Raw genomic sequence first — 115,343 nt, forward strand, 5'->3', positions numbered from 1 at the left:
TCCACATACTCGTTGATCACCACCTTGGCCGGCGGCCCGTCGGTCATCGACAGTTCCGCAGCCCCGGCGCGCATCAGGGCGCGCAGCACCGGGTCGATCCGGCCCAGTGGCCAGTCGGCGGGAAGCGCGTCCACCAGCAGCGGGTCGATCACGTCCTGACGCCGCACCGCCTCGCGCACCACGCGGCTGAACAACGGCACCTCGGCGTCGGGGATGCGGCCGTCCTCGAAACCGTCCTGGCCTGCCAGCACGCCTAGACGGTGGCGCACGAACTGCTCGATCACCGCTTCGGCATTGTCACCGGCCTGTTCGGCCTGGAACAATGCCTGCACGGCGGCGACGCGGGACGCGGTGCGAGTGCGGGTCTTCGGCAGACGCCCCATCAGATTACGCCCGGTGTTGGACGGTGCTTGGCGGCGGAATGCGCCCGCATCAGGCCGCGCCGAGCCGGCGGGCGGCGTTGATCTGCAGCAGCGCCGCGGCGGCGGCTTCGGCGCCCTTGTTGTGGCCGTCCTGTCCTGAACGCGCCTCGGCCTGGCCGATGGTGTCGCAGGTCAGCAGGCCGGTGCCCAGGCAGAGACCGAACTGCAGGGCGACGGCCATGATGCCGTCCATTGTCGTGCGGCAGATGAAGTCGTAATGATCGGTCTCGCCCTTGACGATGCAGCCCAGCGCGATGAAGCCGTCGAATTTGCCGGTGCCGCGCAGCGCGATGCGGATCGCCTGTGGCAGTTCGAACGCGCCGGCCACGTCCAGAGTGTCGGCGGTGGCGCCGGCCTGGGTCAGGATGCGCTGGGCGCCCATGGTCAGTCCGTCGATCACGCCGCGATAGTACGGCGCGCGCACCACCAGCAGGTGCGGCGCCGGCCCGGTCACCGCCGGGGCGCTTGGCAGTTCGGCATCCTCGGTGCTCATCCCTCGTAGTCCACGCCGACGATGTTGGGGATCGGCCGCTGCTCGACGATGTTCAGGCCGTAGCCTTCCAGCCCGATCACGGTGCGGCGCCGGTTGGTCAGCAGGATCATGTTCTTGATCCCGAGGTCGAGCAGGATCTGCGCGCCGATGCCGTAATCGCGCAACTCACGCTGCGGTCGGGGTCCGCCGGCGGCCAATTGCTGGACCCGTTCGGCCAGCGCGGTGGGTCGGTGCTCGCGGATCATTACCACCACGCCGCGACCGGCCTTGCCGATCATGTGCATGGCGTTGTGGATGGCGATCCAGTGCGGCGACCCGGTCATGTCGTCGAGCAGGTCGATCGCGTGCATCCGCACCATGATCGGCTCAGGGCCCGAGACATTGCCCTTGATCAGAACCAGATGCTCCTGGTACTCGACGGTGTTGGCGTAGACCACGGCGCGCCATTCGCCGCCGGCGCTGTGCGCATAGGCGCCCTCGGCCACCTGACGCACCAGCCGTTCGGTCAGCCGGCGGTGCGCGATCAGGTCGGCGATGGTGCCCAGTTTCAGGTTGAAGTGCTGCGCGAAGCTGACCAGATCCGGCAGCCTCGCCATGGTGCCATCCTCGTTCATGATCTCGCAGATCACCGCGGATGGATTGAGCCCGGCCTTGAGGGCGATATCGACCGAAGCCTCGGTATGGCCGGCACGCACCAGGGTGCCGCCCTGACGCGCCACCAGCGGGAACACGTGGCCGGGGGTGGTGATGTCGTCGCGCGTGCTGTCGGGATTGATCGCCACCGCGATGGTGCGGGCGCGGTCGGCGGCGGAGATGCCGGTGGTGACGCCCTCGCGCGCCTCGATCGAGACGGTGAACGCGGTCTGGTGGCGGGTGCCGTTCTGCCGGCTCATCAGCGGCAGACCAAGTTTCTCGACCCGCTGGCGGGTCATCGCCAGGCAGATCAGGCCGCGCGCATGACGCGCCATGAAGTTGATCGCGTCCGGCGTGGCGAACTGTGCCGGGATCACCAGGTCGCCCTCGTTTTCGCGGTCCTCGTCATCGACCAGGATGAACATGCGGCCGTTGCGGGCTTCCTCCAGCAGGTCTTCGGCCGACGACAGATATTGCGACAGGTCGGCGGTCAAAAGCGGGTCCTTGAGGTCTTTCATCACGCGGTCTCCGCCAGGCGAGCGACGTAGCGCGCGAGGGTGTCGATCTCGATATTCACCGCATCGTTCGGCTGCAGCGTGCCGAACCCGGTGACCGAGGCGGTATGGGGAATGATGTTCACCCCGAAGGTATCGCCCCGCACCTCGTTCACAGTCAACGACACCCCGTCCACCGCGACGCTGCCCTTGACCGCGATCAGCCTGGACAGTTCGGCCGGCACCCGGAACAGCCAGCGGACCGAGGCATTTTCCGGCGTCGCCGTCAGCGCGGTTCCAACGCCATCGACATGACCCGACACCAGGTGGCCGCCAAGTTCGTCGCCGACCCGCAACGAGCGTTCCAGATTGACCCGCGAGCCGACGATCCAATGCCCCAGCTTGCTGTGCGCCAGGGTTTCCGCCGAGGCGTCGACGGCAAACCAGTCGGCACCGATTTCCACCGCCGTCAGGCAGCAGCCGGAACAGGCGATCGAGGCCCCTAGTGCCACCGGCGGGTCGGTCAGGAACGCCGGCGGCGTATCGATCAGCAGCCGCATGTCGCGGCCCTGGGCGATCGGGTCGATCGATCGAACATGGCCGAGCGCGGTTATGATGCCGGTGAACATGGTGGAAGCCTCGAATATTCGCTCAGCATGTCGTTGCCGATGACGGTTATGCAATCCCGCCGGAAGCGCGGCATGCGGTCAAGCGTCTCGGTGCCGAACGCCTGCACCGCCGGCCAGCCGTCGCCGCCCATTACCGACGGAGCATGGAACCAGGCGATGCGATCGACCAGATCGGCGCGCAACAACGCCGCCGCCAGCTTGGCGCCCCCCTCCACCAAGACCCGCGTCAGGCCGGCGCTGCCCAGCGCGGTCATCGCCGCGGCCAGGTCCACGCCGACGGAGGAACCTGGGATCTTGATCAGCTTGGCGCCGAGATCGACGAAGGCATCCTCGCGCGCCAGATTGGTGCCCTCGCGCAGCAGGAACCAGGTCGGCACGGTGGCAGCGGTGGTCAGCAGACGCGAGATCAGCGCGGTGCGCAGATGGCTGTCGGCGATGACGCGCACGTTGGGCGTGGGGCGGAAGCCGGGGATGCGGCAGGTCAGGTCGGGGTTGTCGGCCAGCACGGTGCCGACGCCGACCATGACCGCGTCGTGGCGCCCGCGCATGGCGTGGCCGAGGCGGCGCGCCGGGGTTTCGGTGATCCATTGGCTCTCGCCGCCATGGGTGGCGATGCGGCCGTCCAAGGTGGAGGCGAGTTTCAGCGTCACCATCGGGCGGCCGAGGCGGATCCGATAGTCGAAGCCGATCAGCGTGTCGAGCGCGTCGGCCTGCAGCAGGCCGGTTTCGACCGCGATGCCGGCGGTGCGAAGTTGTTCCAGCCCGCGACCGTTGACCCGGTCGTCCGGATCGGTGGCGCCAACTACGACCCGGCTGATGCCGGCGCCGATCAGCGCATCGGTGCAGGGTGGCGAGGCGCCGAAGTGGCAGCAGGGTTCCAGGGTGACGTAGGCGGTCGCGGCCTTGGCTTGGTCACCCGCCATTGCCAGCGCAACGGCCTCGGCGTGCGGGCGGCCGCCCGGTGCCGTCGTGCCGCGGCCGACCACGCGTCCGTCGCGCACGATGACGCAGCCGACCGACGGATTGGGCCACACGCTGCCCAGCCCCCGCCGCGCCAGCGCCAGCGCCGCCTGCATGTGCTGAGCATCGGCCGGGGGCAGGTCTGTCTGCCGCGCGCTTGGCACTAGCGAGGGCTGATCAGACCCGGCGCCCGCCATCGTTATTTCTCCGCCACGGCGCCGAGGCCGCCGACGAATTCCTCGAAATCCTTGGCCTCGCGGAAGTTGCGGTAGACGCTGGCGAAGCGGACGTAGGCTACCTTGTCCAGTTCCTTAAGCGTATCCATCACCAGTTCGCCGATCTGCTTGCTGGGGATGTCGCTGTCGCCCGACGCCTCCAACTGCCGCACCACGGAGTTGACGATGCGTTCGATCCGTTCCTCCTGGATCGGGCGTTTGCGCATCGAGATCCGGATCGAGCGGGCCAGCTTGTCGCGGTCGAACGGCACCCTTCGGCCATCGGCCTTGACCACGGTCAGTTCGCGCAACTGCACCCGCTCGATGGTGGTGAAGCGTTGGCCGCAATTGCCGCAGAAGCGGCGGCGGCGGATCGCGCCGTTATCCTCGGTGGGGCGGCTGTCCTTCACCTGGGTGTCGTCGAAGCCGCAGAACGGGCAGCGCATGGCGGATCAGCGGGCCGGGTAAAGTGGGAAGCGGGCGCATAGGTCCTTCACCCGCGCCGCGACCGCACGCTCCACGGCAGCGTTGGATCCGTCATTGGACCGGCCGAGCGGTTCCAGGACTTCGTTGATCATTAGACCGATGTCACGGAATTCGGCGGTGCCGAAGCCGCGCGTGGTGCCGGCCGGCGAGCCAAGGCGCACACCCGAGGTGATTGCCGGTTTTTCCGGATCGAACGGAATGGCGTTCTTGTTGGCGGTCATGTGGGCGCGTTCCAGGCTGGCCTCGGCGGCCTTGCCGGTGACCCGCTTGGGCCGCAGATCGACCAGCAGCAGATGGCTGTCGGTGCCGCCGCTGACGATATCGAGGCCTTGCTGGCGCAGGGTCTCGGCTAGCATCCTGGCATTGTCCTGCACTGCCTTCTGGTAGTCACGGAACTCCGGCCGCAGCGCCTCGGCGAAGGCGGCTGCCTTGCCGGCGATGACGTGCATCAGCGGGCCGCCCTGCAGGCCTGGGAAGACCGCCGAGTTGATCTTCTTGGCGATGTCGGCGTCGTTGGTCAGAACCATGCCGCCGCGCGGGCCGCGCAGCGTCTTGTGCGTCGTGGTGGTGACGACATGGGCGTGCGGCAACGGGCTGGGAAACAGCTCGGCGGCCACCAGCCCGGCGAAGTGGGCCATGTCCACCATGAAGTATGCCCCGACTTCATCGGCGACCTTGCGGATCCGGGGAAAATCGATGAAGCGCGGATAGGCCGAACCGCCGGCGATGATCAGCTTCGGGCGTTCGGCGCGGGTGAGTTGTTCCAGTTCGGCGTAATCCAGCAGCCCGTCTTCACGGCGCACGCCGTATTGTACCGGACGAAACCACTTGCCCGACAGGTTGGGCGCCGCGCCATGGGTCAGATGACCGCCGGCCGCGAGGCTCATGCCGAGCACGGTGTCGCCGGGTTGCAGCAGCGCCAGGAACACCGCCTGGTTGGCTTGCGCGCCGGAATGCGGCTGCACATTGGCGAAGGCGCAGCCGAACAGTTGCCTGGCGCGCTCGATCGCCAGGGTCTCGGCGACGTCGACGAAGCCGCAGCCGCCGTAGTAGCGCCGGCCGGGATAACCCTCGGCGTATTTGTTGGTCAGCACCGAACCTTGCGCTTCCAGCACGGCGGTGGAGACGATGTTCTCCGACGCGATCAGTTCGATGCCATCCTGCTGGCGAGTGGCCTCGGCGCGGATCGCCGCGGCAAGTTCGGGATCGGTTTCCGCCAGCGGGGCGGAGAAGAATCGCTGTGTGGCGGGGGTGGGGCTGGGATTGTTCATCGAACTTCCACGGGTCTCGGTTTGAGGTCGTGCTGTAGCATGAGGTGACCGAGCGACAAACCGGAACCGTTGGCGGCCGGACACCGAAAGCCGCCGGTGTCTCGTCGAATATCTGTGACAGAGGGCCGGAAACCGGCGCGGGGCCAGCCGACAAGAACACCTGTTGTATCCGACTCGGCCGCTAGTCCAAAATGGGGGGTATGTCCGCCCGGGTCATTGTTGCGCTGCCTGATCTTGCCGCCACCGAGACGCTGGCCGGATACCTGGCGTCGGTCGCGCGCCCCGGCGACTGCATTTTGCTCGAAGGTCCGCTGGGGGCTGGCAAGACCACGCTGGCCCGGGGCTTTCTGCGCGCCGCCGCCGGCGATCCGGCGATTGAGGTGCCAAGCCCGTCATTCACCCTGATGCAAAGCTACGACACCCGGATCGGTCCGGTGTTCCATTACGATCTGTGGCGCCTGGATGGGTCCGCCGCGTTGACCGAACTGGATTGGGAAGAGGCGCTGGATGGCGTCGTGCTGGTGGAGTGGCCGGACCGCTTAGGCAAACTTCGCCCCACCGACGCACTGACCGTCACCCTGCGGCTGATGCAAGGCGATGCGCGGCAGGCGGCGCTGGTGGGGTGGGACGACCGGCTGGCCTCGATGCCGCCGGGCCTGCTCGCCAGAGGGGAAAATCCGCCGGCATGACCCGCGACGACCTGATTGCCGCATTCCTGGCGCGTAATGGATACCCGCCGGCCGATATTGAACCGCTGGCCCAGGATGCCAGCCTGCGGCGCTATCTGCGGATTCGCGGTGACCGGCCGGCGGTGCTGATGGACGCCCCGCCGCCCGAGGATGTCGGCGCCTTCGTCCGTATCGCCGCCGATCTCAGCGGCATCGGGCTGTCGGTGCCGCTGATCCTGGCGGCTGATCAGGCGCGGGGCCTGGTGCTGGAGCAAGACCTCGGCGACGATCTGCTGTCGGTGCTGCTCGACCGCGGCGAAGCGCCGGAACCGCTGTTGGATGCCGCGGTGGATGCCCTGGTGGTGATGCAGCGCGCCGCCCCGACGGCGGGACTGCCGGAATGGGATGCGCCGACGATGGCGGCGACCGCGACGGCGACGTTGTTCGACTGGTGGTGGCCGGCGCAATACGGCGAACCCGCGCCCCAGGCGGCGCGTGACGACGTGGCGGCAGCCTTGGCGGCGATGCTGGAGCCGATTGCCGCCGGCCCACGCTGCTTCGTCCACCGCGACTACTTCGCCGGCAACCTGTTGCGACTGCCGGATAGCGGCATCGGCATCATCGACTTCCAGGGCGCGGCGTTGGGTCATCCCGCCTATGATCTGGTCTCGCTGCTGCAGGACGCGCGCCGCGACATCCCGCCGCCGTGTCGCCGGCGCGCGCTGGATCGCTATCTGGCCGCTCGGCCGGAACTCGATCCGCGACACTTCCTGGATGCGTTCGACGCCTGCGCGGCGCAACGCCATCTTCGCGTCGCCTGCCAATGGGTCCGGCTGGATCGGCGTGATCACAGGCCGCAGTATCTGGCGCACGGGCCGCGCACCTGGCGCCTGCTGGCCGACGCCCTGGCGCGCCCGGCGGCCGCACCGCTGGCGCTGGCGCTGGACCGCTGGATACCGTCGTCCGAACGCGGCAACCCGCCGGCTTCCGTTATGCCCGAGCTCGTCAGGTCAGGACCGCATTGATGACCCTCTGTCCACGCTCCGCCATGGTTCTGGCTGCCGGCCTGGGCAGCCGCATGCGGCCGCTGACTGACACCACGGCGAAACCGCTGTTACGGCTGGGTGGCCGAGCGCTGCTGGACCACGCGCTGGATCACCTGGTGGACGCCGGGGTGGAAAGTGTGGCGGTGAACGCTCACTGGCAGGCCGACGCGGTGGAGGCGCATCTGCGGCAGCGGCCGACGCCGCCACGCACCTTGCTGCTGCGTGAGGAACACCTGCTGGAAACCGGCGGCGGGGTGCGGGCGGCCCGCGCGGTGCTTGGCGACGATCCGTTCTTTGTTGTCAACGGCGATGCGTTCTGGCTGAACGGGCCGATCTCCGCGTTGCTCCGGCTGGCGGCGATGTTCGACGACGCGGTCGATGCCGTGCTGCTGGTGCATCGCACGTCACACGTCCACGCCGATGTCGGTCGGGGCGACTTCTCGCTGGACAAATGGGGGACACCGCGGCGGCGCGGTGAGCGCGAGGTGGTGCCCTATATCTATGCCGGCGTGCAACTGATCCACCCGCGTCTGCTGCACGGCATGCCGGACGGCGCGTTCAGCATGAACCGCGCATGGGACATCGCCCTGGCGGCCGGCCGACTGCGCGCCGTGGTGCACGACGGCATCTGGTTTCATCTGTCGACCCCTGCCGATCTGGCTGAGGCGGAACAGATCCTCGAGGCCAGGGTCACCGGCGATGCGATGTGGCCGTGGCATTGAACCTGTTCGCCGTCCCGCCGCATGTCGCGTTCCTGGATGCACTGGCGAGCGGCTGGCTGGCGCGTTGTCGGTGCCGCGCCGCGGGCGATGATCCACTGGGCGCCAGCCGCGGGCTGATCCTGCTGCCGACCCGGCGGTCGGCCCGCGCGCTGGCTCAGGCGTTTCTGCGGGTGGCCGACGGGCGTCCGTTGCTGTTGCCTCGGATCGTGGCGCTGGGCGCGCTGGACGAGACCCCGCTGGCGCTTGCCGGTGCGTTGGACCTGCCGCCGGCGGTGGACCCGATGCAGCGGCTGGCGGCGCTGACCGCTTTGATCCTGGCGCTGCGCGGTGACGGCGGGGCGCCGCGCAGCGCCGACCGCGCCTGGCTGCTGGCCGGCGAACTCGCCGCGCTGATGGACGAGGCGGAGCGTGCCGAAATCGACCTCGCCGTTCGGTTGCCCGACGCCGCCGATCCGGAATACGCCGCGCACTGGGCGCGGACGCTGAAGTTCCTGCATATCGTGACCGGTATCTGGCCGACCTGGCTGGCCGATAACGCGGTGATGAACCCGGCCGCGCGACAGGTGGCGCTGCTGGCGGCGCAAGCGCGCGAATGGCAGGGTAGCCCGCCGGCCGATCCGGTGCTCATCGCCGGCACCACCGCCGGTATCCCCGCGGTGGCGCGGCTGCTGCGGGTGGTGGCGCGGATGCCCAACGGGCAGGTGGTGCTGCCGCAGTTGGACCTTGGAATGGCGCAGGCGGCCTGGGACGAACTGGAGCCATCGCACGCCCAGGCCGGTTTGGCCCGCCTGCTGGTCGATCTGGACGCGACCCGCGGCGATGTGCGGCCATGGGACAGCGGCCTCGGAACCGAGGTTTCGGGCGATTTCGGTGCGGCCGGGGTTCCGCGCGATCGAGCCGCCATTCCGCCGGCGCGGTTCGCGGTGTTGTCGCGCGCGCTGCTGCCGGCTGCCGCGCTGCATGACTGGATGGATCGCGCGCCTGTTGGGGTGGACGGGCTGTCGCGGCTGCGCGCCGCGGATCAGCAGCAGGAGGCGCTGGCAATCGCGCTGGTACTGCGTCAGGGACTGGAAACACCGGGCGCCAGTGCCGCGCTGGTGACGCCGGACCGCGATCTCGCCGGAAGGGTGGCGGCCGCGCTGCAGCGCTTCGGCATCGTCGCCGATGACAGCGCCGGGGAGCCGCTGGCCGATACCCCTCCGGGCGTATTCCTGCGCCTGTTGGTGCGCGCGGTTGCCGAGGAACTGGCGCCGGTGCCGCTATTGGCACTCCTGAAGCATCCGCTTTCGGCCGCCGGCATCAGTCCGATCGCCTGCCGTGACGCGGCTCGCAGGCTGGAGACGCTGTGCTTGCGCGGGCCGCGGCCGAATCACGGCATCGCCGGCCTGCGCCTGCGCGCCGAATTGGGGGGTGCCTCGATCGCAGGATTCCTGGCGCGGCTGGAGGTTTGCCTTGCACCGCTGCTGCGGATCGACGCGGCGATGGAGATCGCGCCCAAAGAGGCGCTAGGCGCGGTCATCGAAGCCGCCGAACACTTGGCCGCGACAAACGACACACCAGGGCCGGCACGGCTTTGGGCGGGGGAGGAAGGCGAGGCTTTGGCGACCCGGCTGGCGGCGGTGCGCGACGCAGTGCGGCTGATGCCCGACCTCAGGCGCGGCGTGCTGCCCGGATTGCTCGACGCGATCCTTGAGGGCGAGGTGGTGCGCAGCCGGCGCGCGGTGCGTGGACGCGGCGGCACCGAGCATCCGCGCATCTTCATATGGGGCTTGCTGGAGGCTCGGCTGCAGTCGGTCGATGTCGCGGTGCTTGGTGGCCTGGCCGAAGGGGTCTGGCCGCCGATCGCCGAACCGGGTCCGTGGCTGTCGCGGCCGATGCGCGAGCGGGTCGGTCTGCCGGCGCCGGAGCAGGCGGTGGGGCAGGCCGCGCACGATTTCCTGGCTGCCTGCTGCCTGGCGCCGAAGGTCGTGCTGTCCTGCCCGGTGCGCCGCGACAACGCCCCGGCGGTGCCGGCGCGCTGGCTGACGCGGCTCGACATGTTCCTTGCCGGCCGGGCGCCGTTGCCCGATGCCCAGTCGAGGCCCGAGCAACCCGCGGCGCCATGGTCGGGCAATCCCGCCGCGTCCCCGGGGCAATGCAAGCCTCCTGGGTCGTGCGCTCTCCCCACGTCCCGGCCGGGCTGGGTCCGGCCATCTACGCCTGGTGTCGCTGACACGGGCAAAGTCGTGGGTGGCCGGGCCGGGCTCGGCCATGACACAATGGCAGAGCCCGGCCATGACGTTGCTGCGGCAATTCAAGCCCTCCCCGAACACCAAGCGGTTGCCTGGGCGCGGGCGATCGATCTGCCGGTTGGATCGCCTGCCCCGGTGCGCCCGCCACGGCCATGCCCACCGGTGGCCAAGCGGCCCCGCCAGCTCAGCGTCACCGCGATCGAGACCTGGCTGCGCGATCCCTACGCCATCCACGCCCGTTTCATCCTGCGCCTTAGGGCGTTGAAGCCGCTGGATGAAGCCACCGACGCCGCGGACTACGGATCGCTGGTGCATGACGGCTTGCACCGCTTCCTGCGTCGGCACGGAGCCGCGTGGCCCGCCGACGCCGGCAGCGAACTCCGTCTCGGCATGGCCCAGGCGCTCGGCGCGGCCGGCCTGCGGCAAGCGCTGGTGGCGTGGTGGTCACCGCGGCTGGAACGCATCGCCGACTGGGTGGCGGACACCGAGGCCGAACGCCGGGCCACCCGCGCGCCGGTGGCGATCGCCACCGAGGCCCAGGGCGCGATCGAGCTGTTGCGTCCCGGCGGGCAGTTCCGCCTGACCGGGCGGCCCGACCGGATCGAGCGTTACGACGACGCGTCGCTGGCGATCCTTGACTACAAGACCGGGACCCCGCCCAGCCAAAAGGATGTCGAGGCCGGTCTGGCACCGCAGTTGCTGCTGGAGGCGGCGATGGCGCTGGATGGCGGCTTCGGACCCGACCTGCGCGGCACCACCGCGACGCTGTTGTATTGGCGCCTGTCGGGCGGCCTCGATCCCGGCGAGTCGATTTCGCTGTATCGCAAGAGCCCAGGCGCGATCCCCGACGCGGTGATCGATGCCAGGGACCACCTGTGCGCCCTGATCGATGCGTTCGACCAGCCGGACCGGGCCTATCTGTCGCGCCCGCATCCTGGCCTGGCGCCGCGGTTCTCCGACTACGAGCAACTCGCTCGGGTGGCCGAATGGTCGGCGGCGGGACAAGACGATGACTGAGACCGCGCGCCAGCGCGCCAACCGCGAGCAACTGGTTGCGTCCGATCCAGCGGTGTCGGCGTTCGTCGCCGCTTCGGCCGGTTCGGGCAAGACCAAGCTGCTGACTGATCGGCTGTTGCGGCTGATGCTGACCGGCGCGGTGCCGCAACGCATCCAGTGCCTGACCTTCACCAAGGCGGCGGCGGCGGAAATGGCCTTGCGACTGCAGCGCAAGCTGGGAAGCTGGGTCACCATGGCGCAAGGCCAACTGGAAGCCGAACTGACCCGCCTGCGCGTGTCGCCCAGCGAAACCAACTGCCAAACCGCGCGGGCGCTGTTCGCCCGCGTGCTGGACCTGCCGGGCGGCATGCGGATCGGCACCATCCACGCCTTCAGCCAGTCGCTGCTGCGCCGGTTTCCGCTGGAGGCGGCGATCTCGCCGCATTTCCAACTGGTCGATGACCGCGACGCCGACGACGCGCTGACCGAGGCGCGCGAGGACATGCTGACCAATGCCGGCTCCGGGCCGATGCAGCAGGCGCTGCGAAGCCTGGCCGGGCTGGCCTCGGCCGAGGCGTTCGGCGGCCATGTCAAGACCTTGCAGTCCGACCGCCCGCGGCTGGAGGCGGCGCTGGCGCTGGGCGAGGACCTGCAGCGCGCGCAACGCCGAGTATTGGGTGTGTCCGCGCCCGACGAGGACTCGCTGCTGGCCGAGGCGGTGAACTGGCTGGGCGAAGCCGCGCTGCGTGATGCGGCCCGTCAGGTGCTGGCCAACAGCGCGCCGACGATCGCCGCGCGCGCCGGCGGGATCCTGGACTGGCTGGCCCAGGATAGGCAGCGTCGGCAGGTCACCTGGGCCGACTGGTGCGGCCTGTTCCTGAAGCAGGACGGCCAGCCGTTCGTCGCGTCCACCTTGGTCGGCAAATCGTTCAGCACCACGCCGTCGGTGGTAGACCGCTATCTGGAGGAAGCCGACCGCATCGCCGGCATCGAGGATCAGCGCCGCGCGATCCGCCTGGCGGCGGTTTCCAGCGCGCTGGCGCTACTGGCCGGGCCGGTGTCACGCGGCTACACCCAGCGCAAGGACGACGCCGGGCTGCTGGATTACGACGACCTGATCGACCGCACCCGCACGCTGCTGTTCGATCCCGGCGCCGCGTGGGTGCTGTACAAGCTCGACGGCGGGCTGGACCACCTGCTGCTGGACGAGGTGCAGGACACCGCGCCGCAGCAATGGCGCATCGCCCACGCGCTGACCGAGGAATTTTTCGCCGCCGCCCAGGATCGGCCGCGCACGGTGTTCGCGGTGGGAGACCGCAAACAGTCGATCTATTCCTTCCAGGGCGCCGACACGGCGGAATTCGACCGCTCGCACGACGAACTGACGCACCGGGTGCGGCGCGGCGGCCAGGTGTTCCGCGATGTCGGGCTGGACGTGTCGTTCCGATCCACCGCGCCGGTGCTGGCCCTGGTGGACGCGGTGTTCGCCGATCCGCTGGCGCGACCGGGTGTCGTCGCGTCGGGCGAGACCCTGACGCATTACGCCGACCGCGCCGGCCATGGCGGGCTGGTCGAACTCTGGCCACTGGCGCCGGTGGCCGATCCCGCACCGCACCGGCCGTGGACGGTGCCGGAGCAGAACCAGTCGCAGACCTCGGCGCGCCAGAGGCTGGCCGACACGCTGGCCGACTGGATCCGCGCCCAGACCGATGGGTCTGTGCTGCTTGAAAGCAAGGGCCGCCCGCTCGCCGCCGGGGACGTGCTGATCCTGGTTCGGCGGCGCGACGCGTTCGCCCGCATGTTGTTGCGCGCGCTGAAAGCCCGCGATGTGCCGGTGGCCGGTCTGGACCGGATGATGCTGACCGAACAGCCGGCGGTGCAGGATCTGATGGCGCTGGGCGACGCGTTGCTGCTGGCGTCGGACGACCTGACCTTCGGCTGCCTGCTGACCAGCCCGCTCGGCGGCCTGACCGACAACGACCTGTGCGAACTGGCGATCGACCGCCCCGGCTCGCTTTGGGACGCGGTGCGCGCACGGGCCGATGAACGTCCGGCGTGGCGCCAAGCGGTCGATTTCTTCAGTCTGTTGCTGACCCGCGTCGATTACGTCTCGCCCTACGCGCTTTTCGCCGAGGCACTCGGACCGCTCGGTGGACGGGCCCGGCTGTTCGGCCGCCTCGGGCCTGAGGCAGCCGAACCGATCGATGAACTGCTGAATGCCGCGCTGACCTACGCCCATCGCCACCCGGCTTCGCTACAGGGCTTTCTGCAGTGGCTGCGCCGGTCCGGTGCCGAGGTGAAGCGAGAGGCCGAGGCTGCCGGCAACATGGTGCGGATCATGACGGTACATGGCGCCAAAGGCCTGCAGGCGCCGCTGGTGATCGTGCCGGACACGTCAGCACTGCCGCCGGACGATGGCTCGATCGTCTGGGCCGACGACGCGCACACCGCGCGCGCCGTGCCGCTGTGGCTGCCACGCAGGGAGTTCCGCTGCGCCGCGCTGGATCGGCTGCGCGCCGCCGGCCGCGAGCGGCGGATGGAGGAGCACAATCGGCTGCTCTACGTGGCGATGACCCGAGCCGAGGACCGACTGCTGGTGTGCGGCTGGCAGAATCGCAACGCGACGAAGGACAATTGCTGGCACGACCTGGTGCGGCGCGGATTCGAGGCAGCCGGTGCCGAACGCGAGACGTTCGCTGCGTGGGCCGGCGAGCGGCTGTGGCTGCGCGCGGCTCAGGCAATCCCGGCGGAGCGTCCGCCGCTGGCACCAGCAGCGCAGAATGCCGGCGAGCTGCCAAACTGGATGGGCGCCGCTCCGGCGTGGCTGCCCGCGCCCCCTCCGGCGGAACCGCTGCGACCGATGCCGTTAGCGCCAAGCCGGCCGGACGGTGTCGAGCTTGGGCCGATCCCGGCCGCCGATTCGCCGCTGGCAGACCGCGATGCGGGCGCCGACCGGTTTCGCCGCGGCCAGTTGATCCATGCACTGCTGCAGCATCTGCCGGCGGTGCCGGCCGAAGCGCGGCGGGCGGCGGCGATCCGCTTCCTGGACAAGCCGGGACATCGCATCGCGGCCGGTGAGCCGGAACGCATCGCCGACGAAGTTCTGGCGGTGATGGCGCATCCCGAGCTGGCGGCGCTATTTGGACCAGGAAGCCGCGCCGAGGTGCCGTTGACAGGTGTGATCGCTGATCAGGTGATCGGCGGCCTGGTCGATCGGCTGGTGGTGCTGGCCGATCAGGTGCTGGTCGCCGACTTCAAGACCAACCGGCGGCCGCCTGCCCGGGTGCAAGATACGCCGGTGCTCTACCTGCGGCAGATGGCGTCATACCGGGCGGTGTTGCGGGCGATCTTTCCGCGTCAGGCGGTGCGATGCGGGCTGATCTGGACGCGCGAGGCTGGGGTTTCGATGCTTTCCGACGAGATGCTCGATCCGCACGATCCCGGCCACGCCCACCCCGGCCATGCGGCTGACGCGGCTTGACCGCGGTGACCGCGCGTCCCACCTTTTGCGCAAGTGAAATCCCAGGAGCTCCTGATGAGCGCGAACACAGTTCCAGTAACCGATAAAAGCTTCGACGCCGATGTGGTTCAAGCCAGCAAGGCCGGGCCAGTGCTGGTTGACTTCTGGGCGGAATGGTGCGGCCCGTGCAAGATTATAGGGCCGGCGCTGGAAGAACTGGCGGGTGAGTTCGCCGGCAGGTTGACGGTTGCGAAGGTGGATATCGACAACAATCCGGCCTCGCCCAACCAATTCGCGGTGCGCGGGATTCCGACGCTGATCCTGTTCAAGGACGGCAAGCCGGCGGCGACCCAAGTCGGCGCTCTGCCGAAGAGCAAGCTGAAGGACTGGATCGCCGGCAACATCTGATTGCAAGCACCTTCGGCCGGCGCCGGAAGACCGGCGCCGGGATTGTTCAGATAGCGCGTCGTCCAGCGATCGCGTGATATATCACCAGGACTACCACCGCGCCAATAACTGCCACGATAAGGCTGTAAATGTTCAGTCCGGTGACCCCAACGGCGCCGAACGTGTTGAACAGGAATCCGCCGACCACCGCGCCGACGATGCCGAGGACGAGGTCAAGAATGAGGCCCTCCCCGGACTTGTTGACCAGCTTGCTGGCGATGAAGCCGGCAATCAGGCCCAGAATGAGCCAGGCAATAATCGACATGGTGATTTCCTCTTGCGGTTGGGCAGTCGTTGCTTTCCCGCGGATGCGGGGTGTGAGTCTTCGGACTGAAAGCGATGGGGTCTAGTCGCGGCTTGGAATAATCGAGGCGAGCGCGTAGGCCAAGCCCCCTGCGATCAGAAGCGAGATCAGCGGCTGCTGTTCCACCTGCTGGGTCAAGGATTGCTTGGCGCCACGCGCCTGCCCCACCGCGCTATCAAGTGCATCATGGGCGTCGCCAGCGACCTGACGGGCTCTTTCCTCAAAGATCAGCGCGGTCAGCGCCAGTGTGGCCAGGGCCAGCAGGGGTTTCATCGAGTGCTCCTAGGTCCAGGGCTGTCGAATCGAACAGCCGAAGGTAGAGTTTTGGCTACCGGCTGACAGTGTAACGCTCGCCGAGGAGAACGGATCCGGGAAAACATCGGCGATCCGATCAACAACCCGATGAACCCCCGGCGTGGCTTCGCGCAGCTGCGGCAGAGGGGCGGAGTCGTTCCGGCGATCTGCCGATCGGTCAGTCTTTATCCCGCAATCCGCCGCGCACCGCGGCCAGTGCTTCATCCGCCTTGGCGCCATCGGGGCCGCCGGCCTGCGCCAAGTCGGGGCGTCCGCCGCCGCCTTTGCCGCCGACCGCGGCGGACGCCGCCCGCACCAGGTCAACCGCGCTGATCCGGCGGGTCAGATCGGGCGATACCGCGACCACGATGCTGGCCTTGCCGTCGTTTTGGGACACCAGGGCGACCACGCCCGAGCCCTGCTGCTTGGCGATCGAATCGGCCAGGGCTTTCAAGTCCTTCGCCGGCACTTCGCCCAGGTTTCGCGCTGTCAGCATGATCCCGCCAATGTCCTCGGCCGCGCTGGCGGCGGCGCCGGTGGCGAGCTTGTTGCGCAGGTCCGCCATCTGGCGTTCCAATCGCTTACGGTCTTCGAGCAGCGTGGCGATGCGATCGGGGACCTCGGCGGGAGCGGCGCGCAGCGCGCCGGCGGCGTCGTTCAGCCGGGCCTGGATTCCGGCGACCACGGCTTCGGCGGCGACGCCGGTGACTGCCTCAATGCGGCGTACGCCGGCGGCGACGGCGGCTTCGCCAACGATGCGAAAGTAGCCGATGTCGCCGGTGCGGCGGACATGGGTGCCGCCGCATAGCTCGATCGACCAGGCCGGCTTGTTGCCTTCGGGTTCGCCCATTGCCACGACGCGGACCTCATCGCCGTATTTCTCGCCGAACAGTGCCATGGCGCCGAGTCCGACCGCCGCTTCCGGGGTCATCAGACGGGTGGTGACCTCGGAGTTCTCACGGATCCTGGCGTTCACCTCGGCTTCGACCCAGTGCAGTTCGTCGGCGGTGATCGGGCGCGGCTGGGAGACGTCGAAGCGCAGCCGGTCGGGGGCGTTGAGGCTGCCCTTCTGCTGCACGTGGGTGCCGAGCTTGCGGCGTAGCGCCTCGTGCAGCAGGTGGGTGGCGGAGTGATGGGCGCGGATCGCGCCACGGCGGGGATGATCGACGGCGGCGACCACCGGGATATGGGGCTTGGCGACGCCGGCCTGGACGCGGCCGAAATGGACGAACAGGTCGCCGAGCTTCTTTTGGGTGTCGGTGACGGCGATCAGAAGGCCGTCGGGCCCGGTGATGGTGCCGGCATCGCCGACCTGACCGCCGCTTTCACCGTAGAACGGGGTCTGGTTCAGCACGATCGCCAGGTCGGTGCCGGCGGCAGCGGAGGCGGCCGAAGCGCCGTCGACCACGATGGCCATGATCTCCGCCTCGGCGGTTTCGGTGGCGTAGCCGAGGAACTCCGACGCGCCGGCGGTTTCCTTGAGCTCGAACCACACCCGTTCGGTGGCGGCATCGCCGGACCCGGCCCAGGCGGCGCGGGCGCGGGTGCGTTGTTCGGCCATCGCGGCGTTGAAGCCGTCCAGATCGACCGACCGGCCCTGTTCGCGCAACGCATCCTGCGTCAGGTCGAGCGGGAAGCCGTAGGTGTCATAGAGCCGGAACGCAACCGGGCCGGGCAGGGCCTGCTTGTCGCCGAGCCGGGCGGTTTCGTCGGCGAGCAAGTGCAGACCCCGGTCCAGCAGGGTCTTGAAGCGGGTTTCCTCCAGCAGCAAGGTTTCGGTGATCAGGGTCTCGGCGCGGGCCAGTTCAGGGTAGGCGGCGCCCATCTGGCGGATCAGCGTTGGCACCAGGCGGTAGATCACCGGTTCGGAGGCACCCATGATGGTGGCGTGGCGCATGGCGCGGCGCATGATGCGGCGCAGCACGTAGCCGCGGCCCTCGTTCGACGGCAGCACGCCGTCGGCCATCAGGAAGGAGGTGCTGCGGAGGTGGTCCGCGATCACCCGATGGCTGACCGCGTGTTGGCCGTCGGGGTCCTGCCCGGTGGCTTCGGCCGAGGCCAGGATCAGGGCGCGGAAGGTATCGGTGTCGTAAACGTTGTGCTTGCCCTGCAGGATCGTGGCGAAGCGTTCCAGGCCCATGCCGGTGTCGATCGAGGGTCGCGGCAGGGCCACGCGAGTACCCGGAGGACCTTCCTCGAACTGCATGAACACCAGGTTCCAGATCTCGACGAAGCGGTCGCCATCTTCCTCCGGGCTGCCGGGCGGGCCGCCGGGGACTGCGGGGCCGTGGTCGTAGAAGATCTCACTGCATGGGCCGCAAGGGCCGGTGTCGCCCATGCGCCAGAAGTTGTCCGAGGTGGCGATGCGGATGATGCGGTCATCCGGCAGGCCAGCGACGGTTTTCCAGATCGCCGCAGCGTCATCATCGTCGGCGTAGACGGTCACCGTCAGACGGTCTTTCGGCAGGCCGTAGTCCTTGGTCAGCAGCTCCCACGCGAACGGGATGGCACGTTCCTTGAAGTAGTCGCCGAAACTGAAATTACCCAGCATCTCGAAGAACGTCAGATGGCGAGCGGTGTAGCCGACGTTATCGAGGTCGTTATGCTTGCCGCCGGCGCGGACGCATTTCTGCGACGTGGCGGCGCGCACGTAGGGGCGCTTTTCCTGGCCGGTGAAGACGTTCTTGAACTGCACCATGCCGGCGTTGGTGAACATCAGGGTGGGATCGTTGCGCGGCACCAGTGGCGAGCTGGCGACCTTGGTGTGGCCGTTACGGGCGAAATAGTCCAGGAAGGCTGCGCGGATGTCGTTGCTGCTGGCCATGGTGGTCAGGGGTTTCCAGTCCGGTCGGGGCGGTTGCGTACGAACGGGCGGATTTAGCGCAGGACGATACAACTGTCACGGGCTGGAAGGGCGCCAGGTCGCGACATCGCAGCAGGGCGAGATTGCCGGTGAGGGCCGCACGCGGCAAAGCGTCGCGCGCCCCAGTGCGCAGTTCGGCACCATCGCTCGCGGCGCGCCGCGAGCAGTTCAGCGCCATCCGAGCAGCGCGTGCAGTTGCACGCTGATGCGGAGGTCATGCGCGCTGGCCGCGGCAATGCAGAGCTCGGTTGCCTTGCGCAAGCTCGAAAGCGGCTGCAGGAACACCGGCACGCCTGGCTGGTGGTGTTCGGCGGCGAGCAGGGCGAGAAGGTTTTCGATGTCGTCCGGGCGCCCGACCGGCATCTTGATCTCATCGGCGCGCGCCAGCGCATCGGGACGCACGGTGAAACCGCCTGGCATGGAAATCTTCGGCGAGACAGTAACCCATGTCCTGCGGTCGGCGCGGACCGGCTGGGTGCCCGAGGTTTCGATCTGCACCCGCCGCCCGGCGCCTTCGATCAGGCCGACGGTCAGCGGGTCGAGGTCATAGAGGCATGGCTCCCCGCCGGTAATCACGACATGACGCGGGCGCAGGGTGGTGACGACGTCGAGCAGTTGTTCAGTCGTAAACGCGGCCCAGGTCGGCGCGCTTTCGGTCTTTTCCAGGATGTTGGCGCGGCTGCGTTCGTCCGAGGCGCCGCGCTGCCAGGTGTGTTTGGTATCGCACCAGGGGCAGCCGACCGGGCAGCCTTGCAGGCGGATGAAAACCGCCGGCGTGCCGCTGTGTGCGCCCTCGCCTTGGATGGTCTCGAATATCTCGTTGACGAGAAGCAATTCGCTCATGACAAGGCCTCCCAGGCCCGCTTAGCTTGGCCACACGGGTGTTCGGGCCTCGGTGAAGACCGACTGTTGCGCGACATGAGCCGTCTTCAATCCTGGTGTTTTGCCTGGAAGACTGTTCGGCCGCACTTAGACTGCCGGGCCGCGCCGGATCTCCTCGGGGATCTTGCGGGGAATGAAAGTGCCATCGGACAGATCGCCGTTGAACTGGCCGCCTTCCACCATGACCTTGCCGCGCAGCATGGTCATGCTTGGCCACACCGCGACCTCCCAACCGTTCCAGGGCGAGTAATCGACCGAGTGCAGCGCTGATCCGTCGATGGTGTGGTTCAGCTTGGGATCGAGCAGCACGATGTCGGCGTCGGACCCGACGGCCAGAACGCCCTTGCGCGGGTACAGGCCCATGATCTTCGCGGCGTTGGTCGAAACCAGATCGACGAAGTGCTCGACGCTGAAGCCGCGCTTCGTTACCATCTCGGTATACATCAGCGATATGCGTGGCTCCACGCCACTATTGCCGCCGGTGGTATCGTCGATACGATTGCCAAGCAGTTTGACCTGCAGCGGGCAGCACACTTCGTCGGTGGCGACGCATTGCAACGCGCCGGACCGCATGCCGCTCCACAGCGCCTTCTGGTCCTCGGGATACTTCAGCGATGGATAGGTGTGGTAGATCTGCCCATTGGGCCGTTTGTAGTCCTCGGCGTTGAACATGATGTACTGGTGAAGCGTTTCGCCATAGATCGGGAAGCCGTTGGCGCGGGCCCGGGTCAACGCTTCGACGCCGGTGCGGGCACTGGTGTGCACCATATACAGCGCGGCCCCCGGCACGTTCTGCGCAAGACCGATCACCCGGTTGAACGACAGCTCTTCCGACATCACCGTGTGCGCTTCAGCCAGGTGCTCGAAGCCGGTCTTGTCCTCCGCGATCAGCTTTTCGTACATGTGCATGACAAGGTCATTGTCCTCGGCATGGATCAGTGCGAGGCCACCCTGGTGAGCGAGAACCTTCAGCACCTCCCAGATGTCGCCGAAATTGGTCAGATGTGCCATGCGGCCGGGGGTGATATCGGTGGTGAACATCTTCACGGTCGGGTAGCCGGCGTGTACCAGCGCGGGGATTTCGTTGAGGATCGCGGTGGGCAGTGGACTTTCGACGCCAAGATGCAGTGCGTAGTCGCTGTAGCAGCGCGAGTCGAACTCGTCGCGGCGGAAATCCACTGCGTCATGCAGCGTTCCGCTGTTCTGCCAGAAGACGAAGTCGCACATTGTCGTGGTGCCCCCGAATAGGCATGCCTTGCTCACCACGCTGGGCATTTCGCTGGTGAAGCTGGTGCCGGCTGGGCCGGGCATTGTCATGGAACAGTGGATGTGCGGATCGATGCCGCCGGGAATGACGATCTGTCCGGTCGCATCGACAACCCGTTGCGCGCCGACCCCGGACAACAGCCCCGGGCCGCTGATGGCGGCGATGGTTTGGCCCGCCACGGCGATATCCGCGGGCGCGGCGCCGCTTGGCAGGACCACCGTTCCGTTGGTGATCACGAGATCGAACATGGCGGAGTCTCCTGTGCTGTCAGACCGCGGCGGGTGACCTCGGCCGCCGTCCAGGGTGTGGGTCCGAATGCGGCGAAGCGGTCGAAGACATCCTCCGCGGAAATGTCTCGGGTGACGAAAACAAGCCGGCTGCGCACATCTGCATCAGGCCAGTCGGCCAGCCACTCCGGCCGATAGATGGTATGCTGCACAGCATGGATGACCGCAACTCGGTCGGGCCTGTCGGCAAAGCCGAGCAACCCTTTCACGCGCAACAGGTCCACACCGCGTTCGGCTGCGAGGCCACCGAGCGCACGGGCGAAGGCAAAGCGCGTGGGCGCTTCGGACAGGATCAGCGAGATCGTGCGGATCGCCGCGGTGTGCGCGGCTTGCGGTGCGACCGTCTGCGCGATGAAGCGCCGCCGGTTGGCCACCGCCGGCGGCTTCGCGAACAGCAGTTCGGCCGGTTCGGGCGGGCCGGGAAGTTCGATCCGTTCGGCCCAGCCGTTCAGCCCGTCCAGCAGATCCGCCAGCTTCCTGGTGGGTGGCGACAGGTCGGTCTTGGTGATCAGGATGCGGTCGGCGACCGCCACCTGGCTCACGGCCTCCGGATGACGCTGCAGAGTGCCCTGCCCGGCCACGGAATCGACCAGCGTGACCACCGCGGTGAATGTCAGCACGTGGCCGAGCATCGGATCGACGGCCAGGGTGTAGAGAATCGGCGCGGGATCGGCGAGCCCGCTGGTCTCGATGACGATACGGCTGAAGCTACGGATGGTGCCGCGGTCACGACGCTCGATCAGGTCGCGGATCGTCGTGACGATGTCGAGCCGGCGCACGCAGCATAGACAGCCGTTCGGCATTTCGAGGACCTGTTCGTCGACGGTCTCGAGCAGAAGATGGTCAAGCCCCATTTCGCCGGCTTCGTTGATGATCACGGCGGTATCGGCCATGCCGACCGATGCCAGCACGGCGCGCAGGAGCGTTGTCTTGCCGCTGCCGAGAAAGCCGGTCAGCACCGTGACCGGGATCTTTGCCGCGGCTGGTTGGTCATTCAACCGCCGATCCCGCCCGATCGCGCCGCCACGCGTTCGGCGGTTACGCCGAAGGCACCCCGGTTCTCGTCATCCCAGTAAGCGGCAACGATGCTCGCGGCGATGAACAAAGCCAGCGTCATGAAATAGACGATTGAGCTTGGCAGTCCGAAGACCAGCGGCTGCGGCCCACCGGCAATCCAGTAAACCGGCGGGAAAAGACCCAGGATCGCGTCCAGCATGAACCAGATCGAGATGAAGGCGGAACGGGGTCTGCTGGCAGGCAGGAGAGGTGGCATGCATATGGCTCCTGTCGAAAATTATCAGGCGCGGCGCGAGGACGCACTGAGCCGCGGCTGCAGTGCGAGAGCATCGACCGTGCCAGCGCTAGGCAGGTGGCTGCCAGTGAGTGCGAACAGTCCGTCCACCCGCTGACGCTCGCTCGCGCTGCTCGGCAGCAGCACCGCACAGCCGACATAGATCGCGGCATTCACGATCAGCGCGATAATGCCGGACGTGAGGCCCCACGCCCAATCAATGCTGGTCGGGTAAGCGTTCTGCAGGATGATGGCAATAGTGAAGCCGGCCAACGTGCCAGCAATGGCACCGACCGCATTGCCGCGCTTCCAGAAGATGCCGAGATACTGCGGCACCGCCAGTTGGATGATCCCCTGGTAGGACAGGATGGCAAGCGTGAAGAGATGCGGGATCGTCCGTGTCGCCAGCAACGCCGAGATCAGCGTCACCGCGATCATGGCGATCTTGGCGATCACGACCGATTGCTTGTGATTGAGCGGCCGATAGTTGCCGACGATATCATTAGCGACCTGGGCTCCGGTGGCCTGGATGCCTCCGTCCACACTACCCATGGTTCCGGCCAGGACTGCGACACCGCCCAGGCCCAGCAGCAAGGGACCTCCCGCCATCCGGCAGACCGTGAACCACATGGTATCCGGCGCCTTGGCGACCTCCGGCAGGAAGCTGGCCAGCAGGCCAAGCACCACCAGCGCCATCGCATAGAAGAACGAGATTGGCGCCCCCAACGCCCCCGCGCGCTGCACGCTGCGGACGCTGTCAGCGGTGTAGATACGGATAAAGATGGAGGGCCAGCACCAGCCGCCTATGGCACCGCTGAAGATGATGGCGAAAAGATAGAGCGGCCCGACCTTGGAACCCAGGCCCGGCGCTTGCAGCATCGGCGCATGCAGCGCCATGACACTGAAGCCGTGGCCCCAGATCAACCAGGCGATCAGGCCGAAAACAATCAGCGTTCCGCCGACATAGGCGACGATGCCCTGCAGCATGTCGGAGATCACCACGCCTCGCATGCCCATGCGAATGGTCCAGAACTGGCGAATGACCATCAGGACCACGCCGATCAGCACTGCCGACGTCGCGCCCATCGCACCGAGAGACAAGGATTGGAAGAGATCGCCGAGGCCCTTGAAGCCGAGTACTAACCAAGGTATGCCCGAGACGATACCGACCAGCGCGCCAATCACGGCGAAAGCACGCGAGTTATAACGCAAAGCAAACAGATCCGGCTGGGTCTTCAGATCAAACAGCTTGCCCCAGAGCCAGACCCGCTCGGCCATCACATACATCAGCACCACGGTGAGCAGGCTGTAGATTGGCATGTAAAAGCCGATGACCCCGCCGCTGGCGGCAAGTCCGGTCAGAGCCAGGAAGATGCTCCCCGGCCACCAGGTATTGAGGAACGACATCATCTGATAAGCGGGGCCGAAGGAGCGGTCGGCAACCGCATAGTCGGTGAAGGACTTGTCGGATACGTGGGCGCGCTGCAATACCACGATGACTGCGACGCAGAAGATGGCAATCAAACCGAAGGTTATGATCATGCAAGCCTGATCCTTGATCCATTGAAGCCCCGAGGAAAGCATGAGGCCAATCACGAAGCGATAGCGATCGGACGGGTCCCGACGGCCGTCTGTGAGATGTCCGCACAAATATCATGCAAGCTGCACTCTAGGTAACGCTAAGGAAGGTGATGGTGTTTGCAAGCGATTTTTTGCTGCACATTTAGCAGGCAAAGAGTCTAGTTTTATGCAGCACCCAATCCGGGCGTATCGACACTCAATGGAGTCCCGCCGGGGCGGGAGTCCCAACCTTCTCCGGCGGCGGCTTTCGGTGACTGATAGGAAGTCGCTGTCTGGCGAGACCGAGCGCCGGAGGTGGGAGGATTTTGTTGTCACGTCGGGACTTCACTTCGAGATCATGTGCGCCAGGACGGCATGAAAATCGCTTTGCGATCACCGCATCGTCGGCCGCGCGGTGCTATGAAACTGCGTGACACATCCAGTCGGAGCGTTTGATGGGTCGATACCACATTGATCCGGAGTCAGATCGTCAGTTCATCGAGGAGTTCCGAAGGAACCCGGTCGGCAAGCACAGCCCGGGCCTGATGCGCGTCTTGAGCACGCTGCGGGACGACCCGAGTGGTAAACAGATCGTGCTGTTTTGCCGCAGGCCATTTGCCGAATGGCAGATCGCGGAAATGCCTGCCGACCGACGGCAACCGCTGGTCTTCGAGGACAATCCGATTTTCACCAATCGCGACGAAGCGGAGTGGGAAGTGTTCCGACGCCGCTGGCACGCGGCAACGGGCGAGCGAATCAACCTGCCGTTGAGATCAGCCGGTGGCGCCTGATTTCCGAACCCTGTCCGAAAGCGCCCTATCCGAAAAAGCCCTGTCCGAAAGAGCATCCATGCTGAAGATCCTGGGCTATCCTGGCCGCTATAGCGCGGCTCCGGGAGAGACGATTTCGTTTCATATCTCACTTGAAGAGGGCGATCGATATCAGGCACGCATCGTCCGGGTCATCAACGGCGATTGCAATCCGGCCGGACCCGGGCTTGACCTTCCGCATCTACCGAGTGCGATCGATGGACACTACACAGGGGTGCCTCGCCGGGTCGATGCGGGTTCGTATTTTGTGGCGGCGGATTTTCCGACCCTTACCTCCTACCAGGCGTTCAGCTTCCGCGCGCTGATCTGGCCAACCTTACCGGAGCGTCCGGGTCAGGTGCTGGCGGCGCAGTGGGATGCCGCCGCGCGATGTGGTTTCAAGCTGATGATAGACGACGGACAGCTCGCGCTCCTCCTTGGTGATGGGTCGGGCAGGATCGCGCGGCAGGAACTCCCGGTCCGGATGCTGCAACGCAAGTGGTATGTCGTTACGTTCACGATCGACTTGGCGGAGCAGCGCTTTCGCCTGGGTCAGTCTGCGCTGCAAGCTGATTTCGGCGTGCAGGACAGCGGAAGTCGCGCCGGCGCCCTGCCCCTGGCGGTCGGCCACACCGCGTGCGGCCTGTATCTGGCGGGAGCGCCCCAGGCGGACGGGACAGTGGCCGAGCATTTCAACGGCAAGATCGAAGCCCCTGCCCTTTTCGATGGTGAACAGGACCACCCGACCCTTGCGGCGACGACCGCCAACCCGCTGCCGGCCGCATTTATGCCCCGCGTCATCGCCGCCTGGAACTTCTCGGAAGCAATCAGCAGCGTGCGGGTAACCGATGTCGGCCCATCCCGCCGGCACGGCCAATTGGTCAACCTGCCCGCTCGCGGCATGAAGGGATCGAATTGGACGGGCGAGCACCATAGCTTTCAGGCAGCGCCGGCGCAGTACGGAGCGGTGCACTTCCATGAAGACGACCTGTACAACGCGGACTGGCCAGCGGATATCGTCTGGTCAGTGCCGGATGACGTCGCAAGCGGCGCCTACGCCCTGCATCTTCGATGCGGTGAGACGGAGCCGGAGGCGATGCGCGAGAGCTACATTCCATTCTTCATCCGCCCGCCGCGGACAAAGGCCGCCGGTACGAAGCGCCCGAAAGTCGCGTTCCTGGCGCCAATCTGCTCCTACATGGCCTATGCCAATCACGCCGGCCACATAATTACGCCCGGCGTCGAGGCGGTGATGGGACGGCTGCTGCATTTTGGCCATCAGGACGTCTATCTCTACAATCATCCGGAGATCGGCTATTCGCTGTACGACAAGCATACAGACGGCTCAGGCATCTGCTATTCGAGCCGCCTGCGGCCGGTTCTCAATTGCGCGCCACGCTATCATTCCTGGCTCGGTGGCGATGGATCAAGCCTGTATCAATACAATGCCGATACACACCTCTTGGGCTGGCTCGCGCACCATGGCATTGAGTACGATGTCATAACGGATGAGGACCTGCATCGCGATGGTTATGAGCTGATCAAGGACTACCGCGTGATCCTGACCGGTTCGCATCCGGAATACCATTCCACCGCGATGTGGGATGCGATGAAGGCCTGGCTCGATCGCGGCGGCCGGCTGATGTACATGGGCGGCAACGGCTGGTATTGGCGCATCGCCTTTCATGACGAGCTACCCGGCGTTATCGAAGTGAGGCGGGCGGAGGATGGCATCCGATCCTGGGAGGCGGAACCCGGTGAGTATTATCAATCCTTCAACGCCGAGTATGGCGGCCTCTGGCGCCGCTGCGGCCGGCCACCTAATCTCATGACCGGTATCGGCTTTGTGGCGCAGGGCTTTGACGTGTCTTCCTATTATCGACGGGCCTCGGATGCTGACGATCCGCGTGCCGCCTTCATATTCGAAGGCGTAACGGATGAAATCATCGGCGACTTTGGACTGGTGGGCGGCGGGGCCGCGGGCATCGAACTCGATTGCATCAACCCGCTGCTCGGCTCGCCGCCGAATATCCTGCGTCTCGCCTCGTCCGAAAATCATGGCCCGCTGATGCTGCTGGTGAACGAGGAGTTCACATCAACTCTGCCGACCCTTGGTGGCGACCAGAACGAGCGAGTGCGGGCGGACCTTACTTTCATGGAGACCGCGGCCGGTGGCGCGATCTTCTCGACAGGCTCGATCGCCTGGTGCGGCTCGCTTCCGTTTCAGGGCTATGAAAACAACGTCTCCCGCATCACTCTGAACGCACTTCGCCGATTCATGGACGACCGAGCCTTCGGCTGACCGCGGACACAGGGGTAACAGGACGCATGGACATTGAAACCAGCCATACGAAGCCGGGTGGCACCGGAGCCTCTTTTTCGCACCCGCTTGATCGACTCTCGGCCACGGAACTGACCCGAGCGGCCCAGCTTATCCGCGAATGTTTCAGTTGGGGCGACGATCTGCGCGTGGAAACGATCGATCTGGACGAACCGTCCAAAGAGGTGGTGCGCGCCTACGTCGAAGGCGCGCCCATCCAGCGGGTGGCGTGCTTCAACATCTATCGCCGCGGCGTCATGGGCGTGGTTTCCGGCAAGTTCGACCTGGAGAGCGGCGCGCTGCTGTGGCAGGTATTCCGTGAAGATGCGCGCGCCATGGTGGCGATCGAGGAAGTCCTGCAGATTGAAAGCAAGGTCAAGGCGGATCCGCGGTTCCGGGAAGCACTGCGCCGGCGCGGGCTGCTGGACGAGGTCGATTTCATGTGCATCGATCCCTGGACGGTGGGCGATTTCGGCCATGTCATCGAGCAAGGCCGCCGCGTGCTCAACTGCTTCGTCTGGATGCGCACCTTTCCACTCGACAACTACTACGCCCATCCGGTCGAGGGCCTTCATGCCCTGATCGACGTAAGCACGCTGGAGGTTCTGAAGGTCGAGGACCACTTCGAGGAAACCGGCGACTACATCCCGGTACCGCGCACCCCGCTCAACTACGACGCAGAGGTGCTCAGCGATTTTCGACCACCCTCGGCACCGCTCGACGTTGTACAGCCCGAGGGCCCGGGCTTCAGTGTCCAGGGCAACAAAGTCAGTTGGGAGAACTGGGATTTCCGCATCGGCTTCAACGGCCGTGAGGGGCTTGTGCTGCACACCGTCGGTTACACCCATGACGGACGGCGGCGTCCGATCCTCTACAGAGCCTCGATCGCCGAAATGGTGGTTCCCTATGGTACACCGGAGCGCAGCCACTACCGCAAGAACGTCTTCGACAGTGGTGAAATCGGCTTCGGCCGGATGGCGAATTCCCTTGCGCTCGGCTGCGACTGCCTGGGCGCGATCCACTATTTCGATGCCGAACTGCCGGATGTTTTCGGGTCACCCCGCACCATCAAGAATTGCGTGTGCCTGCACGAGGAGGATGCCGGCCTGTCCTGGAAACACACCGATGTCCGGACCCAACGTGTCGACGTGCGGCGTGCTCGGCGGCTGGTGATATCCTCGATCTCGACGATCGGGAATTACGAGTATGCCTCCTATTGGTATCTACATCAGGACGGCCGCATCGAGTACGAGATGAAGGCGACCGGGATCATCAACACCTCGGCCTGTCGTCCGGGCGAGCCAGGCCGCTTCGGCACCGAGGTGGCGCCAGGCGTTGTTGGCCACATCCATCAACATGTCTTCTGTGCGCGCCTCGATATGGAGATAGATGGACCGAACAATACCGTTGTGGAGTGCGACACGCGCGCCCTGCCCGTCGGTCCCGACAATCCGCATGGCAACGCCTTCCTGATGGAGGAAAGACCGTTACGATCGGAACTGGAAGCGCAGCGGGATTTCGACTTTGGCAAGATGCGCTACTGGCGCATCATCAATCCGGGGGAGAAGAACTGGGTCGGTCAGCCGACCGGCTATAAGCTTGAAGCTGGGTCGTCGGTGCAGCCGTTCACCCACCCGGACAGCCCCTCGGGGCGGCGCGGGCGCTTCATTCAGCACCAGCTATGGGTTACGCCGTTCGACGTAGACGAACGGTTCCCCGCAGGCGAGTTCGTCAACCAGTCCAAGGGTGAGGAAGGTCTACCGAGCTGGACACGGGCAAATCGGCGGCTGGAGAATACCGATATTGTAGTTTGGCACAGTTTCGGTTTGCATCATTTGCCGCGACCGGAAGATCATCCGGTGCAGCCTTGCGTCGTCTGCGGCTTCAAGCTCATGCCCTCCGGCTTCTTTGACCAGAACCCGGTGATTGATCTGCCGCCGACCACCAATGCCCGAAGCTGCTGTGCTTGAGCCTACGTTGTCTTCTCCGGTGCAAGCTGGCTGGTGTCCCCGGCGCGATTCGAACGCACGGCCCCAAGATTAGGAATCTTGTGCTCTATCCTGCTGAGCTACGGGGACACACCGTCACGATAGCAGAAATCCGGTCAAAACGAAGCCCCAAACGCGTCAGCCACGCGCGGTGCGCCCCTCGATCGGATAAGCCGGATCGTTGTATCCCGGCGTCGAAGGGTGCCCCGGCGAGACCAGCCGATCGACTAACGCCTCATCCGTCGCATCCAGCCGGATCGATAGCGCGCCGAGGTAATCCTCCCACTGCTGCTCGGTTCGAGGGCCGCCGATCGCCGCGGTGACGAACCGGTTGTTTAGCACCCAGGCAAACGCAAACTGCCCGGGCGAGACCTGTTTTGTCCCCGCGTGCTCGGCAATCTCGCGGGCGATGTGCAGGCTTTCGGGCCGCCATTCCGATTCCAGCATCCGCCGGTCCTGCCGCCCTGCCCGGGTTTCCGCTGGCGGCGGCACATCGGGGGCATATTTCCCGGTCAGCACGCCGCGGGCAAGAGGGCTGTAGGGCACAACGCCCAGCCCGAAATAGTCGCAGGCCGGCAGGTGTTCGGTCTCGATTTCGCGGTTCAGGGCATTGTAGAGTGGTTGGCTGGCCACCGGCCGGTCGATGCCGGCCTCGTCACACAGACGGCAGATCTCCGCGACCCGCCAGCTTCGATAGTTGGAGAGGCCGAAATAGCGGATCCGCCCCGCTCGGCTAAGGTCGGCCAGCGCGCGCACTGTCTCGGCCAGCGGCGTGGCGTGGTCCTCCTTGTGCAGATACAATAAGTCGATCTCCTCGACGCCGAGCCGGCGCAGGCTAGCCTCGACCGCATGCTGCACGTGGCGGCGGGATAAGCCGCGCGCGTTGGGATCCCGGCTGCCCTGCGGCCCGGTCGGGTTGGCGCACTTCGTCGCCAGCACCCACCACGACCGGTGCTCGCGGATCGCCTGGCCCACCACCTGCTCCGATGCGCCGCCGTTATAGGCGTCGGCCGTATCGATGAAATTCACTCCCTGGTGCTTGGCTCGCGCAACGATCCGGTGCGCCGTCGCGTCGTCGGTTGCGCCGCCGAACATCATCGTGCCCAGACACAGCGGCGACACTTTTAGGCCGCTGCGACCCAAACCGCGATACTCCATCCCTCGTCTCCTGGTGTTGCCTCTGTCCACCCTACACCGGACGGGGTTCAATGCACCGATGGGGAACCGGCCCACCTGCGAACCGCCTGACCAGCGCTCCGGTCCGCCCTCGCTGGCGTCGTTGTTCGGCAGCTTCGTCAGCATCGGCATGATGAGTTTCGGCGGCGGCCTCGCCGCCTGGACCCGGCGGGAGGTGGTGCAGAAACGCGGCTGGCTGGACGACAAGCAGTTCCTGACGGGCTATGCGCTTTCGCAGCTTGTGCCGGGGGCGACCAACGTCAACCTCGCGGTGTTCATAGGCACCCAGATGCGCGGTCCCGCCGGCGCGGTCGTCTGCTTCTGCGGCTTGACGGCGCTGCCTGTCGTTATCGTTCTGTTGGCCGGCCTGCTTTATCTGCACAGCCAGGGCAGCAGCGGGGGCGCGTGGGTCAGCAGCGCGCTCGGCGGGGCGGGCGCCGTTGCGATCGGCCTGAACCTGGGCACCGGCGTGCGCCTGGCCCGGCATAACATCAGCGGACTGGTGCCAATTGCGGTTACCGCCACGGTCACGCTGTCGATCGGCGTGTTTGGCTTCTCGCTGGTGCGCGTGCTGCTGGTGATGATGCCGCTCAGCCTGTTGCTCGCTTGGGCGACGCGGCCGCGATGACGCTGGTGCTCTTGCAGTTGATCGGGTTGTTCGCCGGCCTGTCGATGCTGGCGTTCGGCGGCGGTGCCGGCGTGATCCCCGATATGCAGCGTGCCGCCGTGGAGCAGCACCACTGGCTGACGGCGTCGGCGTTCCTGGACATGTTCGCGATCTCTCGCGCTGCCCCCGGGCCGGGATCCCTGATTGTGCTGCTGATCGGGCTGAAGGCCGCCGGCATCGCCGGCGCCGCGGTGTCGTTCGCCGCGATGTTCGCACCGTCTTGCCTGGCGGTGCATGTCGTCGCCCGCTATTGGCACCGCGCGGCGCGGTCAACTTGGCGGGCGGTGGTCGAGCGTGCCCTGGCCCCGGTCGCCGTGGGCCTGACATTTGCCAGCGGACTGTCGCTGATGCGCGGCACCGAACACGGATGGCTGCCCTGGGGCGTGACGATCCTGTCTGCCGCGGTGTTCAGCCTGACCGAAATCAACCCGATCCTGCTGCTCGTTCTCGGGGGCGGCACTTTGTTGCTTGTTGGGAGATAGAGAGCCGCCGTATAGAACAACCCTGGATTGCCGAGAATCAGCAATGTCATTTCGGGTTGGTGTTGGAATCGTAACCTACAACCGCAAAGATATAGTCAGTGGCACCATCGACCAGGTGCGCGCACTGACGCGACAGCCGGATGCCGCCTTGGTGGTCGCCGATGACGGATCCAATGACGGCACGTTGACGATGCTGCGCGACAAACAGGTGCCGGTGATCACCGGGGTCAACATGGGCATCGCCTGGAACAAGAACCGCGCGCTGTATCTGCTATCGCACGTGCTGGGCTGCAACACCGTGATCCTGCTGGAAGACGATACGAGACCGGATCGGGCGGGCTGGGAAGCGGAGTGGATGGCGGCGGCCGAGCGCTGGGGTCATGCCAATTACGCGCGTGATTTCATGCAGGATCGTTTTGTTTCCGGCACAGGCATCGCCGACGATCCTTATCTGTGCAAAGACGTCACTGCGCAATGTGCCTGCTTTTCGAGCGCGGCTTTGGCCTATGGCGGATACCTCGATCCTCGCTTCAAAGGCTACGGGTATGAACATGCCGAGCACTCACGCCGCCTGGTCCGGGTCGGCTATGGCGGAACGGAGCAACGGATCGATGGCGAGGAGAGGGTGCAATTTTATTTGATCGCTGGCCATGCCAAGGAGGTCAGTTCGACAAGTCATCAGAATGCAGCGCAAGAGGACCGCAATCTTCAACTTGCGCAGGAACTGATGGGGGTTCAGGGCTACCGGGCGCCTTGGGGTTCGGACAACGAGTTGCGTCAGTTCCGCTCGGAGATCGAAAGCGCGATGGGCGACGGCGCCGAAAGGTTCCGCCTGACACCGGGGCCGGCCGAGCCTTTGCTGCGACCAGCCACGCGCGGCTTGTTCGGTCGCCTGTTGCATCGTTCCTGACCGATGGCGAAGCCGGCACCCAGGGCGGCCGAGGCAGACCCGCGGGAATTCGCGCTGATGCGGGCGATGCAGGGGTTCCTCGATCCGGACTGGTATCAGGAGCGCTATCCTGACGTCGTTGCCGCCGACCTCGATCCACTGCTGCATTTCATCCGCCACGGCCTGGCGGAGCAGCGCGACCCAAACCAGTTCTTCGCCGGCGCCTGGTACACTGAACACTACCCCGACGTCGGCGCCAGCGGTTTGCATCCTTTGCTGCATTATCTCCAGGCCGGGGCGGCGGAGTTGCGTAATCCGCATCCGTCTTTCGATGCTGCGTGGTATGCTGGCGAGCATCCCGACGCGGCAACAAATCCGTTACTGTACCATATCGGCACTGGCCACGCGCTCGGCTATCCGACGCAGCGGCAAGTGGATATCCGCGACTACCTGCCATCGCAACGACAGCCGCCGCCTCTGCCGCGCGATGTCGTCGTCGATGTCGTGATCCCGGTGTATCGCGGCCTTGAGGAGACCAGGCGTTGCATTGCCTCGGTGCTGGCCGATCCCGGCCCCCCGCTCGGCCGTATCGTCGTTGTCGACGACTGCTCACCGGACGCGGCGCTATCGGCGTGGCTCCGCACACTGGCCGAAGACCACCGAATCCACCTGGTGCGCAACCCGCGCAACGCCGGTTTCGTTGCCTCGGTCAATCGCGGCATGGCGGAAGCCGGCAGCCATGACGTCGTGCTGCTGAACAGCGATACCGAGGTGCCGCGCGGCTGGCTGGCACGGCTGACCGCCCAGGCCTACGCCGCCAGGCACATCGCAACAGTCTCGCCGTTTTCCAACAACGCGACGATCTGCAGCTATCCCGCCGACCTGGGCGGTCCGATCGCCTTCGGCCTGGCGCTGGCCGAACTCGACGACGCCTGCCGCATGGTCAATGCCGGACGCTTTGTCGCCGTCCCGACCACGGTCGGCTTCTGCATGTATATCCGCCGCGAGGCGCTGCTTCAGGTGGGCGAATTCGACGCCGAACGTTTCACCCTCGGCTATGGCGAGGAAAACGATTTCTGCCTGCGGGCCAGTGACTTGGGCTGGCAGCACCGTCTCGCCTGCGATACATTTGTCTATCATCAGGGTTCGGTCAGTTTCGGCGACCGCGCCGACCAACTTTCGCAACGCGCGATGCAACTGATCCTGCAGCGTTACCCGAACTATCGGCGCGATATTGTGCGCCATGTCGGCCTGGGCGCGGTAGAACCGTTCCGCTTCGGCGTCACCGCGGAACTGTTCCGGCGATCGAAATTGCCGGTGATCTTGATGGTCGCGCACGAACTGGGGGGAGGCGTGCGCCGCCACATCGACGGCTTGGTGGAGCGTTTTGCCACCCAGGCGCGATTCCTGTTGCTGCGGGCGACCGATCGCGGTGTCGAACTGTCGGTTCCGTCGTTGCCCGACCACCCGGTGCTGACGTTGCCGGCCGAGCGGGTGGACGACATGGCGGTAGTGCTGCGCTCGATGAACCTGTCGCGGGTGCATATTCATCATCTTATGGGCATGGATATGGACATCCGCGCGCTGATTCGCAAATTGGGCGTGCCGTTCGACACTTCTGTGCACGACTACAGCGCGATCTGTCCGCAGATCAATCTGTTGCCCTGGCGCGACGGGCTTTACTGTAACGAGCCCGATATCGCCGCCTGCAACGCCTGCATCGCCAACCGCATCACGCAGAACGCGCGCGACATCATCACCTGGCGCGCCACTCAGGCCTGGCAACTCCGGGATGCGGCTCGGGTGCTGTGTCCGAGCCGCGACGTCTTGGCCCGGCTTGGGCGATTCGGATTGGATGCCAACGCGGTCCTGGCACCGCACGAGGCCGTCGAGGCGGGTTCCTGGAAGCTGCGTGCGATGCCGCCCGATCGCAGGGGAAAGCGCAAATTCAGGATCGCCATACTTGGCATGCTAGCACACCACAAGGGTGGCCGAACTGTTGCCTCGGTCGCCGAGTTGGCCGATCCAGCGACGACGGAAATCCATCTGATCGGCGATATCGACGGCGCGTTCGCCGAATCCGCACGCAAGCGAATCAAACTGACCGGCCGATACCGGGAGAGCGAACTCGCGGGTCTGATCGAACGCCTCGCGCCGCACCTGATCTGGTTCCCGGCTGCCTGGCCGGAGACGTTCAGCTACACGCTCAGTGCCGCACTCGACGCCGGGATACCGATCGCCGCGACGCGGATCGGCGCCCATACCGAACGCCTGACCGGCCGGCCGCTCACCTGGCTGGTCGACGTTGCAACCTCGCCCACCGCCTGGGTCAGGAAATTCGAGGAAATCCGTGCCGAGCTGCGGCACATCGAAGCCGCTCCGGCGCCGCCGATGCGGCCGGCGGTCGAGGATTTCTACGCCGCGACTTATCTCCGCTCGCGCCCGGTGCGACGCCGCAAGCTTAAGCCGCGCATCGCCGTGGTGCCGGAGCGGTTCGACGTCGGGTTTCCCACGCCGTGCGGCTACATCCGGCTGTTGCAGCCGTTGCATCACCTGGCGGCGTCCGGCGATTTTGAGGTCATCGTCGCCACGCCGGACAGCATTTTCGACCACGACGCCGAGATCATCGTCACCCAGCGTTTCGCACTGCCGGACGTGGCGGCAGCCGATCGCCTTGCAGCCCGAGCGCGTGCGGCCGGCGCCACGCTGGTGTTCGATCTGGACGACGATCTTCTGGCCATCCCACGCGGCCATCCCGATGCCAAGCTGCTGCGCCCGCGCGCCGCTGTTGCTCGCCGAATGTTGGATGTCGCCAACACGGTTATTCTCTCGACGCAAGGCCTTGCCGAACGTCTGTCGGCGATCCGCCCCGATGCCATCGTAATCGAAAACGCACTGGACGAGCGCATCTGGAAAACCCCGACCGCGCCCTCGCAAGATCAGCCGGTGCGCATTCTGTGCATGGGCACAGCCACCCACGAGCGCGATCTTGTGATGATCGCCCCTGCCCTGGCGCGGCTCAAGGCGGCGTATGGCGATCGCGTGGTCATCGAGGTCATCGGCATGAGCGGACGGCAAGAGCTTCCGCCGGGGCTGAACCGGATCGTGCCGCCCGCCAATGCCATGCGATCCTACCCGGGCTTCGTGAATTGGCTGACCGCCGCCGAACCGGCATGGCATATCGGGCTGGCGCCGTTGCTCGATACCGGTTTCAACCTGTGCAAGTCGCCGATCAAGGCGATGGACTACGCGGCGCTGGGCCTCGTGGTTCTGGCGTCCGATACGACGGTGTATCGAGGCTCCATTGCCGACGGTCCCGCCGGCCAGTTGGTGGCGAACAGCTCCGCTTCCTGGTATGCCGCGCTGAACGGGCTGCTGCGCAACCCTGAGGCGCGGGAAGCCATCGCCCAGCGCTCGCGCGACGTCTTCCTGGCGCGTGCCAGCCTCGCCAGCCAGGCGCGCGGGCGGCGTCTCGCCTGGTCGCGGATGCTGGACGCCAGGAAGACCGATGCCGCCGCTTGATGCCGTATCGGATCTGCCAGCCTCGATGCAGCAGATGGCCGACCTTCTCGACCCCGCCTGGTACCTGACGCGCTATCCGGACATCGCCGCCAGCAAGACCGATCCGCATCACCATTTCGTCCATTACGGCGCGGCGGAGCGGCGTGATCCCAACGCGCTTTTCGACAGCGCCTGGTATATCGAACACTACCCCGACGTCGCCGCGAGCGGGCTTGCCCCGTTGCTGCACTACGTTCAGGCCGGCGCCCGCGAACGGCGCAATCCGCATCCAAGGTTCGACGCAGCCTATTACGTCGAGCAGCATCCAGATGCCGCTGGCAATCCCCTGCTCTACCATCTGCGGCTCGGCATCGCGCGCGGCTATCCGACCGAACCAACCATCGACATCAGCGACTACCTGCCATCCGAAAAAACCGAAGCGCCGCTGCCCCGCGGAGTCCTTGCCGACGTCATCATCGTGGTGCGTCGCGACACTGACGCCGAACACTGCGTTCTATCGGTGCTGAGAACGCGCGAGTCCCCGCTCGCCCGGGTCATCGTGGTGGACGACCGCGCATCGCGGCGAGGCCGCTGGCTGCGGGATCTGTCGGCGGAACGCCGGATCGATCTGATCCGCAACCGCCGGCGGCTGGGCTTCGCCGCCTCGGCTGACCTCGGCATCGCGGCATCGGCACGCCACGACATCGTCCTGCTCAACGGCGAGACCGATGTTCAGCCCGGCTGGCTGCGGCGGTTAGCGGCGCATGCGTATTCCCGCCGAGACATCGCGATCGTTTCGCCATTGTCCGATGTTGGCTGGATTGGCCGATATGACGCGGGCGATGCGGCGTCGCTCGACGCGCTGTGCCGCACCATCAACGCCGGCCGTTCGGTCAGCACCCATACCGAGATAGACCATTGTCTCTACATTCGCCGTACCGCCTTGCGCGCACTCGGTCACTTGCCCGGAAACGCTTCCAGCGATCTCTCCGCGCGCGCCGAAGCAGCGGGCTGGCAGCACCGTCTAGCATGCGACACGTTGGTTTCTAGCAACAAACCTCCCGACCTAAAGCCCCGCGCGGCGCACACGACACTCTCCGGGTTTCGCTTCGCCCTGACCGCAGCGCTGTTCCGGCAGGCGAATTTGCCGGTCATCCTGATGATATCACACGCTTTCGGCGGCGACATCCGGCGGCATATCGACAGCCTGGTAGAACGCCACCGCGACACCGCCCGGGTGCTTCTGCTGCAGGCAAGCGACCGCGGCGCCGCGCTCTCGCTTCCGGCGCTCCCGGGCCATCCGGCCAATCCTCCGGTGCTGACCCTTCCTGCGGACCGGCTCGACGACCTGGTCGCTGTGCTGCGATCCACCAACCTCTCGCGCATCCACATCCACCACCTGATGGGAATGGATCTCGACATCCGCGCCCTGATCCACCGGCTGGGCGTGCCGTTCGACGTGACCGTGCACGACTACTTTGCCATCTGTCCGCAGGTCAATCTGCTGCGCTGGCCCGAGGGCATCTATTGCGGCGAACCAGGCCCGGCCGGGTGCAACGCCTGCATCGCCGAGAAAAGCCCGCACGGCGCCCGCGACATCGTCTCCTGGCGACGCCACTGGGCGTGGCAGTTCCTGGAAGCGGATCGGGTGATCTGCCCAAGCGCCGACGTCAAGGCTCGGCTGCAGCGTCATGCAATGGGCGCCCGCGCCATCGTCGTTCCCCACGAACAACAGCGTGAGACCGTCTGGACCCCGCGTCTTCCCAAGTTCCTTGCCCCGAAGCTGCGGATCGTCCTGCTTGGGGCGCTGGCAAGCCACACGGGCTCCGGCTGCGTGGCCGAGCTGGCCGAAGCAGCACCGCCAGGAACGATTGAACTGCACTTGATCGGCGCCCTGGAGAATAGCTTTCCGAAGTCCGCCGCTCGGTTGATCAAAGCCACCGGGCATTACAACGACCGCGACTTGCCGGCGTTACTTAGCCGGATCGACCCCCATGTGTTCTGGTTTCCCTCCTCCGCGGCGGAAACCTACAGTTTTGCGCTCAGCACGGCGATCGCGACCGGGCGGCCGATCGTGGCGACCGATCATGGATCGTTTTCGGAACGTCTTGCCGGACGTCCGCTCTCCTGCTTGGTGGACCATCGGGCATCGGCAAGCGAATGGCTCGCCGCGTTCGATGCCGTGCGGATCACGCTGCGCAATCGCGCAAAGCCGCCGCCTGCCGTGCGGGTGCCCGCGGTCTCGGATTTTTACGCCGAGCGTTATTTGTCGCCGCTGGCGCGCAAGGCCCGCATCCCGCCGCCGGCGCTGAAGCAGCGAATTGCGATCGTGCCGGAACGCTATGACAACGGAGATCTGACCCCCTGCGGCTACATCCGGCTGCTGCAACCGCTCGATCACCTGGCGACCGGCGACGGCCTAGAGATCATTCTGGCCGATGCCGAAACGGTCTTCGATCACCGGGTGGATATCATCGTCACCCAGCGCTCCGCCGTGGGCAACGTGGCGGCGGCAAACCGGCTGGCGCGGCACGCCCGGGAGATTGGAGCCAGGCTGGTGCTCGACCTGGACGATGATCTGCTCTGCATTCCGCGGACCCATCCGGACGCGACAGTGCTGCGGCCGCTGGCGCCTGTGGTGCGCCGGATGCTGGCCGTCGCCGACGCGGTCTGGGTCTCGACCCCTGGGCTCGCCGAACGGCTGAGTTCGTTGCGGCGGGATGCGATTGTGGTGGAGAATCGACTGGACGAACGCATCTGGACGCAGCCGCCGGCGCGCGATCAACCGTGGGACGACCCGGTGCGCATCCTGTGCATGGGGACCCGCACGCACGAGCGCGACTTCGCGATGATCGAGCCAGCCCTGCTGCGGCTGAAGGCCGAGCACGGCGGTCGGGTCGTCATCGATGTGCTGGGAATGACCAGCCGAAGTGAGCTACCCACGGCATTCAATCGGATCGGGCCACCGACTCATGCCTCGCGATCCTATCCTGGCTTCGTCAACTGGATGACGGCGGTGCGACCGCGCTGGCACATCGGTCTGGCCCCGCTGCTGGACACGGCGTTCAACCGTGCCAAGTCACCGATCAAGGCGATGGACTACGCGGCGCTGGGGCTTGTCGTGCTGGCCTCCGACACGCCGGTCTACCGCGGGTCGATCGCTGACGGTCCCGCCGGACATCTGGTGGCGAACGATCCCGTCGCCTGGCACGCCGCGCTCGACTGGATGATCCGCAATCCCGATCTGCGCGTGCGCACGGCGAAGGCGGCGCGGGACGCGTTCCTGGTCCAGGCCACGCTGGCGAGCGACGCCGCGACCAGGAGGGCGACGCTGGCCGCACTGCTGGCGCCCCCGGCCTCGGGACGCGACAGCTTGCGGCAGGCCTCAGCCGCGCTAACTATACCGCATGGTTCAGTTGACCCCGTTGCCCGACAGAGGCGTCATAACGATCGAAGGCGATGACCGCGTCGGCTTCCTGCAGGGCCTGGTTTCCAATGACATCGAAACCGCTCGGCCCGGCCACGCCGTCTGGGCGGCGCTGCTGACCGCGCAAGGCAAATGGCTGGCGGATTTCTTCGTGTTTTGCCAAGCCGATGCGCTGTTGCTGGACTGCGAGGCGGAGCAGATCCCGATGTTGATCCAGCGGCTGTCACGCTACCGGCTGCGGATGAAGGCAAGCCTGCGTGCCGAACCCGCGCTGCATGTCCATGTCGCCTGGGACGGCCGGCCCGACGTGGCTGCGGTCATTGCGCCCGACCCGAGGTTGCCTGATTTCGCCTGGCGCATTCTCGCCGGCGGCCCGCTTTCGGCGAATGCGACCCCTGAGGACTGGGATCGGCATCGTCTGGGCGCCGGGTTGCCGGATGGGTCGAAGGACATGGAACCAGATCGCAGCGTGCTGCTGGAAGCTGGGTTCGACGAGCTGTCGGGTGTCTCGTGGTCGAAGGGTTGCTACATGGGCCAGGAGCTGACTGCCAGGACGAAGTATCGCGGGCTGGTCAAGCGGCGTTTGGTTCCGGTCGGCGTCGATGGCCCGTTGCCAGTGCTCGGAAGCCCGGTGCTGAGTGCCGGAGTCGAAGTCGGCACCATGCGCTCTGGCCGCGACGGGATCGGTTTGGCGTCGCTCCGGCTGGATTCGCTCGCCGCCACGCTGCAATGCGCGGATGCTACGCTGACCCCCCGCATCCCGGCATGGATGCGCCTGCCTGAAGCAGCGGCGACGACGGGCTGAGCCGAGTCAGTCCATCGCCGCGTGCGCCTCCACCGGTGCATTCGCGCTCAACTTTGGCCGGCGCAACAGCAGCAGCAACAGCAATGACGGCAACGTGGTGAAGATCATCAGCCAGTAATCGTCGATGTACGCAACGATCTGGGCCTGCTGATTGACCAACTGGTCCAATACCGCGGCGCCATGCGAATGCGCCGGATTCCACAGGCGGCTGACCATGCCCCCACCCTGCAGCGCGCGGTTGAAAGGCGTGACCGAGGCGCCGATCGACTGATGCAACACCTGGGTATTGTGCGCCAGCACCGCCGACGTCACCGACACCCCAACCGCGGCGCCGATGTTGCGGAACAGGCTGAACAAGGACGCTCCGTCGGTGCGGTATTGTGGCGGCAACGTTGCGAATGCCAGCACTTGCAGCGGCAGGAACACGAACCCGAGTCCCGCCCCCTGTATTACGATGGTGATGATGATGGTCCATTGGGCGACGTCGGGAGTCCAACTCGTCATCTCCCACATCGACCACGCCAGCGCCAGGATACCCGCAGCCATCAGCTTGCGCGGGTCGAGCCGGGCCGACAGCTTTCCACCGGTGAGCATCGCCGTCATCGTGCCGATGCCGCGCGGTGCCATGATCAGGCCCGCGGTTTCCACCGGGTAGTTCGCCAGGTTCTGCAGCCACGGCGCCATCAGTGACGAGCTGGAAACCAGGATCGTCCCAGTCGCGAACATCAACAACAGTCCAGCCGCGAAATTCCGGTCCTTGAACAGAATGATCGGGATGAACGGCTTCTTCGCCGTGATCATATGGACGATGAACAGGTAAACACCCAAACCGCCGATCACCGCCTCGGTAATCACCTCGGTCGCGCTGAACCAGTCCTGGTTCTGCCCGCGATCGAGCATCATCTGCAGGCCGCCGATACCCAGCGACAGCACGGCGAAACCGATCCAGTCGAAACGCATACCGAAGTTGCCGAACGACCGCGGCATGCAGAATATCAGGCCGAGCGTCGCCAGGATGCCGAATGGCAGGTTGATGTAGAAGACGTAGCGCCAGTTGTACATCTCGGTCAGGTAACCGCCGAGTGTCGGGCCCAGGATCGGGCCGACCATCACGCCGACGCCCCAGATCGCCATCGCCTTGCCGCGCTGCTCGACCGGATAGATGTCCATCATGGTCGATTGCGACAGCGGCACCAGAGCGGCGCCGAATACGCCTTGCAGAATGCGAAATGCGACCATCTGGGACAACGACTGCGCCGCGCCGCACATCATCGAGGTGATGGTGAAGCCGATCAGGCATGTGATGAACAAGTATTTGCGGCCGAACCGCGACGCCAGCCAGCCGACCGGCGCTGTCATGATGGCCGCCGCGGTGATGTAGGACGTCAGGACCCAGGTGATCTCGTCATAGGTCGCCGACAGGCTGCCCTGCATGTAGGGCAGCGCCACGTTGGCAATCGTCTGGTCCAGCGCCTGCATCAACGTCGCACCCACTGTGCACAACGTGATGATCGTGCGGTACGGTACGCGGTCGGACGACCCCGCGACCGGAGCGGCGGATGTCATTGCTAGAACAGGTCGCGCCAGCTCCGCGTGTGACCGGTGTCGATATCGGTCACGACGCTCATGCCGGCGCGCAGCTCCGGATCCCCTTGCTTGTGTTCGACCTTGATGCGGACCGGGATACGCTGCACCACCTTCACCCAATTTCCCGAGGTGTTCTGCGCCGGCAGCACCGAGAACTCCGACCCGCTATTGGGCGCGATCGCCTCCACCTCGCCCTTCCAGCTACGTCCCGGATAGGTATCGACGGTCACATCCACCGGATCGCCGCGCTTTACATGGGTCAGCTCGGTTTCCTTCGGGTTGGCCTCGACCCACACATCCTCGGTCGAAACCAGGCCGAACGCCGCCGTCGCCGCGGCCAGATACATCCCTGGTTGCACCGTCTCGACCTGCGTAACGATGCCGCTGAACGGGGCGTAGATCACCGCGTGGTCAAGCTCGCGCTGCGCCTCGTCGACCCGAGCCTGGGCCTTTAGGTAGTCGTTCATGGTGGTGACGTCGGCGTCGGCATTACCGCCCAATCGTGCGAGTTGCACAGCGGCCGTGACCTTCAGCGCCTCGACCGCCTGCTTGACGGCCATGACCTGGAAGCGCGCATTGTCGTAGTCCGCCCGGGTGACGCCGCCGCTCTTGATCAGGTTGGCGAAGCGTTCAAAGTTCGCCTGGTCGGATTGCAACTGCGCCTGCTTGACATCGACGTCCCGCAGCATCCGCTTGTAGTCGAGCTTCATGCCGTTCAGCGTCGAAGCCATGGCATCGCGGTTGGCGGTCGCGCCGGCGAGGGCGATCTCGAACGGGCGCCGGTCCAGGCGCAACAGCACGTCGCCCTTGTCCACCCGCTGTCCTTCGTGCACCGGCACAGAGGCGACGATGCCGGAGACGTCGGTGGAAATCACCTCCTTGGCCGCGCGCACATAGGCGTCGTCGATAGATACCACGCGCCCGCCGGTCAGCCAGTAGAAGCCGACCGCTGCGACGACCGCGGCGATGCCCCCCAGCATCATGATCGGACGCAATACCGCGCGGCCAAGCCGGCGGCGGGCGGGCGCCTCGGTGACCCGATCGGTAACCCGAGGTGCCGGTCCCGACATCGCGGCCTGAGACATCAGACCGCCTCCCGCGTTTCGGTGTCGACATGTTCGGCGCCGCGGCGCGATGCGTGAGCCTCCTGCGTCAGGGTCGCTTTCATCCGCATCAATGCCTCGATCATGGATTCTATGGACTCTTCGCCGATGCCCGCGGTGACGAGACGCGTCATTTCGGCACGCTGTTGGTCGATTTCGTGCAGCACGTCGCGCGCCGGCCGCAGCAAATGCAATCGCCAGATGCGGCGGTCGCGCGGGTCCGGTCGGCGTTCGACCATGCCGCGGGCTTCCAGGCGATCGATCAGCCGGGCCACCGTGATCGGCTCGACTTCCAGCAGTTCGGACAATTCCTTTTGCGAAATTCCCGGCTGGCGTTCCAGCCAAATCAAAATGGCCCATTGTGCCCGGGTCATGCCGTGCAGCCGCGCGCGCTTGTCGGCATCCACGCGCAGCAGGCGCGCGACGTCGTGCAGCAAAAACAACAGGTCGCGGTGAAATTCGTCCAATGACGGTTCCTCAGGGTTGCGCTGATAATAAGCTGCGTTATCATATGTATTCCAGCCTGGTTGCTATGCGTGCAGCGCAGGGCCGCTGCCCGCACCTGGAGTACCAGTCGAGGACGATCATTGGGGACCTCCATGGGCGCCTGGGTCGCGGTCGCCATAGGCGGCGCAATTGGCAGTGTGGCGCGGTTCGGGCTGGCCGCGGCGATGACGACGTTGACCGGGCCTCGGTTTCCCTGGGGCACACTGCTGATCAACGTGTTAGGTTCATTCCTGATCGGCCTGGTTGGCGGGATGACGCTGACGCCTGAGCGCATCGCCCTGCATCCCACAATCCGCGTCTTCCTGATGACCGGCGTATGCGGCGGGTTCACCACTTTCTCGGCGTTCAGCCTGCAGACGCTGGAATTGATGCAGGGCGGCGAGGTGGTCCCGGCGTTCGGCTATGCGGTCGGTTCCGTTGTTCTGTGCGTCATCGCTACCTACTGCGGTTGGCTGCTAGGGCGCCTCTGATCGTTTTCTGCGCCGTGTCGGCCCGGTCGTGTCATCGGGCTGCGGCCGCGCAAGGCGAACATCCTGCCCGGGGATGGCCGCGGCGTCGCGAAGGCGATAGACGATCCGGCCGCCACGACCGGACCGTCGCATGACCCTTGCCGCCTTGTTCCGCCACCTGGGATTTGCCGCACTGCTCGTGGTGCTGTCCGCCGGCACGGTCCGGCTGATGATCGAGGCCCGGCTGATGGACGCGCCGGAAGCCCGCAAGGCGCACAATCGGCCGACTCCGAAGGGCGGCGGGGTGGGCATCGTAGTGACGTTCCTGGTCGGCATCGCGGTGTTATACCGCTACGCCGAGTTTTCCCGGCTGGCCGACCCATACTTCCTTGGCGTGATCGAAGCGTCGGTGGCGATGGCTGTCGTTGCCTTCCTCGATGACCTGTTCGACTGGCCGTTTATCGTCAAGCTCGGTGCTCAGGTGCTGGCGGCCTTGGTTGCGGTGTCGAGCGGCCTGTTCGTGACCGACTTCCGAATCCCTTACATGGGACCGTTGCCGGTTGCCTGGATCGGCATCGCGGCGACCCTGGCCTGGCTGTTGTTCACTACCAACGCGATGAATTTCATCGACGGACTGAACGGGCTGGCGAGTGGTGTGGCGCTGATCGCGTGCTTGTTCATCGTGTTCATCGCCGAGCAGCATGGCGGCTGGTTCGCGTATGCCACGGCCGGGCTGCTGGCCGCGGGCCTGGTCGGCTTCCTGCCGTTCAACTTTCCCAAGGCGCGCATCTTCATGGGCGACGTCGGCAGCCAGTTCTGTGGCTTCATGCTGGCGGTGCTCGCGGTCGTGGCCAGTCGCTTCGATGGGGTGGAACTGTCCTTCCTGCTGATGCCGATGCTGTTGTCCGGCGTGCTGTTCGACGTCGCGTTCACCCTGGGGCGCCGTGCTTTGCAGCGTGAGGCGCTCACGCAGCCGCATCGTGGGCACCTGTATCAGGTGGCGCAGCGGTCCGGCGTTCCCGCTGTCACGGTGACCCTGGTGCACTGGAGTTTCGCGGTTTTCGGGGGCGCCTGCTGCCTGATCTTCATCGCCGCGCCGTCGCTCTACAAACCCCCAGTGCCGTTCCTGACGCTGCTGCCGCAAATGGGCTGGACGTGGTTCGTGGTGCGCCGCGCGCGGGCTGCCGGATTGCGCCGCTGGGGCTGACCGTTTTCACCAGAGGTATTGTCCCACGATTGATGCGCTTGGACGCTCCGCCCTGGGCGATCGGCTATCGACTAGACCAAGCTCCTGAATAGCCGCGCATATTCGTCGGCACAAGCGGCGTAGCTGAACGCCTCGGCACGCCCGCGCAGGGAGTCGCTCGACCATTGCCGTCGGTCTTGCAGAACACGACCCAAAGCCGACGCCAAAGCGCCGGGATTGCGCGGCGGAACCAGTGTGCCAAATTTACCATGCGCCAGAATGTCCGCCGGCCCATGCGGGCAATCGGTTGAAACCACCGGCGTGCCGCATCCCATCGCTTCGACCAGCACGTTACCAAACCCTTCGGATCGCGAGGACAGCACGAACGCGTCGGCCTCGCGCATGTAGGGCAGCGGATTTGACACAAAGCCCTCGAACGCGACGTGCTCGGCGATGCCCAGTGATCCGGCCAGCGCCCGCAACTCGTCGAGCATCGGGCCGACACCCAGCAGCATCAGCCGGGATGGGCACTGTCCGACGTGCAGGGCGAAGGCCTGCAGCAGGGTTCGCTGATCCTTCATCTCCACCAGGCGGCCAGCGGTGACGAACACCGGGCGGTCCTTTTGGGCCAGCCAGGGATGATGCACAGGCAGACTCGCGCGTGCTCCAAAGTCATCGCCGATCACCCCGTTGAAGATCGTGCTTACCTTGCTTGGCGGGAAGCCGACATCGATTATTTCGCCGGCCAGGCCGTCGGAAACCGCGACCGCGTGATCGATACGAGAAGCCAGGGCTCGGTAAAACCATGGCACCACCCGGTGCTTCCAGTTCACCGTGGCATGAAACCCCGCGGTCAGCGGGTTGTGCTGGCAGATGACCAGCCTGGTCTGGGACCCCGCCAAGGTCTTCGCCAGCGCTGCCGCTATGTTGTTGTGGTCGACGTTGGCCATGAAAATATCCGGCTGTTCGTCGCGCAGGAACCGGCGGAGCCGCCAGATGTCCTGCAAGGTGCGGGCGCTGTGCAGATTGACCACCGGCACCCCGGGCGGCAACAACGACACCAGTTCGCCGCGCATCTGGTGGACTATGAGTACGACGTCGACCCCCCTCGCCTGCAGTTCGCTGGTCAGCACCAGGCTCTGCCGCTCGACGCCGCCAGGTGAAAGATCATGGATATAAATCGCTGCGGTAATCGGCTTTTCGGCCGAGGTATCAAACACGTGCCGCGCGGTGTCCGGCCGGCGATCATCGTAATCAATGGTCTGCACAATCACCCCAAGCTTGAATCAATCACAGGAAAATGGGAGCGCTCAGCGTCGACCTTGGCGGCCGCGGAAATTAGTGGCTTTCCCGCAACCATCCGTCGACCCGGCGCGGTTTTGAGATCGTTGTGTGCAGTAGCTAACAAACTACCAAATGACGAGTCGGTCGCCACGCCCCTGCGATCACGATCCCGTAGTGCAACGTAAAGTTGTGCTGGTGCGCCATCTTAAAACCCACGCGATCACCCGTTGTGCAAATTAGCAAATGGGTGATACACGGGTGCCGACAAGACCCCATTGCGCGCAAAAACTTTCACATGCGCAATGTATGCGCGAATCGGAGCTACATCCGCTAGGATTCGGTCTGGCTGAAGCTTCGTGCCCCATTTGCAACCAAAGGAGCGAGTCAGAAGACGCACCTTCGGTGTTCGCATCGCTGAGGAATGCGACATCGCGATGCACGGGCACCGACATCAGTATGCCGAACCGAAGCCGCACGCCTCACCGAACACGTTGGATATGAAATCGGTCTGCTTCTCGGGCAGGACCGCTGTCCAGCCGCATGAAGGTGTCGATACGCGCGCGCTGAGTTTGTGTAGATGCCCGTAGGCGGGTTCAACCCGAGCGGGATCGATATCGGACCGCAGGCTCGCGAGCTGAGCGCGTTTGTCGTGCCCGAGCCAGCCGCATCTCGTCGGCGAGGCGTTGGTGGTCTGGACCAGCCCGGCGATGTTTCACGCGCAGCGGCACGGCATCGCGCAGGCTGGCGACACAAGCCGAAATTAGTACATACTTGTCAGCACGTTGCTTAAGCGCTTCTTCTCCTCCAAGGCGCGCCCGGTGCCGAGCGCCACGCATTGCAGCGGATTGTCGGCGACGGCCACCGCGAGCCCGGTGGCTTCGCGCAGCGCTTGATCCAGCCGATACAGCAACGCCCCCCCGCCAGTCAGCACAATTCCCTTTTCGACGATGTCGGCCGAAAGTTCCGGCGGCGTATTCTCCAACGCAACCTTGACCGCCTCGATGATCGCCGACACCGGCTCCGTCAGGCTGTCGGCGATCTCGCGCTGGGTCATGACGATCTCCCGCGGCACGCCGCTCAGGAGATCGCGGCCGCGCACCTCGCGATACGGCCCGGGGTCGTCGGCATCCAGCGTCGCCGCCGCACCGATATCCATCTTGATCCGTTCGGCCGAGGACTCGCCGATCAACAGATTATGGTGGCGACGGATATAGCTGATGATCGCCTCGTCCATCTTGTCGCCGCCGACCCGCACGCTACGGGCGTGGACGATGCCGCCGAGCGAGATCAACGCGACCTCGGTGGTGCCGCCACCGATATCGACGACCATGCTGCCGGACGGGTCGGTCACCGGGAGGCCGGCCCCGATCGCCGCCGCCATCGGCTCCTCGATCAACCGCACGCGCCGGGCTCCGGCACTTTCCGCGCTTTCCTGGATCGCCCGCCGCTCCACCGCCGTGGACCCAGATGGGACGCATACGATGATCAGAGACGAGGCAAAGCCGCGCCGCTTGTGCACCTTACGAATGAAATGCTTGATCATTTCCTCGGCGACCTCGAAATCGGCGATCACGCCGTCGCGCAGTGGCCGGCTGGCGGTGATGTGGCCGGGGGTCCGGCCCAGCATCTGCTTGGCTTCCTCGCCGACCGCCACCACTTGCTTCTTGCCGCGCACCTCGGCGATGGCGACGACACTCGGCTCCGACAGGACAATACCGCGCCCCTTGACGTAAACCAGCGTGTTGGCGGTGCCAAGATCGATGGCCATGTCGGCTGCCATTAGGCCGAGCAAGCGGGTGAACATTGAAGACACCTTCGTCATGATCACCCCGGCAGACGCGGGAAGCGCCGGCAGGGGTCGAGTTGCGCAATACAGCACATATGCTCTGGGCGAGGCGGGGCTTATCGTAAGGTGGCCTCCGGCGGGTTCGCTGAGCGAAAGCCGGTGGGCTTACCTTCCGCTTGTGACGATCACAAGCAGACGTTGACATTCGTTTGATCGCTGGCCACGAAATTGCCGGCTTTTGGCCGGGAAGTCCGTCTGATTCCACCTTATCTCCAAGCGACCAAATAAAGGAGGATATGATGCGGGTTGCAAAAATCGTCTTGTTGCTTTCCGCCTCGCTGGGCCTTGCGGCGTGCGGTTCCACCCCTGGAACCCGAGCGGTGACCGGCGGCCTGCTTGGCGCCGGAGCTGGCGCCGGGGTGTCGGCGGTGACTGGCGGCCGGCCGGCAACCGGGGCGCTGATCGGCGGCGGAGTTGGCGCGGTGGGCGGCGCCGTCACGCATTGACCCGGCGGCCTCGGTGTTTGCGGCCTATGCTGGGACGCCCGGTTCTGTCGGATGTCCGCGCGCTCTGAGCGTTCCGCTTACGTCGGGATCATGATCCGCGCGAAACACCGTTCCGCTGCTTCCGATCAATCGGAATCGTCCCGCGGCAGCCACAATACCTGACCGATTCGATCGGCGCCCGATGCGATCATTGCCAGGCGGTCGAAGCCTAGAGCGATGCCTGCACTCGGCGGCATCCCGAGCGCCAGCGCGGCGAGAAAGTCCTCGTCCAGCGCCCACTCGGGGCCATCAAGATCATGCCGGCGCGCTCGGTCGGCGACGAACCGGGCACGCTGTTCCACGGGGTCGGTCAGTTCGACAAATGCGTTTGCCAGTTCGATGCCGCAGATGAACAATTCGAACCGTTCGGCGACACGTCTATCAGCCGGGTCACGCCGGGCAAGCGCGGCCTGCGCCGCGGGCCAGTGCGTCAAGAATGTCGGATGCCGGCGGCCCAGGGCCGGCTCGATCCGCTCCAGCAGCAAGCGGAAGAACAGATCCTCCCAGGTTTCCGCCGGTCGCAACGTGGCGCCTGCGGCGGCGGCCAAACCTGCCGCATCCTCGCCGATCGCCAGCAGGTCGACCCCGACATGGGTGGCGAACGCCTCCGATACGGTGAGGCGCTCGAACCGCGACAGATCGGTGGTGATGCCGCGGCAGCGTACCACCGCGGGCAGGGTCGAGCGCAACAGGTCAGTGGTTTCGGCGATCAGCGCGTCGAGGCCGGCCCCGGGCCGATACCATTCCAGCATGGTGAATTCGGCGGCGTGCAGGGCACTGCCTTCGCCGTTGCGCCAGACCCGGGCAAATTGGAAAATCGGGCCGGAACCAGCAACCAACAGCCGCTTCATGGCAAGTTCGGGGCTGGTGTGCAGCCAGAGCTTCTCGGTACTGCCGTCGGGACGGTGGCGAACCGTGGCGAAGGCCCGCAGATGAACCTCCTCGCCGGGCGAGGCAACGGCGTAGGGTGTTTCCACCTCCGTATAGCCGCGCGAGCCAAAGAACGACCGGATCGATCGCGTCAGGGAGGAGCGACGTTGCAGAAAAGGCAGGCGGTCGGCAAGGCTCTCGGGATGCCAGACCGGGCGCGATGCGGGATGGGTCATGCCGCCTTGTTTAGTGGGTCGGGCGTTCTGCCGCCAAGTCGCTGCGAGAGCACTTTACTGGTCCGCGTGCTTCCAGTTTCGCGCCAGGAAGCCTCTGGCATCAACGGTATCCACGGTTACGTCGATAGAGGGGGCGTTGTCGCGGCAGCGCCAGCGGTAAATGGTGTCGTGACCGGTGACGAACATCGGCACAACGCGGGATTGTCCGTGCGCGCGGCACCATGCGAACACGGCGGCCGGATTCCGCTCTGTGTTTGCCTTGCCGCAGGCCAGGTTGGCGCCCGTCGTGCACACCAGCGTCTGTCCATCCAGGCAGCGATAGACGGTGGTCTTTCGGATCAGGGCGTCCGGCATATCCAAATGGAACAGTTGCCTGGCGCGGGCCGTGAGTTGAGCTGGCAACGGCATCAGCGTGTCATTGGTGATGCCGGCGCGGCAGATCGCCGTTGATTGGGCGGTTTGCGCGGGACCAGCGGTTTCCGCGGAGGCAGCGGTTGACAGAGCAAGAAAAGCGGTCAGCAGCGCGCCGGCGAGGCCGCGTGGTACGATGTGGGAAAACCATTGTCGATTCTCGATCATGGTCAGACCGATAATCCTTAGCCGTGGCGCCGCTGTGATCACTGGTGCGTCATAGCCGGTCACACATCCGCTGCGATGTCCGCCGCTGGGCGGTTGCCGATGACGGCAAGTATGTCTCGCAGCACCGCGTGATGCACTGGAAAATCCAATGCATCGATGGTGGCCGCGTGTCGGAGCGAAACGCCATCGACGGCTGGACCGTCGCGCACCATTGCCTCGACCACCGCGCGGTCGAGGTGCTCGGCAAGGCCAGCCAGCATCGCACCGGACCACTCCGGACGCAGCACGGCCAAGGCGGCAAGCAGGGCGTAGGCGCCCCAGTGTGAGACCCCGGCGGTGATCAGAAAGTCCGCCGGCACCACGCAACCGATTGCCTCACCCAGCGGGACGTGCTTTGCGATCAGTCCCGGGTCGACGCGCCCCATGCCGATTTCGTTGCCGCCATCGCCGATCGCGATGCTACGCCACGGTCCGGCACTGAACAGCCGGTGCAAGGGCGCGGCATGGGCCGAGATGTCAGTGCCGCGCATGTTCCGCGGATGGCCGTCGGCGGCGGGGCCGCAGCGCTCGATGGCGATCACCCAGTCGATCGCGCCGCGGCGCCAGCGGTCGATCAGCGGGTCGACCGGTTGATCCGGAGCCGCGGCGTCGATCGGAACGGCGGTGGCGCCGGCGGCATCGAGGGCGGCGCGGCAGGCAGACCGACAGGTCGTGTCGGTGGCCAGCCGGCAGGACAGACCGGCGTGAATGAAGGCCCGCGCAATCAGCGCGGCTCCGGCCGGGCCGTCGGTTTCGGCGGCTGGCGGATCCGCGTGCGGGACGAAGAAGCCGGTGATCAGGCCGATGCGTGGTTGGTGGGACGCGCCGAGGGCCGCCGCTGCGCGGCCCAAGCCGCCTTGCGTGGCGCCGAACACCGGGTTCATGCCGCGGCCGACGTCACGATGTATCGCGGCCTCGATGCGGTCGATCAAGGCGCGGGGGCGGTCATCAAGGCGCTGGGTCATGCCGAGGCGACGTCCGAGCGGACGGCGAGACTTTGCTACAGCGCAGCCAAAGACGTATTGCGCAGGTCGGTAATGAGCATCGCGCCCGGTGCATGGGTAATGCAGAACGCCGGCTTCGCTTGCGCGATGACGGCTTGAGGGGTCACGCCGCAGGCCCAGAACACCGGCATTTCGTCGGCCGCAATCGGCACCGCGTCGCCGTAGTCCGGTTTGGTGATATCGGGGATCCCGATCGAGGCAGGGAAGCCGAGATGCACCGGCGCGCCGTGAACCGAGGGGAAGCGCGATGTGATCTGCACCGCCCGGATCGCATCTTTTGGCTTCAGCGGTCGCATCGAGACCACCAGCGGGCCCTGAAAAATGCCGGCAGGAACGCACGCGATATTGGTGCGGTACATCGGGACATTGCAGCCGCGGGCGATGTGGCGGACCTCGATGCCGTCCTCGATCAGCGCTTCCTCGAACGAGAATGAGCAGCCGATGGCGAAGCTGACCAGATCGTCGCGCCAGATGTCGCGGATTTCGGTGGGTTCGGCGATCAGTTCGCCGTTCCGCCAGACCCGGTAGCGGGGCAGGTCGGTGCGGATATCGAGGTCCGCGCCGAGGACTGGGAAATGCGGATCGCCGGCCTCGGACACGGCCAGGATGGGGCAGGGCTTGGGATTGGCCTGGGCGAAGCGTAGAAAATCGTGCGCCAGTGCTTTCGGCAGGATGACAAGGTTGGCCTGGACGTTGCCGGGTGCCAGGCCGGAGGTCGAGCCGCTGAACGCCTGGGCGCGGATCCGGGCCCTTTCGCGACCGCCGGCGTTGCCGGCCACATCGGATATCGCGTTCATGATCAGGCCTCGTCGCTGGTCAAAAGTGGCTACTCGCGGCAGGGTAGAACCCGTGCCGCACCGCTGCAACAGGAGGAACAACGCTGATGAGCACGCCACCCTTTCAACTTGGCAAGATTGGCCACGTCGCGCTCTATGTCGCCGACCTGACGCGCTCGGTTGCGTTCTACACCGAGGTGCTGGGATTTCATGTCTCCGATTCCTACGCTGACGACATGATGCCGGGAGGCGCGGCGTTCCTGCGCTGCAATCCCGATCATCACGGAATCGCGCTGTTCAAGGCGACGGCTGAGAACCCGGCCGGTGCCGGCCTGCATCACCTCGCTTTCGAGGTCGGTTCGCTGGACGATGTTGTCCAGGCGCGGGCGCATTTGCGCAGTCACGACGTGCCGATCGATTTCGATGGCCGCCGCCGCGCCGGGGGGCAGATCGCGGTGGAGTTCCGTGACCCCGACAACCACCGGCTGGAGATTTACTGGGGAATCGACCAGATCGGCCCGGGCGAGCAGGCGCGTCCGGCCGAGCAGTGGAAGGGCGCACTCAGTCTGGAGGCGGCGATCGCTGACCCGGTCAAGGGGCAGGATACGCGATTGAGGGACCCGGGGTTGCTGACCGGGGCTTGAGACGCCCGACCGGGGAGGCCGGGTGGAACCACCGAGCCGCATGGTCGACCGATGCGGTCGCGGAGCTGGTCGACAAATGCGGTGGCGGACCTGGTCGACCGGTGCGGTCGCAAACCTGGTCGACCGATGCGGTCGCGGAGCTCCTCCGCCGATGCGGTCGCGGATCCCTGTCGCCCTAGGCGGCGGTAGTAACCGAAGCGTTCGTGCTTTGCTCCGATCGGCCGCGCCGTGATACCTTGTACCCATGGGCTACTGGGGTAAGATCATTGGCGGCACGGCTGGCTTTTTCGTGGGCGGTCCGTATGGCGCGGTGATCGGCGCGGCGTTGGGGCACGCCGCCGACTCGGGATCGGTCGAGAGCATCCGCCGGCCGTTCCTGCAGGCAACACCGTTCAATCCGGCTCGGGTGGCTGGCCTGCTTGGCCGGCGCGAGGAAGTTTTCGCCATCACCGTGACCGTGCTGGCGGCCAAGCTGTGCAAATGCGACGGGCCGGTGAAGCGGGCCGAAATCGACGCCTTCAAGCGTAATTTCCGGATTCCACCGGCCTCGGCCCGCGGTATCGGGCGGCTGTTCGATCAGGCGCGCGACAGCACCGATTCGTTCGAGCCCTATGCCGCGCAGTTGGCGGAAGCGTTTGCCGACACCAGGGGCGTGCTGGAGCAGGTGCTGGCCTCGCTGTTCAACATCGCCCGAGCGGACGGGCCGTTGAACGCGCGCGAGCAGGAGTTCTTGCGGCGGGTGCAGCGGCGGCTGGGATTGGAGCCGATGGCGTGGGATCGGGCATCGGGCGAGGCGCCGCGGCGACCAATGGCGGCGGATGAGGACGATCCGTATCTGGAACTAGGGGTGCCGCGGTCGACCAGCGGAGAGGAATTGCGCGCAACCTGGAAGCGCCTGATGCGGGAGAACCATCCGGATAGCCTGGCGTCTCGGGGCGTGCCTGCGGATTTCGTGGCGCGGGCCAGCGAGAAGGTGGCGCGGATCAATGCCGCGTGGGACCGGATCAAGCGGGAACGCGGGCTGTGAGGCACCGGCAGATCCCGTCCTGGCTGCGTGAGGTGCCGCCGGTGGTGTCGAACCGCCCTGCCCTGCCGATCATCGAACTGCCCAGCGTCAATCATGATGAGCGCGACTGCGCGGTGGACATGCTGATCCTGCACTACACCGGGATGCAGACAGCTCGGGCGGCGCTGGATCGGCTGCGCGATCCGGTTGCGGCGGTTTCGTCGCATTATGTGGTGGATGAAGACGGCACGGTGTTTCGTCTGGTGGCGGAGGATCGGCGGGCGTGGCATGCCGGGGTGTCGCATTGGCGCGGCCACGCCGCACTGAACGCACGCTCGATCGGGGTGGAGATCGTCAATCCGGGGCACGAGTTCGGCTATCGGGATTTCCCGGTGCTGCAGTTGGCGGCGGTTTGTGATCTGTGTCTGCTGATTCAGGCGAGATGGGGGATCGCGGCGCGTAACGTGGTGGGTCACAGCGATGTGGCGCCTGATCGGAAGCAGGATCCAGGGGAGCGGTTTGACTGGCGGGCGCTGGCGGAGAATGGCGTCGGGCTGTGGCCCCGGGATGCGGTTGACCTGGGGACGACCGGGGCGATGCGCGATGCGACGACGTTGCGCCCTGTGCGGGCGGCGCTGGTCGAGATTGGCTACCGGGTGGCGCCGGAAGGGGCGTTGGACCCGGCTCTGTCATCAGTGTTGCGGGCGTTTCAGCGGCACTGGCGGCCCGAGGCGGTCACCGGGCAGGCCGATGACGGGACGCTGGTTCGGTTGCTGGGGGTGCAGCGGCTTGTAAGCGGTGGTTGACGCGGGATGGAGGCGGGGTTATTCCGCCGCCTCTTTCCGGATGGCGGCGTAGCTCAGCGGTAGAGCAGGGGAATCATAATCCCTTGGTCGGCGGTTCAAATCCGTCCGCCGCTACCATTGAGGCTGGCCGGCATGGGGAGGGAAACGGCGCCCGGCGTGTTTCTTCGCCACACTAATTGACATTTTAAGTATTTCGCACTTCGAAGCCGGCGGACTGACGCGATTTCTCCAGGAACAACTTGGCGAGCAGCGTTCGCGAAGGCCAATGCAGTCCGTTCACCGCGCCATGCCGGACCGGCAGATCGGTTTGCCCAGCCGGCTTGAACTCTCGCGCCGGATCCTAGGCGTTCGTACCGCTTCGGACGACGCGGTCGAATTTGGCTCGCGCGATCGGGCATAGATAATCGGTGTTGTCCAACCCGGCGTTCGGGTGTCATCAGCCTTGGTCAGGCCTATGTCAGATCCTGATCGCCGCAAAGGAATAGCCAAATGTCCGGGACACACAGCGCCTCCCGACCTCGATCCAGTGCGTATGCCAAGTTCCTGGATATCGACCATACAGTTTATATGACGGTCGAGGAGGCTGTCGCCCTGTCGCGGGACCTTGCGGACGTCATACGCACCTCGGGCCGTCCGGATCTGCTGGTGGGCGTGGCGAACGGCGCGTTGCTTCCGATGAAGATCGCTGCCGAGGAGCTGGGAATTCCGTTCCAGGTTATCCATCTTCGCCGAAAGGGCAGTCGCTACAAGCAAAAGCTTTTCGCCATCAAAGAGGCGCTTGGCATCCCAACATCGCTGCTGACCATCCGCCCGATGCGGGCGATCCAGACGTGGTTCGAGCACCGGACGTCGGCCCTGGAGGAAGCAAATGATGCATTCACCTTCGACGTCCTCGGCAAGGACGTCATGATCATCGACGATGCAATCCAGACCGGGCGGACCGCCAGGCATTTGAAAGACAGGCTTTTCGCCAAGGGGGCGGCGAAAGCAAGAGTTGCCGTGATCTGCTGGTATCAAGGGGTGGATGATTCCGGAGACTGGAGCCCGGATCTTTATTTAAATCGCCAGTATCAGTGGTATCCCTGGTCCAACAATAGCCCGTATTTCGAGAACACCCTCACCTGGCTGGCGGACAACGGGCTTACCTTTTGGCGATGATTTCGCTGCTGCTGTTGGATCTGGATGGGGTGATCGTGTTTGAGGTGGCCCCGCCCCATGTCAAGAACCTGGAGCTGATTCTTCTCCACGATTTGCTGATCAACGGGCTCAAGACGCTTGGCGTGCCAGTCGTTGTGCTGACCCACCGTTCGCGGGCCGAAGCCGCGGTCATTTTGCAGTCCGCCGGCCTTCAAGGCGACGTGGCGGGCCTTATAGCGGCAGAGGATATCCTGGGCGCCGCGTTTGCGTATGGCACGCCGTGGCAGGTGCTGAGGAAGGGACTGCGCAAAAGCTGGGCCCTGCCGGCGATCGAGCGCCGGTATCGGATCGACCGCAAGAAGATGGCATTCATCGACGACCGGCTGGACAACATCGAGGATCTTGCCGGCAATGGAGTTGGCATCGCGCTGCACGTTCCGTCGGGGATCAACGATGATGGCAGCTTGATAAGTTTCGATTTCGAACAAGTTGTGCGCGTGCTGCGGGACTGGAACGGCGACCCGGCGCCACGCCCCCTAGCCATTGCTCCGCGTATTGTAGCACAGTCGGAATGGTATCGGACCGGCATCAGTACCAGCACTCTTACAATGAGTCCGTTCAACCGAATGCGCCGATTTGGGCGCTCTTTAAGGAATTTACTGTGGAAGCGGGCCGCCGAATAGCTGACAGCCATCGGCATTCGGCTTCCGGAATACACGCAAGCCTATCACAGACATTGTCGCCTAAAAGAAATTTGAGTTAAATCGGAGATGTCCGGATTTCGGCAACTGTCCGCAACTTATTGGCGGAGCATTGCCGCGTTGAACGGTTTCATTCATACGATGCCTATCAGGCCCAATCGTCTGAGCTTGAAGCGGCCCCGGCTTCCGGGACCGGGACTCGGCATCTTTCCCTGGGGGGATTTGCAGCGGACCGTTCGGTTGGAGTAGGTTTAATGCATGACGGGCATGCAGCTAGACCGTATGTCCGGGGGTGCCGTTGCACCTCCGGCGTCTCTGCGACAAGCCGGCTTTGAAAAAGACAAAAAGCTGACGGTGTTCCTCTTACCGGGCTTGAGCGGGGATGTGGGCGAATTTGCCGCCTTGCTGTCGTCGCCTGGGGGGCCAGTTCACTTTGTGCCAATACACTATCGCCATTGGTCGAGTTTGCAACGGGAAGCCAGGGAGCTCGACCGGCTTGTCGCCGACTGTGTGCGTCAGATCGAGAGCCATGCACCGGGAGGGGAAGTTCTCTTGCTCGGCTACTCCTTCGGTGGGCAGATAGGTTGGGCCGTGGCGAGGGCGATGGAAGCCTCGGGGCATCGGATCGGTTTGTTGGGTCTGATCGATGCGCGTGCCTGCCCGAAGGTTCCCCAAGGCCCGGCGTCAAATGCGGAACGCTTGAATCGGCTCATTCGGGGGATTCGGTGCGGCGAGACTGCCGACCAGTTGGCGCGGTTTTCCGCCGGGGCACTTTTCCGGCCTCAGTCCAACTGGGCACGAGCAGCGTTCGGACGGTTACATGCCAGTGGGTTGTTCCCGCGTATGCTCAATCGTATAGATTTTAATATACAAATGAGCTTTCACCTCATTTTATTAAAGGAATGGATGGCCCGCATGGCCGCTTGTAACGAGCGGCTTCGATGCCCGGCCGCCCTATTCAGGGGCTCCGGCTGGCCTTTGGGGGAGGACGCCGATCTCGGCTGGTCCCGCTACCTGGCGACATTGCGCGTGGTGACGATAGCGGGCACCCACGATGACGTCTTGCAGCCGCAAAACGCGGAACAAATAATCGCCCAGGTCGGAGCAATAATATCAGAAGGAGAAGGAGATCTGTCCGTTGAAGGGTACACTTGTATGTGAAATAAACTGGTTGTTTGTTGTCAAAAGGTCGGCTCCCAACCAGAATCTAGAGCAATAATTGCTGGGACTGGAGCACGCTACATGACGCGCGTAGCCGTTGTATGTGGAGCTGGGGGGTTTATCGGCGGGCATCTCGTTAAACGACTGAAGCAAGAGGGTTTTTGGGTTCGGGGCGTAGATCTCAAGTACAACGAATACGCCGCGACCGAGGCCGACGATTTTGTCATCGGGGATCTTCGCGACGGCGTGTTTTGCCGCTCGGTTTTTGATCGCCGGGTGGATGAGGTTTACCAGTTGGCCGCTGACATGGGTGGCGCCGGCTACATCTTTACGGGCGAGCATGATGCCGATGTCATGCACAATTCCGCCACGATCAACCTCAATGTCTTGGATGCCTGCTACCGCCGAAACGCCGGGCGGATTTTCTATTCGTCATCTGCCTGCATCTACCCGGCTTATAATCAGGAAGATCCGTCGAATCCGCTGTGCTCTGAGAGTTCTGCGTATCCGGCCGCGCCGGACAGTGAGTATGGGTGGGAAAAGCTATTCAGCGAGCGGCTTTATTTCGCGTATCGACGCAACTATGGCATGCAGACATTTGTGGCCAGATATCACAACATTTTTGGGCCGTATGGGACTTGGTCGGGTGGCCGCGAAAAGGCTCCGGCGGCGATCTGTCGAAAAGTGGCAGAGGCGCGAAATGGTGGCGAAGTCGAAATCTGGGGTGATGGTGAGCAGACCCGATCCTTCCTCTACATAGACGAGTGTATAAACGGCACGATCAACCTGCTTCGGTCCGCGTTTCCAGGTCCGGTCAACATCGGATCCGAGGAAATGGTCACCATCAACGGATTGGTCGATATCGTGTCCGATATCGCCGGAAAGAAGGTGATGAAAAAGCATGTCACCGGTCCGCAGGGTGTGCGCGGGCGCAACTCGGACAATCGTTTGATCAAGGAAAAGCTAGATTGGGCTCCAGATAGATCGCTTCGATCCGGACTCGAACCAACCTATGCTTGGGTCGAACAGCAGGTGCAGCGGAACTACGCACCTAAGAAGGCCGCGTGAACGGGTATGCGATCAGTGTGGCGGCTCTGCCCGCAATTCTTTCGCGGCGAAAATGGCTCATTCTGCTGTGCGGGCTGCTGGCCGGCGCGTTCGCGCTCGGTGTTACCAAACTTATCCCCTACAGCTATGTGGCACAGGGCGCACTCATCATCGATACGCCGCGGGTTGGGCCGATGGGTGCGGCCGGCGGCACCGAGGGTGTTACGCTCACGCAGGAGGAAATCCTGCGCACCCAAAGGGATGTCATAAGCTCGCGCGGTCTGATTGCGCAGGTCGTCAACAGCCTCAACCTTGACAAAGCCGGGGGCTTTTCGGCCGGCGAACACCTCCCGGGGTGGCTGGCCAGCTTCAAGACGGCGGTAGTTGGGGGCGTTCATTACCTGGTAGACCTGATAGACGGTGGCAATCGACCCGAGGACGCATCGAATGCGGCAGTCGAGGCTGCGATCCAATACGTTTCAAAACACCTCCAGCTCGAGAGCAACGAGCAGAGCAGTGTGGTATCGCTGCAGTTTACCGCAGGAACACCAAATCTCGCGGTGTCCGTGCTGAGCGCGATCATGAACACCTATATCGCGGATCTCGGGAGCGGGAAGCGTGAGGAGTGGACTTCGACAAACCGGCTGATGCTCGAGCGCGCCGCGGCGATGAAGGTTGAAGCAGACGATGCGAAAAATCACCTCGAAAGCTTCCTGCGGCAGCACGGTATTCCGGAAGTCCAGGGATCGTTGGGACCGGCGCTGCAACTGAACAAGAACCAGGATCAACTCTCGACCGCGCGGGCCGATCTGGCCCGCAAGCAGGCGAAGCTGGAAGTTGTTACGCATTTCGGTGCCAGCACCCTGCCCGAGGTCCTCGACTCGCGAACGATACAGCGCTATCACGATACTGAAGCAGAGGTGCTCGGCAAGTTGGCGCTGTTCGGTCCGTTGGACCCGCGGCGCGGCCCGTTGAACTCCGCATTGATCAGTATCCGGTCGCAGATCAACCGGGAAACCGACAAGATCGCGTCATCAATCAGGCGTGACGTCGATATCGCCAACGCGAACGTAAAGCATCTTGAGGCTGCGGTTGCGTCCGAAGCCTCCGCATCACAGGCTTCGTCGGTTGCCGCGGTAACGCTGGCCAGTCTGAAAAGCGATGTCGATGCAAAGCAACAGATGTATATCGCTTTCCAGAAAAGCGCGGCTGACCAAGTGTTGCGGCAGATGTCGCAGTCGCCCCTCGCGCACATCTTGTTTCCCCCGGCACGTATACCTGGACGTCATCTGGGTTTTCCGGCGCTTATCTTGGGGTTCCTGGCAGGCATCCTTTTGTCCGGCGCTGCCGTTGTCCTTCGCTACGTATTCAACTCTACCATACGGACAGCCATGGATCTGGCGATCGCGACGGGTCTCCCAGTCGCGGCAAGTCTGCCCGCGGTCAAAGGCCGCATCGGCAACGGTACCGTCAGCTACTTACCTGCCTTTGCTGAAACCCTTCGAGCGTTGGGCGTTTCGTTGCATCCTGTCGCGCGGGACGAAGCTGAAATTGTGCTTGTCACATCCAGCGAAGTTGGCGAAGGCAAGACGACACTCGCCAGTACGCTGGCCGAAACTTATGCAGGAGACGGTTTCCGTGTCCTTCTGATCGATGCGGATCTGCGCAGACCTAGAGTATCGACCATTCTCAAATTGCAACCGACCCAGACGTTGGAAGCCGTGTTGGCGGGCAAGGTTCATTGGTCTGAAGCCGTGGTGCGTTGCTCATCGTCTGGACTACATTGTTTGCCCGCGAATGGGAGTTCGAGAAACCCAATCAGCGCAATCAATACCCCGCACTTCGCCACGATGATCGGGGAGAGCAAGCAACTCTATGATTACATCATCCTCGATAGCCCTCCTGTCCTTCGGGTGGCGGACCCGTTGATATTGGCGAGGTATTGCCGGCACATCCTGTTGGTCGTTCGCGCCGGTTTCACGCGGGCCGACCTGGTGAGCCAAGCGATGGAGCGGTTTACCACCGAGGATCGTCCAAAATTGCGTGCGTTGCTGACCCGGGTAAAGCCTCAGGATCTTGACAGCGGCGGCTATTATGGCGGCTACGATATGCTGAGGCTTGAGGCAGCCTGATGCGGATTCTGGTTCATGACTACGCCGGCCATCCATTTCAGGTGCGTCTGAGTCAGCGGCTGGCGCTTCGCGGACATGATGTGACGCACGTCTATTTCAGCGAAAATCCAGGGCCAAAGGCCGACTTTAAGCATATGATCCACGAGACGCGCCGGTTGCGGATTGAAGGAATCATCATCGGCAAAGGGTACGACAAGACATCGCTGATTCGGCGGCGCTTTAATGACCGTGAATATGGGGGGCGGGTGGCGACCATTATCGAGGACGTCCGGCCGGACGTTGTAATCTCGGGCAACACCCCAACCGAGGCACAGAGCCGAATCCTGAAAGCCTGCAAGACGAGGCAGGTCCGGTTTGTCTATTGGCTTCAAGATTTCTACAGTATTGCCGTCACCGTGCTGCTGCGGCGAAAGATTGGCCTGTTGGCCGCCCCGATTAGCTGGTTCTACCGCCTTCTCGAACGGCAGCAACTGCGGGATAGCGACGCGGTGGTCGCGATCAGCGACGATTTCGTACCCCTGGCTGCTTCCTGGTCGGGTAGCAAAGCAAAGGTTACTGTAATCGAAAATTGGGCTTCCATCAGTGACTTACCGTTTCTCCCTAAAGTCAATGCGTGGTCCTGTAAGCATGGATACGAGAGTTCGGTGAATTTTGTCTACTCAGGAACCCTGGGGCTTAAGCATAAGCCCGAGCTTTTGGTGGAATTAGCAGCTCAGGATTGGCAGGATACTTCGGTTGTTGTGGTCGCCGAGGGCGTGGGTGTGGAGCACCTTGCTCTTGCCCGAAACGCCCGTGGGCTTCGGGGACTGAAGCTTCTACCGTTGCAGCCTGTGGAGGACCTGCCCCAGGTGCTTGCAGCATCCGACGTGCTCGTCGCCACGATTGACAACGAGGCAGGGAGCTTTGCAGTGCCTTCAAAGGTGCAATCCTATTTGTGCGCGGGTCGCCCGATCCTGCTGGCAGCCCCCCAAGGGAACCTTGCGGCACGAACGGTGGTTCGTGCGAACGCAGGCATCGTTGTAGCACCAGACGATATCAAAGGGTTTGTAGCTGCCGCGGAAAAGCTGCGCGCCGACCCTCAGCTTCGGGCCGAACTGGGCGCCAACGGCCGGGCCTATGCCGAGCGGGTTTTCAATCTGGACAGGATCGCAGACATCTTCGAGGAAGTATTGTTGGGCGCCCCGGAAAATACCAGGTCCGGCGAGTCGCGTGCAGCGTACGGGATCGGGGCGCTCGGAACCGCGTCGACGGCACCGCAATTGCGATAGGCCGGAGCGCGTTGCTGCCCGGGCAGGTTGGGACCGAAACATGTTGGATCTCGCTTGCAAGGATGCCGCTCCTGCGGCCATACACGTCACTTACTTCGCAAATGACCTCGCCGATGCAGCGGTGGCGCGGCGCGTGCATATGCTGCAGATTGGCGGAGCTCGCGTTACGGTGATTGGGTTCCGGCGCACGGAACAACCCATCCACCAAGTCTCCGGTGCCGAGGCTATCGATCTCGGCCGGACCTTTGACGCCCGTTTCCTGGATCGGGCCATGAAGGTCCTGCGGCGTTCGCTAGAGGCGGGGCGCTGGAAAGATTTGGTCGTGCGTTCGGATGTTCTGCTGGCGCGGAACGTCGAGATGGCGGTAGTCGCTGATTGCGCACGAATCTGGTCAGGTGCAAACGTCAGACTTGTCTATGAATGTTTGGACATACATGGATTGTTGTTGGCAAGCGGCATACCCTCTGCGTTACTTCGGTGGTGGGAGAGAAGGCTTATAAGCAGGTGCGCTGCGCTGATTGTCAGTTCCCCTGGTTTTCTGGTGAACTATTTCGAACGTCTAGGAATCCCGCTACCGACAGTTGTCGTGTCCGAGAACAAGCGAACAAATCCGGCTGCGGATCTGCAGCGTCCCGCGGTTGATACAAGCCGGGTCCACGCACCCTGGAGAGTGGGCTGGTTCGGAAATATCCGTTGCGTCAGGAGTTTTGAAATCCTGAAGGATCTTGCTCGGTGCCACCCAAACCTGATTGACGTGGAGCTGCGCGGCCGCCCGACCAGCACGTTGAAGGCCCTTATCGCCGAGCATTTGCCGCTTAGGAACATGCGCTTCGGCGGCCCGTACGTTCAAACTGAATTGGCTTCGATATACCAACCATGTCATCTAGCCTGGGCAATTGACTTTTGGCAGCAGGGTCAGAATTCGGACTGGTTGCTGCCAAACCGTATCTATGAAGGTGGATTTTTCAACTGTCCTCCGATCGCGCTCGCCGGCACGGAAACCGCCCGCTGGTTAGAGGATCGGGCGGCTGGCGTAATCCTGCAGAGTCCCGAGGAAGAATTTGAAACTTTTGTCACAACGCTCACGGCGGCGCGCTACGCGGAATTGAAGCACGCCGTCGCCGCAATACCGACAACAGATCTTGTGCATACGGTTGAGGAATGCGAGCGGTTCGCCAACGTGCTTGCCGGCAGACCGGTTCAGTGACCAGGCGGAACCGTGTCGGTACGCTTGTCCAATCTGGCCGCCAAACCAAATGACCTGACAGCCAAGGACATCCATGCGCGAACGTACTACTTCCTGGATATATCCAAGCCTGCCGGGCGGTCCGGACTACGGCATCATTCGGATTGCCGGGGCCGGGATTGGGAACTGTCTGTACGTTTACTTCCACGCGGTCGTGCTAGCCAAGCAAGCGAACGCCCGTCTAATCGCCCCGACTTGGTCTTCCGTCAAGATTGGGCCACTGCTGCGCATGGAAAGAAGCCTGCGAAGATATGGGACGATGTTTCGGGCGCATCCTGATGAGGTCCACGGGCCGATGAAAGCCGTGCGTTTGGCGTCGCTATGGCCTGGACATACCCGTATTCAGCTTGGCACCATGCGAGGCGTCAGCGTCGCCCGTGCGGGGCTGACGATCGTTCAGGCCACGGAATTCTCGTTCGAGGGGCTTCATCAGCATCGCGAAATGATCCGCGATCGGCTGCTGGAGATTCTGTCAACGCCGTTGGGCACACGCCCAGACTGGGGAGCAGGCGACTACGCCGCGGTGCACATCAGGCTGGGTGATTTCGTGCAGGTACAGCCGGAGCAAATCATCACCGGGATGGTGGCGAACATGCGCATCTCATTGGCTTGGTACGACCGGGTCATCCGTCGGGTGCGCTCGGTTTTTCCAAATTTGCCGATCCATGTCTTCTCCGATGGCAGAGCGGACGAACTGGCTGAAATACTGGCTTTGGACGGTGTCCATCTACGGCGTGAGCCGACAGACATCGGTGACCTGCTGGCGCTTGCGCAGGCAAAGCTGCTGATTGGATCAAATTCAACGTTCTCCCGATGGGCAGCCTTCCTCGGCGATATGCCTTCCATCTGGCTGAAAACAAAGGTGCCGCCGGAGCAACCGACGAGTGACCGGACGGCGATCCATTATGTCGCTGATAACTGTGATATGATCACCCGAGAATCGGTAATTGCGGCGTGATCAACCGTCTTCGCCGAGCCAACACCGAGCAGCGAAAGCTGCTTTTTTCTCTTGGAACGAATTTCGCGACCCGAATTCCCGGCTCGATCGGAGTGTTGTTCTTTCTGCCGCTTATCCGTTCGGGATTAGGAACGGAAGACTATGCCAGGTTGCTGGCGGCATCGGCCTTAGGTATTGCCGCGACGTTCCTGTCAGGCGGGTTCAATGTCGTGGGACGCCGGCTTGTGGGAGAAGCATACGCGGCTGGCGATAGGAGGGGCGAGGCGGCGGCGTTTGCGAGTCTCTCAGTCGCGAACGGTGCTTCTGTACTGTTTGCCTTTGCGGTCATCATTATCTACTGCTTGGCGGTCGGGGCTGGTGTTGCATATTTGCTCGCCGCGGCTCTGCCGGTCGTCGCTGCGTTTTTCAATACGTTCGACAACGTCCGATCAGCCTACAATGAACATTACGTTACGGCCACGCTTTTGATCCTCCTGCAAGTGATTGCCTACACGATCGGATTCCTGGTGCCGTTTACGCGGCAGAACCTCGTCGTTAGCGGCTTTGTGCTCACAAGCCCCTACTTGTTCGCCAGTCTCTTCTCAGTTGTGTTGCTGCTACGCAAACGATCCTATTTGACGGGAGGCAGTTGGGATTACACTTGGCGGATTATCCGCGAAGGGACGGTATATGCCCTAGCCGACGGGTTGCTGACGACCACGTTGAGTCTGGCGGTGGTGTGGTTGGAGACGGTAGCCAGCGCGCAGACCTCGGCATGGTTCGCAACACTTGTCCGTCTTTTCCAGATTTTCCTGGTGCCGGTCATTCTTCTGTTGATACCGCTATCGAGCTATATCCGCGTTGTCTGGAACACCAGTGGACCGGCGAAGCAGCAAGCCTTTGCCAGCATTACGCTGTTGATGGGACTTGGCTACGGAGCGCTCGTAGGGGTCGCTCTGCTGTTCGTATCCCGCCTCTACATCGGTGGCGTGCTCCATTTGCCCGCGCCGGATAATTTGCTGCACGTCCTGCCCTGCTTCGTGCTGTTTGCAGCGATCGTTGCGTACAGGACGTACTCCTCGATTGCCTATCTCGTTCTTGATGATTCATCACATCTCTCGTGGTGGACAACCTTCGCGGTCATCACGGCGGTGATCGTAGCTGCTGCTTCGAGCCTTGAGATCGATGCCCTCGGGGCGATCAACATTTATGCCTTCTTGGCGGGATTGCTGATGATCGGTGTCTTGTTCTGGAACATGACTCGATTCATTCGATCATCCCGCTCTCGAGCGTCCAGCGGATCAGGCATCCTCGCGAAGCCATAGCCGCGCTAAAGCGCCACGTGTTTCGCTATCAAATGCCACGGTTGCGGAGAATCCCGGGCGCTGCTCAGGGCAGGTAAGGCTGTTTGTCCAGAGCTCGGGCGCCGGCAAGCATCGCCGGCTGTCGCGATGACCGAGTGCTGCTTGAGGTGAGCCCAAGCCCTTCGCGGCTTAGGGGAACAATCATGCAGAAAATGATGGCAATGAACTGAACGGTGGTCCCGCCGAGAAGATAGCCGCCGGTGAAATGGAATATCACCGAAAGCGCAACTGCTAACGGCAGGTTATACGATCTGGAGATAACCATTAGATACAATGCAACGTACAGGATGGTGGTCAACAAGCCATACTCATTCATGAGCTTGACGACCGGCCAGGGATTCCCAAGCGACGCCGTTGTCGATCCGGCGCCTGTTCCGGTCAGGAAATATGATGGATCGGACAAAAGTTTAACAAAGTTTTCGGCCGGGAGCCAAATCCGGCCACCCGCACTGCTGCTCGCATGATGGAGTTCACCGACGCGCGAAAGCAGAGGAAGCGGCACGTCCAGCGCGAGTGCAGTCAACAAGGCGATCAAAGCCGTGGCGCCAATAAGCAGAAAGACTGGCAAGGGTTGGCGGGCGAGCAGAAACGGCGACGCAATCAAAAGCATTGTCAGACCTGTCCCGCCCATGCTGAAAGCGGTTGCGGCGATCATAAGCAAAGCGTATCGAGTACGCTTGAAATAGGTCATTTCGATAATTGCGGCCGACGCCGCGAACAGCGATACAACCGAGGGTTCGAGAAAGAAGAACCCGTTGGGGCGTTGGAAGGTCGAGTTCCACGGGTAATGTGCGTCGTAGAAGTAGTGTTGCAAGAGAACCGATTTCGGCAACAGCCGATTCATGCTAATCGGATCGCTTAGTCCCGTTATCTTCTGGTAGAAAAATTGCACGAACACGATTAATGCCGGAATGATCATCATGCCTACAAAGCGCTTCAGCAAGAGTCGATATGCGGACTCGGACACGAACCACGTGACCGTCCAAAAACTGTAAATAAGCAGCAGTTCTACGATGCTCGGAATTGAAACACTCGCGCCGGACACTGCCTGTGAAAGAAGACAACTCCCCGCGAACAACATGTAGCAGCCGAGCCGCAAGGGAGCGAACCGCATCCGTCCGGTTATCAACATGAAGCCGATGTGGCCGGCCATGATCACGATCGGCAGGCTGATCTGGAAGGAAAGCGGTCCGAGCGCCAACTTTTGCAGATAGACGACAACGAAGAGTTGCACGGTTCCGAACTTTATCGCGGCATGCTCTTCGTTTATGCGCGGAGATTCAACGTTTTCCGACCAGCCACTGTCGTCAGGCTGATTCGTGGCCGCACGCCGCGGTTGGGCTTTGAAACGGGCCGCGGCCGGTGCGCCTAAAGTTGTCAAATACCGTTCCGATTTTACCGATGTTGCGGACGCGTGGCCTTGAAAGAGCGAAGGCAGACGCGGGGGCATTGGCGTAAAGCGTTCATGCGACCCACAACCTCACCGCCCTCTTTTTGAAGACGGTTAATTCTACAACCTGCCAGGCCAAAACGAAAGCTGCTCAATGCCAGGGGATGAACGAGCCTGTGTGCGGGATGGAGGACTCTGGTGAGCTGAAGCCGCCCGCTTCCTTGTCCGATTCGGTCAGAATGTTACTTTATTGCACGATAATACTACCATTTTGTCCCAAGAAATAGTCTGTACGAACATCGGCGGCGAGGCGCCGATGGCAAAAGGCGCAGTTCAGCGCCCATATCGTCGATAAAACCCCGTCAGCAGTGAAGTCCATCTGTTTCACATTAATACTGCAGTAACACTCTAGTCCTTAACCACTTTGCACGCTGCTTCGTGTTAGCGGCCTCGAATCTTCAGTGCGTTAACAAATTATCAATCTCTCGACGTTTAGACATCGCCCGGTATTCACGATTTCGGGAGATCTCATGTCAAGCACTCAGACGACGGCCCTTCCGGCGGTTGCCGCTGCGGTCGGATACGATACTGAAACTTTTGGGCCCGCGGTTACTCTCGGCGGGAATTGGCAGAAATTCGACTTCTTTGGCACCAACCCAGCATCCATACCGGTCACTCAGAATGCTGACGGTAGCGTGACGATCAGTCCGGGCGGAAATGATTATGGTGCGCAGCTTTCTACCGCATCGGTCGGCACCACGCCAACGAACTGGACCGGCGAGGCGTTCGGAGGGGGGGCCTATTTCCAGGCCACCATGTCCTTCAACGGCCCAGCATCATTCTGGGCCAACGACGTCGAGAACATGGCCACCGGTAGCACCATTGGACAGAGCACGTCCCCGTCCTGGATCGAAGCAGACATTGCTGAATTCGATACCACCGGCGTCTATGGATTTGCGCTGCACAATTGGACCTCGACGGCGAATGGCGGCCAAGGCATCAGTACGCTGAACTCTGGTTCCCCAGTCTTTCCGGCTGGCGCCAATTACACGGTTCCAAACACCTATGGCCTTCTCTGGGTCCCGGCGACGGCCACAACGCAGGGTTACGTGAAGTGGTATTTCAACGGTCAGCAGGTTGGGAATACGATTTACTGGAACCAGTTCAATCCTAACGAACCGGCGAGCGCTAATCCGTACAGCGTCATGGACAGCCGGCATATGGCCTTGCTTCTTGGCGCCGGAAGCAGCACGCCGAATACCGTCTACAACGTACAGGTCTGGCAGGCATCGGCCGCGCACGACATCTCAACGCTGCCGACACCCACCCCAGTGCCAACCCCCGCGCCAACGCCAACTCCGGTTCCCACACCAACCCCAACCTCGAAGCCATCTGCCAACGACACCGTTGTGCATGCTGGTTCCACCGCCGCGATTATCGATGCCAGCGGCAACGCTTGGACGATCACATCGGGTGGCCAGGTCGCCACCAATGGGACAACCGACACGACGACCGGCAAGGTGATCGAACTGGCTTACGTCAGTGGCGAAGTCTGGCAGGAGAACAGCGATAAATATTGGTGGGGCAGAACCAGCCCAACAGCACCCTGGTCGCCGAGCGCCGGAACCACTACCAGCCCGCTACCCGCCGCGACGGTTCCAACTCCGACACCCGCCCCAACACCTAACGAGGTCACACCGACTTCCGGGGGAACACTATCCGACGCCGCGGGAAACAAGTGGACACTCACATCCGCTGGTGTCGTGCAGGAGAATGGCGGGGCTGTTTCCGGCGGCGCTGGCACCGCTGCATTCGCGATCGTGAACAATGTGTTGTACGGTCAAGATGCAGCCACGAAAGCTTGGTATACCTATTCCACCACCACTCAACAGTGGTCGAGTTCGACGGCTCCTTCGGCAACGCTGACTCCCGTACGAGCGCCGACGCCCACACCCACCCCGATACCCGCACCAACGCTTACCCCGGTGCCAATCCTTAATGAAGTCGCGCCTGCTTCCGGCGGAACCCTCTCCGACAACGCGGGAAACAAGTGGACACTCAGCTCCACCGGTGTCGTGCAGGAGAACGGCACGGCAGTCGCTGGCGGGGCCGGCACAGCAGCCCTCGCGATCGTGGGCAATGTTGCTTATGGCCAGGATGCCACCAGTAAGGCCTGGTATACCTATTCCCCCACCACCCAGTTATGGTCGGGTTCGGCCGCCCCTCCCATGACGCCAACGGTAAACGTCGCCGCGACCCAAGCGGGGGCCACGGTCAGCCAAGGCATGGTCTCCATCATCGCAACATCCGGCAACCATATGATGTTTATCAGCGGATCGGGTGACACGGTAAACTTGGCGGGGGGTGTCAATACGATCACCGATACCGGCAGCGGCAACACCTATATCCTTCCGGCCGCCGCCAAAGGCTCCGACATCTTCACCAAGAATATACTGACGGACGGTGACACGTTGGACCTACGTTCCGCACTGTCGGCGACAACGTGGAACGGATCGGCTTCGACACTGGCGAATTACCTTACGGTCACCAACCCGTCGCAAGGGAGCGTGCTATCTATCGCATCGACCTCCGGCGGATCCGGCGTCGCCATAGCGACTATCAACGGCGCGACCGGCACCACCCTGTCCAGCCTGCTGGCTCATGCTGTAACCTGACGTAAGGACGGCCGCCGGGGCTGAGCCCCGGCGGCCGTTGGGTTTTTTTACAAGGCCCGAAACCCGCGGACGCCCATCGGCATCGGGGTTCAGGGCCGAGTGCCGGCAGATGTTAGGGTCGGGAGCTACCAGTATAAGAACATGAAGTCACAGACCGTCTTCAACGATCAGATTACAACCTAGTTCGGTCAGGAGATTGTATTTCTGGGTTTCGAAATATGCCAACATCCTAGCTCGATCGGCCTTCTCGTTCGCTTCAATACATATCACAGAGGGTCTGATCTTGTCGAATTGGCAAGAAGTGATTATCGAGGCGTCAAGCCCTTCCATATCGATGGAAAGAAAATCCACCCGTTGCTGACCGGCGTAATCACGGAATAGCTGACTGAGCGTGATGACATCAATATTGTAGGACCGCAGTAATTGCGCCCTGCCGTCTGCGATGTAGGTCCGCGCGGTTTCGGCGTCTAGAGTGGACAGCACAGAAGGCAGCATTTCCTTGAATTCCAGGCGCCCTGGCGCAAGACCGATCGCCTTCGGCACCAGAATGTCCTCAGGTCGCCACTTTCGATGAAGGTGCCCGAGCAAGGGTATCGGCTCCACGGTCACGCCACGCCATCCGTTCTGATAAAGCAAATAGGTGTTGCTAAGCCGGTATGGATGCGACGCGCCAACGTCGACATAAAACCCGCTACGCTTTTGCATGAAGCGTTTGAGGATAAAATGATCTTCTCCGTGCTGAGAGAACGATCCTCGTCGCTGACCAGCTCTATAAGAATAAGCGTCACGGACCCTGCGATACGCCGAATACAAAATCTCGTTGTTCCGGACCATTCGTATCGCTGCCTTCATAACCCACCTCTTCGGACAACCATGGCTTAAACAAATTCAGGAATCTGCATCCGAGTCGCAGTCCCCTCAAAACGGTGTCGCTATCAAAGGGGAGGTTAGGTGGTCCCCGATTTCAGATTGCGAAGCAGGGTAGCCCAGATTTCGCCGCGCGCACGGACCGCCCACTGTATTCCACGCCGGTTCGGGATGTTCCGACTCCACACTTCACCCCCCACAGCGTTGGATGATTCAGCCTGTCCAAATCAATGGTTAGACGGTTTTCTCCCACAGACGTTATCCACTGATCCTCAGCGACGACAGCGTGCCGCCTCCGAACCGTTCGGTGGCATGCAGTCTGGACACGGGCCCAACCGAGTCGTTCGATATAGCCAAGAGATCGGTCACATCCACCTGGACAGGGGAAAACGCTGAGAGGCATATGAATGATATTGGAACACATCACTCCAGCAAGAAGTTGAGATCTGGATGCATATCCGCACGCTGCCCCTCACACTGATTTTTGCGATGACATTGGTTGCGCTCGGCGCCGCGCACGCCACCGAACGGACGGCACGAGTACCAGACGCTGCGGCAGCGGTTGGTTTTGACACGCAGACACTCGGGCCGCATGTCCATCTGCTTGAGAATTGGCATAAGTTCAATTTCTTTGGGGTTAAGCCAGACTTGATCACGGTCAGATCAAACCCCGACGGCAGCGTCACTGTGACGGGGCCGGGAGGCAACAACTATGGTGCGCAACTATGCACCGCCTACTTTGACGCAGCTACCGGTATGTGGACAGGAAGGGCGTTTGGCGGCGGCGCGTTCGTTGAAGCGACAATGTCGTTCACGGGCGCCTACCACGGGCCAGGGCCGACGTTCTGGGCCAACGATATTGAGAACATGCATAGCCGAACCGCGACCGACAGAAATATCCAATGGCTGGGTCAGTCGCGTGGCTTCGGCAACTGGATCGAGGCTGACGTTGTTGAGTTCAATGCATCCGGACTGGATTACGGCATTGCCATGCACAATTGGTATGGGACTCCAGGCGGTTTCAAGGATCTGAATACAGCGACTCTGGCGGGATCGCCGGTTGCCGCACCCGAGGGGACAGTTTTTTCGCAGCCCCATAGATATGGCTTCCTGTGGGTTCCGGCCACGTCGTCGGCTGAAGGTTACGCGAAGTGGTTTTTCGACGGTGTGCAGGTTGGCAAAACCGTGACATGGCATGACTACAGTCAATCCTCGAAGCCTCCTCCGGTTGCAGGTAGCAGCGCGTTCAGCGTGATAGACAGTCGTCATCTGGCGCTGATCCTCGGTACGGGAAGCAATCCGGTAACGATTTCGGCGGTATCAGTGTGGCAACGTTCGGCGGCGCATAACATTGGTTCGGGCACTGCTCCCGTGCCGGCCCACTGAGGCGGCAATAGTGCGGCGGTCCGGTTTTCCGGGCAAAGGTTAGGCTGCGGCTCTTGAGATCACGTTCAAGCCGGAATCGCGTGTTGTCACGCCGCAGTCGCGTCAGCCTGCCTTGCCCCAGCCAAGCCCGGGGCCACCTGGCGCGACAGCCTGCGGTGCCGCACGCATATCGCAGGCAAGCTCGGCGTCAGCGGGATTTGGTCGAGGCACAGATCCTGGCTAATAAGCACGGCACCTCTGAGGCGTTCATCGGAGCTATCGAGGCTGCGAATGTCGCGTTGGCGCAGGCGCGGGCAGGTTGGAGCCAATTTTTGCAGAATTGGCATAAGTGCAATGCTGCGACGCGGCATTACTTTCGAGATAGCACGGTGCATATGATGCGAGGCTAGGCTCGACTATTCTGAATATGGAGAATGTTCGATGCGGTGTTTTGTTCTTGCGGCGCTCACTGCGATGAGTCTGGCAGGCGTCGTCAGTGCCACCGCCAATGCTGCGACGGTCGGTCAGACGCAAACCAATTATCACGCAGGCCAGTCCGGCGATACCGGTCTCCGCCCGGGGTTCAACCCGCAGCAAGGAGATGGCGGTTGGGGCTGATAGGTGCCAACGCGTCGGGCGATATACGGAGGCTCATAATGAAAAGCATGATTCTCGCAGCAATCGCTGTCGTCGGTCTGGGTTCAGCCATTGTCAATGCCCAGGCGTCAGCATATCACCCGCCGGCGCAAAACTTCCAGCAGAACAACTGGCTTAATGGCGGAGACTAAACCGTTGGCCATGGGGTCGGAAAAGTCGACTGCTTTGGCGGATTTGGCAACGATAGGCAGACGTATAGCTTGGACGCGGGTCTAACGGCGGGTGCGCATAATGCCACCCGTCAAGGCCGTACTCCCAGGCCCCGCATGAAATTGTCCCGGATCCGCGCTGGGTCGCGTTCCGTCGTATCGGCCGGCTTCTGATTGTCGATGCGGCAGCCGATCAGCCACGGACCGTCTTCGGTCAACGAACGCTCTATCAACTCGACGAACGCGTCCTCGTCAGCCGCCCAGGCGCTGCGCGCCATCCCTGATGCCCGAGCGATCCCGACGATATCGGCACCCTGCTCGGTCATCGTGGGCTGACCGCCGGTGATCTGGTAGGCGCCGTTGTCCATGATCACGATGCAAAGATTGTCCGGCGCCCGAGCGGCGACTGTCGACAGCGAGCCAAGCTGCATCAGGATGGAGCCGTCGCCCTCCAATGCGAAAACCTTGCGTCGCGGCTGCGCGATCGCCACCCCCAGTGCGATCGGCACCGCAAGGCCCATGCTGCCCAGCATGTAAAAGTTCTGCTGACGCCGGCCGCCGGGGAGCTGGGAAGCGGCCCATAGGTCGAAATTGGTGTAGCCGATGCCGCCGATGACGGCCTCATCCCGGTGCAGCAGGGCGATCATTCGCGTGGTAATGTCGAAGCGGTTCATCACCTTGGCCTGATCCCGGCTGGTCGGGTGGTTCGCTGAAGACGCCATGACCGGATCCCCCTTTATTTCGCGAAGACCTTGCCGCCGGTCAGCAGCGGCGACAGGATGAAACAGACCGGGGCCATGGTGGCCAGTGCCTGGGTGATGGCTCGGTCGACGGTGAATTCGACCTCGTCCAGCCGGGTCATGGTGTGGTGCTCGATCGCGAGGGCGGTCAGCACCGGGCGCATGGTGCGGGCGACTAGCGACTGGCCGATGTTGAATTCGCCCAGCGTGCCGCGTTCGGACACCATCATCAGCGTCGGGATCGAGAACGGCACCGAGAGCGAGGCGATCACGTTGGGCAGGGTGGCGAAGCCTGAGGTCTGCATCAGCAGGATGCCGCGCCGGCCGCCCATCCAGGCGCCGGCGTTAATGCCCAGCGCCTCTTCCTCGCGGGTGCAGGCGAAGGCGGTGAAGAACGGGTCAGCGTGGACCGCCTCGATCAGCGGCCGCAGCACGTTGTCCGGGACATAAGTGACCAGGCTGACGTCGTGGCGTTTCAGCACGCCGCGCACAATCTCGTGCCACGGCTCGAGCTTGCTGGGATCGACGGTTTCGGCCATTTCGCCCCCTTCGCTGAACTCCGGCTGCGGAATTCGCACGCCTTGCACGATGCGGCAACCGTTCGTAGGTAGAAATTTGCCGCGGGGTGAATGGATGCCGGATCGGACGAAGAGCTATGACGTGCTGGTCGCCGGCGGTGGCAACGCGGCTTTGTGTGCCGCGATCACCGCCAGGCAGGCGGGCGCCAGCGTGCTGCTGGTGGAAAGCGCTCCGAGGGCGTTTCGCGGCGGAAACAGTCGCCATACCCGCAACCTTCGGGCGATGCACGATGCGCCGAACGCGGTGCTGCGTGACGCCTACAAGGAAGACGAATACTGGGACGACCTGCTGCGGGTCACCGGCGGCAATACCGACGAGGCGCTGGCGCGGATGACGATCCGAGCGTCATCGGGTCTGTTCGGTTGGATGAAGGCTGCCGGCGTGCGGTTTCAACCGTCCCTGACCGGGACGCTGAACCTGGGACGCACCAATGCCTTCTTCCTGGGCGGCGGCAAGGCGCTGGTCAACGCCTACTATCTGACGGCTGAGAAACTTGGCGTCGAGGTGCTATACGATACTGAGGTCGTTTCGATGAACATGGACGAGGGTTCGGTGCGTTCGGTCGATATTACCTACAAAGGCTTTCCCGAGACGGTGACCGCGCGCTGCGTGGTCGCCTCATCCGGCGGGTTTCAGGCCAACCTGGACTGGATGCGGCAGTATTGGGGTGATGCGGTGGATAATTTCGTCATTCGCGGCACGCCGTATAACCGAGGCCGGGTGTTGAAGAATTTGCTGGCGCAGGGCGTTGCCTCGGTCGGCGATCCGACGCAGTTCCATGCCGTGGCACTCGACGCGCGAGCGCCGAAATTCGACGGCGGGATCACCACGCGTCTGGACAGTGTGCCATACAGTGTGGTGGTCAACCGCGACGGCGAGCGGTTCTACGACGAGGGCGAGGATGTCTGGCCGAAGCGCTATGCGATCTGGGGCCGGCTGATCGCCCAGCAGCCGGCGCAGATTGCCTACTCGATCTGCGATGCCAAGGCGTTTCCGCTGTTCATGCCGTCGGTTTTTCCCGCGATCCGGGCGGACACGCTGGAGGAACTGGCGGTGAAGCTGAAGCTGGAAGCCGGCAAGGTCCGGCGCACGGTCGAGGACTTCAACGCCGCGGTGAAGCCGGGTCAGGTGTTCGACAACCTGAAGCTGGACGGCAATACCACGACCGGGCTGACGCCGGAGAAGACCAACTGGGCGCGCGCGGTGGACAAGCCGCCGTTCTATGGCTACCCGCTGCGGCCTGGCATCACCTTCACCTATCTGAGCGTGAAGGTGAATGACAAGGCGCAGGTGCTGATGGATGATGGGCGGCCGGCCGGCAACCTGTTCGCGTCGGGCGAGATCATGTCTGGCAATATCCTGGGCAAGGGGTATCTTGCCGGATTCGGAATGACGATCGGCACGGTGTTCGGTCGGATCGCAGGCCAGGAGGCAGCACGTCGTGCAAGAAACTGACGCCGTCATCAATGCGCGGCGGGAGATGGAGGTTTGCAATGCCTGCCGCTACTGCGAAGGGTTCTGCGCGGTGTTTCCGGCGGTGGAGTTGCGCCGCGAGTTCACAGCCGGGGATTTGAGCTATCTGGCTAATCTGTGCCATGGCTGTCGCGGGTGTTACTACGCTTGCCAATACAGCCCGCCGCACGAATGGGGCATCAACGTGCCGGCCGCGCTGGCGGAGGTGCGGGCGGAAAGTTATGCCGAGTATGCCTGGCCGAAGCCGCTGACGTCGGTGTTCGCGCGCAACGGTACCGTGGTGTCGCTGATCGCGGCGCTGGCGATCGCGGTGGTGCTGATACTGGCCATGTTGCTGAACTCGCCGGGCACTTTCTTCAGCGCGCACGGTACGGCGGCGGGGTCGTTCTACGATATCATTCCGCTGTGGGCGCTGCAGATCGTCGGGATCGCGACGTTCGGCTTCTCGCTGGTGGCGTTGGCGATGGGGGCCAGGAATTTCTGGCGTGACGCCGGGCCGCGGGAGAAGATCGGGCCGGTGGCGATCGGGATCGCACTTTGGGATGTGCTGACACTGAAGAACCTTGGCGGCGGTGGTAACGGATGCAACGATAATTCCGAGGCGTTCTCGATGCGGCGGCGTTACCTGCACCATGCGATGTTCTATGGCTTCCTGCTGTGCTTCGCCGCCACCAGTGTCGGGTTCGTCTATCACGCGTTTCTCGGCTGGCCGGCGCCCTACCCTTTCATCAGCGTGCCGGTTTTGCTGGGGACGGTGGGTGGTGTGCTGATGCTGATCGGCACGGTCGGGCTGTTCGCGATGAAGCTGGTGGACGACCCGATGCCGGCGATCCGACGCCTGCTGGGCGGGGACGTGGCGTTGCTGTTGCTGCTGGCAATGATCGCGCTGACCGGCCTGGTGCTGCTGGCGGTGCGCGCCACCGGTGCGATGGGTCTGGCGATGGCGGTGCATCTGGGCTTCATCCTGGCATTCTTCGTGGTGCTGCCGTACTCCAAGATGGTGCATGGGGTTTACCGATCGGCCGCGCTGCTGCGGCGGGCGGTGGAGCGAAAACTGCAGCCGCTGGGCGGGGAGTAGCCGAAACCGACGGCGGTTCAATCGCAGGGGTCGGCCGTAAATGATTTGACGTCCGCTTTTACGCCGGAACCAGTTGGTCTGGCGGGTTTGCTGGGGCGACTGGGCTTTTTCAGCCCACCCAGACCGACACGAAATCGCCGGGGTCGGGCCTTGGCAAGGGTGACGATCCGCCGGTTCGGGTGCCGATATACAGAAATCCGATGATGTCGTCGTCCTCGGCCAGCCCTAGCGTGATCTTCACCTTTGGGTCGTAGGCCGGGGCGCCGGTTTTCCACACCGCGCCGTAGCCGAGCGCCGGGGCTGCCAGCATGATGGTCTGGGCCGCGGCCGAGGCTGAGGCGATCTGCTCGATCTCAGGGATTTTGTGGCCCTTCAGAACTTTCGCCGCCACGGCCACGATCACCGGCGCGCGGAACGCCTTGTCGCGCTCGCGCCGCAGTTCCGCCTCGGACGCCGATGCATCGCGCCGGCGTAGCGAATCCGCCATCAGCGCGCCGAAGGCTGCGCGCCGGGTCTCGCCGATCACCACGAATCGCCATGGCCGAAGTCGCCCGTGATCCGGCGCGCGCACGGCGCTGGCAAACATCCGATCCAATTCCACGGCCGAGGGGCCGGGTGAATCCAGCTTCAGCGCCGATTCCCGGGTCAACATCAGGTCGAGCGCGTCCATTACGGTACTCCGGGCGTTGGGGGAGAGATGGCCTGCCTATCTCCGGCGTCCGCCGCACGGTAGGCGAACTTCAGAGGCTGGGACATTAGCTCTTATTGCGCCCGACCTGCCAGCCACGCGCCAAGCCGTCCGCGGGTCAATCTCGGGTCAGACGGATATAGCCCAATTCGGCGACGCGGCCGGTCCACCCCGGCGGCACCACGATGGTCGAATCCAGCGCCTCTATGATCGCGGGACCGGAAATCGCGGCGTCGACAGCCAAGCCGTTGCGCCAGTGCACGGCAGCGGCAGCGAACCCGGTCGCCGCAAACCATACCTGTCGCGAAGCCAGCCGCGCGTCGGTTCGGTCGGTGGGCTGCGCCAGCTTCAGATCGGGCAGCTTTCCGAGCGCGGTCAGCCGCAGGTTCACGAGTTGCACCGGCTCTTGCCGGTTGGCGTGGCCGTAGGTCTGTTCGTGCTTCTGGTGAAAAGCCTCCGCCAGATGTTGCAGCATCGCCTTGGTCACCGGCCCATCCTCGACCGGCAGCGTCAATTCATAAGCCTGTCGGCGGTAGCGCAGGTCCGCGGAACGAGGCAGCGTTCGGCGTTCGGGGGGCACCGAGGCGTCTTGCAGCATCGCGGTGCCCGCCGTCTGCATCGCGGCGAACGCATCGGCGACGCGAACCGGATCGACCTGGCCGAGATCGGCATACAGGGTTCGGGCGTAGTCACGCTTCAGGTCGGTCGCCACCAGTCCCAGTGCCGAAAACGCGCCCGGCGCGGGCGGGATGATGACTTCCGGGATCGCCAGCTCCTCGGCGAGGGCGACGGCGTGGACCGGGCCGGCGCCGCCGAAGGCGATCAGGCTGAACTCGCGCGGATCGTGGCCGCGTTCGACCGAGACAATGCGCAGCGCCTGGGCCATGTTGCTGTTGACCACCTGGTTGATCCGCGCCGCCGAGTCCTGCACCGACAGGCCGAAGGGTCTGGCCACGTCGGTCTCGATGGCCTGTTCGCTGGCCGCCAGATCGATCGGCAGGCCGCCGCCCAGCAGAGCGCCCCGGTCGAGCCAGCCGAGCACGACGTCGGCGTCGGTGACTGTCGGGTGGGTGCCCCCGTGGCCGTAGGCTGCCGGGCCTGGGTCGGCGCCGGCACTGGCCGGACCGACCTTCAGGGCGCCGCCGGGATCGACCCAGGCGATCGAGCCGCCGCCGGCGCTGACCTCGGCGAGGTCGATCACCGGCACGCGGATCGGATGACCGGTGCCGTGCATCCAGCGCCTGGTGTTGGCCGCGCCCCCGACCTCGTATTCGGCGGTGACCGCGACCTCGTGGCCGACGATCACGCTGGCCTTGGCGGTGGTGCCGCCCATGTCGAACGAGATCAAGTTGGGCCGGTCGAGCTGGCGGCCGGCCAGGGCGGCGGCGATCACCCCGGCGGCGGGGCCGGATTCCACGGCCATCGCCGGCATCCGCAGCGCCTCGGCGATGTCGAACACGCCGCCTGAGGACCCCATGACGTGCAGCGCCGGCAATCCGAGTTCGGCGGTGGCGCCGGACAGGCGATCGAGGTAGCCCGCCAGCAGCGGGCCGACATAGGCGCAAACCGCGGTGGTGCTGGCGCGTTCGAACTCGCGGATCTCGGGCAGCACTTCGCAGGACAGGAACACGCCGACGTCGGGCAACGCGGCCCGCAGCGCCGCGCCCACCGCGCGTTCGTGGCTGTCGTTCAAGAACGAGAACAGGAACGACACAGCGACCGTCTGCAGGCCGGCGGTTCGGATCGCCTGGATCAGCGCCGGAAGTTCGTCGGTGGCCAGGGGGGTCACGATTTCGCCCTGGGCGTCGATCCGTTCGGTGATTTCCCAGCGGTAGCGTCGCGGCACCAGGACGTTCGGCGCATCCTGGAACAGATCATACAGGTCGGGGCGGGAGGATCGCCGCAGTTCGAGCAGATCACGAAAGCCCTTGGTGGCGATGAAGCCGCATTTCGCACCCTTATGCTCGAGCAGCGCGTTGGTCACCACGGTGGTGGCGTGCGACAGCAAGACGACGTCAGCCGGGTCGATCGCATGCTGTGCCAGGCCGCGCCGGATGGCTTCGATGACCCCCCGGCCGAAGTCTTGCGGCGTGGTCAGCACCTTGGCGATCCCGATTCGGCCGGTATGCTCCTCCACCGCCGCCACATCGGTGAACGTGCCGCCAATATCGATGCCTATACGCCAAGCCATACGCCATGCTCCCTGCCGCCTTCGCCCGCCGGGCCTTGACGCCCGTCGTGACCATGCCCGTCGTGGCATGCGCCCCCGTGACTTTGCCCCGTCGTGACTTTGCCCCGTCGTGACTTTGCCCCGTCGTGTTTTGCATCGTCGTCACCATGCATCGTGTTCCAACCCTCGGCCTGAGGGCAACCGGAGCCTGTCAGTATGATCCATGCGATCTAATCCCGCGATCGACCGCACGATGTGGTTCTTCGCCGTCGTCTATGCGGTGGAGGGCATCGGCCAGGCCAAATCCGGCATCATGTGGCAGCCGTTGTCGCACTGGCTGAAGGTCACGCTGCATTGGGACCCGGTGATGATCAGCGCTTCGCTGGCGATCCTTGACTTGCCGTGGGTGATCAAGCCGGTGTGGGGCGCGATTTCGGATTTCGTGCCGTTGTTCGGCTATCGCAGGCGGCCTTATTTGGTGCTGGCGAATCTGGCGGCGTTTGCCGCGTTCGCCTGGGTAGCCACGATCGACACCAGTGCGGCGTTGATCCCGGCGCTGACCGTGACCGCGTTTGCGATGGCGATCTCCAGCACGCTGTGCGGTGCGTTGCTGGTCGAGACCGGGCAGAAGAACAACTCCACCGCCAGCGTGGTCAACCAGCAATGGCTCTGGTTCAACATCGCGCAGATGATCACCACGGTGCTGTCCGGCTACCTGATCGAGATGCTGTCGCCGACCGGTGCGCTGCACGCCGCCGCCTGGATCGCCGCGGTGGCGCCGCTGTCGATCGTTGCCGCGGTCTGGCTGATCAGCGAGCCGCGGGCGCGGATCGATCTGCAAGCCTTGCGGGAGCGCGTGGCTGCGCTGTTGAGCGTGTTCCGCAACCGTGATCTCTGGCTCACCGGCGGGTTTTTGTTCCTGTATTATTTCAGCCCGCATTTCGGCACCCCGATGTATTTTTACATGAGCGATCGGCTTGGTTTCTCGCAGGGCTTCATCGGCTGGCTATCGGCTTTCGGCGCGGCCGGCTGGATCCTGGGCGGTGTGCTGTTCCGCTGGCGGCTGGGTCACCTGACCCGGCCGGCGCTGCTTCGGCTTAGCATCGTGGGTGGGGTGATCAGCACGCTGGCGACCCTGGCGTTGATCGGTCCGGGCACGGCGATCGTCATTTGGGTGCTGAGCGGCATGACCAGCATGATCGCGATGATCGCCACCATGTCGCTGGCCGCTGACGCGTGCCCGGAAGGGGCCGAGGGTTTTGCGTTTGCCGCCATGATGTCGATCGTCAACCTGACCTCGCCGTTGTCGGACACTTTGGGGTCGGCGCTGTATGAGCACTTGTTCAACCAGAGATTGGCGCCGCTGATTCTGGTGTCGGCGGCGGCGACGGCGCTGGTGTTTTTCCTGGTCCCGCTGATGCTGTTCCGGCCGCCGCGGGCGGCGCGGTGAGGGATTGGGTCTTGCGAGCGCTGTTTGGGTGGCCCCGCGGTCAGTGCGTGGGCTTTGAGAGGCTCTGATTTGTTCAGCCGGGATACAGGGGATTATACTATTCCGATGTAGTATACGTTGTCTTTTGAGAACGATTATGTGATCACAAAGTTGTGAGTTTTGTGTTGCGTGGGGAAACCTGGGCGGGCTATTCACGGATTGTTGATCACAAAAAGGAGAGACCCAATGACAACGTTCGATGCTGCTTCCCACCAGGCTTCGCTCGCCGATCTGCCGCGTCCCGACATGGCTGTGACCGACATCCAGGGCCCTGTTCCGGCAGTGACCGATAGCGGTCGGATCAGCTTTGGCGCTGCTTGCCGCCTGCCGCTAGCGCTTCCGGCCGTGACCGACAACGGTCGCATCAGCTTCGGCGCCGCCTGCCGCCTGCCGCTCCCTGTCCCAGCAGTGAACGACAAGGGTCGCATCAGCTTCGGCGCCGCTTGCCGCCTACCGCTGCAGAAATAAACCGATGCGGTGCCGCTCCGGCTGTTTCACCGGAGCGGCACAATTTTTTGTCTTGTTACCCTTACGAAGGTATCGGCATGCCCAATAGCGAACCCCGCCTCCAATTTCACCGCCTGATCACAGAAGCTCGTCCCCCGCAGCGCGCCGACCGTTCTGCGCTCGGTACTTTGCCTACGCGGGCGTATCGCTATTGCGATGCAGTGACCAGCGCTGCTGGATACGGGTGGTGGGTGTTTTCCCCGATGGATCTGCAATTGATCTGGGATGGGCACGATATTTTTTGGTATTTCGACGGGGCTCCTGATTGGATGCCGCTGTCGCCTGCCGCCCAGTTCCCGAATTTCTCGCAGGCCTTCAACAGCGCCGCGCCAGCGGTATTGGAAGGCTGTGCACCACCGTTCCTGACGGTCCTACCGGAGCCCGGCATGGTGCAGATCTGGACCGGACTAATGGCTCGTACCGCGCCGGGATGGAGTCTACTGGTGCGCCCTCCGGCCAACCTCGCAACACCGGGCGGATACAGCCTCTACGAGGGTATTGTTGAAACCGACCAATGGTTTGGCCCTCTGTTCACTAATCTGCGGTTAACGCGGACCCATAAGCCCGTGCATCTAAAAGCGGATTTTCCGCTGCTTCAGGTGCAACCCCTCCCACGTGAGGCATATGCCGACCATACGTTGAACGCCACCACCATCGTACCCGACATGCTCAGCATGGAAGACGCCGACTGGAGCGCGTATCGGTCAACGATCGCGGTGCCGACCGAGGATCCTGACCGTCCGTTTGGTGCTTACGCCGTAGCCGCGCGGAAGCGTCGCCAGGGGGTTTGTCCATTCAGTGGTATGCAGACCGTCAGTGCGATGCCAGCGCAGGTTTAGCACGTTCGGGAATCCCCGCGAGACGGAGCCCCTGGAGATAGCAATCAAAATCCTGCTGCCTCGCTAGCGGCGAACGCAAAGCTGCGTCGCGAAGCGAGAAGTGCGGTTCCAAGGCCAGCAGGGCTCTACGGACATTGGTTGCTTCACGGCTGGAACCCAAATAAGCAAGTGAGGCCAACAGGAGCTTATAGGTCGAAGACAGCCCAGGATGGTGATCGCGCGCCCGACGGCACATCTGCGCCGAAGCTTCGTATTCACCGCTCAAGAACATTGGGAGTGCCAGCGCTGTATCAAAAAAGAAGCCGTGGGGATCGTGTGGGGATAAGCGCCTAGCATGCTCGGTGCGGCGGATGGCTTCCTTGTGTTCTCCTAAATAACTGTGGGCCAATCCGGAATAGCACCACGCAAGCGCCATATTCGGGTTTAGGGCGATCGCGCGTTCATGCAAACCCAGAGCACCTTCGGCGTCCCTATTCAAGAACGCCCGGACATGTCCGGCGACGGTAAATCCTCTGGCGTCTTCAGGATCCAGCACGACCGCGCGTCGCGAAAGTTCGTCAGCCCGCTGCATCGCCCGTTCGGCATCCACGGCCCAGCCCTGGCCGAGCAGAAATAAATGCCAGTGGGCAAGCCAGGAATGGCAAGCGGCGCTCTTGGAATCCACCGCCAGGGAACGTTCCAGCAACTGCCCGGATTCTCGAAACGCGTGTTCGTCCAGCCGATAGATCGCCGGGATCGCGCGCAGCATCATATCGTAAGCGGTGGGATCGACCCTGGGCCGCGACTTTGACTGCAGGCCTTCCCATACCAGCAGTTCGGGCGCGACCTGCGCGGCCGATTCTGAGGCGATACGATCCTGCAGGTCTAGCAGATCAGGCAGCAAGCCGTCGAAGCGTCGTCCCCAACTGATCGCGCCCGCTCCGCGCATATTCGCCAGCCGGAGCAAGACCGTGATCTTGTCCTGCTTTTTCCGGAAACTACCCTCGATCAGAAAATCCAGGTCGAGTTGCCCCCAGCGCTCGGTATCGGTCAGCGGTTCGTTGGCAAGCGCCGCGACGGACGCCGGCCCGACGCAGGTAATCCAGCGAAAGCGCGAAAAGGCGGTGGTGATTTCCTCGGCCAGACCCTGAGAGAAGTCGGCGTCGCCGCTGTTCGCTCCGATGCTCCGGAACGGCATCACGCCGAGCCGGATCGCGTTCCTGGGCAATCCGGTGTGCTGCGGGACGTCCGTTCGCGGCGCCGGGTCGCCAGTGATCGCTGTCGCGGAAACGGTGTGCTGGGCGTTGTCCCTGGCATCGGCCAGAAGCTGTTCGGTCTCGGTCGAGAACGTCTTGCTCGACAACACCGCCCCGACCATCCGGACCAGGTCGGCGGGGCGATATGGTTTCATCACGAACTCGAACCGCGCGTCGCCGCCCAACGAGGCGTGTCTGGCCTCGTCGGGGATGTCGTCCAACGTTCCGGAGGTCAACAGAACACAAAGATCGGGGCGCGACTGACGGGCACTGCGCGCCAAGGCCAGACCGCTGACCCCGCCCGGTAAACGTGCCGTTGTCAGCAATGCGTGGATTGGTTCATCCGATACGAACTCGGTCAGCGCGCCCGACCCATTGGCGACACCGACGGCGCGATAGCCATTGCGGGTCAAGGTTTCGCATGTCGTTATCCGCAGGTCGGCGTCGGGTTCGACGACCAGGATGGTCTGGTTGGTGCCGCTGGGCACCGAACCATCGGCGACCGGTGTCGGCGGGGGCTGCCGCCCGGTGGCGCGCGGCAGGAACAGCGACATCGTCGTGCCGCGCCCAACGGTGCTGTCCAGTTCAACCCAACCGCCGGATTGACCGGCAAAGCCGTGCACCTGGGCCAAGCCGAGGCCGCTGCCTTGGCCGGTCGGTTTGGTGGTGAAGAACGGCTCGAACACCTTGTCCTGGATTTCCGGCGCGATCCCGATCCCCGTGTCGCGCACATCGATGCGGACGTAATCACCGGCGGCGCGGGCGCCATTGGCTTTCGGGCCGCGGTCGATCCGTATGTTGTGGCAGGAAATATTGATGTTGCCGCCAAGCGGCATCGCATCCCGCGCATTGAGCACCAGATTGAGGATCGCCGATTCAAGCTGGCCCGGGTCGACGAGGCAGTTCCACAAGCCCGGTTCGGCCTGCAGCAGGACGCGGGCGCTTTCGCCGGCCGCCTGGGCCAGCAGTGGATGGGTGGCGGAAAGGATCTGATAGACCGAGATGGTTTCAGGGCGAAGCATCTGCTTGCGAGAGAACGACAGCAACTGACCCGCCAGCCGGCCGCCGCGTTCGGCCGCGCGCTCGATCATTTCGGCCCGCTGCACCCCCTGACTATCGCCGCGCGACTCGGCGTTCATGCGAAGCGCCGTCGCGTTGCCGAGCACCACGGTCAGCAGGTTGTTGAAGTCATGCGCCACGCCGCCGGTCAGCCGGCCGAGCGATTCCATTTTCTGGGCCTGGAAGCGCTCGCCTTGCATTGTATTCGGGTCGTCAGAGACGGACGACACCGATGCTTTCCCGGCGGCATGGGGAAACCAGCGGCCAAATCGTCCGGCAAGGAGGTCTATCAATCTGTTGCTCAAAACAGTTTGACGCGCCTTGTTGAGCGGTTGCCACAGCCTGGCGGCGCCGCCTGCCATGTTAACTTTCCACAATAAACCTTACGAAATGATAGGCACATACAACAAGACTTCAAAAGGCTATCGTCCAGCGGGGGGATCAAGAAAACTTGCGAGCCTGTCTGGAAATTACCGAGCACCTTGCTGGGACCGTTACGAGACCGGCGACGCGACGTTGAGCAACTGACGCAGCCGTCCGGCGCCGGACGGCCCCTTGATCGCTTCCCGCCAGCTTGCTTCGGCGACACGCTGATGCGCGGCGACCGCTTCGTCGGCGCCGGTGATCATTGCCACACCGGTCTGTGCGCCGGGATGGGTGTCGGTGCGGAACGGGTTGATCGCCAGGCTGACCCGGTCGCGGGCTCGCAGGATCTTGAACGAGGAACTTGGCGGCGAACTAGCCAGCAGGCCGAACTGCAATCCCATCGGTTCGGTCTCCATCAGGTTCGCGATATTCTCGATCTCGGACAGTGCGACGTCGCGGCAGATCCGGCGAGCGCGGTCCGAAAGATGCGGTCCGCTGACAATCCCAACCTCGATCAGTCGCTGCACCGCGGGCAATGAGACCATCGCGATGATGCTCGGCCGCCGCATCGCATACATGCGTTTCCTGGCAGCCAGGATGCCGAGAACCTGCTCGGCCATGCTGCGCAGCGCCATCCGTTCGGCACCGGCTTGATCGGCGGTCTCCTCGAACGCCTCGCTGAGCGCGTTATCATAGGCGTCAGACGTGGTCAGGTAGCACAGCGGCCCGGCCAACTGCAGCACCTGATCGGCGGTTTCCTCGATCTGGCGCACCCGCTCGAAATAGCCGATTGGGCGGTTGTAGTACTCCACGCCGATCCCCAACAGCGACAGCGGGGAGATTTTCAGCAGCTCAGCCAGCCGCTTGATGGTATCGAGCTTGATGACCTCGCCTTTTTCATAGCGATAGAGGGCGGCGCGCGAGACCCCCAGACGGGCCGCGATCTCCTCGGCGCGCAGGCCCGATTCGAGTCGGTAGGCGCGAAGTTGTTGGCCAATTTCGGTAAATCGCATCGACATAGGATAGGCGCCCTCACGCAACTTATGCGGGTAACTAGCTGAAAGTCCACCACTTCTCCGGAACAAAAGGCGGACGGCACGCAGAGTAGGTGGTTTTGTTCGAGCGGCCAATGTCTCAGAATCGGCGCGCTCTCTACAGTTTATTGTGGCCGGGTTCTAAAACTCAACTCCTTTTCAACTCCTGCGACTCGTTCCCACTTTGCAGTGGGCTGCCCCCGCGTAACCCTCGGTCGCCCTGGCTAGCCTACGCACACCTCGCGATTGAATGCCGGGCTGCGGCCGTGATCATTCCCGGATGCTGTGTGCCGCGAGGCCCTCGATCGCGAGGATCAGCGCCGAATGGTCCAGCTCGCCGCCGCCATGGGCGATGCACGAGGCCAACATTTGCTGGGCGATGGCGGTGTTGGGCAGCGACAGATTGAGCGTCTTGGCCGAGGACAGCGCGAGGTTCAGATCCTTCTGGTGCAGCCTGACCTTGAAGCCGGGGTCGAACTTGCCGTTGAGCATGCGCTCGCCATGCAACTCCAGGACGCGGGAAGAGGCGAAACCGCCCGTGATTGCCTGACGCACCTTGGCCGGATCGGCGCCGGCCTTGGAGGCGAACACCAGGGCTTCCGACACCGCCTGGATGTTCAGCGCGACGATAATCTGGTTGGCGACCTTGCAGATCTGTCCGGCTCCGGGTTCGGCGCCGACATGGGTGATGTTCTTGCCCATCAGCTCGAACAGCGGCTTGGCGCGGGCAAACGCAGCGTCGGGGCCGCCGACCATGATGGTCAGCGTCGCCTGCTTGGCGCCGACCTCGCCGCCGGATACCGGGGCGTCGAGGTAGTCGCAGCCGTGGTCGTTGATCCGCTTGGCGTAATCCTTGGTCTCGAGCGGGCCGATCGAGGACATGTCGATCACCAAAGTGCCCTTTTTCAGGCCCTCGGCGGCGCCGTTTTCACCGAACAGCACGGTCTCGACGTCTTGGGTGTCGGGAACCATCAGGATCAACACCTCGACGTCGGCCGCGACCGCCTTCGCGGTCGATACCACCTTGGCAGCGCCGCGGAGCTCCTGGGTGAGGCTGGAACGGTCGGGGACGATCAGGTCATGGCCGGCGTTCTTCAGGTTCAGCGCCATTGGCCGCCCCATGATGCCGAGGCCGATAAATCCGATTTTCATTGTGCTTTGCTCTCCTGTCCCGACACCGGGTGTTCAAACGTCGAAGCGTTCGCGCCAGCCCAGGCCGGCGGCGGTATCCGCGGCGGGGCGGTACTCGCAGCCGACCCAGCCCTGGTAGCCGAGTTCGTCGATCCGGCGGAACACGTAGGACCAGCCGATCTCGCCGGTGCCGGGTTCGTTGCGCGCCGGGACGTCGGCGATCTGGATGTGCGCGATCAGCGGCATGAACTGCTCCATGCGCTTGGTGATGTCACCCTCTGAGACCTGCACATGATAGACGTCGAATTGCAGACCCAGGCGGTCGCGCCCGATCGCTTCGACGATGGCGGCGCCCTGCGCCTGGGTATTGAGGAAATAGCCGGGCATGTCGCGGTGGTTGATCGGCTCGATCACCAATCGCACGCCGGCGGGCTGCGCCTGTTCGGCGGCCCAGGCGAGATTCGCGGCATAGACCGCGGTTGCCGTGGTCATCGGCACTCCGGCCGCCACAATTCCGGCCATGCAATGGATCTGTCGACACTCGAGCGCGGTGGCGTAATCCAACGCGCGTTTCACCGACTCGCGGAACTCACCCTGACGACCTGGCATGCTGGCCATGCCGCGTTCGCCAGTTGCCCAGTCGCCTGGGGGCATGTTGAACAAGACCTGAGTCAGCCCTTCGGCGCTAAGGCGTTCACGCAGGACGGCGGGGGGGAATTCATAGGGGAACAGAAATTCCACACCCTCGAAGCCGGCTCGGCGGGCGGCTGCGAAGCGATCAAGGAACGCCACCTCGTTGAACATCATCGACAGGTTGGCGGCTAAGCGTGGCATGGCATACCTCCTTTGCCCTTGATCGCATCGAACAGTTTCTGGCGGAGCTGGGTGGGACGCCGATCCTTGGAGGCCCCTTGTCCGCCCGTCCGAAACGCGCAACGACCGATCGTGGCCATACTCCCGGTGGACGAGCTGCTGGGGACGATCCGCGGAAGTCGATCCTCGGGGGATGCACGGCTGAGGCGGAAACTACAGGCGCGCGGCGTACTTGGCTAGTATCGCGCGTTGGAGAAGCGCGATAGGTCGGTTCCTTGTTTGAATATCCGATTCACGCGCCGGATCGTGGACGCTCCGCGGCTGGCGCTGCTCTACGGTCGGGCACTTGGGCGCGGCGACGGCGCGCGATGCGAGCAATCGCGGATGGAGAGGCATGATCGCTGAACGGATACTGATGGGCCTGCTGCTGGGCGGCGTGGCGATCGGCTGTGTGCTGGTGTTGTATCCGTTCCTGTCGGCGTTGCTGTGGGCCGGGATCCTGGTTTTCACCACCTGGCCGGTCTACGACTGGCTGCGATTGCGCTTGCGGCTGCCACGGATCTGGGCGGCTTTGCTGATGGTGTTACTGACCGCCGTGGTGCTGGTGCTGCCGATCGGGGTGGCCGCGCCGGGCAGCGCCGACGATGTCAACCATCTGCGGCACGTGATCATGGACGGCTTGCGCGCCGGCCTGCCGGATTCTCCGAGTTGGGTGTTCGATATCCCGGTGATCGGCACCACAGTGGGCGATCTGTGGAACCGTTGGGCCGCCGATGTCAGCGTGATGCTGGAGGCGTTGCGGCCGTATTTCGGCATCGTCGTCGAAAACGCCCTGAGCCTGCTGCTGGGCATCGCCAACGGCGTGCTGATGTTCCTGCTGGCACTGTTCGTGGCGTTCTTTTTCTATGTCTATGGCGAACCGATCGCGGATCGGCTGCGGCTGTTGCTGCATCGCATTGCCGGGGTGCAGGCGGAACGACTGATCGCGGTAACCGGGGCGACCGTGCGGGGCGTGGTCTATGGTATTCTCGGCACCGCGGTCGTGCAGGGAATCCTCACGGCGTTCGGCCTCTGGTTGTCCGGGGTGCCGCGACCGGTGTTGCTGGGCAGTGTGGCCGGCCTGCTTGCGGTGCTGCCGATCGGTGCGCCGGTGATCTGGATCCCGGCGGCGATCTGGCTGATGAGCAGCGGGCATGTCGGCTGGGGAGTCTTCCTGGGGATCTACGGCATCGGCGCGATTTCGGGGTCCGACAGTCTTATCCGACCGTGGTTTATTTCCCGTGGCGCGCAGTTGCCGTTCGTGCTGACGGTGCTTGGGGTGCTCGGCGGCGCGCTGGCATTCGGGCTGTTGGGGATCTTCCTCGGGCCGGTGCTGCTGGGGATCGGCTACACGCTGGCCAACGAGTGGGCGCGCGGAGCCGATCCTCGGGCGTCGATCGGGGATCATTGATCTGCCCGGCGATCGCGATGGCGGTCGGAAGGGTGCCGACCTCGAACGCCGCGAAACGGCGGCTGGCCTGAGCAGGTTGGCTGCAGCCGGCCGGGCGAATTCATCCCTCCGATCGGCGACGCTTCGGTCCGCGCCGAACTGATCTGGGCAGATTTCGCGCCGTGGCACCCCCATTGTCGGGTCAATGCTCGATGAAGGAGATGACCCGATGATTGACGCCCCGAAGCTGGACCCGCGGGAGACCCACGTGCGGATTCCGAGTCCCCACGCGGGACTGAAACTATTTCTGCGGCATTTGCCCCTGCCGCAGGGCGTTCCGGTCCGCGGCATCGTGCTGTATGCCCACGGCGGCACGTTCTGCTCGGCGCTTTCCATTGCGCACCGCTTCGATGGGCGATCCTGGCGCGATGAACTGTGTGACGCCGGGTTCCATGTCTGGGGCCTCGATTGCCACGGTTTCGGCCGGTTCTCCGACCCATATCCGGACACCGATCTTCAGACGCCGCTGGGGCGGACCGCCGATGCCAGCCGGCAATTGGAGGCGGCGGTGCGCTTCATCTTGGCTCAACATCAAAGCCAACGGCTGTCGCTGGTTGCGCATTCCTGGGGCACCATGGTTGCCGGACATTTCGCCGGACGCTGCCCCGAATTGGTCGACCGCATGGTGTTCTTCGGCCCAATCGCGCGAAGGACGCCGCTTGGCGACGCACCGAAGCTAGGCGCCTGGAGGCTGATCTCATTGCAGGATCAATGGGACCGATTCACCGCCGACGTTCCCCAAGGCGAGGCCCCGGTGCTATCGAGACGCCACTTCGACGAATGGGGTGAGGCCTATTTAGACTCCGATAGCGAAAGCCGTGACCGCCAGCCGCTGGCGGTCAGGGTTCCCGGCGGCGCGTTCCAGGACATTTTTGACGCCTGGGCCGGCTCGCTATCGTATGATCCGGGGTTAATCCGGGCTTCGCTCGCCATCATCCACGGGGAGTGGGACAGCATGTGTACCGACGCCGACGCGGCCTGGTTGCTGGATGCGATCGGAGATGGCCGCGCTATCAAGGTGGCGCGTGCCACCCATTTGATGCATCTGGAGGCAAACCGCCACGCTTTGTATCGCGCGACCGAAGGCTTCCTGGCCGGATCGAGGAGCTAAATTTATGTTCGCGGTGGTGTTTGAAGTAAAGCCTCGGCCCGAGGCGTGGGACGACTACCTCGGCCACGCCGGTGCATTGCGGCCTGAACTGGTCGCCATCGATGGTTTCATTGTCAACGAGCGTTACGCCAGCGTCGCCCGGCACGGCTGGCTTGTGTCGCTTTCGATCTGGCGGGACGAGAAGGCGCTGATTCGCTGGCGCACGCATGCCCTGCACCACGAAATCCAGGTTAAGGGCCGGTCGTCCGTGTTGGCCGATTACCATCTGCGGGTCGGCGAGATCACTGCTGACACCGAGGCGCGGGAGGCGTTGCCGCAGCAGCGCTTCGATGCCACCGAAGTCGGTGCGTCCAAGGCCCTGACGTTGACGGAGCAGGCGCTGAGTGCCCTGCCTTCCGCCTCGGGCGGCGAGGCGTTCGATAGCATCACCCAGCCCGGCAACGGATTGTATCTACAGTCGTGGTCCGATCCGGCAGCAGCCGAAGCTGGGATCAGCAACCTGGCGGGGCGGCACCGCGTGGTGCGGGTGATCCGTGACTACGGCATGTTCGCGCGCGCCGAGGCGCCGCAGTATTTTCCGCCGCGTGACGGCGGTTGTTGAGGACGCTGGTTGTCAAGCAATCGAGGCGGTTTCGCGGACTATCCGCCGCCCATCGTCATTCCATCGATCCGCACGGTGGGCGAGTCGGTGCCGCGTCGGAACACCAGGTCCGATGCGGCCACCATGTTGGCGAACATATCCACCAGGTTGCCGGCGACGGTGACCTCGGCGACCGGTTCGGCCAGGGCTCCGTCCCGGATCATGAAGCCGGCAGCGCCGCGGCTGTAGTCACCGGTTACCCCGTTCACGCCCATGCCGATCATCTCGGTGATATAGAAACCCTGCTTGATATCGGCCATCAGTGACGCCGGTGTCACCGTCCCGGCAGCGAGGTACAGATTGCTGGTGGACGGCGACGGTGGCCCGCTAGTACCGCGTGAGGCATGACCGGTCGACGCCAATCCAAGCTGGCGGGCGGAGCGGCTGTCGAGCAGCCAGGTGGTCAGCACCCCGTCCTCGATCAACGCCTGGCCCTTGGTCGGGGTGCCTTCGCCGTCGAACAGCCTGGACCGCAGGCCGCGCACCCGGCGCGGATCGTCGAGGATGTTGATGCCGGCGGCGAACACTCGCTGGTGCAGCTTCTCCTTGAGAAAGCTGGTGCCTCGGGCGACGCCGGCACCGTTGATCGCGCCGGCGAGGTGGCCCAGCAGACCACCGGCGACACGGGGGTCGTAGACGACGGGGATCCGGGCGGTGTTCGGACGGGTCGGGTTAAGCCTGGCGATGGCGCGTTCGCCGGCGCTTTTGCCGATCTGGGCGGGATCGTCCAGATCGGCAAAATAGACCGTGCTGTGGTAATCGTAGTCGCGCTGCATGTCGGTGCCGGTGCCGGCGAGCGCGGTGGCGGAGATCGAGTGGCTGGTGCCGACGCGGCGTCCGGCAAAGCCGGCGGAGGTCACCAGGACGATCTCGTTGCGGCCGTAGCCGGCCTCGGCGCCCTCGGAATTGGTGACGCCGTGAACCGAGAAAGCGGCTGTCTCGGCGGCGGCGGCGCGATCGGCCAGGGCATCGGGCGGTGGTTCCGCCGGGTCCGCCATGTCCAGATTCATGTCGTCCGGCGGTGCCCAGGTCTCGGCCAGCCCGGCGAACGGGTCTTCGGGCACGACCTTGGCCATGGCCACGGCACGCTCAGTCAGGCTGGAGAAGCCGGCCGGGTCGAGCGAGGTGGATGACACGATCGCGGCGCGCCTGCCGACGAATACACGCAGGCCAAGGTCACGGCCCTCGGATCGCTCCAGATGCTCGATCTTGCCTTGGCGCGAGGCCACCGACAGCGAGGTGCCGTTCACCAGGACCGCATCGGCGGCGTCGGCCCCGGCGGTTCGGGCCTGACGGATCAGATCGGATACCAGAGAGACGTAGTCGGTCATTGGGTCGGTTCCTTCGCCGCGGGCCACGCCGCGTTCATAGAGCGTTTGGTTTCCGAGCCATAGATAGGGGTTTGCATGAAGGATTGCAGACCGGCGACCCGGGATGCGTCGCTTGACACGGTTCCCGCCGGCTTCATCATTCCGCCATCACGGGGGAAATTGGGGCATGGCGAGGCTCGACAATTGCTACAACGTCTTCGATCTGCGCGAAGCGGCGAAGCGGCGCCTGCCGCGCGGTGTGTTCGAGTTCGTGGACCGCTCGACCGAGGATGAGCTGGCGCTGCGCAACAACCGGCATGCGTTCGAGAAGATCAAGCTGAAGCATCGGGCGCTGGTCGATGTGTCCGGCCGTTCGACCAAGACCACGCTGTTCGGCAAGGATATCGCGCTGCCGATGGCGATCGCACCGACGGGTGCGGCGGGTCTGTGCTGGCACGAGGGCGAGCTGGAACTGGCGAAGGCGGCGGCGCGGGCGAAGATCCCGTTCACGCTGGCGACCGGCGCAATGACCTCGATGGAGAAGATCGCCAAGGAGGCGAATTTCCGGCTGTGGTTCCAGCTTTATGTGTGGAAGCAGCGGGAGCTGTCGTATCAGTTGATCGAGCGGGCCAAAAACAACGGTTTCGAGGCGCTGATCGTTACCACCGACACGATCGTGCCGCCGAACCGGGAGTATAACGCGAAGAATGGGTTCCTGCTGCCGTTCCATCCGACGCTGCGCTTCACCTGGGACATCATGCAGCACCCGACCTGGTTCACCACCGTGCTGATGAAGTATTTCACCACCATCGGGATGCCGCGCAACGAGAACTATCCCGACCCTTACCGGCGCCCGATCGGCACCGATCCGGGAACCCGGGAGGTGATGCGGCAGGATTCGCTGAACTGGGACGATATCCGCATTTTCCGTGACAAGTGGCCGGGCATCTTGATGCTGAAGGGCATCAACCGCGTGGACGATGCGCTGAAGGCGATCGGTTATGGCGTCGATGGCCTGATCGTATCCAATCATGGCGGGCGTAACATGGACAGCGCCGCCGCGACGTTGGATATGCTGCCGGAAATCGCCGAGGCGGTGGGCGACAAGGCGACCGTGATCCTGGATTCCGGGGTACGGCGAGGATCGGATATCGTCAAGGCGCTTGCGCTGGGGGCGAAATGCGTGCTGACCGGGCGGGCGACGCTGTATGGCACCGCGGTCGGCGGACAAGCCGGGGCGTCCAAGGCAGTGGGGTTCATCCAGACCGAGATGGACAAGACCATGGCCTATACCGGCTGCAACCGGGTGGACGAGATCTCGACCGACATCTTCTTCGGTGACCGGGAAAGTAACCGGCTGATGGCGGGATGATCGCGGCATGAAGCTTTTCATGGCGACGCTGGCGACCGAGACCAACACGTTCTCGCCGCTGCCAACCGGCCGCGCGGCGTTCACCGGCGGGCGTGACTGGTATCGGCATGACGCCAGCCGGCAACCTGCAACGATCGCCAACATTCCGCTGATCGCGTGGCGTCGGCTGGGCGAGGCGGATGGGCACACGGTTGTCGAAAGCATCTGCACCTTCGCGCAGCCTGCCGGGACGACGCTGCGGCAGGTGTACGAAGAACTGCGCGACATGATCCTGGCGGATCTTGCGGCCGCCATGCCGGTGGATGTGGTGCTGCTGTTCATGCATGGGGCGATGGTGGCGCACGGCTATGATGATTGCGAGGGCGATACGCTGGAGCGGGTGCGACGGATCGTTGGGGCAGCGGCGACGATCGGCGTGGAACTGGACCTGCACTGCCATCTGACCGAGCAGATGCGGGTCAGTTCCGACGCGATTGTCCTGTACAAGGAATATCCGCATGTGGATATCGGCGATCGCGCGCCCGAGCTATATCGCATTTGCCTGGATGCGGCGCAGGGGAAGGTCAGGCCGGTGATGGCCTATCACGACTGCCGGATGATCGCCACGTATCGGCCGACGCAGGACCCGGTGCGTGGTTTCGTCGATCGGATGAAGGCGCTGGAGGGGCATGACGGCATCCTGTCAGTATCCTTCGGTCACGGCTTTCCTTGGGCGGATGTGGCCGATGTCGGCAGCAAGATCCTGGTAGTGGCCGATCGCGATACCGAGGCCGCGGGCGCCTTGGCGCGGCGGTTGGGCGAGGAACTTTGGCGGATGCGCGATGCCGCGACCGCCATACTGGACAGCATCGACGATGCGCTGGACGGCGCGGCGTCCGGCGGCGGCAATGGTCCCTTGGTGCTGGCCGATGCCTCGGACAACGCCGGCGGCGGGGCGCCCTCGGACAGTACCGCGATCCTGCGGCGCGTTCTGGAGCGCGAGATGAAGGACATCGCGATCGGCTGCTTCTGGGACCCGCAAGCGGTGCAGTTCTGCGTCGAGGCAGGCCAGGGCGCGACTTTCATGCTGCGAGTCGGGGGCAAGTGTGGCGCGGCATCGGGCGATCCGGTCGATCTGATGGTGACGGTCCGGGCGATCGCGCTTAATCATTCCCAGGGCGGACTGAGCGGGGGGCGCGCGGATTATGGTCCAAGCGTCTGGGTATCCGGCGGCGATGTCGATTTAGTACTAACCAGCCAGCGCCAGCAGGTCTTTTCTCCGGATGCGTTCACCGGGCTGGGGCTGACACTGCACGACAAGGCGGTTGTGGTGGTGAAGTCCTCGCAGCATTTCCAGGCGGGATTTGCCCCGGTGGCGCGAGCGATTCGGTATGTGTCCGGGCCTGGCGCGCTGGATTTCGACTACGCGGCGTTGCCCTACATGAAGCGCACACGCGCGTTCTGGCCACGCGTCGCCGATCCGTTCTACGAGTAGCGGTTGGGCCCGAGAATCGGGTTCGGCTCGCAACGGCTTTTCATCGACTTGCGTGAAACCGACGGGTTATACCAGCCGCCCTAGACACTGACTGTTGCCCACTCCCTGGTGCCAATGGATCGAATTCGATCTGGATCATCGACCAGCCAGTTCCAGGCCTCTGCGCAAGCCTCGAGGATCTCGTCGTAGCTGTCCCATACGCAGGCGGAGAGTTTGTTGGCGCGAAGGTAATCCCAGACATTCTCCATCGGGTTAAGTTCCGGGGCGTAGGGCGGCAGCGGCAACAGCACGATGTTGTCGGGCAGCTTGATGTCGCCGCCGCGCTGATGCCACCCGGCGCCGTCACAGATAATCGCCGCGATCGAGCCGGGCGCGACCTGCGTGCTGATCTCGGCGAGGTGCAGGTTCATGCATTCCATGTTGGCGGCTGGCGCGATGATCGCCGCGCCGACACCGCGTGCCGGACAGATCGCGCCAAAGATGTAGGCGGTGTCGTGGCGGTTGTCGCGCAGCATCGGCGGACGCGAACCGACCGGCGCCCAGACATAACTGAGCGAGCCTTTCTGCCCGACCCTGGCCTCATCCTGGAACCAGATCTCCACCGGCGTGGCCGCGGTGCAGCCGTTCAGGGCTTGCTTCAGGCTGGCACCGAAGTTTTTTTAAAAGCCTCCTGCGCCGCCGCATCCTTCCTGGGATGATACGGCCGCGGCTGCAGCTGGGTGAGCTTCAGTTTGTGCAGCCACTTGCCGATCGTGCGTTCGGGTACGGTGACCGAGAACCGCCTTGTCACCTCGGCGCGCAGATCGACACAGCGCCAGCGGATGACCTTATGGATGTTCGGATCAGGCCCGGCGATCACCAGCTCGCGCAGTTCCGCCATCTGCGCCTCGCTCAGTTTGGCGCGCGCCCCCGGTGGCTTGCGCGACACCAGGCCGTCAAGGCCGGCATGGTTATAACGATGCACCCAGTCGCGCAGGGTCTGACGGTCCATGCCCGCCTGGCGCGCGGCATCAAGCCGCGAGACCCCGTCGTGGATCATCGCGATTGCCAACAGCCGCCGGGCCTGGCCGGCGTCGTCGCTCTTCGCCGCCAGGGCACGCAGTTCCGCCGGCGCGTGGTCGATGCGAGTAATTTTGATCGCTGCGCTCATCGCGTCCTCCAATGCAGCGAATCGATGCCGCAGCGAGAGCGAATCGTACTTTCGCGGTCTTGAGAATCGGGGGGCCGAGAAATCTAGCGAGAGTCGTCTTCAGTGGCGGCTGGTATTATACCAGCCGCCCTAGACACTGACTGTTGCCCACTCCCTGGTGCCAATGGATCGAATTCGATCTGGATCATCGACCAGCCAGTTCCAGGCCTCTGCGCAAGCCTCGAGGATCTCGTCGTAGCTGTCCCATACGCAGGCGGAGAGTTTGTTGGCGCGAAGGTAATCCCAGACATTCTCCATCGGGTTAAGTTCCGGGGCGTAGGGCGGCAGCGGCAACAGCACGATGTTGTCGGGCAGCTTGATGTCGCCGCCGCGCTGATGCCACCCGGCGCCGTCACAGATAATCGCCGCGATCGAGCCGGGCGCGACCTGCGTGCTGATCTCGGCGAGGTGCAGGTTCATGCATTCCATGTTGGCGGCTGGCGCGATGATCGCCGCGCCGACACCGCGTGCCGGACAGATCGCGCCAAAGATGTAGGCGGTGTCGTGGCGGTTGTCGCGCAGCATCGGCGGACGCGAACCGACCGGCGCCCAGACATAACTGAGCGAGCCTTTCTGCCCGACCCTGGCCTCATCCTGGAACCAGATCTCCACCGGCGTGGCCGCGGTGCAGCCGTTCAGGGCTTGCTTCAGGCTGGCACCGAAGTTTTTTTAAAAGCCTCCTGCGCCGCCGCATCCTTCCTGGGATGATACGGCCGCGGCTGCAGCTGGGTGAGCTTCAGTTTGTGCAGCCACTTGCCGATCGTGCGTTCGGGTACGGTGACCGAGAACCGCCTTGTCACCTCGGCGCGCAGATCGACACAGCGCCAGCGGATGACCTTATGGATGTTCGGATCAGGCCCGGCGATCACCAGCTCGCGCAGTTCCGCCATCTGCGCCTCGCTCAGTTTGGCGCGCGCCCCCGGTGGCTTGCGCGACACCAGGCCGTCAAGGCCGGCATGGTTATAACGATGCACCCAGTCGCGCAGGGTCTGACGGTCCATGCCCGCCTGGCGCGCGGCATCAAGCCGCGAGACCCCGTCGTGGATCATCGCGATTGCCAACAGCCGCCGGGCCTGGCCGGCGTCGTCGCTCTTCGCCGCCAGGGCACGCAGTTCCGCCGGCGCGTGGTCGATGCGAGTAATTTTGATCGCTGCGCTCATCGCGTCCTCCAATGCAGCGAATCGATGCCGCAGCGAGAGCGAATCGTACTTTCGCGGTCTTGAGAATCGGGGGGCCGAGAAATCTAGCGAGAGTCGTCTTCAGTGGCGGCTGGTATTAAACTGTTCGCAGTGTTTCCGGTAGGTCAAGCGAGTCCGAACCGATCGGCGCAACCCCGTCCGGATCGATTGCGCTGGAGGGTTGGCGATGATCAAGGCTTTCGCTTGCGACGGCGGGCGGTTGCGTCGACTCGGCGAGACTGGTTCCGCCGACGCGCTGCGTCATGCGGTGTGGATCGATCTGCTGAACGCGGCGCCGGAGGAGATCGACCGGGTGCAACAGGCAGCCGGGCTGACGGTGCCGTCGGAAGCCGACGTCAGCGAAATCGAAACGTCTAGCCGGTTGGCCAACCGCGACGGTGCGCTGTATCTCAGCATGCCGCTGGTCAGATATGCCGAGGAGGGATTGCGCAGTGTCTCCGCCGGCTTCGTGGTCAGCCCGGACCGGCTGATCACTGTTCGGTTCGCCGAGCACCGGTTGTTCGACATCTATGGTGAACAGGTCTCCAGCCGGTCCGCACCCCCGAGTTCGGGCGCGCATATCTTCGTCGACCTGATGGAGGCAATCGTTGATCGTCAGGCCGACGTGCTGGAGCAGGTGCGCGCCGACCTCGATTCGATTTCCCATGCCATTTTCGCCATGGGTGTCAATCAGGAGGGCGGGCGAAAGGCGGAAGACGCCATTCTGCGGCACACCCTGGGGCAGATCGGGCGTATTGGCGACCAGATTTCTCATGTCCGCGACACCCAGGTCGGGGCGGCGCGGATCGCGCCTTATGTGGAGACAACGGCGGCCGACTGGCTGCCGAAGGATCTGATGCCTCGGCTGGCGACGCTGCGGCAGGACATCGCGTCGGTCAGCGATTTCGACACCTACCTGAACGACAAGCTGCAATTCCTGCTCGATGCGACGTTGGGGTTCATCAATATCGCCCAAAACAATGTGATGAAGGTCATGGCGATCGCTTCGGTCGTGGGGATTCCGCCGGTGCTGATCGCCGGCGTCTACGGCATGAACTTCAAGAATATCCCGGAATATAACTGGGCCTGGGGCTACGCATGGGGCTGGGGTCTGATCGTCCTGACGACGCTGATTCCATTGGCGGTGTTTCGCTGGCGCAAGTGGATCTGAGGATCACTGCTTGGCCTGGTGCGAAAACAGCCAGTCCCAGACATCGTCGCGGGTGTAGGTGCTGTCCCACACATCGTGGCCGACATCGGGAATCTCGGTGTAGCGGAACGACGGACTTCCCGCCAGCAATCTTGCCATTGCACGATCCCAGTCCAGCGAGACATTGTCATCCTTGGCACCGTGAATCGCCCAGATCGGAACCCGTTGCAGGGCGGTTGCCGCCTGGGCCGGATCGGCGGTGCGCTGCGCGCCGGCCAGCGGCATGCCGGCGGCGAAGATATGTCCCTTGGTACCGGTCAGGACGTTGTAATCCAGCAGCATCTGCCAGGCTCCCATTCCGCCCATCGAATTGCCGGTGACATAGATCCGATCCGGATCCGTGCGGTAACGACCCATTACCTGCCGCAAGGCGGCGATGGTATTGTCCTCACCGCTGTGGCCTTCGCGTTTGCCGCCGAAATTGACCATACGGCCACCGGGGTCGTTGGTCTGATCAAGCATCGGGACGACAACGATACATCGGTGTCGGGACTGGAAATTGCGCGTGGCGAACCATGCGTTGACCTGCTTGCGCAGCGCGTCCGGATAATCGCCCATGTCAAGTTGGTGCAGGTACAGCACCACCGGATAGGCGTGCGTCGGATCGTAGTCCTCCGGCAACAAGACCTCGTAGCGCAGGCCTTTTATGTCGTTACCGATCCAATTTACTGTCTGCGCCGCGGCACGGCGCCAAGCGCCGATGCCGACCGAGGCAGCGCAGCCGATGCTGAGTAATCCAAACGCCAGAACGACCGCTCGGCGTTGCATCAAATCACTCCGCTCTGCCGCCAGGCCTGTCGCTCCGAAGCGGCGAACCCAAGCTCCGCCAGGATCTCATCGGAATGTTCTCCCAGGCCGGGAGCGGGACGCCTCACGCGGCAAGGCGTTGCCGACAGCTTGATCGGAAAACCGAGCATCCGGACGGTGCCATGGTTTGGATGGTCCACGTCGATGATCATGTCCTGAGCCCTGATCTGCGGGTCGTGGAACACCTCGGCCACGCTGTTGACCGGGCCGCAGGGAACCCCGGCGTTATTCAGCACATCCACCCAATGGCTTGTCGTGCCGGCTGCCAATTTGCCGCCGACGATGGCGTTGATCTGCGCCCGATTAGCGACCCGAGCGGATTGGGTGGCGTAGAGCGGATCGGTCTTCAATTCGGGTGCATCCAAAGCATCGGCCAGGCGGCGAAAGAACGCATCGTCGGCCGGCGCCACCGCGATTTGCCCGTCTCGGGTGGAAAACAATCCATACGGCGCGGCGATCGGATGGTCATTGCCGCTGCGTGGCGGCGCGGTTCCGGTCGCGAAGTAATTGGTCGCGATGTACGACAACAGGCTGACCAGGCCGTTGGTCAGGCTGACCTCGGCCCGCTGGCCCTGTCCGGTGGCGCGCGCGTGCGGCACGGTGGCGGCGATGCTGAGTGCGGCGTATAGCCCGGCCACCAGGTCGCTGATGGGCAAGCCTGAGCGCATCGGTGGATCGTCGGAGCCGCCATTGACGCTCATGAAGCCGCTCATGGCCTGGGCGATGAAATCGAACGCGGGGCGATCCTTGTATGGCCCGGTGCTGCCGAAGCCGTTGATCGAGCAGACCACCAGGCTTGGTCGCAACGCTTGCAGCCGGCTTTCGTCGAAGCCCATCCGGGCCAGCACGCCGGGGCGAAAGTTCTCCAACAGCACGTCGGATTGCTCGATCAGGCGCGTCAGTATCGGCTTGGCCTCTGGCTTGCGGAGGTCGAGCCGGATCGAACGTTTGTTGCGGTTGAACTGGGCGAAGTACCAGGACAGGCCGTCCTTGATGGCGCCCTGGCCGCGCACCGAGTCGCCTTCGGGCGCCTCCACCTTGATGACGTCGGCGCCCATGTCGGCGAGCAAGGCGGTGCAGAACGGGCCGGACAGCACGCGGGTCAGATCGAGAACCCTTATTCCGGTCAGCGGCATGGTGTTTTCCCGTCGGTGGATCAGCCATCATGCATCGTTGGTTTTCGCCGTGGGGGCAACCAACGGTCTTGCGGCGTTTTGGTGTTGGCGACATGTGTTTGGCGGACAACAAGGAGGACGCCTTGATGCGCGCCGTTGGTTACCAGGATTCGCTTCCGATCGACGCCGCCGCGGCGCTGGTCGACATCGAGTTGCCGAGGCCCCGGCCGAGCGGGCGCGATCTGCTGGTCGAACTGCGCGCGGTTTCGGTCAATCCGGTGGACACGAAGGTCCGCCGCCGTGCCAAGCCGGACGCCGGGCAGTGGAAGGTGCTGGGTTATGACGGCGTGGGCATCGTTGCCGAAACCGGCGCCGATGCCCGACTGTTCAAGCCCGGCGACGCGGTGTTCTATGCTGGCGACGTGACGCGCCAGGGCACCAACGCCGAATTCCATCTGGTGGACGAGCGTATCGTCGGGCGCAAGCCGAGATCGTTGGATTGGGCGGACGCCGCCGCCCTGCCGCTGACCGCGATCACCGCGTGGGAGGCGCTGTTCGACCGGTTGGACGTGCGCAAGCCGGTGCCCGGCACGGCGAACACCATCCTGATCATCGGCGGCGCCGGTGGCGTGTCTTCGATAGCGATCCAACTGGCGCGGCGGCTGACTGACCTGACCGTCATTGCCACGGCGTCGCGGCCCGAGACCCGCGCCTGGGTGCAGGAACTTGGCGCCAATCAGGTGCTGGACCACGCCAAACCCCTGGCCGGCCAGGTCGAAGCGCTGGGCATCGGGGCGCCGGGATTTGTGTTCTCTACCACCAATACCGACAAGCATCTGGGCGAGGTCGAAAAGCTGATCGCGCCGCAGGGCCGGTTCGCGGTGATCGACGACCCGGTGGGGCTCGACGTGATGCTGTTCAAGCGCAAGTGCGTGTCGGTGCACTGGGAGATGATGTTTGCCCGCTCGACGTTTCACACCGCCGATATGGCGGAACAGGGCGTGCTGTTGAACGCGGTGGCGGATCTGGTCGATGACGGAACAATTTGCACGACCGTCGGTGAGAAGTTTGGCCCGATCAATGCCGCCAATCTGAAGCGCGCGCATGGGTTGATCGAGAGCGGGCGCGCCCGCGGCAAGGTGGTTCTGGAAGGTTTCGCCTGACCAAGCAGCGGGGCGTATAGACGTTGCATCAGACTGAGGTCCGGTAGCGGCGAAGGCGTCGTTTCGATGCCCGCGCGCTCGGGACGTTGACACTGCGCCCCGCGCGTATAACGATCATCTTCAGAATACGGCGGATTTCGCGCTGACCTATCACGTCAGCGGTGAAGTGACGTCGCGATTATTGATGATGCCAGGCGCTAGCGGGACCCATCAGACGTTGACCGCACCGGCGCATGACCACGCTGAACGCGAGGCTGCATCCTGCGAAAGCCAGTGAACAGCCAGCCGCCCATGATTGCACCCGAGGAGAAATCGCAATGCCCAGCCGTGTCCAATTTTCCGATGCCATCGAACCCTTGGTCCAGTTCATCGAGGAAACATCGCCGGCTGAAATCATCGATCAGACCTTGGAGAAACTCCGCGCCGGGGTGCCGACGAAGACCATGCTGACGGCGTCGGCGCTGGCGGTGGCACGTTCGTCAGACCTGCCGCCAGGGCATCATGGCGGTCCGCTGCATCCGCTCGCCGGGATGTACGCGGTGACACAGCTGTCGGGGCGCCTGGACGGGGAACAGCGGTTCGTCCCGGTTCTGCAGCACGTTGCGCTGTCGAACAAACATATCCACCACCCGGCGATGGGGCCATATAGCCTGCTGGAGTTCGAGCCGATCGATTTCGGCGGTGTCGAGGCGACCAAGGAAGCCTTCCTTGCCGCGGTCAAGCGCGGTGAGACCAACAAGGCGGACCATTGCTTTCTGTGGCTGTGGCAAAATGTTCCACCGGTGGAAGCACTTGATCTGCTGCTGAGCGTGGCGATCCCGAAGAACGCGATGGACGATCATTACTTCATTTTTCCGGCTTTTACATACCGAGCACTTGAGTCGATGGAGCCGGGACTTCTGCCGGTGCTGATGCGGCCGGCGGTCCGCTACGTCACGCGCTTCCCCGTCGCTCGGGCGATCCCCGACATCGATGCGGTGATCGGGAAGCACGAACTGATGACACGCGTCACCCGCCAGCGCAGCGGTGAGGATGAAACCGCGCGGATCGGCCGGTTGGGAGAGGCGATTGGGCGGTGCGACAACTACAACGACATTCCAGTGCGGATGGCCGAAGCGCTGGCCGAGGGGCTTTCGCTGGAAGGCGGCGGCGAGGCTCTATCGATTGGTGCCGCCGGGCTGTTCCTACGGTCGCTGACCGGCAACCCGATGGACGTGCATCTGCACACCAGCGCCAACCTGCGGCGCTATCTGCTGCAACTCGACGGCCTCAGCCTACGCAACAAGCTGCTGATCCTGTTGATGTGGCATACCGGGCCGGAAGTGAAATCGACCCAGTATCGGATGGAGCCGGCGCCGCAGCCGGATCCCGCCGCGGTGGCGTCGTTGCCGCATCGCTCGCAGGCGGACCTGCTGGAGGCGATCACCGACAGCATCTATCAGCAGCCGCCGACCGACTGGTCCAAGGTCACCAACCTGGGTTTGATGCGCGCGGTTCCCGAGGTCAAGGGAACGGTCAACCTGGCGCAGCAATATGTCGATCTGGGTTACGACCCCGAGGTTCTGATGCGGCGTCTGGGGGAGATTGTCTGCCACGACAGCTTCACCGAGATGCACGCTTTCAAGCACCATCAGGCGATCGTCGAAGAGTTCCATGCCACACGTGAACCGTGGCGCTGGATGCATCTGGTTTCCGGTGCTCAAGCCGCCGCGATTTCGTTCGGTAAGAACATGGAAATCTACGAGGAGGCGCTGGACCTGCTGCACGCATAGCCGACTTGGCGGCGGCCGATCGGTGGCCGCCGCAACGTCACCCCAGATGGTCCAGCCCGATATCCAGCACTGTGGCGCTATGGGTCAGCCACCCGACCGATAGAAGATCGACCCCGCTGGCCGCCATGGCCGGCGCCGTATCGGGGCGGATACGGCCCGATGCCTCGGTGATGGCTCGTCCGCCTACCATCTCGACTGCCTGGCGCAGCATGTCGGGGCCCATGTTGTCGAGCAGCACGGCGTCGACGTTCAGGGTTAGCGCCTCCTGCAACTGAGCCAGCGTATCAACCTCAAGCTCGATCTTCACCAGATGGCCGACGCCGGCTCGGGCGCGTTCGACCGCGTGGCGCACCCCGCCGGCGATGGCGACGTGGTTGTCCTTGATCAGCACCGCATCATCCAGGCCGAACCGGTGGTTCGATCCGCCGCCGACACGGACCGCGTATTTCTGGGCGAAGCGTAGACCCGGCATGGTCTTTCTTGTGCAACAGACCTGCGCTTGGGTGCCCTCGATCGCATCGGCGATGCCGCGGGTTGCCGAGGCCACGCCGCTGAGGTGGCAGAGGAAATTCAGTGCCGTTCGTTCCGATGTCAGGATGCCGCGGGCCGGACCACTGATGGTCGCGATCCGGTCGCCCTGACGCAGGCGGCTGCCGTCCGGCAGGGTCACGTCGATCTCGATGGCCGGATCGATCAAGCGGAAGGCCATGGCGGCGAAGTCCAATCCCGCCACGACGCCTGACTGGCGGGCGACCAGCGCACAGCGCGCGCGGCTGTCGGCCGGAACGATCGCATCGGTCGTCAGATCGCCGGCACGGCCGAGATCCTCCAGCAGGGCGGCTCGCACCACGGGCTCAATCATCAGCGTCGGCAACGCTTGCATCAGCGCACCTCCAGCATGCGCTCGACCGAGCGCCGGGCGCGTTCGGCCAGGCCTGGATCGATGGTGACCTCTTGCTGCATGGTTTCCAGCGCGTGGCGGATGTTGGGCAGGGTGATGCGCTTCATGTGCGGGCACAGGTTGCAGGGTCGAATAAAGTCGATGTCGGGGTGGTGCACGGACACGTTGTCCGACATCGAGCATTCCGTCAGCAGCACCACGCGGGCCGGCTTTTCGCGGCCGACATAGCTCGACATATCGGCGGTGGAACCGGTGTAGTCGGCCTCGGCGACCACTTCTGGGGGACACTCGGGATGCGCCAGGATGGTGACGCCCGGATAGTCGGTGCGCAGGGCGCGGACCTCGGCGGCGGTGAAACGTTCGTGCACTTCGCAATGGCCGGCCCAGGCGATGATCTTTACATCTGTCTGGGCGGCGATGTTGCGCGCCAGGTATTCGTCCGGCAGCATGATGACCGTGTCGGTGCCCAGCGATTCGACGATCTTGCGGGCGTTGCCTGAGGTGCAGCAGATGTCGGACTCGGCCTTCACCGCGGCCGATGAATTGACGTAGGTGACCACCGGCACGCCGGGATGGCGCTGGCGCATCAGGCGCACGTCCGCCGCGGTGATTGAGGCGGCCAGCGAACAACCGGCGCGGCTGTCGGGGATCAGCACGGTCTTGGTTGGATTGAGCAGCTTTGCCGTCTCGGCCATGAAATGCACGCCCGCCAGAACGATGACCTTGGCGTCGGCCTTCATCGCCTCCCGAGCAAGCGCCAGGCTGTCGCCGACGATGTCGGCCACGCAATGGAAGATCTCCGGCGTCATGTAGTTGTGCGCCAGGATCACCGCGTCGCGTTCGCGCTTGAGCGCCAGGATGGCGTCGATATCGGCGGCGAACGCCGGCCATTCGATCGGCGGGATCAGCGATTTGACCCGGTCGTAGAGCGGCGCGGCACGTTCGAGCACTTCGGTTGCAGGCATCAGCGGCCTCCCATATAATGCTCTTGTTGAGCATTACATGGCTTATGCTAATGCTGAGTATAAGGATGTCAAGTGTGGCGCGTTGGATGACGCGATGGGTTCACCCGCTCGTGTCGCGAGTTCGCGATGGCGGGCGAACGTCGGTCTCGTGCCAGTATAGCTCTTTCAGTGGCCTCCTGATCTCCTACGTCCGCCGCGTAGTTCGGCGAACTGCACCAGGGACGCGGCGGGTCAGGATGAAATCGCGCGCGCCACCGCGTCGGCCAAGGCAGGCTCTCCGTCGCGCCGCAACCCGTCGATGGTGCCTTGCTGGTCCGCCGCGGGCCGATTCTGGCTCATTTTGACCTTGCCCTCCAGGCGGGCGATCGGCAGCGCGATACCGATGATGGCGCGCAGCATGCCCTGGACGAAATCGGCGGGCGCGTCGGCCACGGCCCAGGGCTGCGCCCGCTTTGCTTCATGCCGGTCGGTCAGCCGCGTTACCACCGCCAGCAGCCGGTCGGGATCGTCGAACACTTCCAGGCTGCCATAGGCATGGATCGCGGCGTAGTTCCAGGTGGGGACGACCTTTCCGTGCTGCTGCTTCGCGGCATAGTAAGACGGCGTGATGTAACCGTCCGGACCTTGGAAGACTACGAGCGTCTGGAGGCCGGGGTCGGCGGTGCGGGCGTGCGGATTGGCCTTCGCCAGGTGGCCGATAAGGGTGCCGTAGGGTGCCGGATCGGGATCCAGCATCAGCGGCGCGTGGCTGGCGACAAGCCCGTCAGCCGTCATCGAGATTAGCGTCGCGAAACCGTTCCGGCGGATCGCGTCGTGCAGCAGATCGACCCGGGACTCAGCGAAATGGGCGGGGACATACACGGCTGATCGCTCCGAAAGGCGTTCGTCGGCAGACTACTGCAGAATCGGTCGAAGCGAACGACCTAATTTCGATCGAATGATCTAGACCATTTGCCGGACGGGCGGAGTCATAGCGCGCCGCCGCGCCGGCCCGCCATCGCCCCAAGCCGCAGCCGCAAGGCGTTGAGCTTGATGAATCCCTGCGCATCGACTTGATCGTAGGCACCCTGGTCGTCCTCGAACGTCACCACTGCCATCGAATACAGGCTGTTCGGACTTTCTCGCCCGATGCAGGTGACGTTGCCTTTGTATAGCTTGAGCCGCACCTGCCCGGTGACGCTGGCCTGGCTGGTATCGATCAGCGCCTGCAGCATCCGCCGTTCCGGGCTGAACCAGAAACCATTGTAGATCAGCTCGGCATAGCGCGGCATCAGGCTATCCTTCAGGTGCGCCGCCTCGCGATCGAGCGTGATGCTCTCGATCGCCCGGTGCGCGGCCAACAGGATGGTGCCCCCCGGCGTTTCGTAGACACCGCGCGACTTCATGCCGACGAAGCGGTTTTCCACCAGATCCAGCCGCCCGATGCCGTTGGCCTTGCCCAGTTCATTCAGCCGGGTCAGCACCGCGGCCGGCGACAGCTTGGCGCCGTCGATCGCGACGGCATCGCCGCTGATGAAGTCGATCGAGATCACGCTCGCCCGGTCGGGCGCGTCCTCCGGACGGATGGTGCGCTGGTAGACGATTTCGTCGGCTTCGAGACCCGGATCTTCCAGGATTTTGCCCTCGGAGGACGAATGCAGCAGATTGGCATCGACGCTGAACGGTGCCTCGCCGCGCTTGTCCCTGGCGATCGGGATCTGGTGCGCCTCGGCGAACTCGATCAGGCGGGTGCGGCTGGTCAGGTCCCATTCGCGCCACGGGGCGATGATCTTGATGTCCGGCTTTAGGGCGTAATAGCTGAGTTCGAACCGCACCTGATCGTTGCCCTTGCCGGTCGCGCCGTGGGCCACCGCATCGGCGCCGACCTGTTCGGCGATTTCGATCTGGCGCTGCGCGATCAGCGGACGCGCGATCGAGGTGCCGAGCAGATACTGCCCCTCATACAGGGTATTGGCGCGAAACATCGGGAAGACGAAGTCCTTGACGAAGGTCTCGCGCAGGTCGTCGACGAAGATTTCCTTGATCCCGAACATCTCGGCTTTCTTGCGTGCCGGTCCGAGTTCCTCGCCTTGGCCAAGGTCGGCGGTAAAGGTTACCACCTCGCAGCGATACGTCGTTTGCAGCCAGCGCAGGATCACGCTGGTGTCCAAGCCACCCGAGTAGGCGAGAACGACTTTTTTCACATCCTTCACGGCCATGGCGTAGGAGTCTCCAGGTCTTCCGCGCCGGAAGTAACCCCGGGGCGCGGCTCGCGCAAGCTGCGAAGCGACCCGATGCCGACCGTCAGGGGCCGTTCAGCGATCGATCGGATGATCGCCATAGATCGACTAAACGCGCGACGCTGTTCATCGATCAAATGCTGACGCCGAATCGCTGAATTCCCGGCTTTCTTAAGCCGTTGTTAACGCAAGCCCGCGACAGTCCGGGCATGCCTCCCCCTGCTGTCCCGAAGGCGCTTGCGCAGTCCACGCCGCTCAGGCTTTGGCGCAGCCTGCCCGCCGGGGTCCGACGGCGCGCCCTGGCCAAGACGACCGGCTGGCTAGCTCCAAAGGTCTCGCCTCGGCCGACGCAGGCAGCCAACGGGATCGTCGTCGCGGGAGAGCTAAGCCGAGCCTCCGGTATGGGCGAAACCGCCCGGCTCATGGCGGTGACCGCACAGCGTCTGGGCCTGCCGGTGTGGACCGTCAATGTGCCACCTCCGGTCGATGCCCGGCGCGAGGTCGAGGTCGTTGCATCCGGGTCCGCGCCGCCGCTTGTTCCGCTGGTGCTGCACATCAATGCCCCGCTGCTGCCGCTGGCGCTGCTGCGGCTGCCGTCGGCGCTGGTGCGCAATCGTTGCGTTATCGGCTACTGGGCCTGGGAACTTCCCGAGGTGCCACCTGAATGGCGGCCGGCGCTGGCCTGTGTGAACCAGGTCTGGGTGCCGTCGCGCTTTACGGCGGCGGTGCTGGAGCCGTTGCTGCCCGGGCGGGTCCGCGTGGTGCCTCCGGCCCTGGCGGTCGCACCGCCGGTGGCGTCCGAGCTCGGCCGGGCCGCGTTCGACCTGCCGCAGACGGCGGTGATCGTGCTGGTTTCGTTCAACCTCGCATCCTCGTTTGCCCGCAAGAATCCGTTCGCCGCGATTGCCGCGTTCCATGGCGCGTTCGGCGATCGGGCCGATCGCATCCTGCTGCTGAAGGTCGCTCATGCCGATCACGCACCGGCCGACTTCGCGCGGCTGACGCGAATGGTGCGGGGACAAAACATCCGGCTGGTGACCGAGACGCTGTCGCCGGCCGACCGCCACGCGCTGACCGCATGCGCCGACATCGTATTGTCGCTGCATCGTGGCGAGGGATTTGGCCTGGTGTTGGCCGAGGCGATGTTGCTGGGAAAGCCGGTGGTCGCCACCGGCTGGTCCGGCAACACGGACTTCATGGACGGCACGAATGCCGCCTTGGTCGGCTACCGGCTGGTCCCGACGCGCGACGACCGGTCGGTCTATCGCGGTGTCTGGGCCGAACCGGACGTGAGCGAAGCGGCGGGGCTGCTGCGCAGGCTGGCGGATGATGCGGACCTTCGCCGTGACCTGGGTCGTCGCGCCCGCGCCGCCATCCTCGACCGATTGGACGGTCGGGCGCTGATCGCGGCGCTGGAAGGTCTCAGATGAAAGTCCTGGTCTGGCAATGGGGGCGGCGCGGGGCCGGGCCTCGGTTCGGTGCCTGTCTTGCCGAGGCGCTGCGCGGCCGACCGGGCATCGACGTCACGCTGTCGCTGTGCGCCGACGCCGAGATCATGGCCGGGCCGAACCCGCCGCGCTGTGAGATGCCGGTGCGGACCTACCGGGGCTTGGGGTCGTTTCTGCTGCGTCTGCTGACCGCGCCGCTGGCACTACCGTTCCTGCTGGCCCGGTTGCGGCGGTTCATGCCGGACTTGGCGATTTGCGCCATGCCGGGGCCATTGGACGTGCTGATGGGGGTCGCGCTGCGATTGCTTGGCACACACCTGGTCGTGGTGGTGCATGACGCCGATGCTCATCCTGGCGACGGGTTTCCATTACAAATGCAACTACAGCGGCTGCTGTGCCGCCTGGCCGACGGACTGGCCGTGCTGTGCGCGCCGGTTGGCGAGCGCCTGCGGCAACAGCGATTGGCAGGAAGCGGTCGGCGCAAGCTGATCGCGTTCCGGCACCCCCCGTTCGGCTTCGCCATGCCGCCGGTCGAACGCCCGGATTCGTCCCGACGACTGCTGTGTTTCGGGCGCATGTTGCCATACAAGGGACTGGATCTGCTGGCCGGCGCGCTGGCCGCGCTACCGGTGGACCGGTCGATTTCGGTCCGCGTCGTCGGCCACGGCCCGGAATCGGCGGCGCTGGACGCCTTGCGGGCCTGCCCCGGCGTAACCGTCGAGAACCGCTGGGTACCCGAGATCGAGATCGGCGCGCTGCTCGCCTGGTCCGACGCGATGATCCTGCCGTATCGCGAAGCCAGCCAAAGCGGCGTCGCCGCGGCCGCGCTCGCGGCTGGGCGGCCGGTGATCGCAACCGAAGTCGGCGGCTTGGCGGAACAACTCGCTGACGCGCAACAGTTGTTGCTGTGTGAGCCGGATACGACCAGCCTGGCCGGCGCTATCCGCCTCTGGCTCGGTGCACCGGCGCCAGTCGCCCCGCCCGTCGACGCGGCCCTGGCCTGGCGTGAGGCGGCGTCAGCGTTGCTGCAGGCGATCGACACGGTGCTGCCGCCGAAGCCACGCCGGGCCCGCGGCAATCTGAAAACCGCGTTTGGCAGCGCTCGGTTCGCGATTGCAAACCCCGCGCTTCGCGCCTCCTCCGCCATTGCGACGAGCATCAGCGATGCGGCGATCCCCCGGCAATAAGAACTTTCACCGTGCGCGAATCGCGCGGTCAAACAGGGACCAAAACGCCGCCAACCGGTGGCCGGCCCGCTCGCACTGGCACGGCCGGCCCGACTGCGGCGTCACCGCCGATCGAAGCGGAACACCTGGCCCTCAGCCGGCATCCTGTTCTCCTCCAGGACAGGCGTCGGCCGAACCACCGTCAGATTGCCGCCCGCCTCATATCTTTCGTTGGTTTCATTCGCCGTGCCGCTTACTCGGCCCTGCACGATTTGCCGATCGAACACGAAGGGTAGCCCGATCGCATTCAATGCCGACGGACGGTCCATCACCTGGAAATGCAGATGGGGCGCGGTCGAGCTGCCGGTATTGCCCACCTCGCCGATCTGCTCGCCACGCCGCAGCCGCGTCCCGGCCACGATCCGCCGCGGAATGCTGCCGGTGCGAAAATGGGCATACAGCACGTAATGCTGCCCGCCGATGTCCTCGATGATGTGGTTGCCGGCCGCGTTCTGCGCGGTCACCCCCTTCACCTCACCCGGAACCTGCTCTGCCATTCCATCGACCCGCTCGACCACCACGCCGGCTGCCACCGCAAACACCGGAGCGCCCAGGAAAGGCCACGAACCCAGCTCCTTGACCGGTCCGGTGCAACAACCGTCATGCCCATTGAGTTGAACGAAATCGATGGCGAATTGTTCCGGCGGTCGCAACGCGCCGTTCACCGGCAAAGTCGCGCCGCGATGCGGGCTGATAACCTCGCAACAGCCGTTGCCATCCCACCAGTTCTCCCCCACCAGTGGCGGCGCGATGACCACCGGAGCCTCACAGCCGACCACGATCGGATCGATGTCCTCCACCAGCCGCCGATCGTCGCCAGGGAACGCGATCGATAGCCGGTGCGACAACAGGCGTGGCACCTCAGCCAGCGTGCGATAGCGGACATCGAAGAACATGATCCCCGAGGCACCCCCCAGCAGCCGCCTGGTGTTCGCCGAGTTCACGCCACCCTCGGGATGGAACGGCCTCACCGTCCCGGTGATGTCCTTGCCGTTCATGTCCAGCACCAGGTTGGTCCCGGTCGCGGCATCGGCGTGCAGGAAATCAGTCGGAGCGATGGCTTCCAGGTTCGCCGCATCACGGCCGACGTTCGTGACCTGCGCCGCATAGGCCAGATGAACAAATCCGTCGGTCGCCGCCACCGGGGTCACCTCCGGTTGCAGCACCCGCAACGTAACCGGTGTGATCTGCGTTGCAAACGTCCCTGTCGCAGGCACGGTTCGGCATCCCTGACCCCTCGCCGCGCCCAGCGTCAGAATGACCATGGCGCCAGCCGCCAGCACAGCGCGAGCCCAAACAGCCACAGATCGGCCGCGCCGCAGCATCGCCTTCAATCCGCCGCCGCCGGTCTCAACCGCCCACCGCCGTCACCGCCGGGCGCGCACACGCTGCCGCTGCCCGCCGCGGGCGCCTGGTCCAGCACCGCGAGCAGCCGGCAGAAGATCCGCACCGGTACGTCCGAGGTGTCCGATCCATTCAGCAGAATCGCGACAGTCTCGTTTCGTTCGATCTGATGAAACACCGCGGCTTCGAAGCCCAGGCCTTCGCCAGTATGGCCCCACCACCCGGCGACTTGGCCCATTCCCAATCCATAGGCATCATAGATCGGGCTACCCGGATCGGCAGCGGTCGCGTGCGCCTCGAAGCGCTGTTTCTGCAGTTCCGGCGGCAACAGCGACCCCTCGGCCAGCGCCGGACCCCAGACGCTCAGATCTCGCAGCGTGGAAACCATCGCCCCGGCAAAACCCAGGCCAGAAAAGCTGATCACGGCCTGCTCAGGGGCTCCGGCATCCGTTTCGCCCTGGTAACCCAATGCGAACGGTCGCGGCAACCGTGTGGCACGCAGGTATTTCGTGCCAGGCAGCACCAGCGGAAGCAGGATTTTGCGCCGCAGCGCCTCGTCGAATGTCGCACCAGTCAGCGCCTCGATCAGCTTGCCGAGAACCAAGGTGTTGGTGTTGCAATACTGATAGCGTGTGCCGGGCTCGAAATTGGTCAACTGGTGCGACGCATCGTCGAAGGCAAATGCCAACAGCTCATCGGTCGTCCATTCGCGCGTCGGATCCGCCCCAAGCGCCGCACGAAAACGCGGGTCTGCAACGTAGTCATACAATCCGCTCGTCATGTCCGCGAGTTCACGCAGGGTAATCTTAGCCCCGTTGGGCACGCCGGAAAGGTATTTTCCTATCGGATCATCCAGGCCGATCGACCCGTTGCCCTCCGCGATCAGTTGCAACAAGACGGTCACTACAAACGACTTGGTGACGCTGCGGATCGCGAAATGGTCGCGTAGCCCCACCGGCCGGGACGCCGCGGCGTCCGCCACTCCCAGCGCCTTTGTCCAATCGCCGTTCTCGGTCCAGATGCCGACCGCGGCGCCAGGCACGTGGAACTCCTGCAGAGCCTCGGTCACAGCATTTTCCAGTTGCGGCGCGCGCGCCGACAAATCGCTGGCGGACAGGACGGCCGGAAAGGCCACCACCAACAAGGCGGCCAATCCGTTGATCGTCAGTCGCATTTTTACTTGCCTTCCCGAAAAGCTCAGTGGACTTTATTCCCCGTAATTTGGCAACTCACCGCGCCGCCATTGCAAAAATACCTGTCGGCCAGCATGATCCTCTTCACGACCACGGGATCGACCAACTATTCATGGCCATTCGCGCTGTCTGCTTCGACGTTGGGGAGACCCTGATCGACGAAACCCGCCACTGGACCGAGTGGGCGAAGTTCCTGGGCGTGCCGGCGCTGACCCTGTTCACCGCGATCGGCGTCATCATGGAACGTGGCCAATCGCTGCGCCGGGTGTTCGAGATCTTCAAGCCCGGCATGGACCCATCGCAGGCCCGCAAGCTTCGCGCCGCGGACGGCTGGATCTACGATTTCACCGCCCAGGACCTCTATCCGGACGCGATCCCCTGCCTGACCCGATTGCAAGCGTGTGGCTACAAGGTGCTGATCGCGGGCAACCAGCCGTCCGCGGCGGCGGCGGCCCTGGCGCGGCTGGACTTGCCGGCCGATGTGATCGCCACCTCGGACGGCTGGGGCGTCTCCAAGCCGGACCCGCGGTTCTTTGCCAAAGTGATCGAGGCCGCCGGCGAACCCGCCGAACGCGTCGCCTATGTCGGGGATCGGCTGGACAATGACGTGTTGCCCAGCCTGGCGGCAGGCATGGTCGCGGTGTTCCTGCGGCGCGGTCCCTGGGGTTGGCTGCACGCCGAACGTCCCGAGATTGACCGAGCGGATATTCGCATCGACAGCCTGCTCGACCTGCCGGACCGGCTCGGGGCGCTATGAGCTTCGATCCCGCCGCTGAAGGCTGGCGCGCACTGCCGGGCGCCGCGATGCCCGGCGGCCTGGGCGTGCCATGGGCCAAACGATCGGAGGGAAACTGGCTCTACGGTCTGCTGACGGACCCGGAACATGCCAATCCGGCCGGCGTCGTACACGGTGGCGTGCTGATGGCATTCGCCGATCATGGGCTCAGTTTCATTGCCTGGGAGGCAGCGGAGCGGGCGCCCTGCACGACGATCCAACTCAACACGCATTTCCTGGACGCCATCCGGCCGGGCGAATTCATCGAGTTGCACGGCGAGGCAACGCGTCGGACCCGCGGGCTGGTGTTCGTGCGGGGCATCCTGGTCGCGCGGCATGACGACAAATTACGTGATGTGGGGGCGGTTGACGGTATCTGGCGGGTGCTTCGGCCGGGGTGACGCTTCGCATCGGTCGACGTGGGCCTTCGGTCAATCAGGAAGGATGAGTCATGGACATCGATCCGGATTCGCCAAGGAGACGGGGAAAACTGACATTGGCGATCGATATCGGCGGGTCGCGACTGAAAGCCGGCGTGCTCGATCAGAACGGGACGATGGCTGCGGGTCCCAACCGGGTCGACACGCCAGCCCAGCCGACGCCGGCGGCGGTGGTTGACGCGCTGATTGGGCTGACCGGTGCGATGGGCGCTTTCGATCGCATTTCGGTCGGGTTTCCGGGGGTGGTGCGGGGCGGAGAAGTGCTGACGGCGCCCAACCTTGGCACACCCGCATGGCAGCACTTCCAATTGACCGCGACGCTGACCGACCGACTGGGCAAACCGGCTCGGATGCTGAATGACGCCGAGGTGCAGGGGCTGGGCGTGATCCGCGGCAAGGGCCTGGAATGCGTGCTGACCCTGGGCACCGGGATGGGCTTCGCGCTGTTCCAGGACGCCCGCCCTGCCCCGCACCTGGAACTGAGCCAGCATCCGATCCACAAGGGCAAGACCTACGACCAGTTCATCGGTTCGGTGGCGTTCAAGCAGGTGGGGCCCAAACGCTGGAACCGTCGGCTACAGCGGGTGCTGGGGTGCATTACCACACTGGTCGGCTTCGACACGCTGGCGATCGGCGGCGGCAACGCGAAGCACCTGACCCTGGAGTTGGCGCCCAATATCCGTCTGGTATCGAATGAGGCGGGAATTACCGGCGGCGTGCGGCTTTGGGATAAAGCCTTGGATGCGGTTTTCCAGGCTGCGGAATAGGTCAGTGGGCAGTTTCACCAATTCGTGCGGTGCCGCGCGCCGCCAGCGCTGCTGGCAGTTGCGTGATGGCGTGGTCGATCAGGCCGGAATCCGCCTCGCCGGTCAGACCCTCGGTGAGCACCTGACGCGCCGCCGTGGTGGCAATCTCGACCGCCGTCAGCCGGACGTCATCGACGGCTGCCTTTTCAGCGGCGGCGATCCGGTCGATCGCCATCTGCTCGCGGCGTTTGGCCGACGCCTCGGCCTCGGTGGCGGCGGCGGCGGTCACCCTGCCGGCTTCGGCATGGGCCCCTTCGATCATCGCCTTGGCATCGGCCAATGCGCTGGCACGTTGCTTCTCGGCATCGCGCAACATGGACTCGGCTTCGCGCCGAAGCCTGGTGGCTTCCTCGATCTCGGCCTTAACCGCCGTAGCCCGAGCGTCCAACAGGCCGGCCAGAACCCCCCAAAGCCGTTTACCGAACAGAACAAAGAACAGGATGAAGGCAAGAACCACCCAGTTCCTTGGTTCGGCGAAGAAGCCCGGCTCGTTTGTCATGATCCTCC

Annotated in this window: 98 protein-coding genes, 2 tRNA genes and 1 pseudogene (1 of these 101 only partly in view); 52 read left to right on the forward strand and 49 right to left on the reverse strand. The window is 64.1% G+C overall.

The genetic code is table 11. The features are described 5' to 3' along the window. The 7 genes in view from nusB to glyA are tightly spaced (at most 49 nt apart) and all read right to left on the reverse strand, a layout consistent with a single transcriptional unit that may run on beyond the window. Positions 1-383, reverse strand: the 5' portion of a protein-coding gene (gene nusB / locus ACQY4T_RS22575) for a transcription antitermination factor NusB (RefSeq protein WP_428535263.1). Its footprint begins 94 nt before the window's first position; only the first 383 of its 477 coding nucleotides appear in the window; its start codon is at positions 381-383; its stop codon lies beyond the left edge, outside the window. A gap of 49 nt (positions 384-432) precedes the next feature. Next, positions 433-915 (reverse strand): 6,7-dimethyl-8-ribityllumazine synthase, encoded by a 483-nt coding sequence (gene ribH / locus ACQY4T_RS22580; RefSeq protein ID WP_428535265.1) that lies wholly within the window; start codon positions 913-915, stop codon positions 433-435. Beyond that, positions 912-2,066, reverse strand: a complete 1,155-nt coding sequence (gene ribB / locus ACQY4T_RS22585) for a 3,4-dihydroxy-2-butanone-4-phosphate synthase (protein ID WP_428535267.1) — start codon at positions 2,064-2,066, stop codon at positions 912-914. Before ribB ends, ribH begins: the two co-directional genes overlap by 4 nt. Beyond that, on the reverse strand, positions 2,066-2,671 hold the full coding sequence (locus ACQY4T_RS22590) for a riboflavin synthase (protein WP_428535269.1): 606 nt from the start codon (positions 2,669-2,671) through the stop codon (positions 2,066-2,068). The genes ribB and ACQY4T_RS22590 overlap by 1 nt, the downstream gene beginning before the upstream one ends. Next, positions 2,653-3,828 carry a bifunctional diaminohydroxyphosphoribosylaminopyrimidine deaminase/5-amino-6-(5-phosphoribosylamino)uracil reductase RibD gene (gene ribD / locus ACQY4T_RS22595; protein WP_428535271.1) on the reverse strand — a complete coding sequence of 392 codons (1,176 nt, stop codon included), beginning with the start codon at positions 3,826-3,828 and terminating at the stop codon, positions 2,653-2,655. The genes ACQY4T_RS22590 and ribD overlap by 19 nt, the downstream gene beginning before the upstream one ends. 2 nt (positions 3,829-3,830) lie before the next feature. Beyond that, positions 3,831-4,292, reverse strand: coding sequence for a transcriptional regulator NrdR (gene nrdR / locus ACQY4T_RS22600; RefSeq protein ID WP_428535273.1), 462 nt, complete (start codon positions 4,290-4,292; stop codon positions 3,831-3,833). A gap of 6 nt (positions 4,293-4,298) precedes the next feature. Continuing rightward, positions 4,299-5,603: a serine hydroxymethyltransferase gene (gene glyA / locus ACQY4T_RS22605; protein WP_428535275.1), complete on the reverse strand. Its 1,305-nt coding sequence runs from the start codon at positions 5,601-5,603 to the stop codon at positions 4,299-4,301. A 200-nt stretch (positions 5,604-5,803) separates the two neighbouring features. On the opposite strand from glyA, the gene tsaE reads away from it, so the two are divergent. From tsaE to trxA, 6 genes are read left to right on the forward strand one after another with little or no spacing between them, the layout of a single operon-like run. Continuing rightward, positions 5,804-6,292, forward strand: coding sequence for a tRNA (adenosine(37)-N6)-threonylcarbamoyltransferase complex ATPase subunit type 1 TsaE (gene tsaE, locus ACQY4T_RS22610; protein ID WP_428535277.1), 489 nt, complete (start codon positions 5,804-5,806; stop codon positions 6,290-6,292). Next, complete coding sequence (locus tag ACQY4T_RS22615; RefSeq protein WP_428535279.1) at positions 6,289-7,296, forward strand: aminoglycoside phosphotransferase family protein; 1,008 nt, start codon at positions 6,289-6,291, stop codon at positions 7,294-7,296. Before tsaE ends, ACQY4T_RS22615 begins: the two co-directional genes overlap by 4 nt. Then, positions 7,296-8,039 (forward strand): nucleotidyltransferase family protein, encoded by a 744-nt coding sequence (locus ACQY4T_RS22620; protein WP_428535281.1) that lies wholly within the window; start codon positions 7,296-7,298, stop codon positions 8,037-8,039. Before ACQY4T_RS22615 ends, ACQY4T_RS22620 begins: the two co-directional genes overlap by 1 nt. Beyond that, the gene (addB, locus tag ACQY4T_RS22625) at positions 8,030-11,287 is read left to right on the forward strand and encodes a double-strand break repair protein AddB (RefSeq protein WP_428535283.1); all 3,258 of its coding nucleotides are present in this window, start codon (positions 8,030-8,032) and stop codon (positions 11,285-11,287) included. The genes ACQY4T_RS22620 and addB overlap by 10 nt, the downstream gene beginning before the upstream one ends. Further along, complete coding sequence (gene addA, locus ACQY4T_RS22630; protein ID WP_428535285.1) at positions 11,280-14,747, forward strand: double-strand break repair helicase AddA; 3,468 nt, start codon at positions 11,280-11,282, stop codon at positions 14,745-14,747. The genes addB and addA overlap by 8 nt, the downstream gene beginning before the upstream one ends. Positions 14,748-14,801: 54 nt before the next feature. Further along, positions 14,802-15,134 (forward strand): thioredoxin, encoded by a 333-nt coding sequence (trxA, locus tag ACQY4T_RS22635; RefSeq protein WP_428535287.1) that lies wholly within the window; start codon positions 14,802-14,804, stop codon positions 15,132-15,134. Positions 15,135-15,180: 46 nt separating this feature from the next. Here the strand turns inward: trxA and ACQY4T_RS22640 are convergent, their stop codons facing one another. From ACQY4T_RS22640 to ACQY4T_RS22675, 8 genes are all read right to left on the reverse strand, one after another. Beyond that, positions 15,181-15,438: a GlsB/YeaQ/YmgE family stress response membrane protein gene (locus tag ACQY4T_RS22640; RefSeq protein WP_428535289.1), complete on the reverse strand. Its 258-nt coding sequence runs from the start codon at positions 15,436-15,438 to the stop codon at positions 15,181-15,183. 81 nt (positions 15,439-15,519) lie between these two features. After that, positions 15,520-15,750 carry a hypothetical protein gene (locus ACQY4T_RS22645; RefSeq protein WP_428535291.1) on the reverse strand — a complete coding sequence of 77 codons (231 nt, stop codon included), beginning with the start codon at positions 15,748-15,750 and terminating at the stop codon, positions 15,520-15,522. A gap of 199 nt (positions 15,751-15,949) precedes the next feature. Beyond that, a complete protein-coding gene (alaS, locus tag ACQY4T_RS22650) occupies positions 15,950-18,595 on the reverse strand; it encodes an alanine--tRNA ligase (protein ID WP_428535293.1) in 2,646 nt (881 codons plus the stop codon). Between the two features lie 207 nt (positions 18,596-18,802). After that, positions 18,803-19,477, reverse strand: a complete 675-nt coding sequence (queE, locus tag ACQY4T_RS22655) for a 7-carboxy-7-deazaguanine synthase QueE (RefSeq protein WP_428535295.1) — start codon at positions 19,475-19,477, stop codon at positions 18,803-18,805. A gap of 126 nt (positions 19,478-19,603) precedes the next feature. Then, positions 19,604-21,031 carry an amidohydrolase family protein gene (locus ACQY4T_RS22660; RefSeq protein ID WP_428535297.1) on the reverse strand — a complete coding sequence of 476 codons (1,428 nt, stop codon included), beginning with the start codon at positions 21,029-21,031 and terminating at the stop codon, positions 19,604-19,606. Further along, positions 21,016-22,068, reverse strand: coding sequence for a CobW family GTP-binding protein (locus ACQY4T_RS22665; protein ID WP_428535299.1), 1,053 nt, complete (start codon positions 22,066-22,068; stop codon positions 21,016-21,018). The genes ACQY4T_RS22660 and ACQY4T_RS22665 overlap by 16 nt, the downstream gene beginning before the upstream one ends. Beyond that, positions 22,065-22,286, reverse strand: coding sequence for a hypothetical protein (locus ACQY4T_RS22670; protein WP_428535301.1), 222 nt, complete (start codon positions 22,284-22,286; stop codon positions 22,065-22,067). Before ACQY4T_RS22670 ends, ACQY4T_RS22665 begins: the two co-directional genes overlap by 4 nt. Before the next feature lie 81 nt (positions 22,287-22,367). After that, a complete protein-coding gene (locus ACQY4T_RS22675) occupies positions 22,368-23,945 on the reverse strand; it encodes a sodium:solute symporter family protein (protein WP_428535303.1) in 1,578 nt (525 codons plus the stop codon). Between the two features lie 431 nt (positions 23,946-24,376). On the opposite strand from ACQY4T_RS22675, the gene ACQY4T_RS22680 reads away from it, so the two are divergent. From ACQY4T_RS22680 to ACQY4T_RS22690, 3 genes are all read left to right on the forward strand, one after another. Beyond that, on the forward strand, positions 24,377-24,712 hold the full coding sequence (locus tag ACQY4T_RS22680; protein ID WP_428535305.1) for a hypothetical protein: 336 nt from the start codon (positions 24,377-24,379) through the stop codon (positions 24,710-24,712). Positions 24,713-24,998: 286 nt separating this feature from the next. Next, positions 24,999-27,032: a N,N-dimethylformamidase beta subunit family domain-containing protein gene (locus ACQY4T_RS22685; RefSeq protein ID WP_428535307.1), complete on the forward strand. Its 2,034-nt coding sequence runs from the start codon at positions 24,999-25,001 to the stop codon at positions 27,030-27,032. A gap of 26 nt (positions 27,033-27,058) precedes the next feature. Beyond that, positions 27,059-29,020, forward strand: coding sequence for a primary-amine oxidase (locus tag ACQY4T_RS22690; protein WP_428535309.1), 1,962 nt, complete (start codon positions 27,059-27,061; stop codon positions 29,018-29,020). Positions 29,021-29,051: 31 nt separating this feature from the next. On the opposite strand, the gene ACQY4T_RS22695 is transcribed toward ACQY4T_RS22690, so the two are convergent. Next, positions 29,052-29,128 (reverse strand) — tRNA-Arg (locus tag ACQY4T_RS22695). 48 nt (positions 29,129-29,176) lie between these two features. Continuing rightward, positions 29,177-30,196 carry an aldo/keto reductase gene (locus ACQY4T_RS22700; RefSeq protein ID WP_428535311.1) on the reverse strand — a complete coding sequence of 340 codons (1,020 nt, stop codon included), beginning with the start codon at positions 30,194-30,196 and terminating at the stop codon, positions 29,177-29,179. A 58-nt stretch (positions 30,197-30,254) separates the two neighbouring features. Between ACQY4T_RS22700 and ACQY4T_RS22705 the strand changes: the two genes are divergently transcribed. The 6 genes from ACQY4T_RS22705 to ACQY4T_RS22730 are packed head-to-tail and all read left to right on the forward strand — an operon-like array spanning position 30,255 to position 39,985. Further along, positions 30,255-30,842, forward strand: a complete 588-nt coding sequence (locus ACQY4T_RS22705) for a chromate transporter (protein WP_428535313.1) — start codon at positions 30,255-30,257, stop codon at positions 30,840-30,842. Next, positions 30,839-31,363 (forward strand): chromate transporter, encoded by a 525-nt coding sequence (locus ACQY4T_RS22710; protein WP_428535315.1) that lies wholly within the window; start codon positions 30,839-30,841, stop codon positions 31,361-31,363. The genes ACQY4T_RS22705 and ACQY4T_RS22710 overlap by 4 nt, the downstream gene beginning before the upstream one ends. A 43-nt stretch (positions 31,364-31,406) precedes the next feature. Next, positions 31,407-32,273 (forward strand): glycosyltransferase family 2 protein, encoded by an 867-nt coding sequence (locus tag ACQY4T_RS22715; RefSeq protein WP_428535317.1) that lies wholly within the window; start codon positions 31,407-31,409, stop codon positions 32,271-32,273. A gap of 3 nt (positions 32,274-32,276) precedes the next feature. After that, positions 32,277-35,774, forward strand: a complete 3,498-nt coding sequence (locus tag ACQY4T_RS22720) for a glycosyltransferase (RefSeq protein ID WP_428535319.1) — start codon at positions 32,277-32,279, stop codon at positions 35,772-35,774. Next, complete coding sequence (locus ACQY4T_RS22725; protein WP_428535321.1) at positions 35,761-39,216, forward strand: glycosyltransferase; 3,456 nt, start codon at positions 35,761-35,763, stop codon at positions 39,214-39,216. Before ACQY4T_RS22720 ends, ACQY4T_RS22725 begins: the two co-directional genes overlap by 14 nt. Further along, positions 39,161-39,985 carry a YgfZ/GcvT domain-containing protein gene (locus ACQY4T_RS22730; RefSeq protein ID WP_428535323.1) on the forward strand — a complete coding sequence of 275 codons (825 nt, stop codon included), beginning with the start codon at positions 39,161-39,163 and terminating at the stop codon, positions 39,983-39,985. Before ACQY4T_RS22725 ends, ACQY4T_RS22730 begins: the two co-directional genes overlap by 56 nt. A gap of 6 nt (positions 39,986-39,991) precedes the next feature. Here the strand turns inward: ACQY4T_RS22730 and ACQY4T_RS22735 are convergent, their stop codons facing one another. Genes ACQY4T_RS22735 through ACQY4T_RS22745 form a run of 3 tightly spaced genes read right to left on the reverse strand, consistent with a single transcriptional unit; the run spans position 39,992 to position 43,142 of the window. Beyond that, entirely contained in the window at positions 39,992-41,551 is a 1,560-nt protein-coding gene (locus tag ACQY4T_RS22735) for a DHA2 family efflux MFS transporter permease subunit (protein WP_428535325.1), read from the reverse strand. A gap of 2 nt (positions 41,552-41,553) precedes the next feature. After that, a complete protein-coding gene (locus ACQY4T_RS22740) occupies positions 41,554-42,657 on the reverse strand; it encodes an HlyD family secretion protein (RefSeq protein WP_428535327.1) in 1,104 nt (367 codons plus the stop codon). Next, positions 42,657-43,142, reverse strand: a complete 486-nt coding sequence (locus ACQY4T_RS22745; RefSeq protein WP_428535329.1) for a MarR family winged helix-turn-helix transcriptional regulator — start codon at positions 43,140-43,142, stop codon at positions 42,657-42,659. Before ACQY4T_RS22745 ends, ACQY4T_RS22740 begins: the two co-directional genes overlap by 1 nt. 132 nt (positions 43,143-43,274) lie before the next feature. On the opposite strand from ACQY4T_RS22745, the gene crcB reads away from it, so the two are divergent. Both crcB and ACQY4T_RS22755 read left to right on the forward strand, forming a co-directional pair. Next, on the forward strand, positions 43,275-43,652 hold the full coding sequence (gene crcB, locus ACQY4T_RS22750; protein ID WP_428535331.1) for a fluoride efflux transporter CrcB: 378 nt from the start codon (positions 43,275-43,277) through the stop codon (positions 43,650-43,652). Positions 43,653-43,782: 130 nt separating this feature from the next. Continuing rightward, entirely contained in the window at positions 43,783-44,838 is a 1,056-nt protein-coding gene (locus ACQY4T_RS22755; RefSeq protein WP_428535333.1) for a glycosyltransferase family 4 protein, read from the forward strand. A 71-nt stretch (positions 44,839-44,909) separates the two neighbouring features. Here the strand turns inward: ACQY4T_RS22755 and ACQY4T_RS22760 are convergent, their stop codons facing one another. Continuing rightward, a complete protein-coding gene (locus ACQY4T_RS22760) occupies positions 44,910-46,085 on the reverse strand; it encodes a glycosyltransferase (RefSeq protein WP_428535335.1) in 1,176 nt (391 codons plus the stop codon). Between the two features lie 776 nt (positions 46,086-46,861). Continuing rightward, positions 46,862-47,905: a rod shape-determining protein gene (locus ACQY4T_RS22765; protein WP_428535337.1), complete on the reverse strand. Its 1,044-nt coding sequence runs from the start codon at positions 47,903-47,905 to the stop codon at positions 46,862-46,864. Between the two features lie 281 nt (positions 47,906-48,186). Between ACQY4T_RS22765 and ACQY4T_RS22770 the strand changes: the two genes are divergently transcribed. Further along, positions 48,187-48,393 carry a hypothetical protein gene (locus tag ACQY4T_RS22770; RefSeq protein ID WP_428535339.1) on the forward strand — a complete coding sequence of 69 codons (207 nt, stop codon included), beginning with the start codon at positions 48,187-48,189 and terminating at the stop codon, positions 48,391-48,393. A gap of 125 nt (positions 48,394-48,518) precedes the next feature. Here ACQY4T_RS22770 and epmA read toward each other — a convergent pair whose 3' ends face one another. Genes epmA through ACQY4T_RS22790 form a run of 4 tightly spaced genes read right to left on the reverse strand, consistent with a single transcriptional unit; the run spans position 48,519 to position 51,957 of the window. Beyond that, positions 48,519-49,538 carry an EF-P lysine aminoacylase EpmA gene (gene epmA, locus ACQY4T_RS22775; protein WP_428535341.1) on the reverse strand — a complete coding sequence of 340 codons (1,020 nt, stop codon included), beginning with the start codon at positions 49,536-49,538 and terminating at the stop codon, positions 48,519-48,521. A 54-nt stretch (positions 49,539-49,592) separates the two neighbouring features. Further along, positions 49,593-50,117 carry a hypothetical protein gene (locus ACQY4T_RS22780; RefSeq protein ID WP_428535343.1) on the reverse strand — a complete coding sequence of 175 codons (525 nt, stop codon included), beginning with the start codon at positions 50,115-50,117 and terminating at the stop codon, positions 49,593-49,595. Positions 50,118-50,176: 59 nt separating this feature from the next. Beyond that, positions 50,177-51,121 carry a glutamate cyclase domain-containing protein gene (locus ACQY4T_RS22785; protein WP_428535345.1) on the reverse strand — a complete coding sequence of 315 codons (945 nt, stop codon included), beginning with the start codon at positions 51,119-51,121 and terminating at the stop codon, positions 50,177-50,179. A 35-nt stretch (positions 51,122-51,156) separates the two neighbouring features. Beyond that, complete coding sequence (locus tag ACQY4T_RS22790; protein ID WP_428535347.1) at positions 51,157-51,957, reverse strand: putative hydro-lyase; 801 nt, start codon at positions 51,955-51,957, stop codon at positions 51,157-51,159. 86 nt (positions 51,958-52,043) lie between these two features. Between ACQY4T_RS22790 and ACQY4T_RS22795 the strand changes: the two genes are divergently transcribed. From ACQY4T_RS22795 to ACQY4T_RS22855, 13 genes are all read left to right on the forward strand, one after another. Beyond that, the gene (locus ACQY4T_RS22795) at positions 52,044-52,580 is read left to right on the forward strand and encodes a VOC family protein (protein WP_428535349.1); all 537 of its coding nucleotides are present in this window, start codon (positions 52,044-52,046) and stop codon (positions 52,578-52,580) included. A gap of 244 nt (positions 52,581-52,824) precedes the next feature. After that, positions 52,825-53,607, forward strand: a complete 783-nt coding sequence (locus ACQY4T_RS22800) for a TerB family tellurite resistance protein (RefSeq protein WP_428535351.1) — start codon at positions 52,825-52,827, stop codon at positions 53,605-53,607. Continuing rightward, positions 53,604-54,392, forward strand: coding sequence for an N-acetylmuramoyl-L-alanine amidase (locus ACQY4T_RS22805; protein ID WP_428535353.1), 789 nt, complete (start codon positions 53,604-53,606; stop codon positions 54,390-54,392). The genes ACQY4T_RS22800 and ACQY4T_RS22805 overlap by 4 nt, the downstream gene beginning before the upstream one ends. Before the next feature lie 42 nt (positions 54,393-54,434). Continuing rightward, positions 54,435-54,509 (forward strand) — tRNA-Met (locus tag ACQY4T_RS22810). A gap of 372 nt (positions 54,510-54,881) precedes the next feature. After that, on the forward strand, positions 54,882-55,550 hold the full coding sequence (locus ACQY4T_RS22815; RefSeq protein ID WP_428535355.1) for a phosphoribosyltransferase: 669 nt from the start codon (positions 54,882-54,884) through the stop codon (positions 55,548-55,550). Continuing rightward, positions 55,547-56,212 (forward strand): HAD family hydrolase, encoded by a 666-nt coding sequence (locus tag ACQY4T_RS22820; RefSeq protein WP_428535357.1) that lies wholly within the window; start codon positions 55,547-55,549, stop codon positions 56,210-56,212. The genes ACQY4T_RS22815 and ACQY4T_RS22820 overlap by 4 nt, the downstream gene beginning before the upstream one ends. Positions 56,213-56,488: 276 nt before the next feature. Next, entirely contained in the window at positions 56,489-57,391 is a 903-nt protein-coding gene (locus ACQY4T_RS22825) for an alpha/beta fold hydrolase (RefSeq protein WP_428535359.1), read from the forward strand. An 81-nt stretch (positions 57,392-57,472) separates the two neighbouring features. Further along, complete coding sequence (locus tag ACQY4T_RS22830; protein ID WP_428535361.1) at positions 57,473-58,459, forward strand: NAD-dependent epimerase/dehydratase family protein; 987 nt, start codon at positions 57,473-57,475, stop codon at positions 58,457-58,459. Next, entirely contained in the window at positions 58,456-60,570 is a 2,115-nt protein-coding gene (locus ACQY4T_RS22835; RefSeq protein ID WP_428535363.1) for a GumC family protein, read from the forward strand. Before ACQY4T_RS22830 ends, ACQY4T_RS22835 begins: the two co-directional genes overlap by 4 nt. Continuing rightward, the gene (locus ACQY4T_RS22840; protein WP_428535365.1) at positions 60,570-61,838 is read left to right on the forward strand and encodes a glycosyltransferase family 4 protein; all 1,269 of its coding nucleotides are present in this window, start codon (positions 60,570-60,572) and stop codon (positions 61,836-61,838) included. Before ACQY4T_RS22835 ends, ACQY4T_RS22840 begins: the two co-directional genes overlap by 1 nt. A gap of 40 nt (positions 61,839-61,878) precedes the next feature. Further along, on the forward strand, positions 61,879-63,045 hold the full coding sequence (locus tag ACQY4T_RS22845; protein WP_428535367.1) for a glycosyl transferase family 1: 1,167 nt from the start codon (positions 61,879-61,881) through the stop codon (positions 63,043-63,045). A gap of 73 nt (positions 63,046-63,118) precedes the next feature. Next, complete coding sequence (locus ACQY4T_RS22850; protein WP_428535369.1) at positions 63,119-64,042, forward strand: alpha-1,2-fucosyltransferase; 924 nt, start codon at positions 63,119-63,121, stop codon at positions 64,040-64,042. Next, positions 64,039-65,346, forward strand: coding sequence for a hypothetical protein (locus tag ACQY4T_RS22855; protein ID WP_428535371.1), 1,308 nt, complete (start codon positions 64,039-64,041; stop codon positions 65,344-65,346). The genes ACQY4T_RS22850 and ACQY4T_RS22855 overlap by 4 nt, the downstream gene beginning before the upstream one ends. Positions 65,347-65,410: 64 nt before the next feature. Here the strand turns inward: ACQY4T_RS22855 and ACQY4T_RS22860 are convergent, their stop codons facing one another. After that, the gene (locus tag ACQY4T_RS22860) at positions 65,411-66,835 is read right to left on the reverse strand and encodes a hypothetical protein (RefSeq protein ID WP_428535373.1); all 1,425 of its coding nucleotides are present in this window, start codon (positions 66,833-66,835) and stop codon (positions 65,411-65,413) included. A gap of 470 nt (positions 66,836-67,305) precedes the next feature. Here ACQY4T_RS22860 and ACQY4T_RS22865 point away from each other — a divergent pair, with 470 nt between their 5' ends. After that, entirely contained in the window at positions 67,306-69,450 is a 2,145-nt protein-coding gene (locus ACQY4T_RS22865) for a hypothetical protein (RefSeq protein WP_428535375.1), read from the forward strand. A gap of 147 nt (positions 69,451-69,597) precedes the next feature. Here the strand turns inward: ACQY4T_RS22865 and ACQY4T_RS22870 are convergent, their stop codons facing one another. Next, positions 69,598-70,302, reverse strand: a complete 705-nt coding sequence (locus tag ACQY4T_RS22870) for an FkbM family methyltransferase (protein ID WP_428535377.1) — start codon at positions 70,300-70,302, stop codon at positions 69,598-69,600. 465 nt (positions 70,303-70,767) lie between these two features. Here ACQY4T_RS22870 and ACQY4T_RS22875 point away from each other — a divergent pair, with 465 nt between their 5' ends. Then, on the forward strand, positions 70,768-71,703 hold the full coding sequence (locus ACQY4T_RS22875; RefSeq protein ID WP_428535379.1) for a hypothetical protein: 936 nt from the start codon (positions 70,768-70,770) through the stop codon (positions 71,701-71,703). 635 nt (positions 71,704-72,338) lie between these two features. Then, entirely contained in the window at positions 72,339-72,470 is a 132-nt protein-coding gene (locus ACQY4T_RS22880) for a hypothetical protein (RefSeq protein ID WP_428535381.1), read from the forward strand. Between the two features lie 110 nt (positions 72,471-72,580). On the opposite strand, the gene ACQY4T_RS22885 is transcribed toward ACQY4T_RS22880, so the two are convergent. Together ACQY4T_RS22885 and ACQY4T_RS22890 are read right to left on the reverse strand one after the other, a co-directional pair. Continuing rightward, entirely contained in the window at positions 72,581-73,210 is a 630-nt protein-coding gene (locus ACQY4T_RS22885; protein WP_428535383.1) for a thiamine pyrophosphate-dependent enzyme, read from the reverse strand. A gap of 14 nt (positions 73,211-73,224) precedes the next feature. Further along, positions 73,225-73,815 (reverse strand): thiamine pyrophosphate-binding protein, encoded by a 591-nt coding sequence (locus ACQY4T_RS22890; protein WP_428535385.1) that lies wholly within the window; start codon positions 73,813-73,815, stop codon positions 73,225-73,227. A gap of 46 nt (positions 73,816-73,861) precedes the next feature. On the opposite strand from ACQY4T_RS22890, the gene tcuA reads away from it, so the two are divergent. Together tcuA and tcuB are read left to right on the forward strand one after the other, a co-directional pair. Beyond that, entirely contained in the window at positions 73,862-75,262 is a 1,401-nt protein-coding gene (tcuA, locus tag ACQY4T_RS22895) for an FAD-dependent tricarballylate dehydrogenase TcuA (RefSeq protein WP_428535387.1), read from the forward strand. Further along, positions 75,249-76,358, forward strand: a complete 1,110-nt coding sequence (gene tcuB / locus ACQY4T_RS22900; RefSeq protein WP_428535389.1) for a tricarballylate utilization 4Fe-4S protein TcuB — start codon at positions 75,249-75,251, stop codon at positions 76,356-76,358. The genes tcuA and tcuB overlap by 14 nt, the downstream gene beginning before the upstream one ends. Positions 76,359-76,467: 109 nt before the next feature. Here tcuB and ACQY4T_RS22905 read toward each other — a convergent pair whose 3' ends face one another. After that, positions 76,468-77,028 carry a nitroreductase family protein gene (locus tag ACQY4T_RS22905; RefSeq protein WP_428535391.1) on the reverse strand — a complete coding sequence of 187 codons (561 nt, stop codon included), beginning with the start codon at positions 77,026-77,028 and terminating at the stop codon, positions 76,468-76,470. 136 nt (positions 77,029-77,164) lie between these two features. Next, a complete protein-coding gene (locus tag ACQY4T_RS22910; RefSeq protein ID WP_428535393.1) occupies positions 77,165-79,237 on the reverse strand; it encodes a hydantoinase/oxoprolinase family protein in 2,073 nt (690 codons plus the stop codon). 232 nt (positions 79,238-79,469) lie between these two features. Between ACQY4T_RS22910 and ACQY4T_RS22915 the strand changes: the two genes are divergently transcribed. The 3 genes from ACQY4T_RS22915 (at position 79,470) to ACQY4T_RS22925 (ending at position 82,051) form a co-directional block, all read left to right on the forward strand. Further along, positions 79,470-80,666, forward strand: a complete 1,197-nt coding sequence (locus ACQY4T_RS22915; protein ID WP_428535395.1) for an MFS transporter — start codon at positions 79,470-79,472, stop codon at positions 80,664-80,666. A 225-nt stretch (positions 80,667-80,891) separates the two neighbouring features. After that, positions 80,892-81,173: a hypothetical protein gene (locus tag ACQY4T_RS22920; RefSeq protein WP_428535397.1), complete on the forward strand. Its 282-nt coding sequence runs from the start codon at positions 80,892-80,894 to the stop codon at positions 81,171-81,173. Positions 81,174-81,250: 77 nt separating this feature from the next. After that, on the forward strand, positions 81,251-82,051 hold the full coding sequence (locus ACQY4T_RS22925) for a DUF6065 family protein (protein ID WP_428535399.1): 801 nt from the start codon (positions 81,251-81,253) through the stop codon (positions 82,049-82,051). On the opposite strand, the gene ACQY4T_RS22930 is transcribed toward ACQY4T_RS22925, so the two are convergent. From ACQY4T_RS22930 to otnI, 5 genes and pseudogenes are all read right to left on the reverse strand, one after another. Continuing rightward, entirely contained in the window at positions 82,026-83,840 is a 1,815-nt protein-coding gene (locus tag ACQY4T_RS22930) for a hypothetical protein (protein ID WP_428543079.1), read from the reverse strand. The two genes, ACQY4T_RS22925 and ACQY4T_RS22930, sit on opposite strands and share 26 nt — an antisense overlap. A gap of 36 nt (positions 83,841-83,876) precedes the next feature. Beyond that, positions 83,877-84,707, reverse strand: a pseudogene (locus tag ACQY4T_RS22935) (ATP-binding protein); the annotation flags it as partial. A gap of 132 nt (positions 84,708-84,839) precedes the next feature. Continuing rightward, complete coding sequence (locus ACQY4T_RS22940) at positions 84,840-85,724, reverse strand: helix-turn-helix domain-containing protein (RefSeq protein WP_428543040.1); 885 nt, start codon at positions 85,722-85,724, stop codon at positions 84,840-84,842. A gap of 291 nt (positions 85,725-86,015) precedes the next feature. Continuing rightward, positions 86,016-86,897 carry a 2-hydroxy-3-oxopropionate reductase gene (locus ACQY4T_RS22945; protein ID WP_428535401.1) on the reverse strand — a complete coding sequence of 294 codons (882 nt, stop codon included), beginning with the start codon at positions 86,895-86,897 and terminating at the stop codon, positions 86,016-86,018. A gap of 33 nt (positions 86,898-86,930) precedes the next feature. Then, positions 86,931-87,710 carry a 2-oxo-tetronate isomerase gene (otnI, locus tag ACQY4T_RS22950; RefSeq protein WP_428535403.1) on the reverse strand — a complete coding sequence of 260 codons (780 nt, stop codon included), beginning with the start codon at positions 87,708-87,710 and terminating at the stop codon, positions 86,931-86,933. 373 nt (positions 87,711-88,083) lie between these two features. Between otnI and ACQY4T_RS22955 the strand changes: the two genes are divergently transcribed. The 3 genes from ACQY4T_RS22955 (at position 88,084) to ACQY4T_RS22965 (ending at position 90,890) form a co-directional block, all read left to right on the forward strand. Continuing rightward, the gene (locus ACQY4T_RS22955; protein ID WP_428535405.1) at positions 88,084-89,139 is read left to right on the forward strand and encodes an AI-2E family transporter; all 1,056 of its coding nucleotides are present in this window, start codon (positions 88,084-88,086) and stop codon (positions 89,137-89,139) included. Positions 89,140-89,347: 208 nt separating this feature from the next. After that, positions 89,348-90,289: an alpha/beta hydrolase gene (locus ACQY4T_RS22960; protein ID WP_428535407.1), complete on the forward strand. Its 942-nt coding sequence runs from the start codon at positions 89,348-89,350 to the stop codon at positions 90,287-90,289. 4 nt (positions 90,290-90,293) lie between these two features. Beyond that, positions 90,294-90,890: an antibiotic biosynthesis monooxygenase family protein gene (locus tag ACQY4T_RS22965; protein ID WP_428535409.1), complete on the forward strand. Its 597-nt coding sequence runs from the start codon at positions 90,294-90,296 to the stop codon at positions 90,888-90,890. Between the two features lie 38 nt (positions 90,891-90,928). On the opposite strand, the gene ACQY4T_RS22970 is transcribed toward ACQY4T_RS22965, so the two are convergent. Beyond that, on the reverse strand, positions 90,929-92,260 hold the full coding sequence (locus ACQY4T_RS22970; RefSeq protein WP_428535411.1) for a TldD/PmbA family protein: 1,332 nt from the start codon (positions 92,258-92,260) through the stop codon (positions 90,929-90,931). Positions 92,261-92,426: 166 nt separating this feature from the next. Between ACQY4T_RS22970 and ACQY4T_RS22975 the strand changes: the two genes are divergently transcribed. Together ACQY4T_RS22975 and ACQY4T_RS22980 are read left to right on the forward strand one after the other, a co-directional pair. Then, positions 92,427-93,611, forward strand: a complete 1,185-nt coding sequence (locus ACQY4T_RS22975; protein WP_428535413.1) for an alpha-hydroxy acid oxidase — start codon at positions 92,427-92,429, stop codon at positions 93,609-93,611. 7 nt (positions 93,612-93,618) lie between these two features. Beyond that, positions 93,619-95,085, forward strand: coding sequence for a M81 family metallopeptidase (locus tag ACQY4T_RS22980; protein ID WP_428535415.1), 1,467 nt, complete (start codon positions 93,619-93,621; stop codon positions 95,083-95,085). Positions 95,086-95,165: 80 nt separating this feature from the next. Here ACQY4T_RS22980 and ACQY4T_RS22985 read toward each other — a convergent pair. Next, positions 95,166-96,235, reverse strand: a protein-coding gene (locus ACQY4T_RS22985) for an IS630 family transposase (protein ID WP_428531896.1) whose coding sequence is annotated in 2 segments (ribosomal slippage) — positions 95,166-95,746 and positions 95,746-96,235 — 1,071 coding nt in all. Because the reading frame shifts where the segments join, the coding sequence is not laid out codon by codon here. Positions 96,236-96,364: 129 nt separating this feature from the next. Next, positions 96,365-97,434 (reverse strand): IS630 family transposase gene (locus ACQY4T_RS22990; RefSeq protein ID WP_428531896.1). Its coding sequence is split into 2 segments (ribosomal slippage): positions 96,365-96,945 and positions 96,945-97,434, totalling 1,071 coding nucleotides; the frame shifts between segments, so codons are not numbered across the junction. 205 nt (positions 97,435-97,639) lie between these two features. Between ACQY4T_RS22990 and ACQY4T_RS22995 the strand changes: the two genes are divergently transcribed. Next, positions 97,640-98,623 (forward strand): magnesium transporter CorA family protein, encoded by a 984-nt coding sequence (locus tag ACQY4T_RS22995; protein WP_428535417.1) that lies wholly within the window; start codon positions 97,640-97,642, stop codon positions 98,621-98,623. A 3-nt stretch (positions 98,624-98,626) separates the two neighbouring features. Here ACQY4T_RS22995 and ACQY4T_RS23000 read toward each other — a convergent pair whose 3' ends face one another. Together ACQY4T_RS23000 and ACQY4T_RS23005 are read right to left on the reverse strand one after the other, a co-directional pair. After that, complete coding sequence (locus ACQY4T_RS23000; protein WP_428535419.1) at positions 98,627-99,430, reverse strand: alpha/beta hydrolase-fold protein; 804 nt, start codon at positions 99,428-99,430, stop codon at positions 98,627-98,629. Beyond that, positions 99,430-100,605 carry a CaiB/BaiF CoA transferase family protein gene (locus ACQY4T_RS23005; RefSeq protein ID WP_428535421.1) on the reverse strand — a complete coding sequence of 392 codons (1,176 nt, stop codon included), beginning with the start codon at positions 100,603-100,605 and terminating at the stop codon, positions 99,430-99,432. Before ACQY4T_RS23005 ends, ACQY4T_RS23000 begins: the two co-directional genes overlap by 1 nt. A gap of 125 nt (positions 100,606-100,730) precedes the next feature. Here ACQY4T_RS23005 and ACQY4T_RS23010 point away from each other — a divergent pair, with 125 nt between their 5' ends. Together ACQY4T_RS23010 and ACQY4T_RS23015 are read left to right on the forward strand one after the other, a co-directional pair. Continuing rightward, entirely contained in the window at positions 100,731-101,747 is a 1,017-nt protein-coding gene (locus ACQY4T_RS23010; RefSeq protein ID WP_428535423.1) for a zinc-binding alcohol dehydrogenase family protein, read from the forward strand. A 317-nt stretch (positions 101,748-102,064) separates the two neighbouring features. Beyond that, on the forward strand, positions 102,065-103,519 hold the full coding sequence (locus ACQY4T_RS23015; RefSeq protein ID WP_428535425.1) for a hypothetical protein: 1,455 nt from the start codon (positions 102,065-102,067) through the stop codon (positions 103,517-103,519). A 37-nt stretch (positions 103,520-103,556) separates the two neighbouring features. Here ACQY4T_RS23015 and nadC read toward each other — a convergent pair whose 3' ends face one another. From nadC to ACQY4T_RS23035, 4 genes are all read right to left on the reverse strand, one after another. Beyond that, positions 103,557-104,402: a carboxylating nicotinate-nucleotide diphosphorylase gene (gene nadC, locus ACQY4T_RS23020; RefSeq protein ID WP_428535427.1), complete on the reverse strand. Its 846-nt coding sequence runs from the start codon at positions 104,400-104,402 to the stop codon at positions 103,557-103,559. Continuing rightward, positions 104,402-105,385: a quinolinate synthase NadA gene (nadA, locus tag ACQY4T_RS23025; RefSeq protein WP_428535429.1), complete on the reverse strand. Its 984-nt coding sequence runs from the start codon at positions 105,383-105,385 to the stop codon at positions 104,402-104,404. The genes nadC and nadA overlap by 1 nt, the downstream gene beginning before the upstream one ends. A gap of 231 nt (positions 105,386-105,616) precedes the next feature. Next, positions 105,617-106,246: an FMN-binding negative transcriptional regulator gene (locus ACQY4T_RS23030; protein ID WP_428535431.1), complete on the reverse strand. Its 630-nt coding sequence runs from the start codon at positions 106,244-106,246 to the stop codon at positions 105,617-105,619. 107 nt (positions 106,247-106,353) lie between these two features. Beyond that, positions 106,354-107,583: an argininosuccinate synthase gene (locus ACQY4T_RS23035; protein ID WP_428535433.1), complete on the reverse strand. Its 1,230-nt coding sequence runs from the start codon at positions 107,581-107,583 to the stop codon at positions 106,354-106,356. 230 nt (positions 107,584-107,813) lie between these two features. Here ACQY4T_RS23035 and ACQY4T_RS23040 point away from each other — a divergent pair, with 230 nt between their 5' ends. Both ACQY4T_RS23040 and ACQY4T_RS23045 read left to right on the forward strand, forming a co-directional pair. Further along, a complete protein-coding gene (locus ACQY4T_RS23040) occupies positions 107,814-109,034 on the forward strand; it encodes a glycosyltransferase family 4 protein (protein WP_428535435.1) in 1,221 nt (406 codons plus the stop codon). Next, positions 109,031-110,239, forward strand: a complete 1,209-nt coding sequence (locus ACQY4T_RS23045; protein ID WP_428535437.1) for a glycosyltransferase — start codon at positions 109,031-109,033, stop codon at positions 110,237-110,239. The genes ACQY4T_RS23040 and ACQY4T_RS23045 overlap by 4 nt, the downstream gene beginning before the upstream one ends. A gap of 101 nt (positions 110,240-110,340) precedes the next feature. Here ACQY4T_RS23045 and ACQY4T_RS23050 read toward each other — a convergent pair whose 3' ends face one another. Beyond that, on the reverse strand, positions 110,341-111,495 hold the full coding sequence (locus ACQY4T_RS23050) for a M23 family metallopeptidase (protein WP_428535439.1): 1,155 nt from the start codon (positions 111,493-111,495) through the stop codon (positions 110,341-110,343). Positions 111,496-111,608: 113 nt separating this feature from the next. Beyond that, positions 111,609-112,796 carry a serine hydrolase domain-containing protein gene (locus ACQY4T_RS23055; RefSeq protein WP_428535441.1) on the reverse strand — a complete coding sequence of 396 codons (1,188 nt, stop codon included), beginning with the start codon at positions 112,794-112,796 and terminating at the stop codon, positions 111,609-111,611. Positions 112,797-112,927: 131 nt separating this feature from the next. Between ACQY4T_RS23055 and ACQY4T_RS23060 the strand changes: the two genes are divergently transcribed. Genes ACQY4T_RS23060 through ACQY4T_RS23070 form a run of 3 tightly spaced genes read left to right on the forward strand, consistent with a single transcriptional unit; the run spans position 112,928 to position 114,797 of the window. Next, positions 112,928-113,572, forward strand: a complete 645-nt coding sequence (locus tag ACQY4T_RS23060; protein ID WP_428535443.1) for an HAD family hydrolase — start codon at positions 112,928-112,930, stop codon at positions 113,570-113,572. Further along, positions 113,569-113,991 (forward strand): PaaI family thioesterase, encoded by a 423-nt coding sequence (locus ACQY4T_RS23065; RefSeq protein ID WP_428535445.1) that lies wholly within the window; start codon positions 113,569-113,571, stop codon positions 113,989-113,991. Before ACQY4T_RS23060 ends, ACQY4T_RS23065 begins: the two co-directional genes overlap by 4 nt. Positions 113,992-114,041: 50 nt before the next feature. Continuing rightward, entirely contained in the window at positions 114,042-114,797 is a 756-nt protein-coding gene (locus tag ACQY4T_RS23070; protein WP_428535447.1) for an ROK family protein, read from the forward strand. Between the two features lies 1 nt (position 114,798). Here ACQY4T_RS23070 and ACQY4T_RS23075 read toward each other — a convergent pair whose 3' ends face one another. Beyond that, entirely contained in the window at positions 114,799-115,335 is a 537-nt protein-coding gene (locus ACQY4T_RS23075) for a F0F1 ATP synthase subunit B (RefSeq protein WP_428535449.1), read from the reverse strand. Between the last annotated feature and the right edge of the window lie 8 nt (positions 115,336-115,343).

The sequence above is a fragment of the Rhodopila sp. genome, from assembly GCF_965277825.1.
Taxonomy (GTDB): Bacteria; Pseudomonadota; Alphaproteobacteria; order Acetobacterales; family Acetobacteraceae; genus Rhodopila.

Excerpts from the sequence above, each read along its gene's own strand:
- ribH (WP_428535265.1), bottom strand. The coding sequence starts at position 915 with ATGAGCACCGAGGATGCCGAACTGCCAAGCGCCCCGGCGGTGACCGGG.
- ribB (WP_428535267.1), bottom strand. The coding sequence starts at position 2,066 with ATGAAAGACCTCAAGGACCCGCTTTTGACCGCCGACCTGTCGCAATAT.
- ACQY4T_RS22590 (WP_428535269.1), bottom strand. The coding sequence starts at position 2,671 with ATGTTCACCGGCATCATAACCGCGCTCGGCCATGTTCGATCGATCGAC.
- ribD (WP_428535271.1), bottom strand. The coding sequence starts at position 3,828 with ATGGCGGGCGCCGGGTCTGATCAGCCCTCGCTAGTGCCAAGCGCGCGG.
- nrdR (WP_428535273.1), bottom strand. The coding sequence starts at position 4,292 with ATGCGCTGCCCGTTCTGCGGCTTCGACGACACCCAGGTGAAGGACAGC.
- glyA (WP_428535275.1), bottom strand. The coding sequence starts at position 5,603 with ATGAACAATCCCAGCCCCACCCCCGCCACACAGCGATTCTTCTCCGCC.
- tsaE (WP_428535277.1), top strand. The coding sequence starts at position 5,804 with ATGTCCGCCCGGGTCATTGTTGCGCTGCCTGATCTTGCCGCCACCGAG.
- ACQY4T_RS22615 (WP_428535279.1), top strand. The coding sequence starts at position 6,289 with ATGACCCGCGACGACCTGATTGCCGCATTCCTGGCGCGTAATGGATAC.
- ACQY4T_RS22620 (WP_428535281.1), top strand. The coding sequence starts at position 7,296 with ATGACCCTCTGTCCACGCTCCGCCATGGTTCTGGCTGCCGGCCTGGGC.
- addA (WP_428535285.1), top strand. The coding sequence starts at position 11,280 with ATGACTGAGACCGCGCGCCAGCGCGCCAACCGCGAGCAACTGGTTGCG.
- trxA (WP_428535287.1), top strand. The coding sequence starts at position 14,802 with ATGAGCGCGAACACAGTTCCAGTAACCGATAAAAGCTTCGACGCCGAT.
- ACQY4T_RS22640 (WP_428535289.1), bottom strand. The coding sequence starts at position 15,438 with ATGTCGATTATTGCCTGGCTCATTCTGGGCCTGATTGCCGGCTTCATC.
- ACQY4T_RS22645 (WP_428535291.1), bottom strand. The coding sequence starts at position 15,750 with ATGAAACCCCTGCTGGCCCTGGCCACACTGGCGCTGACCGCGCTGATC.
- alaS (WP_428535293.1), bottom strand. The coding sequence starts at position 18,595 with ATGGCCAGCAGCAACGACATCCGCGCAGCCTTCCTGGACTATTTCGCC.
- queE (WP_428535295.1), bottom strand. The coding sequence starts at position 19,477 with ATGAGCGAATTGCTTCTCGTCAACGAGATATTCGAGACCATCCAAGGC.
- ACQY4T_RS22660 (WP_428535297.1), bottom strand. The coding sequence starts at position 21,031 with ATGTTCGATCTCGTGATCACCAACGGAACGGTGGTCCTGCCAAGCGGC.
- ACQY4T_RS22670 (WP_428535301.1), bottom strand. The coding sequence starts at position 22,286 with ATGCTGGACGCGATCCTGGGTCTTTTCCCGCCGGTTTACTGGATTGCC.
- ACQY4T_RS22675 (WP_428535303.1), bottom strand. The coding sequence starts at position 23,945 with ATGCTTTCCTCGGGGCTTCAATGGATCAAGGATCAGGCTTGCATGATC.
- ACQY4T_RS22680 (WP_428535305.1), top strand. The coding sequence starts at position 24,377 with ATGGGTCGATACCACATTGATCCGGAGTCAGATCGTCAGTTCATCGAG.
- ACQY4T_RS22690 (WP_428535309.1), top strand. The coding sequence starts at position 27,059 with ATGGACATTGAAACCAGCCATACGAAGCCGGGTGGCACCGGAGCCTCT.
- ACQY4T_RS22700 (WP_428535311.1), bottom strand. The coding sequence starts at position 30,196 with ATGGAGTATCGCGGTTTGGGTCGCAGCGGCCTAAAAGTGTCGCCGCTG.
- ACQY4T_RS22705 (WP_428535313.1), top strand. The coding sequence starts at position 30,255 with ATGGGGAACCGGCCCACCTGCGAACCGCCTGACCAGCGCTCCGGTCCG.
- ACQY4T_RS22710 (WP_428535315.1), top strand. The coding sequence starts at position 30,839 with ATGACGCTGGTGCTCTTGCAGTTGATCGGGTTGTTCGCCGGCCTGTCG.
- ACQY4T_RS22715 (WP_428535317.1), top strand. The coding sequence starts at position 31,407 with ATGTCATTTCGGGTTGGTGTTGGAATCGTAACCTACAACCGCAAAGAT.
- ACQY4T_RS22720 (WP_428535319.1), top strand. The coding sequence starts at position 32,277 with ATGGCGAAGCCGGCACCCAGGGCGGCCGAGGCAGACCCGCGGGAATTC.
- ACQY4T_RS22725 (WP_428535321.1), top strand. The coding sequence starts at position 35,761 with ATGCCGCCGCTTGATGCCGTATCGGATCTGCCAGCCTCGATGCAGCAG.
- ACQY4T_RS22730 (WP_428535323.1), top strand. The coding sequence starts at position 39,161 with ATGGTTCAGTTGACCCCGTTGCCCGACAGAGGCGTCATAACGATCGAA.
- ACQY4T_RS22735 (WP_428535325.1), bottom strand. The coding sequence starts at position 41,551 with ATGACATCCGCCGCTCCGGTCGCGGGGTCGTCCGACCGCGTACCGTAC.
- ACQY4T_RS22740 (WP_428535327.1), bottom strand. The coding sequence starts at position 42,657 with ATGTCTCAGGCCGCGATGTCGGGACCGGCACCTCGGGTTACCGATCGG.
- crcB (WP_428535331.1), top strand. The coding sequence starts at position 43,275 with ATGGGCGCCTGGGTCGCGGTCGCCATAGGCGGCGCAATTGGCAGTGTG.
- ACQY4T_RS22755 (WP_428535333.1), top strand. The coding sequence starts at position 43,783 with ATGACCCTTGCCGCCTTGTTCCGCCACCTGGGATTTGCCGCACTGCTC.
- ACQY4T_RS22765 (WP_428535337.1), bottom strand. The coding sequence starts at position 47,905 with ATGTTCACCCGCTTGCTCGGCCTAATGGCAGCCGACATGGCCATCGAT.
- ACQY4T_RS22770 (WP_428535339.1), top strand. The coding sequence starts at position 48,187 with ATGCGGGTTGCAAAAATCGTCTTGTTGCTTTCCGCCTCGCTGGGCCTT.
- epmA (WP_428535341.1), bottom strand. The coding sequence starts at position 49,538 with ATGACCCATCCCGCATCGCGCCCGGTCTGGCATCCCGAGAGCCTTGCC.
- ACQY4T_RS22780 (WP_428535343.1), bottom strand. The coding sequence starts at position 50,117 with ATGATCGAGAATCGACAATGGTTTTCCCACATCGTACCACGCGGCCTC.
- ACQY4T_RS22785 (WP_428535345.1), bottom strand. The coding sequence starts at position 51,121 with ATGACCCAGCGCCTTGATGACCGCCCCCGCGCCTTGATCGACCGCATC.
- ACQY4T_RS22790 (WP_428535347.1), bottom strand. The coding sequence starts at position 51,957 with ATGAACGCGATATCCGATGTGGCCGGCAACGCCGGCGGTCGCGAAAGG.
- ACQY4T_RS22795 (WP_428535349.1), top strand. The coding sequence starts at position 52,044 with ATGAGCACGCCACCCTTTCAACTTGGCAAGATTGGCCACGTCGCGCTC.
- ACQY4T_RS22800 (WP_428535351.1), top strand. The coding sequence starts at position 52,825 with ATGGGCTACTGGGGTAAGATCATTGGCGGCACGGCTGGCTTTTTCGTG.
- ACQY4T_RS22815 (WP_428535355.1), top strand. The coding sequence starts at position 54,882 with ATGTCCGGGACACACAGCGCCTCCCGACCTCGATCCAGTGCGTATGCC.
- ACQY4T_RS22820 (WP_428535357.1), top strand. The coding sequence starts at position 55,547 with ATGATTTCGCTGCTGCTGTTGGATCTGGATGGGGTGATCGTGTTTGAG.
- ACQY4T_RS22825 (WP_428535359.1), top strand. The coding sequence starts at position 56,489 with ATGACGGGCATGCAGCTAGACCGTATGTCCGGGGGTGCCGTTGCACCT.
- ACQY4T_RS22830 (WP_428535361.1), top strand. The coding sequence starts at position 57,473 with ATGACGCGCGTAGCCGTTGTATGTGGAGCTGGGGGGTTTATCGGCGGG.
- ACQY4T_RS22840 (WP_428535365.1), top strand. The coding sequence starts at position 60,570 with ATGCGGATTCTGGTTCATGACTACGCCGGCCATCCATTTCAGGTGCGT.
- ACQY4T_RS22845 (WP_428535367.1), top strand. The coding sequence starts at position 61,879 with ATGTTGGATCTCGCTTGCAAGGATGCCGCTCCTGCGGCCATACACGTC.
- ACQY4T_RS22850 (WP_428535369.1), top strand. The coding sequence starts at position 63,119 with ATGCGCGAACGTACTACTTCCTGGATATATCCAAGCCTGCCGGGCGGT.
- ACQY4T_RS22860 (WP_428535373.1), bottom strand. The coding sequence starts at position 66,835 with ATGCCCCCGCGTCTGCCTTCGCTCTTTCAAGGCCACGCGTCCGCAACA.
- ACQY4T_RS22865 (WP_428535375.1), top strand. The coding sequence starts at position 67,306 with ATGTCAAGCACTCAGACGACGGCCCTTCCGGCGGTTGCCGCTGCGGTC.
- ACQY4T_RS22870 (WP_428535377.1), bottom strand. The coding sequence starts at position 70,302 with ATGAAGGCAGCGATACGAATGGTCCGGAACAACGAGATTTTGTATTCG.
- ACQY4T_RS22875 (WP_428535379.1), top strand. The coding sequence starts at position 70,768 with ATGCATATCCGCACGCTGCCCCTCACACTGATTTTTGCGATGACATTG.
- ACQY4T_RS22880 (WP_428535381.1), top strand. The coding sequence starts at position 72,339 with ATGAAAAGCATGATTCTCGCAGCAATCGCTGTCGTCGGTCTGGGTTCA.
- ACQY4T_RS22885 (WP_428535383.1), bottom strand. The coding sequence starts at position 73,210 with ATGGCGTCTTCAGCGAACCACCCGACCAGCCGGGATCAGGCCAAGGTG.
- tcuA (WP_428535387.1), top strand. The coding sequence starts at position 73,862 with ATGCCGGATCGGACGAAGAGCTATGACGTGCTGGTCGCCGGCGGTGGC.
- ACQY4T_RS22905 (WP_428535391.1), bottom strand. The coding sequence starts at position 77,028 with ATGGACGCGCTCGACCTGATGTTGACCCGGGAATCGGCGCTGAAGCTG.
- ACQY4T_RS22910 (WP_428535393.1), bottom strand. The coding sequence starts at position 79,237 with ATGGCTTGGCGTATAGGCATCGATATTGGCGGCACGTTCACCGATGTG.
- ACQY4T_RS22915 (WP_428535395.1), top strand. The coding sequence starts at position 79,470 with ATGTGGTTCTTCGCCGTCGTCTATGCGGTGGAGGGCATCGGCCAGGCC.
- ACQY4T_RS22920 (WP_428535397.1), top strand. The coding sequence starts at position 80,892 with ATGACAACGTTCGATGCTGCTTCCCACCAGGCTTCGCTCGCCGATCTG.
- ACQY4T_RS22925 (WP_428535399.1), top strand. The coding sequence starts at position 81,251 with ATGCCCAATAGCGAACCCCGCCTCCAATTTCACCGCCTGATCACAGAA.
- ACQY4T_RS22930 (WP_428543079.1), bottom strand. The coding sequence starts at position 83,840 with ATGTCGCTGTTCCTGCCGCGCGCCACCGGGCGGCAGCCCCCGCCGACA.
- ACQY4T_RS22940 (WP_428543040.1), bottom strand. The coding sequence starts at position 85,724 with ATGCGATTTACCGAAATTGGCCAACAACTTCGCGCCTACCGACTCGAA.
- ACQY4T_RS22945 (WP_428535401.1), bottom strand. The coding sequence starts at position 86,897 with ATGAAAATCGGATTTATCGGCCTCGGCATCATGGGGCGGCCAATGGCG.
- otnI (WP_428535403.1), bottom strand. The coding sequence starts at position 87,710 with ATGCCACGCTTAGCCGCCAACCTGTCGATGATGTTCAACGAGGTGGCG.
- ACQY4T_RS22955 (WP_428535405.1), top strand. The coding sequence starts at position 88,084 with ATGATCGCTGAACGGATACTGATGGGCCTGCTGCTGGGCGGCGTGGCG.
- ACQY4T_RS22960 (WP_428535407.1), top strand. The coding sequence starts at position 89,348 with ATGATTGACGCCCCGAAGCTGGACCCGCGGGAGACCCACGTGCGGATT.
- ACQY4T_RS22965 (WP_428535409.1), top strand. The coding sequence starts at position 90,294 with ATGTTCGCGGTGGTGTTTGAAGTAAAGCCTCGGCCCGAGGCGTGGGAC.
- ACQY4T_RS22970 (WP_428535411.1), bottom strand. The coding sequence starts at position 92,260 with ATGACCGACTACGTCTCTCTGGTATCCGATCTGATCCGTCAGGCCCGA.
- ACQY4T_RS22975 (WP_428535413.1), top strand. The coding sequence starts at position 92,427 with ATGGCGAGGCTCGACAATTGCTACAACGTCTTCGATCTGCGCGAAGCG.
- ACQY4T_RS22980 (WP_428535415.1), top strand. The coding sequence starts at position 93,619 with ATGAAGCTTTTCATGGCGACGCTGGCGACCGAGACCAACACGTTCTCG.
- ACQY4T_RS22995 (WP_428535417.1), top strand. The coding sequence starts at position 97,640 with ATGATCAAGGCTTTCGCTTGCGACGGCGGGCGGTTGCGTCGACTCGGC.
- ACQY4T_RS23000 (WP_428535419.1), bottom strand. The coding sequence starts at position 99,430 with ATGCAACGCCGAGCGGTCGTTCTGGCGTTTGGATTACTCAGCATCGGC.
- ACQY4T_RS23005 (WP_428535421.1), bottom strand. The coding sequence starts at position 100,605 with ATGCCGCTGACCGGAATAAGGGTTCTCGATCTGACCCGCGTGCTGTCC.
- ACQY4T_RS23010 (WP_428535423.1), top strand. The coding sequence starts at position 100,731 with ATGCGCGCCGTTGGTTACCAGGATTCGCTTCCGATCGACGCCGCCGCG.
- ACQY4T_RS23015 (WP_428535425.1), top strand. The coding sequence starts at position 102,065 with ATGCCCAGCCGTGTCCAATTTTCCGATGCCATCGAACCCTTGGTCCAG.
- nadC (WP_428535427.1), bottom strand. The coding sequence starts at position 104,402 with ATGCAAGCGTTGCCGACGCTGATGATTGAGCCCGTGGTGCGAGCCGCC.
- nadA (WP_428535429.1), bottom strand. The coding sequence starts at position 105,385 with ATGCCTGCAACCGAAGTGCTCGAACGTGCCGCGCCGCTCTACGACCGG.
- ACQY4T_RS23035 (WP_428535433.1), bottom strand. The coding sequence starts at position 107,583 with ATGGCCGTGAAGGATGTGAAAAAAGTCGTTCTCGCCTACTCGGGTGGC.
- ACQY4T_RS23040 (WP_428535435.1), top strand. The coding sequence starts at position 107,814 with ATGCCTCCCCCTGCTGTCCCGAAGGCGCTTGCGCAGTCCACGCCGCTC.
- ACQY4T_RS23045 (WP_428535437.1), top strand. The coding sequence starts at position 109,031 with ATGAAAGTCCTGGTCTGGCAATGGGGGCGGCGCGGGGCCGGGCCTCGG.
- ACQY4T_RS23055 (WP_428535441.1), bottom strand. The coding sequence starts at position 112,796 with ATGCGACTGACGATCAACGGATTGGCCGCCTTGTTGGTGGTGGCCTTT.
- ACQY4T_RS23060 (WP_428535443.1), top strand. The coding sequence starts at position 112,928 with ATGGCCATTCGCGCTGTCTGCTTCGACGTTGGGGAGACCCTGATCGAC.
- ACQY4T_RS23065 (WP_428535445.1), top strand. The coding sequence starts at position 113,569 with ATGAGCTTCGATCCCGCCGCTGAAGGCTGGCGCGCACTGCCGGGCGCC.
- ACQY4T_RS23070 (WP_428535447.1), top strand. The coding sequence starts at position 114,042 with ATGGACATCGATCCGGATTCGCCAAGGAGACGGGGAAAACTGACATTG.
- ACQY4T_RS23075 (WP_428535449.1), bottom strand. The coding sequence starts at position 115,335 with ATGACAAACGAGCCGGGCTTCTTCGCCGAACCAAGGAACTGGGTGGTT.